Annotated in this window: 108 protein-coding genes, 2 tRNA genes and 1 other RNA gene (1 of these 111 only partly in view); 39 read left to right on the top strand and 72 right to left on the bottom strand. The window is 58.6% G+C overall.

Annotated features, from left to right (window positions below):
* The 24 genes from cysE to fabD all read right to left on the bottom strand — a co-directional run.
* On the bottom strand, positions 1–363 hold the 5' end (the start) of the coding sequence (gene cysE / locus AN476_RS10930; RefSeq protein ID WP_054461609.1) for a serine O-acetyltransferase. 462 nt of this gene lie to the left of the window's left edge; 363 of the gene's 825 nt are visible here — the first part of the coding sequence; the start codon lies at positions 361–363; its stop codon lies off the left edge, out of view.
* A gap of 525 nt (positions 364–888) precedes the next feature.
* On the bottom strand, positions 889–4851 hold the full coding sequence (locus AN476_RS10925) for a glycoside hydrolase TIM-barrel-like domain-containing protein (protein ID WP_054461608.1): 3963 nt from the start codon (positions 4849–4851) through the stop codon (positions 889–891).
* Positions 4851–5342, bottom strand: a complete 492-nt coding sequence (locus AN476_RS10920; RefSeq protein ID WP_253279884.1) for a peptidase — start codon at positions 5340–5342, stop codon at positions 4851–4853. Before AN476_RS10920 ends, AN476_RS10925 begins: the two co-directional genes overlap by 1 nt.
* Positions 5339–6229 carry a DUF2163 domain-containing protein gene (locus tag AN476_RS10915; RefSeq protein WP_054461607.1) on the bottom strand — a complete coding sequence of 297 codons (891 nt, stop codon included), beginning with the start codon at positions 6227–6229 and terminating at the stop codon, positions 5339–5341. The genes AN476_RS10920 and AN476_RS10915 overlap by 4 nt, the downstream gene beginning before the upstream one ends.
* Positions 6229–6861, bottom strand: coding sequence for a DUF2460 domain-containing protein (locus AN476_RS10910; protein ID WP_054461606.1), 633 nt, complete (start codon positions 6859–6861; stop codon positions 6229–6231). The genes AN476_RS10915 and AN476_RS10910 overlap by 1 nt, the downstream gene beginning before the upstream one ends.
* 12 nt (positions 6862–6873) lie before the next feature.
* On the bottom strand, positions 6874–7533 hold the full coding sequence (locus tag AN476_RS10905; RefSeq protein ID WP_054461605.1) for a phage tail tape measure protein: 660 nt from the start codon (positions 7531–7533) through the stop codon (positions 6874–6876).
* Between the two features lie 75 nt (positions 7534–7608).
* Positions 7609–7845 (bottom strand): rcc01693 family protein, encoded by a 237-nt coding sequence (locus AN476_RS10900; RefSeq protein WP_054461604.1) that lies wholly within the window; start codon positions 7843–7845, stop codon positions 7609–7611.
* Positions 7842–8201, bottom strand: a complete 360-nt coding sequence (locus AN476_RS10895) for a gene transfer agent family protein (protein WP_054461603.1) — start codon at positions 8199–8201, stop codon at positions 7842–7844. The genes AN476_RS10900 and AN476_RS10895 overlap by 4 nt, the downstream gene beginning before the upstream one ends.
* A gap of 3 nt (positions 8202–8204) precedes the next feature.
* The gene (locus tag AN476_RS10890; RefSeq protein ID WP_054461602.1) at positions 8205–8618 is read right to left on the bottom strand and encodes a phage major tail protein, TP901-1 family; all 414 of its coding nucleotides are present in this window, start codon (positions 8616–8618) and stop codon (positions 8205–8207) included.
* Between the two features lie 68 nt (positions 8619–8686).
* Positions 8687–9094, bottom strand: coding sequence for a DUF3168 domain-containing protein (locus tag AN476_RS10885; protein ID WP_054461601.1), 408 nt, complete (start codon positions 9092–9094; stop codon positions 8687–8689).
* Positions 9091–9438 (bottom strand): head-tail adaptor protein, encoded by a 348-nt coding sequence (locus tag AN476_RS10880; protein ID WP_054461600.1) that lies wholly within the window; start codon positions 9436–9438, stop codon positions 9091–9093. Before AN476_RS10880 ends, AN476_RS10885 begins: the two co-directional genes overlap by 4 nt.
* Complete coding sequence (locus AN476_RS10875; RefSeq protein WP_054461599.1) at positions 9435–10034, bottom strand: head-tail connector protein; 600 nt, start codon at positions 10032–10034, stop codon at positions 9435–9437. Before AN476_RS10875 ends, AN476_RS10880 begins: the two co-directional genes overlap by 4 nt.
* A gap of 164 nt (positions 10035–10198) precedes the next feature.
* Positions 10199–11380, bottom strand: a complete 1182-nt coding sequence (locus AN476_RS10870) for a phage major capsid protein (protein ID WP_054461598.1) — start codon at positions 11378–11380, stop codon at positions 10199–10201.
* Positions 11377–11967 carry an HK97 family phage prohead protease gene (locus AN476_RS10865; RefSeq protein WP_054461597.1) on the bottom strand — a complete coding sequence of 197 codons (591 nt, stop codon included), beginning with the start codon at positions 11965–11967 and terminating at the stop codon, positions 11377–11379. The genes AN476_RS10870 and AN476_RS10865 overlap by 4 nt, the downstream gene beginning before the upstream one ends.
* A gap of 33 nt (positions 11968–12000) precedes the next feature.
* Positions 12001–12219 carry a hypothetical protein gene (locus tag AN476_RS10860; protein WP_054461596.1) on the bottom strand — a complete coding sequence of 73 codons (219 nt, stop codon included), beginning with the start codon at positions 12217–12219 and terminating at the stop codon, positions 12001–12003.
* Positions 12212–13423: a phage portal protein gene (locus AN476_RS10855; protein ID WP_054461595.1), complete on the bottom strand. Its 1212-nt coding sequence runs from the start codon at positions 13421–13423 to the stop codon at positions 12212–12214. The genes AN476_RS10860 and AN476_RS10855 overlap by 8 nt, the downstream gene beginning before the upstream one ends.
* A gap of 172 nt (positions 13424–13595) precedes the next feature.
* Entirely contained in the window at positions 13596–14873 is a 1278-nt protein-coding gene (locus tag AN476_RS10850; protein ID WP_157063739.1) for a DNA-packaging protein, read from the bottom strand.
* Positions 14866–15210, bottom strand: a complete 345-nt coding sequence (locus AN476_RS10845; RefSeq protein WP_054461594.1) for a hypothetical protein — start codon at positions 15208–15210, stop codon at positions 14866–14868. The genes AN476_RS10850 and AN476_RS10845 overlap by 8 nt, the downstream gene beginning before the upstream one ends.
* A gap of 314 nt (positions 15211–15524) precedes the next feature.
* On the bottom strand, positions 15525–16679 hold the full coding sequence (gene mltG / locus AN476_RS10840; RefSeq protein ID WP_054461593.1) for an endolytic transglycosylase MltG: 1155 nt from the start codon (positions 16677–16679) through the stop codon (positions 15525–15527).
* Positions 16680–17945, bottom strand: a complete 1266-nt coding sequence (gene fabF, locus AN476_RS10835) for a beta-ketoacyl-ACP synthase II (protein ID WP_054461592.1) — start codon at positions 17943–17945, stop codon at positions 16680–16682. It lies immediately after the preceding gene.
* A gap of 268 nt (positions 17946–18213) precedes the next feature.
* Positions 18214–18957, bottom strand: a complete 744-nt coding sequence (locus tag AN476_RS10830; RefSeq protein WP_054461591.1) for a HisA/HisF-related TIM barrel protein — start codon at positions 18955–18957, stop codon at positions 18214–18216.
* Positions 18958–19115: 158 nt separating this feature from the next.
* Positions 19116–19349: an acyl carrier protein gene (locus AN476_RS10825; protein ID WP_009808171.1), complete on the bottom strand. Its 234-nt coding sequence runs from the start codon at positions 19347–19349 to the stop codon at positions 19116–19118.
* A 410-nt stretch (positions 19350–19759) separates the two neighbouring features.
* Positions 19760–20497, bottom strand: a complete 738-nt coding sequence (fabG, locus tag AN476_RS10820) for a 3-oxoacyl-[acyl-carrier-protein] reductase (RefSeq protein WP_054461590.1) — start codon at positions 20495–20497, stop codon at positions 19760–19762.
* Between the two features lie 78 nt (positions 20498–20575).
* Positions 20576–21511, bottom strand: a complete 936-nt coding sequence (fabD, locus tag AN476_RS10815; RefSeq protein WP_054461589.1) for an ACP S-malonyltransferase — start codon at positions 21509–21511, stop codon at positions 20576–20578.
* 255 nt (positions 21512–21766) lie between these two features.
* Here fabD and AN476_RS10810 point away from each other — a divergent pair, with 255 nt between their 5' ends.
* Positions 21767–23044: a cytochrome b/b6 domain-containing protein gene (locus AN476_RS10810; protein WP_054461588.1), complete on the top strand. Its 1278-nt coding sequence runs from the start codon at positions 21767–21769 to the stop codon at positions 23042–23044.
* A gap of 101 nt (positions 23045–23145) precedes the next feature.
* Here the strand turns inward: AN476_RS10810 and AN476_RS10805 are convergent, their stop codons facing one another.
* The 3 genes from AN476_RS10805 to AN476_RS10795 all read right to left on the bottom strand — a co-directional run bounded on the left by AN476_RS10805 (position 23146) and on the right by AN476_RS10795 (position 25304).
* Positions 23146–23769, bottom strand: coding sequence for a LysE family translocator (locus tag AN476_RS10805; protein WP_054461587.1), 624 nt, complete (start codon positions 23767–23769; stop codon positions 23146–23148).
* Positions 23770–23960: 191 nt separating this feature from the next.
* Complete coding sequence (locus AN476_RS10800) at positions 23961–24536, bottom strand: YceI family protein (RefSeq protein ID WP_054461586.1); 576 nt, start codon at positions 24534–24536, stop codon at positions 23961–23963.
* A gap of 216 nt (positions 24537–24752) precedes the next feature.
* On the bottom strand, positions 24753–25304 hold the full coding sequence (locus AN476_RS10795) for a hypothetical protein (protein WP_253279883.1): 552 nt from the start codon (positions 25302–25304) through the stop codon (positions 24753–24755).
* 362 nt (positions 25305–25666) lie between these two features.
* On the opposite strand from AN476_RS10795, the gene rpsF reads away from it, so the two are divergent.
* The 4 genes from rpsF (at position 25667) to AN476_RS10775 (ending at position 27409) form a co-directional block, all read left to right on the top strand.
* The gene (gene rpsF, locus AN476_RS10790) at positions 25667–26020 is read left to right on the top strand and encodes a 30S ribosomal protein S6 (protein WP_054461585.1); all 354 of its coding nucleotides are present in this window, start codon (positions 25667–25669) and stop codon (positions 26018–26020) included.
* Between the two features lie 27 nt (positions 26021–26047).
* Positions 26048–26275 (top strand): 30S ribosomal protein S18, encoded by a 228-nt coding sequence (gene rpsR, locus AN476_RS10785; RefSeq protein ID WP_005982441.1) that lies wholly within the window; start codon positions 26048–26050, stop codon positions 26273–26275.
* 11 nt (positions 26276–26286) lie between these two features.
* Positions 26287–26904 (top strand): 50S ribosomal protein L9, encoded by a 618-nt coding sequence (gene rplI, locus AN476_RS10780; protein ID WP_054461584.1) that lies wholly within the window; start codon positions 26287–26289, stop codon positions 26902–26904.
* 136 nt (positions 26905–27040) lie between these two features.
* Positions 27041–27409, top strand: coding sequence for a hypothetical protein (locus AN476_RS10775; protein WP_054461583.1), 369 nt, complete (start codon positions 27041–27043; stop codon positions 27407–27409).
* Between the two features lie 81 nt (positions 27410–27490).
* Here the strand turns inward: AN476_RS10775 and AN476_RS10770 are convergent, their stop codons facing one another.
* A complete protein-coding gene (locus AN476_RS10770; RefSeq protein WP_054461582.1) occupies positions 27491–27706 on the bottom strand; it encodes a helix-turn-helix transcriptional regulator in 216 nt (71 codons plus the stop codon).
* Between the two features lie 10 nt (positions 27707–27716).
* Entirely contained in the window at positions 27717–28226 is a 510-nt protein-coding gene (locus AN476_RS10765) for a hypothetical protein (RefSeq protein WP_157063738.1), read from the bottom strand.
* 188 nt (positions 28227–28414) lie between these two features.
* On the opposite strand from AN476_RS10765, the gene AN476_RS10760 reads away from it, so the two are divergent.
* From AN476_RS10760 to AN476_RS10750, 3 genes are all read left to right on the top strand, one after another.
* Positions 28415–28798, top strand: coding sequence for a glycine zipper domain-containing protein (locus tag AN476_RS10760; RefSeq protein ID WP_172684820.1), 384 nt, complete (start codon positions 28415–28417; stop codon positions 28796–28798).
* Positions 28799–28994: 196 nt separating this feature from the next.
* Complete coding sequence (locus AN476_RS10755) at positions 28995–29483, top strand: lytic transglycosylase domain-containing protein (RefSeq protein ID WP_054461579.1); 489 nt, start codon at positions 28995–28997, stop codon at positions 29481–29483.
* A 99-nt stretch (positions 29484–29582) separates the two neighbouring features.
* Positions 29583–31541: a bifunctional 2',3'-cyclic-nucleotide 2'-phosphodiesterase/3'-nucleotidase gene (locus tag AN476_RS10750; RefSeq protein ID WP_054461578.1), complete on the top strand. Its 1959-nt coding sequence runs from the start codon at positions 29583–29585 to the stop codon at positions 31539–31541.
* An 84-nt stretch (positions 31542–31625) separates the two neighbouring features.
* Here AN476_RS10750 and AN476_RS10745 read toward each other — a convergent pair whose 3' ends face one another.
* From AN476_RS10745 to AN476_RS10715, 8 genes are all read right to left on the bottom strand, one after another.
* Entirely contained in the window at positions 31626–33971 is a 2346-nt protein-coding gene (locus AN476_RS10745; protein ID WP_157063737.1) for a CHASE3 domain-containing protein, read from the bottom strand.
* Between the two features lie 268 nt (positions 33972–34239).
* Entirely contained in the window at positions 34240–35571 is a 1332-nt protein-coding gene (tig, locus tag AN476_RS10740) for a trigger factor (protein ID WP_054461576.1), read from the bottom strand.
* Between the two features lie 215 nt (positions 35572–35786).
* Positions 35787–36905, bottom strand: coding sequence for a hypothetical protein (locus AN476_RS10735; protein ID WP_054461575.1), 1119 nt, complete (start codon positions 36903–36905; stop codon positions 35787–35789).
* Between the two features lie 381 nt (positions 36906–37286).
* Positions 37287–37412, bottom strand: a complete 126-nt coding sequence (locus tag AN476_RS23480; RefSeq protein ID WP_256363945.1) for a hypothetical protein — start codon at positions 37410–37412, stop codon at positions 37287–37289.
* A 34-nt stretch (positions 37413–37446) separates the two neighbouring features.
* Positions 37447–37815: a hypothetical protein gene (locus tag AN476_RS10730; RefSeq protein ID WP_054461574.1), complete on the bottom strand. Its 369-nt coding sequence runs from the start codon at positions 37813–37815 to the stop codon at positions 37447–37449.
* Positions 37812–38537 carry a lysozyme gene (locus tag AN476_RS10725; protein WP_054461573.1) on the bottom strand — a complete coding sequence of 242 codons (726 nt, stop codon included), beginning with the start codon at positions 38535–38537 and terminating at the stop codon, positions 37812–37814. Before AN476_RS10725 ends, AN476_RS10730 begins: the two co-directional genes overlap by 4 nt.
* Positions 38538–38764: 227 nt before the next feature.
* Positions 38765–39886, bottom strand: a complete 1122-nt coding sequence (gene aroB / locus AN476_RS10720) for a 3-dehydroquinate synthase (protein WP_054461572.1) — start codon at positions 39884–39886, stop codon at positions 38765–38767.
* Between the two features lies 1 nt (position 39887).
* Entirely contained in the window at positions 39888–40475 is a 588-nt protein-coding gene (locus AN476_RS10715; protein ID WP_054461571.1) for a shikimate kinase, read from the bottom strand.
* An 81-nt stretch (positions 40476–40556) separates the two neighbouring features.
* On the opposite strand from AN476_RS10715, the gene AN476_RS23075 reads away from it, so the two are divergent.
* From AN476_RS23075 to AN476_RS10685, 7 genes are all read left to right on the top strand, one after another.
* Positions 40557–40706 (top strand): hypothetical protein, encoded by a 150-nt coding sequence (locus AN476_RS23075; protein WP_172684819.1) that lies wholly within the window; start codon positions 40557–40559, stop codon positions 40704–40706.
* Positions 40696–42366, top strand: coding sequence for a hypothetical protein (locus tag AN476_RS10710; protein WP_253279882.1), 1671 nt, complete (start codon positions 40696–40698; stop codon positions 42364–42366). Before AN476_RS23075 ends, AN476_RS10710 begins: the two co-directional genes overlap by 11 nt.
* Positions 42367–43353, top strand: a complete 987-nt coding sequence (locus AN476_RS10705) for a tyrosine recombinase (RefSeq protein WP_054461570.1) — start codon at positions 42367–42369, stop codon at positions 43351–43353.
* A gap of 105 nt (positions 43354–43458) precedes the next feature.
* Complete coding sequence (locus AN476_RS10700; RefSeq protein WP_054461569.1) at positions 43459–44769, top strand: HlyC/CorC family transporter; 1311 nt, start codon at positions 43459–43461, stop codon at positions 44767–44769.
* Positions 44766–46388, top strand: a complete 1623-nt coding sequence (locus tag AN476_RS10695; protein ID WP_054461568.1) for a hypothetical protein — start codon at positions 44766–44768, stop codon at positions 46386–46388. Before AN476_RS10700 ends, AN476_RS10695 begins: the two co-directional genes overlap by 4 nt.
* A 141-nt stretch (positions 46389–46529) precedes the next feature.
* Entirely contained in the window at positions 46530–48947 is a 2418-nt protein-coding gene (locus AN476_RS10690) for an FAD-dependent oxidoreductase (protein WP_054461567.1), read from the top strand.
* 171 nt (positions 48948–49118) lie between these two features.
* Complete coding sequence (locus AN476_RS10685; RefSeq protein WP_054461566.1) at positions 49119–49700, top strand: NTP transferase domain-containing protein; 582 nt, start codon at positions 49119–49121, stop codon at positions 49698–49700.
* A gap of 157 nt (positions 49701–49857) precedes the next feature.
* On the opposite strand, the gene AN476_RS10680 is transcribed toward AN476_RS10685, so the two are convergent.
* The 10 genes from AN476_RS10680 to AN476_RS10635 all read right to left on the bottom strand — a co-directional run bounded on the left by AN476_RS10680 (position 49858) and on the right by AN476_RS10635 (position 65066).
* Complete coding sequence (locus AN476_RS10680) at positions 49858–53091, bottom strand: Hint domain-containing protein (protein WP_054461565.1); 3234 nt, start codon at positions 53089–53091, stop codon at positions 49858–49860.
* Positions 53092–54029: 938 nt separating this feature from the next.
* A tRNA-Ser gene (locus AN476_RS10675) sits at positions 54030–54119 on the bottom strand.
* A 214-nt stretch (positions 54120–54333) separates the two neighbouring features.
* Complete coding sequence (locus tag AN476_RS10670) at positions 54334–56892, bottom strand: DUF3772 domain-containing protein (protein WP_157063736.1); 2559 nt, start codon at positions 56890–56892, stop codon at positions 54334–54336.
* Positions 56889–57923, bottom strand: coding sequence for a cysteine synthase A (locus tag AN476_RS10665; RefSeq protein WP_054461641.1), 1035 nt, complete (start codon positions 57921–57923; stop codon positions 56889–56891). The genes AN476_RS10670 and AN476_RS10665 overlap by 4 nt, the downstream gene beginning before the upstream one ends.
* 70 nt (positions 57924–57993) lie before the next feature.
* A complete protein-coding gene (locus AN476_RS10660; RefSeq protein WP_054461564.1) occupies positions 57994–59118 on the bottom strand; it encodes an NUDIX domain-containing protein in 1125 nt (374 codons plus the stop codon).
* Positions 59119–59146: 28 nt separating this feature from the next.
* On the bottom strand, positions 59147–59587 hold the full coding sequence (locus AN476_RS10655; protein ID WP_054461563.1) for a TrgA family protein: 441 nt from the start codon (positions 59585–59587) through the stop codon (positions 59147–59149).
* A 77-nt stretch (positions 59588–59664) separates the two neighbouring features.
* Complete coding sequence (locus AN476_RS10650; protein ID WP_054461562.1) at positions 59665–60888, bottom strand: aminotransferase class V-fold PLP-dependent enzyme; 1224 nt, start codon at positions 60886–60888, stop codon at positions 59665–59667.
* A gap of 143 nt (positions 60889–61031) precedes the next feature.
* Complete coding sequence (locus tag AN476_RS10645; protein WP_054461561.1) at positions 61032–62639, bottom strand: BCCT family transporter; 1608 nt, start codon at positions 62637–62639, stop codon at positions 61032–61034.
* Positions 62640–62954: 315 nt separating this feature from the next.
* Positions 62955–63950 carry an acryloyl-CoA reductase gene (gene acuI / locus AN476_RS10640; RefSeq protein WP_054461560.1) on the bottom strand — a complete coding sequence of 332 codons (996 nt, stop codon included), beginning with the start codon at positions 63948–63950 and terminating at the stop codon, positions 62955–62957.
* A gap of 12 nt (positions 63951–63962) precedes the next feature.
* Positions 63963–65066: a dimethylsulfoniopropionate demethylase gene (locus AN476_RS10635; protein ID WP_054461559.1), complete on the bottom strand. Its 1104-nt coding sequence runs from the start codon at positions 65064–65066 to the stop codon at positions 63963–63965.
* Between the two features lie 277 nt (positions 65067–65343).
* On the opposite strand from AN476_RS10635, the gene AN476_RS10630 reads away from it, so the two are divergent.
* The 5 genes from AN476_RS10630 to AN476_RS10615 all read left to right on the top strand — a co-directional run bounded on the left by AN476_RS10630 (position 65344) and on the right by AN476_RS10615 (position 69547).
* On the top strand, positions 65344–66093 hold the full coding sequence (locus AN476_RS10630) for a FadR/GntR family transcriptional regulator (RefSeq protein WP_054461558.1): 750 nt from the start codon (positions 65344–65346) through the stop codon (positions 66091–66093).
* A gap of 146 nt (positions 66094–66239) precedes the next feature.
* Positions 66240–66590: a transfer-messenger RNA gene (gene ssrA / locus AN476_RS22425) on the top strand.
* Between the two features lie 240 nt (positions 66591–66830).
* Positions 66831–67646, top strand: a complete 816-nt coding sequence (locus AN476_RS10625; protein ID WP_054461557.1) for a sulfurtransferase/chromate resistance protein — start codon at positions 66831–66833, stop codon at positions 67644–67646.
* Positions 67643–68935, top strand: a complete 1293-nt coding sequence (gene chrA, locus AN476_RS10620) for a chromate efflux transporter (RefSeq protein ID WP_054461556.1) — start codon at positions 67643–67645, stop codon at positions 68933–68935. The genes AN476_RS10625 and chrA overlap by 4 nt, the downstream gene beginning before the upstream one ends.
* A 138-nt stretch (positions 68936–69073) precedes the next feature.
* Positions 69074–69547, top strand: a complete 474-nt coding sequence (locus AN476_RS10615) for an SspB family protein (RefSeq protein WP_054461555.1) — start codon at positions 69074–69076, stop codon at positions 69545–69547.
* 131 nt (positions 69548–69678) lie between these two features.
* Here AN476_RS10615 and AN476_RS10610 read toward each other — a convergent pair whose 3' ends face one another.
* Positions 69679–70341 carry a hypothetical protein gene (locus AN476_RS10610; RefSeq protein WP_253279881.1) on the bottom strand — a complete coding sequence of 221 codons (663 nt, stop codon included), beginning with the start codon at positions 70339–70341 and terminating at the stop codon, positions 69679–69681.
* Positions 70342–70509: 168 nt separating this feature from the next.
* On the opposite strand from AN476_RS10610, the gene fumC reads away from it, so the two are divergent.
* The 3 genes from fumC to AN476_RS10595 are packed head-to-tail and all read left to right on the top strand — an operon-like array spanning position 70510 to position 72310.
* Positions 70510–71904, top strand: coding sequence for a class II fumarate hydratase (gene fumC, locus AN476_RS10605; RefSeq protein WP_054461639.1), 1395 nt, complete (start codon positions 70510–70512; stop codon positions 71902–71904).
* A complete protein-coding gene (locus tag AN476_RS10600; RefSeq protein WP_054461554.1) occupies positions 71904–72080 on the top strand; it encodes a DUF4169 family protein in 177 nt (58 codons plus the stop codon). Before fumC ends, AN476_RS10600 begins: the two co-directional genes overlap by 1 nt.
* The gene (locus AN476_RS10595) at positions 72077–72310 is read left to right on the top strand and encodes a ribbon-helix-helix domain-containing protein (RefSeq protein ID WP_054461553.1); all 234 of its coding nucleotides are present in this window, start codon (positions 72077–72079) and stop codon (positions 72308–72310) included. Before AN476_RS10600 ends, AN476_RS10595 begins: the two co-directional genes overlap by 4 nt.
* Before the next feature lie 8 nt (positions 72311–72318).
* Here AN476_RS10595 and AN476_RS10590 read toward each other — a convergent pair whose 3' ends face one another.
* The 3 genes from AN476_RS10590 to AN476_RS10580 form a co-directional block, all read right to left on the bottom strand.
* Positions 72319–73722 carry a cytochrome P450 gene (locus AN476_RS10590; protein ID WP_054461552.1) on the bottom strand — a complete coding sequence of 468 codons (1404 nt, stop codon included), beginning with the start codon at positions 73720–73722 and terminating at the stop codon, positions 72319–72321.
* Positions 73719–75038: an alpha/beta hydrolase gene (locus AN476_RS10585; protein ID WP_083464316.1), complete on the bottom strand. Its 1320-nt coding sequence runs from the start codon at positions 75036–75038 to the stop codon at positions 73719–73721. The genes AN476_RS10590 and AN476_RS10585 overlap by 4 nt, the downstream gene beginning before the upstream one ends.
* Before the next feature lie 163 nt (positions 75039–75201).
* Positions 75202–75954, bottom strand: coding sequence for a cytochrome c biogenesis CcdA family protein (locus tag AN476_RS10580; protein ID WP_054461551.1), 753 nt, complete (start codon positions 75952–75954; stop codon positions 75202–75204).
* A gap of 115 nt (positions 75955–76069) precedes the next feature.
* Between AN476_RS10580 and AN476_RS10575 the strand changes: the two genes are divergently transcribed.
* Positions 76070–76315, top strand: a complete 246-nt coding sequence (locus AN476_RS10575) for a sulfurtransferase TusA family protein (RefSeq protein ID WP_054461550.1) — start codon at positions 76070–76072, stop codon at positions 76313–76315.
* A 46-nt stretch (positions 76316–76361) separates the two neighbouring features.
* Here the strand turns inward: AN476_RS10575 and AN476_RS10570 are convergent, their stop codons facing one another.
* The 7 genes from AN476_RS10570 to purC all read right to left on the bottom strand — a co-directional run bounded on the left by AN476_RS10570 (position 76362) and on the right by purC (position 85614).
* Positions 76362–76760 carry a nuclear transport factor 2 family protein gene (locus AN476_RS10570; protein ID WP_054461549.1) on the bottom strand — a complete coding sequence of 133 codons (399 nt, stop codon included), beginning with the start codon at positions 76758–76760 and terminating at the stop codon, positions 76362–76364.
* 93 nt (positions 76761–76853) lie between these two features.
* On the bottom strand, positions 76854–80036 hold the full coding sequence (locus AN476_RS10565) for a ribonuclease E/G (protein WP_054461548.1): 3183 nt from the start codon (positions 80034–80036) through the stop codon (positions 76854–76856).
* A 627-nt stretch (positions 80037–80663) separates the two neighbouring features.
* Positions 80664–82001, bottom strand: coding sequence for a sigma-54 dependent transcriptional regulator (locus AN476_RS10560; protein ID WP_054461547.1), 1338 nt, complete (start codon positions 81999–82001; stop codon positions 80664–80666).
* A gap of 33 nt (positions 82002–82034) precedes the next feature.
* The gene (locus tag AN476_RS10555) at positions 82035–83714 is read right to left on the bottom strand and encodes an ATP-binding protein (RefSeq protein ID WP_253279885.1); all 1680 of its coding nucleotides are present in this window, start codon (positions 83712–83714) and stop codon (positions 82035–82037) included.
* 129 nt (positions 83715–83843) lie between these two features.
* Positions 83844–84512 (bottom strand): phosphoribosylformylglycinamidine synthase subunit PurQ, encoded by a 669-nt coding sequence (gene purQ / locus AN476_RS10550; protein WP_054461545.1) that lies wholly within the window; start codon positions 84510–84512, stop codon positions 83844–83846.
* The gene (gene purS / locus AN476_RS10545) at positions 84512–84742 is read right to left on the bottom strand and encodes a phosphoribosylformylglycinamidine synthase subunit PurS (RefSeq protein WP_054461544.1); all 231 of its coding nucleotides are present in this window, start codon (positions 84740–84742) and stop codon (positions 84512–84514) included. Before purS ends, purQ begins: the two co-directional genes overlap by 1 nt.
* Before the next feature lie 110 nt (positions 84743–84852).
* Entirely contained in the window at positions 84853–85614 is a 762-nt protein-coding gene (purC, locus tag AN476_RS10540; protein ID WP_054461543.1) for a phosphoribosylaminoimidazolesuccinocarboxamide synthase, read from the bottom strand.
* Positions 85615–85995: 381 nt separating this feature from the next.
* Here purC and AN476_RS10530 point away from each other — a divergent pair, with 381 nt between their 5' ends.
* From AN476_RS10530 to bmt, 3 genes are all read left to right on the top strand, one after another.
* Positions 85996–86322 (top strand): DUF1476 domain-containing protein, encoded by a 327-nt coding sequence (locus AN476_RS10530; protein ID WP_054461538.1) that lies wholly within the window; start codon positions 85996–85998, stop codon positions 86320–86322.
* A gap of 109 nt (positions 86323–86431) precedes the next feature.
* Positions 86432–88414 (top strand): phosphatidylglycerol lysyltransferase domain-containing protein, encoded by a 1983-nt coding sequence (locus AN476_RS10525; RefSeq protein ID WP_054461536.1) that lies wholly within the window; start codon positions 86432–86434, stop codon positions 88412–88414.
* 143 nt (positions 88415–88557) lie between these two features.
* Complete coding sequence (bmt, locus tag AN476_RS10520) at positions 88558–89583, top strand: betaine--homocysteine S-methyltransferase (RefSeq protein WP_054461534.1); 1026 nt, start codon at positions 88558–88560, stop codon at positions 89581–89583.
* Between the two features lie 106 nt (positions 89584–89689).
* Here the strand turns inward: bmt and AN476_RS10515 are convergent, their stop codons facing one another.
* Positions 89690–90769, bottom strand: a complete 1080-nt coding sequence (locus AN476_RS10515) for a PA0069 family radical SAM protein (RefSeq protein WP_054461531.1) — start codon at positions 90767–90769, stop codon at positions 89690–89692.
* A gap of 223 nt (positions 90770–90992) precedes the next feature.
* Between AN476_RS10515 and AN476_RS10510 the strand changes: the two genes are divergently transcribed.
* Together AN476_RS10510 and AN476_RS10505 are read left to right on the top strand one after the other, a co-directional pair.
* Positions 90993–91691 (top strand): B12-binding domain-containing protein, encoded by a 699-nt coding sequence (locus tag AN476_RS10510; RefSeq protein WP_054461529.1) that lies wholly within the window; start codon positions 90993–90995, stop codon positions 91689–91691.
* Position 91692: 1 nt separating this feature from the next.
* On the top strand, positions 91693–92412 hold the full coding sequence (locus AN476_RS10505) for a DUF1638 domain-containing protein (RefSeq protein ID WP_054461526.1): 720 nt from the start codon (positions 91693–91695) through the stop codon (positions 92410–92412).
* Positions 92413–92437: 25 nt separating this feature from the next.
* On the opposite strand, the gene AN476_RS10500 is transcribed toward AN476_RS10505, so the two are convergent.
* Entirely contained in the window at positions 92438–93067 is a 630-nt protein-coding gene (locus AN476_RS10500) for a glutathione S-transferase family protein (protein WP_054461524.1), read from the bottom strand.
* A 96-nt stretch (positions 93068–93163) separates the two neighbouring features.
* On the opposite strand from AN476_RS10500, the gene AN476_RS10495 reads away from it, so the two are divergent.
* On the top strand, positions 93164–93889 hold the full coding sequence (locus AN476_RS10495; RefSeq protein ID WP_054461521.1) for a YafY family protein: 726 nt from the start codon (positions 93164–93166) through the stop codon (positions 93887–93889).
* A 5-nt stretch (positions 93890–93894) separates the two neighbouring features.
* On the opposite strand, the gene AN476_RS10490 is transcribed toward AN476_RS10495, so the two are convergent.
* Positions 93895–94305, bottom strand: coding sequence for a SufE family protein (locus AN476_RS10490; RefSeq protein WP_054461519.1), 411 nt, complete (start codon positions 94303–94305; stop codon positions 93895–93897).
* A 139-nt stretch (positions 94306–94444) separates the two neighbouring features.
* On the opposite strand from AN476_RS10490, the gene AN476_RS10485 reads away from it, so the two are divergent.
* The gene (locus AN476_RS10485; protein WP_054461637.1) at positions 94445–94963 is read left to right on the top strand and encodes a hypothetical protein; all 519 of its coding nucleotides are present in this window, start codon (positions 94445–94447) and stop codon (positions 94961–94963) included.
* A 283-nt stretch (positions 94964–95246) separates the two neighbouring features.
* Here AN476_RS10485 and rnd read toward each other — a convergent pair whose 3' ends face one another.
* From rnd to AN476_RS10465, 4 genes are all read right to left on the bottom strand, one after another.
* Positions 95247–96404 carry a ribonuclease D gene (gene rnd / locus AN476_RS10480; protein WP_054461516.1) on the bottom strand — a complete coding sequence of 386 codons (1158 nt, stop codon included), beginning with the start codon at positions 96402–96404 and terminating at the stop codon, positions 95247–95249.
* Between the two features lie 82 nt (positions 96405–96486).
* Complete coding sequence (purN, locus tag AN476_RS10475; protein ID WP_083464315.1) at positions 96487–97089, bottom strand: phosphoribosylglycinamide formyltransferase; 603 nt, start codon at positions 97087–97089, stop codon at positions 96487–96489.
* Complete coding sequence (purM, locus tag AN476_RS10470) at positions 97086–98132, bottom strand: phosphoribosylformylglycinamidine cyclo-ligase (protein ID WP_054461514.1); 1047 nt, start codon at positions 98130–98132, stop codon at positions 97086–97088. Before purM ends, purN begins: the two co-directional genes overlap by 4 nt.
* Before the next feature lie 150 nt (positions 98133–98282).
* Positions 98283–99254, bottom strand: a complete 972-nt coding sequence (locus AN476_RS10465; protein WP_054461512.1) for an MBL fold metallo-hydrolase — start codon at positions 99252–99254, stop codon at positions 98283–98285.
* A gap of 118 nt (positions 99255–99372) precedes the next feature.
* Between AN476_RS10465 and AN476_RS10460 the strand changes: the two genes are divergently transcribed.
* The gene (locus AN476_RS10460) at positions 99373–100308 is read left to right on the top strand and encodes a LysR family transcriptional regulator (protein WP_054461510.1); all 936 of its coding nucleotides are present in this window, start codon (positions 99373–99375) and stop codon (positions 100306–100308) included.
* A gap of 35 nt (positions 100309–100343) precedes the next feature.
* A tRNA-Ile gene (locus tag AN476_RS10455) sits at positions 100344–100419 on the top strand.
* 614 nt (positions 100420–101033) lie between these two features.
* Here the strand turns inward: AN476_RS10455 and AN476_RS10445 are convergent.
* A complete protein-coding gene (locus AN476_RS10445; protein WP_054461504.1) occupies positions 101034–101225 on the bottom strand; it encodes a hypothetical protein in 192 nt (63 codons plus the stop codon).
* Between the two features lie 447 nt (positions 101226–101672).
* On the opposite strand from AN476_RS10445, the gene AN476_RS10440 reads away from it, so the two are divergent.
* Positions 101673–102212, top strand: a complete 540-nt coding sequence (locus AN476_RS10440) for a Crp/Fnr family transcriptional regulator (RefSeq protein ID WP_172684818.1) — start codon at positions 101673–101675, stop codon at positions 102210–102212.
* Positions 102213–102324: 112 nt separating this feature from the next.
* Positions 102325–102768, top strand: a complete 444-nt coding sequence (locus AN476_RS10435; protein ID WP_054461500.1) for a hypothetical protein — start codon at positions 102325–102327, stop codon at positions 102766–102768.
* A gap of 153 nt (positions 102769–102921) precedes the next feature.
* On the opposite strand, the gene AN476_RS10430 is transcribed toward AN476_RS10435, so the two are convergent.
* A complete protein-coding gene (locus tag AN476_RS10430; protein ID WP_253279880.1) occupies positions 102922–103893 on the bottom strand; it encodes a TauD/TfdA family dioxygenase in 972 nt (323 codons plus the stop codon).
* An 11-nt stretch (positions 103894–103904) separates the two neighbouring features.
* Here AN476_RS10430 and AN476_RS22420 point away from each other — a divergent pair, with 11 nt between their 5' ends.
* The 3 genes from AN476_RS22420 to AN476_RS10410 all read left to right on the top strand — a co-directional run bounded on the left by AN476_RS22420 (position 103905) and on the right by AN476_RS10410 (position 105817).
* Positions 103905–104825, top strand: coding sequence for a LysR substrate-binding domain-containing protein (locus AN476_RS22420; RefSeq protein WP_083464313.1), 921 nt, complete (start codon positions 103905–103907; stop codon positions 104823–104825).
* A gap of 396 nt (positions 104826–105221) precedes the next feature.
* Positions 105222–105416: a hypothetical protein gene (locus AN476_RS10415; protein ID WP_054461490.1), complete on the top strand. Its 195-nt coding sequence runs from the start codon at positions 105222–105224 to the stop codon at positions 105414–105416.
* A 71-nt stretch (positions 105417–105487) separates the two neighbouring features.
* A complete protein-coding gene (locus AN476_RS10410) occupies positions 105488–105817 on the top strand; it encodes a hypothetical protein (RefSeq protein WP_054461488.1) in 330 nt (109 codons plus the stop codon).
* Between the two features lie 188 nt (positions 105818–106005).
* Here the strand turns inward: AN476_RS10410 and AN476_RS10405 are convergent, their stop codons facing one another.
* The 5 genes from AN476_RS10405 to AN476_RS10385 form a co-directional block, all read right to left on the bottom strand.
* A complete protein-coding gene (locus AN476_RS10405; protein ID WP_054461486.1) occupies positions 106006–107058 on the bottom strand; it encodes a leucine-rich repeat domain-containing protein in 1053 nt (350 codons plus the stop codon).
* 260 nt (positions 107059–107318) lie between these two features.
* Positions 107319–108497, bottom strand: coding sequence for a hypothetical protein (locus AN476_RS10400; protein ID WP_054461485.1), 1179 nt, complete (start codon positions 108495–108497; stop codon positions 107319–107321).
* 573 nt (positions 108498–109070) lie between these two features.
* On the bottom strand, positions 109071–111248 hold the full coding sequence (locus AN476_RS10395; protein ID WP_054461483.1) for a molybdopterin cofactor-binding domain-containing protein: 2178 nt from the start codon (positions 111246–111248) through the stop codon (positions 109071–109073).
* Positions 111249–111253: 5 nt separating this feature from the next.
* Positions 111254–111718, bottom strand: a complete 465-nt coding sequence (locus AN476_RS10390; RefSeq protein ID WP_054461481.1) for a (2Fe-2S)-binding protein — start codon at positions 111716–111718, stop codon at positions 111254–111256.
* A gap of 161 nt (positions 111719–111879) precedes the next feature.
* On the bottom strand, positions 111880–112701 hold the full coding sequence (locus tag AN476_RS10385) for an SDR family oxidoreductase (RefSeq protein WP_054461479.1): 822 nt from the start codon (positions 112699–112701) through the stop codon (positions 111880–111882).
* 162 nt (positions 112702–112863) lie between these two features.
* On the opposite strand from AN476_RS10385, the gene AN476_RS10380 reads away from it, so the two are divergent.
* Positions 112864–113760 carry an AraC family transcriptional regulator gene (locus tag AN476_RS10380; protein WP_054461477.1) on the top strand — a complete coding sequence of 299 codons (897 nt, stop codon included), beginning with the start codon at positions 112864–112866 and terminating at the stop codon, positions 113758–113760.
* Positions 113761–113862 lie beyond the last annotated feature (102 nt).

Below are 113862 nucleotides of genomic sequence, written 5' to 3'. Positions count from 1 at the left end.
AATACGATAGGCCTGCACGGCCTGATAGCCCTTGAAGTAGAGGATGGGCTGCAACAGACGGTGGCAGGCCGGGTCACGATCATAGACCGCCATCAAATCGGCACGGGCGGCAGCAATCAGATCGGGATCCGCGGCAAAGGCGGTGTCAACGATCTCCCGCAGAATCACCATCGACATCTCATTGGAGCAGAGCTTGGCGGCGATCCGGTAAGACAGCGCCTTTTCCAGGGTCGGGTGATGCAGAATGCAGGCATGGATCAGCCCGCCCATCAGAGGCTGTTTTGCAACGGCGTCCTGAGCCTCGGTCGAGATTTGTTCCCAGACCGGGTCCAGGGGCGAAACGGCTGTGCGCGTCTTGATCATGGCTTGGCGTCCTCTTCTTGCCCTTAGATTTGCATTTAGGCGAGAAAAACCCAAGCGCAAACCTGTGATGGGAAAGATTTCAGAAATGAATGCTTTGAACCTGTAAATTTCTGGATCATTTACCCAAGCATTCTACCAAACCTCAGGAACTCAGTCTGCCCTTGGGACACATAGATAGGGAGTGCCTAGCGGCTGAGACGGCTTTGCAACTGCGCCAAAGCTAGCTGCAAGCATTTGATATAATCAGGATTATCCCAAAAGGGCTCAGCGCAAAGCGGACCGCAACACTGGCGGGCAACCGCATCCAAAGAACCATCTCCCCACTGTCGGTGCAGGCGTCCCGTTCGCGCAACATGCGCAGATGCCTTTTCTGCTCGGGCCAACAATTGCTGACACAAAATTGATCTCTGTGACGCAGAGGTCATAAATAGGGCGCGCGCCAGGCTGCTCAGATCCTGTGGAAGAATCCGCATGCCCCAGGGCGCGTTTTGGCCCCTTGGCCCGCTCACTCCGCCGCCTTGCCCCCTAGGAAAGGACCCTGAACCTGGCAAACCCTGCCCCGTACCGATCTGAAACCTGGGCTATTTCGACACGATCGCCCGGCTGACATCCATCCGCGCTTTGTGCGCTCGCCGTGTAGATCCAAGCCGCAGTGGCCACCTCCGCTTCGCGCAGCACAGTCACGCCGCGCAGGATACGGATGCGGTAAGCCTCACGCGCTTCCCCCAGCGGAATTTCTGCCAGATCCCAGCTGTCTCCCTCGATGCGGCTGCGCCTGATCCAAGATATATGTATATCGCTGCCCAGCGCGCCGTTTAAGCGCAGATGGACCGGCGCATAGGGGCGCAGCCCGTTGCCATCAAAGGATTCAACCCGGTGCAAATAGCTCGGGTCCTCGTAGCCGCGCCGGGCCGGGCCAATGCGGTAGTGCCGTGCCATACGGCGTTGGTCCAAGGAAAGCTCGAGCTGCGGAAAACTGCCATCCAGAAGCACCACATAGGAGCCCTCGGGCCAAAACATTGGCATCAGACTATCGGTGCCCAGCTGCCCACGCAGCCGATCCCGCAGCATATAGGTGTTCTCTGCAACAAGGTCCGCCTCGCAAAACTGCAGGATCTCCCAATTGCCGGCAGTGCCGTCTCCGATGGCAAGCGCATTGGCGCCATTCAGAACCGCCTGGCGGTCTTGGCTTTGAAAACTGCCCGAGATCAGTTTCACCTGCAGATCACCGCCGAGATCCCAGCGCCCAGCAGGCCCGGTGGCCAAGGCAGTTTGCGTCAGGCCAATGGTGCTGCGCGCCGCAATGATCTGTTGCAGGCTGTAGTCGGAATCCCGTCCCGAAGCATAGAGCGCCACCGTGCCTGGCCAGGGCGATCCAGTGACGGCCAGATGGGGGGCATGGGGCACTTCTTCGCCGGTCAGCAACGGCAGATCCATAAACAGGGGCAAGACAGGCAACGGAGGCTCGAAGGCCTGCGCCGAAGGCAGGCTCTCCGGGACCTCGGCGGGCAGATAGACCTCTGGTTCAATGCGCACGGCCTCTACGCTCTGGGCCGCCCCCAGCTCCATTCGATCCAGGCGATAGCGCTGTTCTGGCTGGGCAATGCCCTGCCCCTCGTCTGCGGCGACGGCTCCTGAGGCCGTCCCGGGCGGCAGTGAGACGACATCCCCCACCCCGAGATGCAGCAATGAGGGGGGCAGCACAAAGCGGGCCGTATCGCGCGAGACGCGGGCCTCGGCCAACCATCGTTCCACCACCTGGCGCGCTTCGCTATGGGTCAACACCAGGGCCAGCTCGCTGGTATTCACGGCATGGGTCTCCTCATCCGGGAGGATCGCTTCAACGGCGCTGACATCATAGGCCCCCCCCCAGTCGATAAATCGCAGCCGCACCCGGCCCGCCAATTCGGCCTCTGCCTCGCGCGTCAGCTCAAGACTGCCTTCCAGCGCTTCATCCTCAACCAGGGTCGGGGCTGCCAGGGTGAAATTGCTCTCACCTTGGCGAAGACGGAACTCAAGAACCCCGTTGCGTTCGATGCTATCAAACCCGTATCGCAACCCTAAAGGCTGCAGCGCCGCCCGTGCGGGCGCGACCTCATTGACTGCATAGCCATGCACGATGCCATGGAGCGCGCCAACATCGATACGGGTTTGCCCGGCTCGGGTGCAGATTTCCCGCACCACAGAGGCCAGACTGCGCTGCCCAGCGCGCCCGTTCAGCCAATGCCCACGCAGATAGTTTTCCCCATCGCTCCAGACAGAGACAAGATTTGGAAAGGCGGGAAAGGGCCTGGCATCCCAAGCCCAGACATAGGCGTTGCTCAAATCCAGCATCCGCCCGTCATACGCGTTCGACATCGGGTTATTGGCCTCTTGCTGCCAATAGCCCAGCATCGCGCGCAGATATTGCATCTGCATCAGATCATCGCGCTGCCCGTTCGAATACCTCGGCAGTTTGGATTCCGAGCTTTTGGGATCGAGAAACTTGTTGGGCTGGTTGGTCCCCTTATCAATTGCGGCACAGCCCAATTCGGTAAACCAGATCGGTTTCTTCTGCGGTTGCCAGGCCGTGGGGCTTTCTTGTCTGACCCCATCAATGCGCTCGTGATGCGGGTGGCGCCACCAATTGTACAAATCCTTGTACCGCCAGACCCAGGCCTCATCATGAGCCCCATCGGTGATTGGGGTCCGGATCTGCGCCGCTGCGGCCTCCTCTGAGTGGTAGTACCAGTCATAGCCCTCGCCGCCTTCGATATTGGCGCGCAGGTAGTCCAGGTCATAGATGCTGGGCGCACCATTGATGCGATCCAGATGATCCACCCCATCGCGCCAATCAGACAGCGGCATGTAGTTGTCGATACCGATGAAGTCGATATTGTTGTCGGCCCAAAGCGGATCGAGGTGGAAATAGCGATTGCCCTCGGGGCTTTGGTAGCCCCAGTATTCAGACCAGTCCGCCGCATAGCTGATCTTGGCCTCTGGCAGCAACAGACGCACCTCTGCGGCCAGGTCACGCAGGGCTGCAACCGCAGGAAAGCCAGCCGCGCTGCGGATCTGCGTCAGCCCGCGCATCTCAGAGCCGATGCAAAAGGCCTCCACCCCACCTGCCGCCGCACAGAGCGCGGCATTGTGCAGGATAAAGCGCCGCAGCCCCCAGTCTTGCGCAGCGCCACTATAGCTGACCTGTCCGGCTGATACGGTGAAATCCGCCGCCATGGCGCCCCCCATAAAGGCGGCGACCTCGGCCTCTGCTGTCGCAGTCTGGTCTGGAGACCCCGGCCGCCCTGGCGCCTGTGACAGGGTTATACGCCCCCGCCACGGCAATGCTGGCTGGCTTTCGGCCCCAGTCCAAGGATCGGCACGCATGTTCCCTGCGACCTGATCCATCAGAATAAAGGGGTAGAACATCACCCGCTTGCCCTCGGCCTGCAAAGCCTGGATCGCTTCAATGACAGAGGCATCCGCCGGGGTGCCGCCATAGAGCCCCCGTCCTTCGCTGTCCTGGGGCACCAGATCAGCACTGGCACGTGTCTCGCCCGAGACCCGCCAGGCCATGGGAATACCCTCCGCCTGTTTTTGCTCCACTTTGGGTTTGATCTGACACTGGCCGCAGCGCAGATCATTGCCGAACCAGGACACAATGAGCGAGGCCGCGCCGCAGCTTGGCAGTTCCTCGGACAGGGCGACCAGCGAGGTCGCTAGATCGCTTTGCCCCGAGGCGGTATGGCTATTGGCCCCTGTCGCCTGGCCGGGCCCCAGACCATAGTGCACCGCAGTGGTGGCCAGCGCATATTCCCCAGTGCCCGGCATCAGGGCCACGCCCTGTACCAATTGGCCTAGATCCAGGGCAAAATCGGAGCTCTCCGGTTGCTCCGGGCGCACCACTTCAAAGGAAAACTGCGGCACCCTGTTGCCAAAAGGCTCAAGCGCCAAATCCTCAAACACCACATAGGCCGTGCCGCGATAGGCAGGCACCTCACTCGTGCCCTCGATGGCCTCCATCAGGGGGTCGGGCATTTGATCCCGGGTCCCTCGATAGAGCGTCATGTTCAGATCCCGGGCCGAGACCTCTTCGCCATCTGCCCAGATCCGGGGCACTGCCGCAATCTCGCCCTGACACAGGGCAATCGCCAACGAGACAGAATAGCTGTAGCTGGTGGTCTGGGGCTGGCGCGGAGCGCCCTTACCACCCCCTGTCACGGTTGCTGTCTCGGCAAAGCCGCTGGCCCAGATCACCTGTCCGCCGATACGGGTCCGGCCATAGATCTGCGCAATTGGCGCACCCTGCCCTGCCTCTGTCAGGCGGAAACGGTCCACCTTCCCTGTCTCGATCGCATCAGATCCCGTGCCCAACAACCTGTCATCAATGACACGCCCCAGGGTCGCCCCCACCGCCCGGCCAATGGCAACGCTGGACAGCCCCGCAACGGTGCCGCCAATCGAGCCGCCAATTGCGGCGCCTGCCGCAGATAACACAATGGTTGCCATCAGTTCTGCTCCTCAGGAAAGGAAAACCGCGCCACGATGCGACGGCGCCAGGGCGGGGTCAGGGCGCTTTCCACGACGCCATGGCCGCGATAGGCATGAATGAACCGGGCTCCGGGCTCAGCTCCACAGCGCTCCCCGCCGCCAAGCCGTGATTGTAGCCCAAGGTGCTTGGCCACCGCCCCGTCCCGCATCCGAAACAACAAGACATCTCCCAGAGCCGCCGCCTCCAGGGGTTTGGGCCTCAGATGGCTCTGCGCCGCGTGCCAAAGCCGCTCCTCTCCCTGTGGTTCGGACCAATCCATCGAATAGGCAGGCGGGGCCTCAGGCTCAGAGCCAAACAGGTCCCGCCAGATGCCCCGGATCAAACCCAGGCAATCACATCCGGCACCTCGGCAGCTCGCCTGGTGCTGATAGGGCGTGCCGATCCAATGCCGCGCCATTGCAACCACACGCCGAGGTGACATCGCGTCCAAGCTTTGGTGTTGGCTCATCTGCGGCTGCCCCCTGTTGTATTGCCAGAGGACTTTGGCACCGCCATTACCCAGTCTTCACCGGGGATATCGGGAAAGCCCTGAAAGTTTCCCAGGTTGTTGAACTTCAACCGGCAACTCTGCATGGATTTGTCGCACCCCGGGTCCAGCCGCAGCTGATCCCCGACAGCGATCCCGGCGCGCAGTGGCTCCCACAGGGTCAGGGTGCGGGCAGCGCCCTGCTGTTGATCCCGTTTGATACTGCCCCATAGCCCCGCAGCCTCACCGCTCAGCACCGTCAGACGGCCGCCGACAAACCAACCCTGCTCAAATCCCTCCAGGCTGCGCCACTGAAAAGCACCCGCCTCTGTTACTGTCTCGATCGGACCTTCAAAGGCATATCCGGGGGTGGAAAGGTCAAAACGGCAGTCCCCATCCCCCAGCACCGCGGTACAGGTCTTCTGATAGATCCGCCCGAGCGGCTGGTTCAGCGCCTCGGTCAAGCCCCGCAATTCCGCCTCAAAGGCGCCGCCCGCGCGGTGCAACTCACCGATACTGCCGCCAAACTGCAACCAGCGTTCTTGGGTGTTTTGCCAATTTACCAGCCAACAGTTCAGGTCAGCCCCATCAAAACGACCCGACAATATATCCGCCTCGCGCAGAGCGGTATCACTCAGTGCCCCCAAAGCAGAGGAGTTATCAACCGACAGGCCTGTGCTCTGCACCACTGCGCGGGCACTGAGCCCCGTTCCGGCGCTAAAGGTCCAGCCGTCAAAGGACAGATCCCGATCGTGATCGGTAAAGCCAAAGCGGGTTCCGTCACGACGGGTCAGCCCCCAGCAGCGCGCCAGAGTGGTTACGCCTGTCTGCAGATGTGCCCGCAGTGCCTCGGTTGCGATTTCAGCCATCAGACACGCACCTCCACCACCGGAACATTGGGCACTTCCCCCGCCTGAAACGAGGCCACACTGGTAAGGATCTTATCGGTGTCAAACCGCACAGGGACATCAAACTCAAACCCGGCAACCACCTCAATCCCCTGTTCGGGGGGATGGCTCAGCGTGACCTGCCCAGTTGCTGTATCCAGATCAAAATCTATCCCCTCCTGCAGTTCTTCCTGCCCCAGACCCAGACGGGCGGTGCCGCTGACTGGTTTGGTGATGGGCCGTTGATAGATCGCCTCGCCAGAACGGTAGGTCTTGAGCAGTTGAAACACCGTCTGAGCCCCATCCCCCTGCGCGATGAGCTGATCGCGAAAATCCACCTCGGCGGTTGGGCGCGCCGATTTGAAATCGGACCAGTCCTTCCAGCGGAAGCCGTATATCTGCCCCTGACGGGCCTCAAAAAAGGCAATCAAGGTTTCGATGTCATCCAAAGACCGCAGCCCAACCCCCGCATCATAGCGCCGCCGCGCATGGGCCCAGGGAGTGTTGCGCTCTTCAAACCCATTGGCCAGGGTCACCACATCGGTGCGCCGTTCCGGCCCGCCAACTGAACCAAAGCTCAAGGAAGCGGGAAATCTGATTTCATGAAAACTCATCCGGGTGCCCTCTTATCTGTTGCGGTTGCCACGGCTCAGGGCGCGCGACAGCTGGGCCGCGATCTGGCCACTGCTGCGTTTAAAACCCTGAACATCCGGCGTACTGACATTCATCACCACAGTGGTGCCGGATCCGGCCTGCGCCCGCACGCCGAGGCTGCCATCCGCGCTGCGACTTAGCGGCAGGATGGCTTCGGGGCCGGCTTCTCCCATCAACCCGCTGGCGCCCCGCATTGGAAAAACATGGGGCCCACTGACCACCCCGCCACGGGCAAAGGGCACCACCCGCCCCTGCGAAAAAGCAGCCCCATCGGCAAAGGGCAGGATCCCGCTGATCAGATCTCCAACCCCTGTGGAGATGAGACCGCCCACATGGTCGGTAATGGGGCGAATGGCAGCGTTATAGGTGGTTTTGACCAGCGAGCGTGCCAGCCCATCCAGAGCCACGGACAGGCTGTCGCCATCAAAGACCACCTGTTCAAAGGACCGTCGCAAGCCACGTGAAAGGCCCCGCTCCAGCGTTTCGACATCCTTCCCCGTGGCTGCAAACGCCTCGCGCACTCGGCGCAGTTCGCTTTCAAAGCTGGCGGCCATCCCCGCCGCATCGCCAAGCGTGTCCCCAAGCGCCTCGCTGTGCAGCTCCAAAGCCGCGATGTCTCGACTATCCGCCATTCTAGGTTCCTTTTTGCAATGCGCCCGCCGCCCAAAGGGGCGCAAGACTGCAAGTTTGAAGGTTGAAAAGCCGCCCTATGCGGCAGGCGCAGACCCGCTGCTTTGGTCAGGGTAGCGCCGCATCAGTGTTTCGAGCCCAATGCGGCTCAGGCTCGGGCCCTGATGGGCTGGCCCTAAAAGCAGCTGCAGCTCTGCTGGGGTGAGATTCCAAAAGGCTACCGGGGACAGGCGCAACCCGACAATGCCCGCCCGCATCAGCCCGGGCCAATCCAATCCGGGACACTCCTGCTGCCTTTGGGTCTGCTGGGTCATGGGGAGCCACTCCCCTCCGATACTTCCGGCCCTTTGGGCAAAGAAAAGCTGCGGGCCAAAAGCAGCGCCGCAACCCGTGCCGCCTCTACGGCGCCACCGTTGATTTCGGCCTGGGCCAGGTCCAATGAGTCCAGATCATGCCCGCCGCCCTCCAGGCCGGCGGTCAGCAAGGCCAGGATATCCGCCGCAGAAAAACGCCCTGTTTCAAATCGCTGCACCAGATCCAGCAGAGAGGTTTCCTGCAACTGGTTTTCCAGGCGCGCCAGCGCGCCCAGAGGCAGCCGCAGCACCCTGGGGCTGCCATTGATGGTCAGGGTGACCTCGCCGCGCCAGGGGTTTTCCGACAGGCTCTGCATGGATTATACCGCCGTAAAGCTGAGCGCACCGGCGCTAGCCAGGGTCAGCTCATAGGTTGCTTCGCCATTGTGGCTGCCTGCATAGTCCAGAGCGGTCACCTGAAACGGCCCTTCAATGATGCCAAAATCCGGCACCACCACCTGACAGTCAGGTGTCACCCCGTCAAAAAACAGCTGCCGCGCCCGTTCATCGGTGGTTTCATCGCGAAACACACCAGAGCCTGAAATGGAGGCAGACCGAACACCCGCCCCCGACAGCAGCTCTCGCCAGCCTCCCTGGCTTTCGAGACTGGTGACATCAACGCTTTCGGCGTTGAAGCTGATCCGCGTAGCGCGCAGCCCCGCCAGGGTTTCGAACTGACCGTCGCCGGTCATATCGACCTTGATCAATAGATCTTTGCCATTCTGGGTCGCCATGACAGCCCCCCTTTCCTATAGAGTGGTGGTTTCTGTTCGTCTTGCTATGTGAAGCCCGCGCGGAGCCTTCAACTGTCTTCCAGCCGGGCGGCAAACAGCAGGGAGATGCTACGTCCGCCATCGTCCAGTCGCTGGGCGCTGGCACGTTCGAACCAAAGCCCCACAAGCCGTCCGCGGCTCAACGAAAGCGGCGCATCAATTAGCGCATCGCAAATTGATGCTGCGGCCTCCTTGGCGGCCACAAAGCCGGCGGCGCTGGTAAAGACGCTGACCGTAAACCGGTGGCGCGCGCCCGGACCGCTTGCATCCGATCGGTCCAGAGCTTCCTCTGCGCCCAGGACGGCATAGATTTGCGGCAGGCTGCCCGTCGGCAGGGCGTCAAACAGATCGCTGCCCAGGGCCGAAATCACCGCCGGATCTGCGCTCAGATGGTTAAAGACAGATTGCTGCAGGGCAGCGGCAAGCGCATAGGTCATGGGGCCAGCTCCTCGATACATTGGCAGATCAGATAGCGCGCCTCCGGATCCGCCTCGCTAACGGCATCAATGCGAAACAACCGCTGCCCCATGCGCAGGCGTTGCCCCGGGCGGGGGCGCGACTGGCGGCCCATAGGCCGGGCCCGCAGGGTGACCCTGTAGCGCTGCAGGGACAGGCTTGCGCCCTCTTGACCTGAGGTGCGGCCCGACTGCGCCTGAAGCGCTGCCCAGACCACCCCCAGGGGCGCCCAGCTTTCGCTATACCCGCCCGCCCCATCGCTAAGACGCTGTGGATCTTCCAGCAGCATCCGCCGGGTGGTCTGTGGTATCCTGCGCTTGCTCATGACGGCCTCCGGGAAGAGAGCCGCAACAGTCGGTAGCGTTCAATCAGAGAGACAACACCAAAAGGCATGCACCCTCCGTGCAGAGCGGTGTCGTCGCGGTATTCATAGTAATGCGCCGCCAGCATCAGCACCGCCTGCGCCAGATCACGGGGCAGATCCTGCCAGCTCTCCGCAAAGCCAGCGGTCAGGGTGAGCTCCAGCTGGTCGCCGCCATCCAGGCGCGGCAGGCTGCCCGCACGCGGATACAGGCGGGGCTGCAAGCTGTCTGAAACCAGGCGAAGCGTACCGGTTGCAAGAACCATTGCGGCCCCCGCGACATCCAGCTGACGGAGCGCGACAAGATTGGTCACCGGAGCAATTGGCAGATCCGCGCGATCCGGGTGCCTCCAGGCCGACACCAACCAGGTGAAGTCTCGCTGCAATAGCGCCTTACCCGTACGGTTTTCGATCGCCGCCAGCGCGGCCCGCAAAAAGCCGGTCAGAACACTGTCTTGCAAATCCTCTTCGCCAAAGCCCGTGCCTAGCCGCAGATGCGCCTTGAAGGCCTCCAGCGGCAGGGCCGCATCCGGGACAGGTGTCACTTCGCTCAACATCATACTCAACTCCGCGGGCTCTGGTCCCCAAGACGTCCCATTCTGGTTCAGCGGGCACGCAAGGCTCTCTGCCGCTCGGACGGAGGGGGAGCAGCTAGACGGCAAAGACCCATGACATGCGTGCCCGCCGAGGAACCGGGCTGCCGGTTCCTCATTCAGCCAGAGCCTCAGCTCAGGCCAAATTTCAGCAATTTGATGGCGGCAAAATCGCTTACATCTCCGCCGACCCGCTTAGTGGCGTAAAACAGCACATGGGGTTTGGCGCTAAAGGGGTCACGCAGAACCCGCAGATCCGGGCGTTCCGCAATGGTGTAGCCCGCAGCAAAATCACCAAAGGCCAGCGACAGCGCATCTGTTGCCGCATCGGGCATGTCTTCGGCAATCAGCACCGGGTAGCCCAGCAGGCGCGCAGGCTCGCCCGCCGCCAGTCCATCCGACCACAGGAAGCGTCCATCCGCATCCTTCAGCTTGCGCAGAAAGCCGGCGGTTTTGGAGTTCATCACAAAGCTGGCATTGGCGCGATACTGCGCCCCAAGCGCATAGACCAGGTCAATGATGGCATCCCCGTCGCCAATGCCGCCATCCTCGCCGGTGGCCACATAGCCGATGGAGCCCCAGCTCCAGCTCTCATTGTCCACCGTTGGGTGCGTCAGAATGCCAGTGGGTTTGTCGATGCCATTCCCGGTCAAAAAGGCCGAGGCCTCGGCGCGGGTGAATTTATCGGCGATCCGCCCCGCCAGCCAGCCTTCGATGTCAAAGGCGCTGTCATCCAACAGGCGCTGAGACGCCTTTGGCAGCGCGCTCAGCTCGTGCAGGGGAATGGTGATCCGGTCAATGACTGGCGTGCCGCTTTCCACGGCCGGATCTGTTTCGGTCGCCCAGCCAGCCCCGGTATCGCTGTGATCAATCAACACATCAAAAGAGGTCGCCTCCACGCTGACCACCGTGGCAACAGCACGGATCGATGCGGTGGATTGCAAGACTGATTTCACCGTCTCCGAGGTCTGCGGGTCAACCAGATAGCCACCATCACTATTGACGGCTGTTGACAGGGCCTTGGTTTCGGGCAGCAGGCTGCGCAGAGCGGTGTCGTCACCGGTACGGATATAGCCGACAAAGGCTTTTTGATGCGGGGCCTGCCCAGCCACAGCACCTGACAGCTGCGGGCGCGGCACTCGGTTTGTCTTTCGATCCAGCATGGTCATTCGCTCTTCCGTCTGTTTGATTTTGACTTTCACACCGTCCTGAAAGCTTCTGAATTCGCTCAGGAAACCTGACATTGCCTGGGTTACTTCCTGCGTCAAACAAGCTGCCTGCTCGGCTGTGTTCGGGGGGGCTTTCCTGGTCATGGTTTTGTCCGGTCCTTTGCACTGATAGGGGAAAAACTGCTGCGGCTGAGCGCCCGGCTTGCCCGCCGCAAATCCGCAACCAACCGCCGCAGGTTCTGGGTTTCGGCATCGGCTTTTTGTCCCATCACCCGGGCGCTGGGCAGCATTGGAAAGGTCACAAGAGACACCTCCCACAGCTCCACCTCGGTCAGGATACGCCCGCCACCCTCGGCCCTGCGGGCGCGTTTGGTGCGATAGCCAATCGACAGACCTTCGATGGCGCCGGCTGCAATCAGCGTTGCAGCTTCGGCACCGCGCGGAATTTCTGTCAGCAGGCGCCCTTTGACCCAAAGCCCGCGACTGTCTTCGCGGATTTCTTCCCAGACTCCGATGGGCTGGGCCGGATCGTGCTGCCAGAGCATCTTGACCCGGCAACCCGCAGCAGAGAGCTGTGCCAGCGACGCGGTGTAGGCCCCAGGGGCAACACTATCGCCCCCCTGATCGGCGGCACCAAAGAGGCTGGCGTAGCCCTGGATGACGCTGTCATCCTCGACTGTCAGCATCTCGCCAAACCGAGAGAACTTATGTTCCATGCCTGTTTCAATCATAGCGAAGATCCCACATAACCATCTGAAAACAAGTCAATTCACCGCAAGGAAAGACTGAAAGACCCGGGTAAGGATCACGGCTGCCACACCGTAGAGCGTGAACCAGAGGCGCCGCTCCAAGCGCTCCAACATCTGCTCCAGCTGCTGCTGTCGCCGCTCCAGGCTCTGCAATTGGATCTGGCTGACCTTTTCATGGGTCGACAGCCGCAGCCCTGGCGCACAGTCAAAGGGGGGCATTGGAAACTCAGCCATCCGTTTCTCCCTCCGGCAGGGGCGGCAGGCCCAGGAGCCTGCGCTTTTCTGGCTGGCTAAGGAAATCCGCCGAGGCGATCCGCCGCCATTGACGCTCACGTTCCTCGGAAAGGGCCGAAACCTGATCGAGATCAGGCTTCAATTCGATAATCTCATCCGCATAGGCGGAGAGCCAATCGGACAAGCCAGCTGCAATCCGGCTCACCAGAGGCACAACGGTCAGCCGGTAAAAGGCCCGGTTTGCCTCTTGATAGTTGGAATAGGCCGTATCACCGGGCAGCCCCAAGAGCATCGGCGGCACCCCAAGGGCAAGCGCGATTTCCCGCGCAGCGGCCTCTTTGGTTTTCTGGAATTCCATATCCGAGGGCGAAAACCCCATCGGCTTCCAGTCCAGCCCGCCCTCCAGAACCATGGGACGCCCGGCATTTCGCGCACCTTGGAAGTTTGCTTCGACCTCGTCGCTCAAGCGGCGAAACTGATCGTCTGACAGGCTGCTCTGACCATCACTGCCGGCCCAGACCAGCGCGCCTGAGGGGCGGGCAGCATTGTCCAACAACCCCTTAGACCACTGCGAAGCGGCCGAATGAACATCCAAGGACTGGGCCGCCGCTTGTAGCGGAGCGAGCCCGTAGTGATCATCCTGAGGATGAAAGTTTTTCAAATGCAGCACCGGGCTGCGCAGATTGCTACAGGCAAAGCGATGCCTGCTGCCCCCCACTGTATAGTCATAGGCCAATGGCCAGCCATCCGCACCGGGCACAACAGAAATGCGATCCGGGCGCAGCAGGTGCAGTTCCGATGGCCAGTCCTCGTCTTCGCTCACCGCCTCGACGTAGGCGTTTCCAGACAGCATCAGATGGCCAAACAGGCTCTCAAAGAAATCCTGCCGCGTCTGCGCTGCATTCGGCCGGGTGATAAGCGACAGCAAGGGATGAACCTCATATCGCTGCGCAGAATCCTGAACCACCAGCGGCAGGGATGCGGCCGCCTCGATCACCATGCGCACGGCCCGAAACCCAATTGGATTGTTCTGAAAGCCAAGACGCGTCAAAGAGCCCGCGTCCCGCGCATTCACCAAACCTGCTCCGCCGCTCTGCCAAGCCGTGCCACGGGCCGCAGCGCTGGCCTTGGTCTGGTGCGCCGAGGCCGGTGCAGCCTGGGGCACGCTAGACTGTTTCTTGCGCCAGGGTAGGTCAAACCTCATGGGCGGCTCCTTTGATCCATCATCCGGGCAATGCGCCCTTTGCTGGAGAAAAGGTATGAGGTGCGGGCCTGAAGATCCCCCAAGCATGGCGCCCGACCTCAGGGAAACGCAGGCGATAACGCATTCATCCCCATCAGAAAAACCGCCTCACCTGCTGTTGCATCAGCGGAATTCAGACCATTCTGGCGCGCGGAAGATTGCCGCGACTCGCCGGATCCAGAACCAGCTGATGAAGGGCCCAGACCAGCGCATCGACCCTGTCTGGCGAGCCCTGGCCCTGAAAGCCCTGCGGGGCCATCTGGCGCATCTGCTCTTCCAGTTCTGCCAGGCCCGGCAGATGGTGTACCCTGCCCTGCTCATACAGGGCAGCAACGGGTTCAGCCCGCACCACTTTGCCCCGGCTTGCATGCACCGCCTGAAAGCCCACCAGAGGGTCAACCTGCCGCAAAAGGCTTTCGACCAGAGCGCCGCCTTGGTTGACCTCAGCCACCACCCTGTCGGCGGAAAAGGCGTGGTAGGTGTCAATCACCTGTCGCGCCCAGGCCAGCGGCCCAAGCCCCTGTACAGTCCGGTCCGCCAGAACATAGGCCCGCCAGTCCTGCACAGGCCCCTGAAGACAGGCCCCGGCGACGATGATTCCGCAGGCATCCGAATCTTTGCCCGCGCTCACCGCCGGATCAACCGCCACCACAATGCGATCCAGCTCTGGTGCGGCGGTCACCTGCAGCTTTTCCAGCTGCGCCGCCCGCCAGATCGCCCCCTCGACATCGCTCAGCAGCACACCATCCAATTCTTGTCGCCCCAGACGCGATCCACCGTAGCGGGCCCGTATTTCCGTCAGGAACGAGGCTGCAAGATTGGCCCGGTTGGTTTCTGTTGCCGCGTGGCTTTGCACCGTCGAGGGGTTTTGCAATAGCTGGCGCAAGAGGGAGACATTGCGCGGTGTGGTTGTCACACAGAGCCGCGGGTCCTCCCCCAAACGCAGGGAAAACTGCAACATGTCCCAAGCTTCACGCGCGCGGCGCCATTTGGCCAGCTCATCCGCCCAGGCGGTATCAAACTGAGGTCCCCGCAGTGCCTCGGGGTCATGGGCGGAAAAGGCCTGCGCCATAGCGCCATTGGCCCAGATCAGCTTGCGTTCGCCCGATTTCCACTGGGGCCTCCTGTCCGGGGGCGAACAGGCCAGAAGGCCGCTGTCGCCCTGGATCATCACATCGCGGACCTGATCATAGGTCTCACCGATCAGAGCCAACCGCCGCGCGCGCCCTGAGGCCAGTGGGCTGGCGCCTTCGACCTGTCGGCGGATCCACTCCGCCCCCGCACGGGTCTTGCCGGCCCCCCGCCCCCCGAGGATCACCCAGCAGCGCCACAGCCCCTCAGGCGGCAGTTGATGCGCATGGGCCCAGACCTCGAACAAATAGGGCAGAGAGAGGGTTGCATTGTCACTCATCTCCTCGATCAAGGTGCTCTGCACCTTGGGAGCTGCGGAGGCGATCCAGGCGGCGGCTGATTTCAGCCCGGGCCTCGGCAAGATCAAGCCCGAGTTGGTCTGTGGCACCTTGGGTGTTTTGCTCGGCAAGGGTCTTCTCCACTTTCTGGCAGTCTCTGATAAGCCCCTCGAGTTTTGCGATCCGGGGAAGCGCACTGTTCAGGGCTTTCGCACCGTCATCAGCCAGGCGCAGCTGCAGCTCTTCGGCTTCCTGACGCAGGCGCTGGATAGAGCGCTGAAGCGATTGGAACAGATCCTGGGTGGTTTGAGATTTGGAGTGTGGCTCTGTCTGGGACATCTGAGCATGGGCCTTTCAATCAAAGGACCCCCGGCATGCCAAAAGACAAGTCGATCAAAACCTGGCACAGAACCTCGGTTCAGCAGGCCAATAATTGGATGCCAGTCTTTTCCAGCTGCGCAGTAAACTAGGCCAGGACACAGCGAAAAGTCAAATGAGGCGAGGTTGCCAAGCGGTCTAGAACAAAAGGAAATCTTAACGATTGCGGACCATCAGATGAACCGCTCTCCCCATGGGAGCAACGAAAACCCGCCACCGTCAGGAGACGGAAGCGGGTCGAAATTTTGGGCAACGAGCCGATCAAGGCAGCGTGATCAGTTGTTGTTGCGTTCTGCCTCAATCTGGCGCCATTTGGCGACATTGCGATTGTGTTCTTGCAGCGTTTCGGCAAAAGCGTGGCCCCCGGTGCCATCTGCAACAAAGAACAGATAGTCTGTCTCATCCGGGTTTACCGCCGCCAAAAGGCTCGCCTGACCGGGGTTGGCAATTGGCGTGGGGGGCAGGCCTTCGATCACATAGGTGTTCCAAGGCGTGACCTTACGCAGCTCGCTTTGACGCAGCCCCCGACCCAAAACGCCCTCACCTTTGGTGACGCCATAGATCACGGTCGGGTCCGTTTGCAGACGCATCCCCCGGTTCAAACGGTTGGTAAACACACTGGCCACCTGACCGCGTTCGCGCGCAACAGCTGTTTCCTTCTCGATGATCGAGGCCAGGATCAGCATTTCCTCGGGCGTTTGTACTGCTGCATCCGCGCTGCGGTTTTCCCAGGCTGCGCCAATCAGCAATTCCTGCCGGTCCTGCATCTGCGCCAGGACATCAGCGCGGGGCTGACCCGAGATGATTTCATAGCTGTCAGGTGCCAACATGCCCTCTGCCGGACGCTCTCCGGGGTCGCCGGACAGGACATCAATATTCTGCAAGGCATTTACCACCTGCCAGCTGGTCACGCCCTCAGCAAGCGCCACTCGAAAGCGGGTATCGGCTGCAACTTTCAGCTCGGTAAAGATCGCCGGAGCCTCATCAACGCCGAGTTCAAACTCGGCCCGCTCGACAAATTTTCCAGAGGCCGGATCCAGCTCGCGCACTTCGGCGCGCACGCGGGTGACGCCCACGCGGTAGACGACCTCGGTGCCGCAGGTGCTGGCGCCACCTTGGGTGATCTGCTCAAGGATCCCCTCCATCGAGGATCCAGGCCGCACCAGAAAACTCCCGGCCTTCAGCTGGTTCGATTTCTCGGCATATTTGGCACTGAGCCGGAACATCATCCCAGAGGTGACCGCCCCCTGGCCCTCCAGATCGGCGCTCACCCGGGTCATGTTTGACCCCGGGCGCACCTGCAGACAGATCGCCGTTTCCAGCGGCCCTTCGGCAGTATATTTCGACTTACCCCATAGGATGACGCCGCCCAAAAGGAACAGCACCACCACCAGGACAGTCATCATATTTGAAGCCAGGCTACGCCACATTTATTTGGGCTTCCCAAAGACCACGGAGGCATTGGTGCCGCCAAAGCCAAAGGAGTTGGACAAGGCCACCTCGATTTTGCGCTCGCGCTTGGCATTGGGCGCCAGATCGATCGGGGTCTCTACCGCCTGATTGTCGAGGTTGATGGTGGGCGGCGCCACCTGATCCCGGATCGCCAGAATCGAGAAGATCGCTTCAATCGCGCCGGCAGCCCCCAGGAGGTGCCCAGTGGCCGATTTTGTCGAGGACATTGTCACCCCCTCGGCGTGTTCGCCCATCATGCGCTCCACTGCACCCAGCTCAATTGTATCCGCCATGGTCGAGGTGCCATGGGCGTTGATATAGTCGATATCCTTGGGCTCAAGACCTGCGTTTTTCAGCGCCGCACGCATCGAGCGTTCGCCCCCCTCACCGGTCTCGGAAGGGGCCGTGATGTGATAGGCATCGCCCGACAGGCCATAGCCGAGAACTTCGGCGTAGATCTTGGCACCCCGGGCCTTGGCGTGTTCGTAGTCTTCCAGAACCACCACACCGGCGCCCTCGCCCATAACAAAACCATCGCGGTCGGCATCATAGGGGCGCGAGGCCGATTTGGGATCGTCGGCGCGTTTGGTCGACAGCGCTTTGCAGGCATTAAAGCCGGCAATACCGATCTCGCAAATGGCCGCTTCGGCTCCGCCTGCAATCATCACATCTGCGTCGCCGGATTTGATCAGCCGCGCCGCATCACCAATGGCATGGGCTCCGGTCGAACAGGCGGTCACCACCGAATGGTTGGGGCCTTTGAAACCAAACCGAATGGAAACCTGACCTGAAATCAGGTTGATCAGCGCTCCGGGAATGAAGAAGGGAGAGACCCGGCGCGGGCCCTTTTCCTTGATCATCACGGCTGTATCTGCGATCGAGCTCAGCCCGCCGATACCTGAGCCAATCATCACGCCGGTGCGTTCCAGGCTTTCAGTATCTTCCGGTGCCCAATCAGCATCGCGCACGGCCATTTCGGCGGCAGCAATACCGTAGAGGATAAAGTCATCAATCTTTTTCTGGTCTTTCTTCACCACCCAGTCATCTGGGTTGAAAGTCCCTTCGCTGCCGTCGCCACGGGTGACTTCGCAGGCATAGGTGGTTGCAACACCGCTGGCCTCAGCGTCAAACAGCGTAATTGGCCCGGCGCCAGACTGACCGTCCAACAGGCTCGACCAAGTCTCTTCGACTCCGGTCGCCAATGGTGTGACCAATCCCAATCCGGTTACAACGACTCGACGCATTCCTTGCTCTCCTCTGCCTCGGCAATTCGCTCACCCAAATAGCTTGTAATGCCCAAGGGGTGCAAGTGCACCAATCGACCGCCCAAGCGGCAGACCCAAAAAACAGGAGAAAGACCGCCGCCCGTGTCAAAGAAAGCGCGGTTTTTGTCAGCACTCCCCCATCCGAACCGGGGGAGCACCTCGCCCAAAGGGGATTTCCCCCCGATCGGGCAATCCCCTGTGCAGGCCGAGCATTGCATCGGCCAGCACAGGGGAGGCAGAGGTTTGGTTAAAGGAATTCAGCCACTTGTTCTGGCAGCGGTTGCGCCACTTCCAGGGCCTCTTCCAGAGACAGGGTCTTGCGGAACAAGGCGCGTCCAACCAGGGCCCCCGCGATATTGTTGATGTATTTCAGCCGCGACAGGTCATCGGCATTGCGCACCACACCGCTGGCAATCACCGGAGAATGCGCCGCCGCTGCCAGTCCGGAAATCAACCCCAGCTGAGCCTCAACATCCGCCATGTCGCTGTCGATATCGGTGACGATGATTCCTGCAAATGGCGCATTGCCAAAGGCGGTGATATAGGTTTCCGGCTCAAAAGCCCCGGCTTTCAGCCAGCCTTCGGTCATCACCTGCCCCTGCCAGACATCCACCGCCAGGACAATTTGATCGGGGTGTTGCTTGGCCAACTCGCTTACCAGTGACGGATCCAGCGCCGCCAAGGTGCCCACCACAACCCGTCCGGCCCCCTGGTCAATCCAGGATTCAACACTGTCGCGGCTGCGCATACCGCCGCCCAATTGTACCGGAATGCCTGCGGTGCGGATGATCTCTTTGACCAGATCAGAGTTGCTGTCATCGCCCTGGACTGCGTTGAAATCGGTCAGATGCATCCATTCGGCGCCAGCCGCTGCAAACTCTCTGGCTTTCTCGATTGGGTCCACATGCCAAACAAGCGGCTCGTCCAGACGTCCCTTTTCCAGGGTCACACAGTGACCGTCCAGCAGTTCCATTGTTGGATAAATCTGCATCTCGAAGTTCCTCCTGTTTGCTCAACCCCTGCAGGATAGCACATACCATCGCAGGATGAGTCCAGCCTTCTCCAGAACACACAAGAGGGGGAGACGCAAAACGGCGCTTCCCTGGTGGAAAGCGCCGTTTCGACAATCACATTGCTGTGAAGGGGACTTTAGGAAGCTTCGGTGATGAACTTCACTGCGTCGCCAAATGTCTGGATGGTTTCGGCCGCATCATCGGGGATTTCGATGCCGAACTCTTCTTCAAATGCCATGACCAGCTCAACGGTGTCGAGGCTGTCTGCACCCAAATCGTCGATGAAGGACGCGTTTTCGGTCACTTTTTCTTCTTCAACACCCAGGTGCTCTACAACGATCTTTTTTACGCGGTCTGCGACGTCGCTCATGTCATTTCCTCGTTCTTCAGGGCAGCTTGCCCGGTTTTGCCCGTTCCCCTGAGGGTGGCATTGTTTTGCCCGATGCGGGCGGTTCTGCTTCCGATACCGGAAGCTACCCAATCGCTGCCCCCAGAAAGAGAGAAACGTCAGGACGAATATGGGCCGCCTATAGCACAGACCAGCTCAGAGGCAAATGGTTTCGCACCATCAACTGCCTCCGACGATGCTCTGCCTCAACTGGCCCTGTCGAGCAGATGGCACTGCCCCGTGTCAGGGACAAGGGGTGGCGCCAAGTTATTCTGGGACCCTGTTGATATCAGTGCGATATTCCAGGTGACCCGGGGGCTTTTTGTGCTCTGAAATAGGCGATTCTGCAACGTTTTTGCGTAGGATTACCGCCCTCTCAAAGCGCAAAAACCTTAGAACATCGCCATGCCGCCGTTCACATGCAGGGTGGTTCCGGTGACATAAGACGCCTCGGGGCTGGCCAGATAGAGCACCGCAGCAGCGATTTCTTTCGAATCCCCCATACGCCCGGCTGGGATCTGCGTCAGGATCGCATCTTTCTGGCCATCATTCAGCTTGTCCGTCATCGCCGTGGCAATAAATCCAGGCGCAACTGCATTCACCGTGATGCCACGATTGGCGACTTCATAGGCGATGGATTTTGACATGCCGATCATCCCGGCCTTGGAGGCGGCATAGTTGCCCTGACCGGGGTTGCCGGTGGCGCCCACAATGGAAGAGATATTGATGATCCGGCCCCAGCGGGCCTTCATCATCCCGCGCATCACGCCGCGGCACAGGCGCATGGTCGAGGTGAGGTTCACCTCCAGCACGCTCTGCCATTCGTCATCCTTCATCCGCATGAACAGATTGTCCTTGGTGATGCCGGCATTGTTGACCAGGATATCCACGCTGCCCATGGCCTCAGCGGCCTGTTTCGGCAGGGCCTCAACGGCCTCGGCATCGCTCAGGTTGCAGGTCAGCACATGGGCCCGCTCGCCAAGCTCAGCTGCCAGTTCCTGCAGCGGGGCTTCGCGGGTGCCAGAAAGCGCAACGGTTGCCCCCGCTGCGTGTAGCGCACGGGCGATATCGCCGCCGATGCCGCCCGAAGCACCGGTTACCAGGGCATTTTTTCCAGTCAAATCAAACATGTCATTTCCTCTGTTTTCAGGTGCTTGGCCTATGCTATTCCTGCCACATCGGGCCACACCGATCTAATCTACGCGGGGTCAGGCGTCCTTGACGGCAGCAACCGCTTCGGGGGTGCCAAACTGGCGGCTGGCCAGGCTGCGGTCGATCTTACGGATCATCCCCGACAGGGCCTTGCCAGAGCCAATTTCCCAAAACTCTGTCACGCCCTTGGCGGCCATGGCCTGGACGCTCTCACGCCAGCGTACTGAACCGGTCACCTGTTCCACCAGAAGCTGACGGATCTCGCTTGGGTCGCTCACCACATCGGCGCGCACATTGGCAATCAGCGGCACCGCAGGTGCCTTGACCTCCACCGCGGCCAGGGCCTCGGCCATGACATCTGCAGCAGGTTGCATCAGGGCACAGTGGAATGGTGCCGAGACCGGCAGCATCACCGCGCGTTTGGCGCCCCGCCCCTTGGCGATTTCTGCGGCGCGTTCAACGGCGGCCTTATGGCCTGACACAACCACCTGGGTTGGGTCATTGTCATTGGCGGCCTGCACCACCTCACCTTCGGCAGCGGCCTCGGCTGCCACTTCCTTGACGGTGGCAAAATCCAGCCCCAGCAGGGCTGCCATAGCGCCGACGCCCACTGGCACTGCGCTCTGCATGGCTTCGCCACGGGTGCGCAGCAGGCGCGCGGTATCCGCAACCGAGATCGCCCCAGCAGCGGCCAGCGCCGAATACTCGCCGAGCGAGTGGCCTGCAACAAATGCGGCCTGATCAATGGCAACACCTTCGGCCTCCAACGCCCGCATCGCGGCCAGCGAGGTCGCCATCAGGGCAGGCTGCGCATTCTGGGTCAGGGTCAGGGTTTCGATATCCCCCTCCCAGATCAGTTTGCTGAGATCCTCGCCCAGGGCCGCATCCACCTCGTCAAAGACAGCCTTTGCGGCCGGATAAGTCTCTGCCAATGCCTGGCCCATACCGATGGCTTGGGCGCCCTGGCCGGGAAATACAAATGCGATCGTCATTAAGGTCACTTCCTTCACTGTCGTTTTCATCGGTTTAGCCGCAGCTGACCCAACGTACAAGAGAACTGACCCGAGTTCGCCTGCCTCCGCAGTCGATGGTGACGACAGCTGTCTCCGCGCCCTTGCGTATTGCGCACAAGTCCTGTTCGCAGGTGGACATTGCCTGCCATTGCATGACCCGACTGCCTGGCTAAATTAAGTCTTATCATACCTGCAGGTCACCCCTGCTTTGGATCAGCAAAAGGAACAGCCCCCGTGTCCGCCCAAAACACCCCCTCCAGCTATGGCAGCATCAGCAAGAGCTTTCACTGGCTCACCGCGCTTTTGCTGATCTCCGCCTTTGTGCTGGGCCTGAATGCCAGCGACCTCGCTCATGAGATCCAGAGCCCCGGTTTTGATGGTTCCGCCGAGACCCTGTCGCGCGCCATGTTGTTGTTCTCGATTCACAAAACCATCGGCGTTGCCGCCTTCTTTACCGCTTTGGCCCGCATTCTCTGGGCCCTCAACCAACCCAAGCCTGGCCTATTGCACCCCGAAAACAAGCCCGAAGCCCTGGCGGCAGAGGTGGTACACTGGGTGTTATATGGCGCCATGGTTGCCACCCCTTTGACCGGCTGGATCCACCATGCTGCCAGCACCGGCTTTGCCCCCATCTGGTGGCCCTTTGGCCAAGAGCTTCCCTTTGTGCCAAAATCCGACAATATCGCCGCGCTGTTTGGCGCCCTGCACTGGGTGGCGACCAAGGCTTTGTTGATCACCGTTGGACTGCATGTGGCGGGGGCTCTAAAACATGTCGTCATCGACCGCGACGCCACACTGCGCCGCATGTTGCCAAAATCCGGCGACCTGCCGGTGCCACCGGCACAAAAGCATAGCCCCGTTCCAGCTCTTGCTGCCCTAGTGATTTGGGCGGCGGTGCTGACGGGCGGAGCCATGCTGGCGCAAGAGCCCCATGACCATAGCGCGCCGAATGTGGCCGACAGCCGCGCTGACTCGGCGGATGCCAGCGCGGCCTCCACAGCGAACCAGGACAGCGCAGATGCAGCTAGGGGCAATTGGATCGTAGAAGACGGAAGCCTGGGCCTGACCATCCAACAGATGGGCAGCGGTGTCAGCGGCACCTTTGGCAGCTGGCAGGCGGAGATCCGTTTTGACAACCCGTCAGCCCCCGGTCCCGCGGGTCAAGTGAAGGTCGAAATCGACATCGCCTCGCTGAGCCTCGGCACGGTGACCGATCAGGCCATGGGGGCGGACTATTTTGATGTCGCCTCCTACCCAAAGGCGCGCTTTGAGGCTGCGTTGGAACGGCTGGAGACGGGTTATCAGGCGGTTGGAACCCTCAGCATTCGCGACAAGAGCCTGCCGCTCACCCTGCCCTTTGACCTTCGCTTTGACGGGGATCGCGCTGTGATGAGCAGCCAGACCAGCGTCAACCGGCTCGATTTTGAGATTGGCAAGGGAACCCAAGACGAAGGCACATTGGGCTTTAATGTTGTGCTTGCAATTGCCCTGACCGCGCAGAAATCACGCTGAACGCCCTGGGGCCGCGCCATCAGGTCCACATGTCATGGCTTTCCCAGAACCTCTGGGGAAGCCATATCTGCTTTTTCCGTATTCCAAAGAGCAAAAGGCTGTCAGCCCTGGTCAAGCCCAGGGCGTTTGGTCAACAGCAGCAGCACGCCAAACAGGATCATCCCGGCGCCAGAACCGCGCTGAAACCAATGCAGCTTGGACGCGGCCGTCCGGGCCGCAAAAGCCCCAACCAAAGCATAGATCAGGATCGCCAGGGCCTCCAGCAGCAGGAAAATTCCGCCCAGCGTCAGGTAACTCAGCACATAGGCATCCGTATCAACAAACTGGAGAAAGAAGGCCGCAAAGATCAGGATGGCCTTGGGATTGCCCAGGGCGACCAAAGCCTCACGCCGGAAGCAATCATCCAGGCGCAGGGGAGCACCCGCCCCCACTGACCCGCCACTGGCGCCTGTGCTGATCAATAGTTTGATCCCCAGCCAGATCAGATAGCCCGCACCAAGGATTTTTACGATCGTAAAGACCAGAGCCGAGGTCGACAGCACCAGGCCCAGCCCCAAGGCGCTCAGCCCAATCATGGGCACAAAGACCAGCAAACGGGCCAGCCCAGCCAGCAGCGCAAACAAAGCGCCGCGATGGGCTCCATTGGTCAGCGCCATGAGGTTATTTGGGCCAAAGGCCAGGTTCAAGGCAAAACAGGCCGGAATAAAAAGCAATAGATCAGCCATAAAGCACTCCCAGATCAAAACCCCCGCACAAATCTCGGGCAGCTTCCTCCTCCTACACTGGTGGCTTCCAGCTGGCGAGAGGGCTGTGACGGCAGCGCCTAGCAAAAAAATGCCGCCCCCCCTTTGGGAGGCGGCATTCTGTTAAGACAGACCCCTTGTCCGGGTCAGATCCTAAAGAACTGTCTCGGCTCTTAATCGGCCTTCATCGCCTCAACAGAGATCTGCAGCGGCACATCATCGCTGACAAATGGGGCAAATTTGCCCAGACCAAAATCCGAGCGCACCAGGGTGGTGGTGGCGTCAAAACCAGCCCAGGGCTTGCCCGCCATTGGGTGATCACCTGCCTGGTTCAGTTTGGCATCCAGCACGATGGCTTTGGTAACACCATTCAGGGTCAAATCACCGGTGATCTTGGCGGTGTTGTCGCCGGTCACATCGATCTTGGTGGAGGTAAAGGTGACTTGCTCGTCGCCATTGGCGGCAAAGAAATCTTTGGACATGAAGTGATCAAAACGCGCCTGCCACCCGGTCAGCATCGAGCTGAGCGGCATCGAGACCGAAACGCTGGAGTTTGCAGGGGCTTCCTGATCAAACATGATCTCGCCTTCAAAGCCCGAGAACATGCCCCAGGTGGTGGAGAACCCAAGGTGGTTGTAGTTGAACACAACCTGGCTGTGGCTGGAGTCCAGCACGTATTTCTCGGGGGCCGCCAGGGCTGCGGTGGTGCTCAGGCCGACAAGTGCTACAGCTGCTAGGATCTTTTTCATTTGTGTTTGCTCCGTTGGAGTAGAGTGGTGATGCAAGGTGTCTAGATTTTGATCTCGTAGGCTAAACCTGTGGTCTGGGACACGGAAATGAAACCGGCATTTTCCAACATAACCTGTTGAGAAAAGAACAGAGGCCCTGCGCGATGACGCAGAGCCCTTAATTTATTCTAGATCCCGGTGTCTCGGGTCAATTGCACTCACGCGGACGTGATTGGATCAGCTGTACAATTGAACAGCACCGCTCAGCTGATCGCGCAATTGGCTGCGGGCCGCCGTGCTGCCAAGCGGCACCTCGATCAGCAAGCTGCCATCATTTTCGAACAGCTGCACCGCTCCATCGCTGAGCCGGGCGCCGCCAATGGTATCGTAGCTGCGGCGGAGTACGGTTTTGGGATGCCCATGGGCATCGCGGCGCAGCACGCGCAGCTCACGGCGCACCGGATCAAAACAGGCCTCAGGCTGATTGCGCAGATCCCGCAGGGTCGTCAGCACGAAACCCAACACAAAGAACAGCACCGAAACCCCAACCTTCATCAGATTTAGCTCAGGATCAGCGGAACTGCTGGGAAACAACCAAAGACCGCTGGCACTGACCATCATGGCCAGTCCCAACCCGCGCAGAACGACTGTACGCAACCGCCAGTTTGCCTCAAAGCTCAGCACTAAAGGCATGGCCGTAGCAAGGCTGCCCTTGGCCAGAGAATTGTTCATCAACCGGCTGCGGTGCTGGTGTCCATAGGGATGGGGGGCCTCGCTGGTGATCGTCATTTTCTGCCTCAATCTGCCTAATCGTCACCAATCCGGTGCGAATTAACTTTTTGTTAACCAAGTTTGACTGCAAGAATGAGGCGACAATGGGGCACCTTGGCGGGAAAGCTTGATTTTTCTGTCCTTTTCTCCAAATTCAGGAGCCGGATCAGTGGTCATTTGACCCTGGACTTGTTTATTCCGCACCCCTCACCCGCCCTGGCAGAGTGGCGCGTTGGATTTGCCTTGCTCTTTGCGCCAAAGCCGCTATATGAGGCCATCCTTCCGCGACACATTCGATCCGCGCAGACTCTCGTGACAGGGCAGCGGAAGGTTCAACCGCCCGGTCTATGAAATGCGCCTTGAAACAAACTGGAGTTCGCATGCCCCTCTATGAGCATGTTATGATTGCGCGTCAGGACCTGTCCAACTCGCAAGCTGAAGGTCTCATCGAACATTTTGGTGCCGTATTGGCTGACAACGAAGGTAAGCTCGCTGACAGTGAATATTGGGGCGTCAAAACGATGGCCTATAAGATCAACAAAAACCGCAAAGGCCACTATGCCTTCCTGCGCACCGATGCCCCTGCACCGGCGATTCAGGAAATGGAGCGCCTGATGCGTCTGCACGACGACGTGATGCGCGTTCTGACCATCAAGGTCGACGAGCACGCCGAGGGCCCTTCGGTCCAGATGCAGAAACGTGACGAACGCGACACCCGTCGCGAGCGCCGCTGATCTAGCTTGAGAAAAGGACGCTAAACCATGGCAGCCAAACCATTTTTCCGCCGTCGTAAAGTCTGCCCCTTCTCGGGCGACAACGCGCCAAAGATCGATTACAAAGACACCCGTCTTCTGCAGCGCTACATCTCTGAGCGTGGCAAGATCGTTCCTTCGCGCATCACCGCCGTTTCGGCAAAGAAGCAGCGTGAGCTGGCCCGTGCGATCAAGCGCGCCCGCTTCCTCGCCCTGCTGCCCTATGCTGTTAAGTAAGGAGACCTGACATGCAAGTTATCCTTCTTGAACGTGTGGCCAAGCTGGGCCAGATGGGCGACGTTGTAGACGTTAAGCCCGGTTTTGCCCGCAACTTCCTGCTGCCCCAGGCGAAAGCCAAGGTTGCATCGGAGGCCAACCTGGCCGCCTTTGAAGCCCAGAAAGCACAGCTGGAAGCGCGCAACCTGGAAACCAAAGCAGAAGCTGAAGCCCTGGCTGAAAAGCTGGACGGTCAGCAGTTCATCGTGATTCGCTCTGCATCCGATGCTGGTTCGCTCTACGGTTCCGTCACCCCCCGTGACGCAGCTGAAGCCGCAACCGAAGCTGGTTTCTCGGTCGACAAAAAGCAGGTTGCTCTGATCGACCCGATCAAAGACCTCGGCCTGCACACTGTTGTTGTCAAACTGCACCCAGAAGTCGAAGCTCAGATCAAGATGAACGTAGCCCGTTCTGAAGAAGAAGCTGAGCTGCAGGCCTCCGGAAAATCGATCCAGGAGCTCGCTGCCGAAGAGGAAGCCGCTGCTGAATTCGAAATCTCCGAGCTGTTTGACGATATCGGCGCAGCCGCATCTGACGATGACGAGGGCGATGCCCCTGCGGCCTCTTCTGACGAAGAGCCTGCAGCCTGATCACTCCGATCAGATCCAAAATGATACAAAAGGCCACGCCATAGAGGTGTGGCCTTTTCGTTTTCTGCACTGGCTCAAGACGTGCATCCCCCCTACTCTGGGGCTGTGTTACCTTTGGATTTAAGGAGTACAGCATATGACGAACCGAATTTTCACAGCGCTTTCTGGCGGTATTCTTCTGCTCGCAGTCACGGCCTGCAACACCACCCCGGTAGAGGCTCCCCTGCAGGTCAGCGGCACCCCCTCATCACGTTTTGGCGCCGATGAAGCCCAGTGCCGCGCAGAAGCCCGGCGCATCGGGCAACGCCATATCGCCCAGACCGCAGCCATCGTCGGTGCCGGCGGCGCCCTTGGTGGCGCAATCGAAAACCGCGACAAGGCCTTGGCCGGTGCAGTCCTAGGCGCGGCCGTGGGCGCGGCAATTGGCGATGCCGAAGTCAATGAAGCACAGCGCAATTACCTGGTGCGCTGCATGCAGCAGCGCGGCCATGCGGTAACGGGTTGAGCAAAGCCGATTGAAACCTACCGCAACTGGGCCCGCCAATCTGCCGGGCCCAGCCCTGAGAAGTCGGCCGGATCAACTCTGTCAGCTATCGTCCTCTGGCAGATATTCCAGAATATCGCCGGGCTGGCACTCCAGAAATCGGCAGATCGCCTCTAGGGTGGCAAAACGCACGCCCTTGACCTTGCCGGATTTCAGCAGCGACAGATTGGCCTCTGTAATGCCTACAGCCGCCGCCAGCTCCCGCGATTTAACTTTGCGGCGTACCAGCATCATATCAAGGTTCACACGGATCGGCATGCCTATCCCCTTATAGAAACTGGTTGTTTTCGTCTTCGATCTCAGCCGCCCGTGTCAGTGTTTCCGACAGGGCGACCATGACCACTGCCAAAACCAGAAAAACCGTGTCGATTTCGAATGGGGCCCATTGTGTCTCCATGTGTTCAGGGGCCACCCGCCCCATCGACATGGCCAAAGGCACCACATTCATAAAGGCATACAGCCCCACCCACATCATCGCCAGCCCACCACCGCAAAGGCGGAGCCGACGTGCGAGCGCGCGAAACAGATGCTCGCGCCCCAGTTTCAGCAAAAGATGTGACTGCCAAAAGGTCGTCAGAATGCCCGCGAGAAAAACGCCGGCAAAAAACAGCCCCAGCGCAATCCCCAGAGAGGAGGGCGGGAAATCCTGCGGTGGAAAATCCGCCAGGTCCCAGACCTCCGCATATTCGCCAATTATCACCAGACTACAGATCATCACCATATAGGCCAGCATCAGCGCACCGGTCACCGCCATCAGAATTCTTGCAACCAAAGCCATGACATATCCTTTTGCTTCTTCCCGGTCATCGCAGCCCCAAAGGGTGAAGGCAAGTATTTTTCGTTTGGTTGGCATTTTTTATCGTTTTACAGAAATTTATTGTTGCAGATCGAAATTTCCTGCCTATGTTCCTGGCCAATCACAGCAACAGGCCTACAGCCTTTGAGTTTTTAACAAGGATCTTCTCAATGACCCAAAATCTGATTTCCCCCAAACTAACCCTGACGGCCTCTGTAACCGCGCTTGGCCTGCTGGTCAGCGCCTGCGGGCTCTCACCAGCCGCGGAACCTTTGCGCACCAGTGGTCCAGTTTCAGTCAGCTATAACAATGACTTGGTAGAATGTCGCCAAATCGCCGCACAATATGACACCGAAATGACCTCTGAAGGGGCCATTGCTGGCGCTTTGCTTGGGGCCGCAGTTGGGGCCACCGAATCTCATGAGGACGCGATTGCCGGCGCCGCTGTCGGCGGCTTGCTTGGCGCCGCAGAGGGCAAAATCGAGCAGGAAGAAAAACAGCGAGAGATGATCATTCGGTGCATGCAAAACCGAGATCACCCTGTCATCGGCTAAGCAAAGGGGGGCACAGCCCGATTGTAAACCGGGTGCCCCCTGCATCTCAGAGCCCCGACACAGGATGAGAGAGTTCCCGCCGACCCTGGCGGGGCTTTCTTTTCTTTCCCCTCAGACGCTCTAGGATCTGGATCTATCAACAAGACCTCCCTCACCGCCCCCCCACGCGAGATCGGCCACAAGGATGCCCTGCACCATGACCTTGAAAACCTGCAGCAAAGCCTTGGCTCTAGTGCTCTCCCTCGCCGTTCCGTTGGGGGTCACGGCCTGTAGTGAGGCCAAAGAGACGACTCAAAGAGCGCAGATCGCTCCGCCGCTTTACCCCAATGAGACCCCGGAGCTGCGCCAAAGCATCAATTACTGGGCCGACTATTACGAGGTGCCCCGCCCCCTGGTGCACCGGCTGGCGATCAGAGAAAGCACCCACCGCCCCTGGGCCGTCAACCGGCCCTATTATGGCCTGCTGCAAATCCTGCCCGCCACTGCGCGCTCTATGGGGTTTTCCGGCAAGCCACAGGATCTGCTGGACGCCGACACCAATCTTGAGTTTTCAGTGAAATACCTACGCGGTGCCTGGCTCTTGTCAGATGGCGACTATGATACCGCCGTCAAACATTATTCCCGTGGCTACTATTACGAGGCCAAGCGGCGCGGCCTGCTGAAAGAGACTGGCTTGGCCAACTAGCCTCCACAACCCTGTGGTGCATAAATCACCAGCACTCCTGTCATTTTGCTGTTATCGTTACTCGATATCCACGCAGCAAATGACACTGGGAGTTTCACTATGCCGATCTCACTTGACCGCAGATCCTTTCTCGCTGGCAGCGCCGGCCTCATCGCGCTGCATCCTTTTTCGCTTCAGGCGTCCTCCAACCAGGTGCATCTGCGCTTGATGGAAACCACAGACCTGCATGTGCATGTCTTTCCCTATGACTACTATGCCGACAAAGCCCGCGACACGGTTGGCCTGGCCCGCACGGCCTCGATCGTCAATGACATCCGGGCCGAGGCCACCAATGCGCTGCTGCTGGACAATGGCGACTTTTTGCAGGGCAACCCGATGGGGGACTATATCGCCTATGAGCGCGGCATGCGCGAAGGCGATCTGCATCCTGTCATTGATGCCATGAATACAGTCGGTTTTGACGCCTCGACCCTGGGCAACCACGAATTCAATTATGGCCTCGATTTCCTGATGAAATCCCTCACAGGGGCGCAGTTCCCAGTGGTCTGTGCCAATATCGCCAAGGAGATAGGTGCTGGCCCGCGCGACGACACCACCCTGCTGCCGCCCTATGTATTGATGGACCGCGAGCTGACCGATGGCGCCGGACAAAAACATGCCATCAAAATTGGTCTCATCGGTTTTGTACCACCGCAGGTGATGAACTGGGACCGCCGCCATCTGGAAGGCAATGTGCAGGCCCGCGACATCCTGCAGACCGCCCGCGCCTATGTGCCGGAAATGAAAGAAAAAGGCGCTGATATCATTATCGCCCTGTCGCATTCTGGTATTGGTGAGGCACAGGAGCGCGAGGGCATGGAGAACGCCTCGCTCGTACTGGCTGGGGTTGAGGGCATTGACGCCATCATGACAGGCCACAGCCACCTGGTGTTCCCGTCCTCAAAATACGACGGGCTGGATGGCATCGACGTGGCCAAAGGCACCCTGCAGGGCAAACCTGCCACCATGGGCGGCTATTGGGGCAGCCACCTGGGTCTGATTGATCTGATGTTGGAACGCGACGCCGGCGGCTGGCGGGTTGTGGGCCATGCCTCGGAGGCACGACCGATTTCCAAACGCAATGAGGATCGCTCAATCACCGCTCTGGTGGAAAGTGACCCCAAGGTTCTGGCCTCGGTCCAACAGGAGCATGACGAAACCCTGGTCTATGTGCGCCGCGCGGTGGGCAAAACAGACGCCCCCTTGCACAGCTACTTTGCCCTGGTTGCGGATGATCCCTCGGTACAGATCGTCTCCATCGCCCAGAGCTGGTACATCGCCCAGATGCTCAAGGGCACCGAATACGAAGGCCTGCCAATCCTCTCTGCCGCAGCTCCGTTCAAGGCCGGTGGCCGTGGTGGACCGGAGTATTTCACCGATGTGCCAAAGGGCGATGTGGCAATCAAGAATGTCTCGGATCTGTACCTCTACCCCAATACCGCGCGGGCTGTTCTCGTCAGTGGCGCGCAGGTCAAGGACTGGCTGGAGCGTTCGGCAGGGATGTTCAACCAAGTGGAACCCGGCAAGGCAGATCAACTGCTGCTCAATCCTGAATTCCCCAGCTACAACTTTGATGTGATGGACGGGGTAAGCTATCAGATCGACCTGAGCCAGCCCTCCAAATACAGCTCCAAGGGAGCGCTGGAGAACCCAAATGCCAGCCGCATCGTCAACCTGGCTTTCAATGGCGCGCCCATTGATCCAGAGGCACAATTCATCATTGCCACCAACAACTACCGCGCCTCTGGCGGCGGTGATTTCCCCGGTGCCAAGGGCGATACAATCGTCTTTGAAGGGCCGGACACCAACCGCGATGTCATCGTGCGCTATATTGTCGAGAAGGGCACCATCAGCCCGCGTGCGGATGCAAACTGGAGCTTTGCGCCCCTGCCTGGCACCAGCGTCCTATTTGACACCGGCCCCAAGGCAAACAGCTATGCCGAGGATGTCGAAGGTGTCAGCATCACCGCTGCAGGGGATGGCCCCGATGGCTTTGCCCGCTTCCGCATCGATCTTTGATCTCACGGCTCCATTTTAGAGGCTCAAAGAAAAAGAGGCCCGCTGACATGGCGGGCCCCGTTTTACACTATGCAGATCCTGGTATCAGAAATCATCCCAACGGACCTGATCATCCGTGCCGGTTGCAGCCATCACCGCGTCAGCCTTTAGAGGCGCGTCCCAGCTCTCGCCCTCACCACCTGGATGGGCCTCAAAAGCAGCCTGCGGGGCGGAAGTATTGGGCAGGGAGGTAACAGTCGCAGCACCGTCTATCTCGAAGTTCCCCATCAGCTCCACCAGCTTTGCCGAATCTGTCTTCAACAACATGCTGGCTGCGGTGGCCTGTTCCACCATGGCAGCATTTTGCTGGGTCACCTGATCCAACTGCATCATGCCCGAGTTGATCTCGTTGAGCCCGGTAGACTGCTCAACTGCACCCTCGGCAATGCCCGAGACCTGCTTGGAGATCCGGCTGACCTGCGCCACAATGTTTTGCAGCGCAGTCCCTGCACGGCCAACCAGGTCAACGCCACGGCCCACCTGCTTGCCACTGTCTTCGATCAGCGTCTTGATCTCCATCGCCGCATCAGAGGACCGCTGGGCCAGGGCACGCACCTCGCTTGCAACCACTGCAAAGCCGCGGCCAGCCTCTCCGGCACGGGCGGCTTCAACCCCGGCATTCAGCGCCAACAGGTTGGTCTGGAAGGCGATATCATCAATCACCGAGATGATCTGCGAAATACTATCGGAAGAGTTTTCGATCTCGGTCATCGCCGCCACGGCCTTTTGCACCACCACATCGCTGTTCTCGGCCTCGATACGGGCCTCTTCCATTGTCATTTCAACAGCCTTGGCCCCTTCGGCAGCGGATTTGACTGAGGCCGTCAGCTCGTCCAGTGCGGCCGCAGTTTCTTCCAGGGTTGCCGCCTGACTTTCTGTCCGAGTTGACAGATCCTGCGAGGCCTGGCTGATTTCGACAGCCCCATTGCCGATACTGCTGGAGGTATCCACGACATTGCCAACGATCCCTTTCAGGTTCTTGACGGTATTGTTGAAATCGCTGCGCAGCTTCTCGTAATCCTCAGGAAACGCCTCTTCGATGCCGGCTTGCAGATTGCCCTCAGAAAGCTGCGACAGCTCTCTGCTCAGCTCTTCGACAACGCGGTTCAGCTCGGCGTCACGGCCTTCGGCCTTTTTCTGTTCCAACGCCTGCATCTCAACCAGGGCTTCACGGAACACATCCAACGCACGGGCCATTTGCCCGACCTCATCACCACGCTCCTGCCCGTGGATTTCGACGGTGTTGTCACCATCCGCCAGGCCCTTCATCGACACGGTGATCCGGTTGACAGCGCGCGCCAGGCCCGAGCCAACGACCAAGGCAAAGGTACCGCCCAACAGAATGGCAAGCAGAATGGCGGCAGGGATCATGGTTTGGGTCTGAGCCGAGATCTCGGCATTCTCTGCCCGGCGGGTCTGCATCAGAGCCAACTCTTCAGCTTCAAAAGAGGACAGGATCTCGGAGAATTCATGGAAATAGGCCGCACCACGACCTTCGCGCACAAAATCAGCCATGTCGTCCATGGTTTTGGCATCGCCTATTTCACGGCGCAGTTTCAGCAAGGGCTCAACGGCCTGCTCCCGCCATTCAGCTATGATTTTTGCCATCTTTTGAACCCGCATTTCCTGCGAGAGACTTTCGATGGACTGTTCTTCCAGGCTGGCCGCCAAGCGATCGAATTCAGCAATCCCTTGATTGTAGGGTTCCAGAAAGGCTTCGTCCCCGGCCAAAAGGAAACCGCGCATACCAGTTTCCATATTGATGGCGATTGCTTGCAGATCCTTGGCTTCACTGATGATCGAATGGGCCCGCTCCACCGCTTCCAAGGAGCTGTTCATGTATTCGGGGCTGGCAATTCCGGTTTTCACCAAAGTGACAAAGACCTGGCGACGATCAGCCAGGCGAACCTCTTCATCTTCGATGAATTGTTTAATCTCTGATCGGAAGGAATCAAAAAAGACCCTGCCCTTGGCCATTTTCACCGCAGCGGCCATGTCATTCATGGTCATGGAGTCGCCAATGTCGCGGCGCAAGGCGATGGCCTGCTCTGCGACTTCGGTCTGCCATGCGCGTAGCGTGTTTTCCGCCTGCGTCAGACGTTCGACCATCAAGGGTTCGTCACTGACGATCTCAAACAGTTCAGAAAAAGCTGAAAAAGTCTCAGTCGCGCCGTGTTCATAAGGTTCTAGATACTGTTCCTGCCCCGCCAGAAGATAGCCCCGCAGGCCTGCTTCCATTTCAAACGCCGCAGTGTTGAGATGGGCAACTTCGTCCAGAATATGCTGGGTATGGTCTACCTTATGAGCGGTGTCTTCCATCCGCTTGAGATCGTAGACCGCCAAGCCCCCGACGCCGGCAATGAGAACCAGCGGAAACAATGCAGCAGACATGACCTTGGTCTTTGTCTTTACATTGGAAAGTGAAAGTCCCCGTACCTTTTTTGTAGAAACACCGGCCATCGTTTCATCCTATGAGAATCCATTATCAATCTCAGAATGAAACATAATTCTTACGATACTCTTAGTTGTGCCCAGAGTTATAAGTTTTCCAACTTTCGCCCTAGCGTCAAACGCCCGTAAATTCGCAAAACCAAAATGTAGCACCAAAACAAAAGGGCCGCCTCGAGAGGCGACCCTTAAACAATTCCTGAGCGGTTGTTTACTCTTCTTCCAGAGCCTCAACAGCCTTTTGCAGATCTTCTTTGGAAACTTCTTTCTCTTCGACAGTTGCCGATTCAAACAGGTGATCGATCACTTTGTCTTCGAACAAAGGCGCCCGCAGTTGCTGCTGCATCTGGGCGTTTTGCTGGATGAATTCAAAGAACTGGCGCTCTTGACCTGGGTACTGACGGGCCTGTGCCATGATGGCCTGGGTCATTTCAGCGTCGGTCACTTCAACTTCGGCTTTCTGACCGAGCTCTGCCAACAGCAGGCCTAGACGTACGCGACGCTCAGCCAGTTTGGTGTGCTCTTCGGTGGTTTCGATGTCACCGTGATCGTGACCTTCAACCTCTGGGTGATCTTCGTGCCACAGCTGATGCGCGATTTGCTTTGCTTCAGCTTCGACCAGCGATGGGGGCAGATCAAAGGAAACCAGCTCGTCCAGCTTGTCCAAGGTGGCGCGCTTCATCACGGCGCGGGCGGCACCTGCGTATTCGGATTCCAGACGCTCACGAATCTGGCCTTTCAGACCATCCAGGTCTTCGGCGCCAAATTTGGTAGCCATCTCATCGTTGATCTCAGCAGCCTTGGGCGCTTTGACTTCTTTGATGGTGCAGGAGAATACCGCTTCTTTGCCAGCCAGGTGCTCGGCCTGATACTCTTCGGGGAAGGTCACGGAAACGTCTTTTTCGTCGCCAGCCTTCACGCCAACCAGCTGCTCTTCGAAGCCGGGGATGAAAGAGTTGGAGCCCAGAACCAGTGGGTAGTCGTCAGCCGCGCCGCCTTCAAAGGCTTCGCCGTCGACTTTGCCCAGGAAGTCGATGACAACCTGATCGCCATCCTCAGAAGCCGCGGCTTCGTCGCGGGCTTCGAATTCCTGGGCGTTCTGGGCCAGGTTTTCCAGCGCTTCGGTGACGGCTTCGTCTTCGGCCTTCACAACCAGCTTTTCAAGGGTAACACCGGACAGGTCGACTTCTGGGATCTCTGGCAGTGCTTCATAAGACATGTCGACATTGACGTCGTCGCCTTCGGTCCAGTCTTCATTGGTCATTTTGACGTCGGGCTGCATCGCAGGACGATCGCCGGACTTTTCAAAGTGCTCGTTCATGGCGCCATCGATGGCTTCCTGCATCGCTTCGCCAATCATGCGCTGGCCGAACTGCTTTTTCAGCAGAGCCATTGGCACTTTACCCTTACGGAAACCTTTCATTTCGATTTCCGGCTGGGCTTCTGTCAGCTTTTCATTGACCTTGGCGTCCAGTTCGGCCGCCGTGACCGTGATGGCGTAGCCGCGTTTCAGACCTTCGTTCAGCGTCTCGGTGACCTGCATGTTGTACCCCATAGAGATTCGGGGCGCGCGCGCAGGCACCGCCCCCAGACAATTTGAGGCCTTCTATTGTTACTGGCGACGCGGTGCAAGAGCCATTGCCTCTTTCCCCCTCTCAAAGCTGCAATTCCGTGGCATTTTTTGGATCAATCGCAAAAAAGCACGCCCCCAAACAGGGGACGTGCTTCTTGTTTTGAAAACCGAGGGGAAATCTGTCTTCAGAACTTCCAGCGGGCACCAGCCAGGATTACGTTTGCATCCTGATAGGTGGTCGCCGATGTGTCAGAGTAGGAGTAGTCACGGTAGGCCAGATAGGTTTCGAGATTGAAGCGATCAATCTTCTGGACCGCACCAATACCCCAGCTTTCCGAAGAATCGCCAGCGGAAACCAGGTCGGAGCCATCGTAGTAATCAACCGAGAAGGAAGTCTTGCCTGCTGCGATCAGGTTCGCCGAATAGCCCAGCTTTGCATAGGCATAGTTGCCAGAGATATCCCGGTCACCGCCCGCAATCGCCAGCGAAATGCCGGTGTCTTTGTGCAGCAGCGCAATCGAACCGGAAACGTCGCGACGGTCCTGTGTGCCGGTCTGTTCGGTCCAGGCTGCGCCCAGACCCGCATCCAGAGCAAAGGCGCCCAGATCGTCGTTGCTGAAACGCACGGCAACGTCATAGGTTTCGCGGTCGTTATTGGTGGCCAGAATATCGGTCCCGAAAGACGCCGAGAAGGTGAAGCCGGCGTAGTTTTTGCTGTCGTAGCGAACACGACCCAGGCGGCTGCCGTCGATATCGGTGAAGGCGTCGCCCACGGTCACACCGCTCAGCGCGCCAGTGCCATCACGGAAGAAGAAGCCGCCGCCGATGTCTGGAACCGAGTTGCTGGCTGCCAGGCCAGTGCCGGAGAAGTCGGCGCCGGTGATGCCGTCGGTTGCCATCGAACCCTGACCAGCCGAGAAGGTGCCATAGTTGGCCGTTTCAAACTGCAGGTCGATATGGCGCAGGTTGGTCCGGCTCCAGCTGGTTACATCCCCCTTACTGTTCTGGTTGGTGCCATCGGAGGAGCGAAAGCTGAAGGCGGTTTCAAAGTTGAACCGCAGGGTGTTCTGACCAAAGGCCTGCTCAACCCAGAAACCGATCCGGGAGTTCGACGAGGAGTTGTCGACCAGGCGGTTGTAGTCATCGACGCCATCGTCGAAGGACTGGAAGGATGGGTTAAACTGACCATACCAACGGAAGCTGCCGCCGTTGTCATTGGTGTAGGTGGGGCCCGCAAGTGCCGGGGCTGCCAGCAAAGCGACGGCAACCGCCGCGCTGCTGCGCAATACAAGTATGGTGCTCATGGATCTGAGTCTCCTGATTGAACTTTGGTGGCCCGTATTCCCCCCATCCCAGGGATCCGTTCCGCGCTTGTCTTATAACAATCAGATTTTTTGGCGCGCAGTCTTGAAAACCGAGCCGCGTCTCCATTGCGGAAATATCGGCAAAAACGTGCTCTGTTTTCAACATCATCAGCAAAATTTAGTAACGGTGACTAATACTTAAGTGAAGTAGATCACGTAACGCCTGCACTCAGATCAAAGCAGCTTTGCGCTCAGCGAAACTCACTAGAGAGTGAACAATTTTTTGCCGATTGTGGATTCGCTTTTTCCGGGGGGAATGCCAAGAATGCGGCTCTTTCACATGCGACCCAGCTTAACTTTGGCAGGTCCGTTGCAAATGTTTCAGCTGCCCTCCAGCACCGGCTGATCCAGAATCGAGGCCACCGTCGCTAGCCTGGCATTGGCACAGGAACGCCCCTGCACCTCTGCGAGAATAGCCTTGGCCAAGGCCCCCTCGGTGCGTGGCAACGGCCCCTGATAGCCGACGCAAGGCCGCAACAGGTCAGCAGGCAGGCTCACAGGGGGTTGAAGGGCGCTCGGGTGGGATTGGGTACAGGCGCTCAGCAGTATGGCCAAGCAGAGGTGACAAAGGCGCATTCTGGCCCTCCATCTGTTGCAGTTCATTTTGAACTTCGGCCCAGCGCCGCGCCTCCCGTTCAATCCGGGCCAAATGCGCACGATGAAGGCGCGCGGCCTCTTCAACCTGCTCCAAGGCGATCTGCACCCCAGCCAGTTGTTCCTGGGCCTGTTTCAGTTCGACGCCCAATCGCGCCCGATCCTCTACAAGCCGCATCCCCCAATAGACAACAACGGTCAGCCCGAGTCCGGCCATCAGAAGCGGCGAATGGCGCAACAGCCGCAGCACAATCATCTGCTGTCCCGCAAAGCTTGTTGGCACATCTCCATCTCAGAGATTCGGCGCCGGGTCAGGCCGTGCCAAACACGCCCGCCTGCCCTGTTCCAGCGTTTCAGCTCTGTGCAGGCTCCGGCCAGATCTCCGGCATTGGCACGGCGCACCAAGGTCGACTGGCAGGCAGCCGAGGCCCCGACGTTATAGGTCCAGGATACAAGGGCAATTTTCATCCCCAAAGGAACGGAAACCGCCAAGCACTGATCAAGCGCAGCCTCATAGACCAAGATCTCGGCTGCCAGCATCTCGTCGCATTCGGCCTTGCTGTATTGATCCCCAGGGGAAACCTGTTTGGTCTGCCCATAGCAGACGGTCCAGACCCCAATCACATCGCGATAAGCCTCCTGCCGCAACCCTTCCCAGCCACCGATAAAGGCCAGCGCGGTCGAAAGCGCAATGCCACTTCCAGCGATCAGCCCCAGACTGCGGTTCCTCAGGGCCCCCTCCTCGTCGCGGCGAAATGGACCGGGCGGCCTCAGCCCCAACTGCATGATCACCCGGGCCGGAATGGCCAGCGTTTGAAACAGGGCCGAGGCAGCGGCAAAAGCAACCGGAGACCAGCCAAGGCTGTGCGGATTAAAAGTGGCGAAGAAAAAACCAAGCAACGCCAGAAGGCTGGCAAAAAGAAACCACAGGCTGACAGCCCGGGTGAGCACTGTTTTCCAGTTTGGGATCAGCCTCATCTTTGGTCTCCACAAATCGCCAGGGGTCTGAGGTCTGGCAATCTATGCGGTGGCGTTTGAGAAGTCGTAGGCCCTGCGCACGCTGGTGCAACGCACCCGCTTCTAGACACAGGAGAGGCGGGGTCGCAGCTTGCTCTTGGGGTGGGAGGCTAAGAGGTTGCCCCCGAAGAAATGGGATGGCCGAGGCAATAGGTGAAACCCGCCCCAGCCGCTTTTCGAAGAATATGCTAGGCTTTGGTGCAGTCTGCCAAAGCCTCCTGCAAAACAGACAGAACTGCGGTTTCGGGCACATCTGCGGTCACAAAGGCCTCGCCAAGACTACGGGCCAGAATAAAGCGCAACTGCCCATCCACCACCTTTTTGTCCTGTCCCATCAGCGCCAGCAAGGCTTCGGCATCAGGCAGCGCGCCGGGGATATCCGACAGATCCGTTTTCATACCCATGTCTTTTAAATGTGCACGCACCCGGCTAGGATCTTCCTGACTACACAGCCCTAGACGGGCCGACAGTTCAAAGGCCAGCGCGCAGCCAATGGCAACGCCCTCCCCATGCAGCAGCCGGTCGGAATACCCGGTCGCGGCCTCCAGCGCATGACCAAAGGTATGGCCAAGGTTCAGCAGGGCCCGGTCGCCCTGCTCGGTCTCGTCGCGCACCACGATATCGGCCTTCATCTGCACCGATCGCGTCACCGCCTCGACGCGGGCCTCCATGTCGCCAGAGGCAAGCTTGGGTCCCATCTTTTCCAGCCAGGCAAAGAAATCAGCGTCGCCCAGCATTCCGTATTTCACCACTTCGCCGTAGCCCGCTAGGAAATCCCGCGCCGTCAGCGTGCCTAGGACTTCGGTATCTGCCAGCACCAATGTCGGCTGATGAAAGGCGCCAATCAGGTTTTTGCCCTGGGGCGCATTGATGCCGGTCTTTCCCCCAACCGAACTGTCCACCTGGGCCAACAGCGAGGTGGGGATTTGCACAAAGCGGACACCACGACGCAGGACCGAGGCAGCAAAACCAACCAGATCGCCAATCACGCCACCACCAAAGGCCACCACCACGTCATTGCGTTCGACCTTCTGCTCCAGCAGCCATTCGACGGTGCGGGTGAACTGTGGCCAACCCTTGGTGCTTTCACCAGCTGGCAGGGCCAGCGAGACCATATCGATCCCTTCCGCCTCCAGCCCCTGGCGCAGGGTCTCCAGATGCAGCTGCGCAACGGTTTCATCTGTCACCACCGCCAGACGTGGGCGTTTCAGGAAGGGCGCAATCCGGGCCCCTGCGCTTTGCAACAGCCCAGGCCCGATCACCACATCATAGGCCCGCCCCTCAAGCGGAACATGTACGATACGTTCCATTTCAGCTCTCCAATACATCAGGGCGAGACCGCAAGGCCTCCAGCACCCGGTCTACCATTTGTTCGATTGTCGCCTGGCCATCAGACGCCACGGTCAGATCCGCCTTGGCATAGAGCGGCACCCGGGCGGCATAGAGCTCTGCCAGAGTGGCCCGGGGGTCGGGAGTTCTCAGCAGAGGGCGGGTATCGCGGTGGCGCACCCGGTTCCACAGCACCTCAAGATCGGCCTGCAGCCAGATTGACGCGCCATTGCGCGTGATGGTCTCCCGGTTTTCCGCGGCCAGAAAGGCGCCGCCACCGGTGGAGAGAACGCCACATTCCTCGGTCAACAAGCGTGAGATCACCTGACGCTCCTTCAGCCGAAAGAAATCCTCGCCATCGCGGGCAAAGATCTCAGGGATCGACATATTGGCCGCCGCTTCGATCTCGTGGTCGCTGTCCAGAAAGGGCACCTGCAGCCGGGCCGCAAGCGCACGTCCCACGGCGGTCTTTCCCGCGCCCATCATCCCCACCATCACAATGGTCTTTTTCAGCAGCCCAGGCCTCGGAAGTGAGGTGTCAACCTCGGTTATTTGCTCTTTTTCGCTCATTCTTCAGTGAATGACGTGATATTGCAAAAAAGGCCATATATAACTTGAGCAAAATACAAAGAAGCAGGCAGCGGGTGCGCAATGGTGCGATTGATCAAATATCTACTTATCTTTGGAGTTCTGGCAGTGCTGGCGCTGGTGGCCTATGCCTATATCGGTCCCTGGTTCGGCGCCGATTTCAGCATGCCCCTGCAGGAAATTCGAAAACCGGTTGTGCTAGATGCAAATTAGACGCGGCCAAAGGACCAGCCTGCGGGCGGGCATTTCCGCCCTTCTTTTCAGCGCTCTATGCGCCAGTCCTGGCCTGGCGCAGGCCCCTTTGACGGTCATTGACTGGCTTGGTCAACCCGACAGCGCGCCAGCTCTGCCCAGCACCGTTTTGCTGGAACCGCCCGTCACCGGCAGTGCGGCTCACCCTCAGATCACGGTGACGCCACTGCAGGCCCTGTTGCCCCCCATTGGTCTGGTTGCCCCCGCGGTGACCGGTCTGCCGGTAGATCTGTGGCGCGGCAGCGACCCGGCAGATATTGCCGAACTCATCCGCTCTGTCTCGGTTCAGGGCAATCCGGCAATGCAATCGCTGCTCTTTACGCTGCTCATGTCTGAAAGCCGACCGCTGAAAGCCAAGGGAGATGTCATTCTACTGGCCCGCCTGGACCGGCTGATCACGCTCGGGGCCTCGGATCCGGCCCAGGCTCTGATCGAACAGGCCGGCCCCTCTATGACCCCTGCCCGGTTTGGCCGTTGGTTCTACACCACGTTGCTCAGCGGTGACGAAGACCGTGCCTGTGCGGCCCTGATTGCGGCCCCCTATCTTGCGCCCGATTATCGCGCCCGTATCTTTTGTAACGCCCGCCGAGGCGATTGGCCGACCGCCGCTCTGATGCTCGAATCAGCCCATGCGCTCGAACTGCTGCCAAAGGCGCAGCTTGATCTGCTCGACCGGTTCCTGAACCCGGACATTTTTGAACTGGCGCCGCCGCTTCCCCTGCCCATCAAACCCGATGCTTTGACCTTCCGCCTGTATGAAGCCATTGGTGAGCGCCTGCCCACCGCGCCGCTGCCCCGCGCCTTTGCCGCCGCCGACCTGCGTGACGTGGCAGGCTGGAAGGCCCAGTTGGAAGCAGCCGAACGCCTGACCCGCGCCGGAGCCTTGAATCCCAACCAACTCCTGGGGCTCTATACCGATCGCAGCCCAGCCGCCTCGGGCGGAATCTGGGACCGCGTCGCGGCCCTGCAACACTTTGAGGCGGCTCTAAAAAGCGCCAATAGCGCAGAGGTGGCCAGTGCCTTGCCTGCGGTCTGGATGGCGATGCAGCAGGCGGGGCTTGAAATTGGATTTTCCGATCTGTTTTCGGCCCAATTGGCCCGCTTTAACCTGTCCGGTGCGGCAGCTGAGCTGTCTTGGCGCATTCGGCTCTTGGCGCCCAGCTATGAGATTGCCTCCTATAACCCTCCCAGCGACAGCCTGGAAAACGGTTTTCTTGCCGCCCTGGCTCAGGGCACACCGGGCGCGCCTGGCAGCAATACAAAGGAAGGGCACCAAAGCGAGGCAACCTCTGACGCCGAGCCCCAGGCCGAGAGTGGAGCTGAGACCGCCGACGTCGGTGCTCTGGCCGCAGTCTCTGTACAGCTCCAGGGCTACACGCCGTTGATGAAGTCCATCGTTCAGGGCTTTGAAGATGGCGCAGAAGTGCCTGAAAAAATTCGCAGGCTGCTGGACAACGGTCAGCTGGGGGAAGCCATATTGCGCACTATGGAACTGTTTGCCCGGGGCGCGCAGGGCAATCTTGGCGATCTCAGCAAATCCCTGGCCGCCTTGCGCGCTGTGGGTCTGGAAGACACCGCCAGACGGGCCACCCTGCAATTGATGTTGCTGGAGCGTGGCTGAATGACCGGCCCCCGCGATGATCTGCAATGGATCTCTACCTTTCTGGAGGCGCAGGCTGCCGAAGCCGGGGCGGCGCGCAATACCCTGTTGGCCTATGGGCGGGATCTAAAAGATGTTGCGGGTTGGCTGGCCTATCGCAACACGGGCTTTGAGGCAGCGACGCGGGCCGATATCGAGGCCTATCTCATCAGCTGTGACGCCGAGGGCCTGTCCCGTGCCACCCGCGCCCGTCGCCTATCAGCCATTCGTCAGCTCTATCAATTTGCTTTTGAAGAAGGGTGGCGGGCAGAGAACCCCGCCATCCAGATCAAGGGACCAGGCCGGGCCAAGACCCTGCCAAAAACCCTGGAGGTGATCGAGGTTGACCGTCTGCTTGAGGCAGCCCGCCAAACCGGGCGCACTCAGGCAGATCGGCTACGCAACACCTGCCTGATGGAGCTGCTCTATGCCACTGGCATGCGGGTGAGCGAGCTGATGTCGCTGCCGGTTGGGTCTGCGCGGGGTGATCCCAATATGCTGCTGGTTCTGGGCAAGGGCGGTAAGGAACGCATGGTTCCACTGTCTCCGCCCGCCCGCGAAGCGCTGCGGGTCTGGTTGCAGATCCGTGATGAAGTCCAAGAGACACAGCAGGCCAAAGGCCAAACGGGGTCCAAATTCCTGTTCCCTTCCCGTGGCAAGGACGGCCATCTAACCCGTCATTGGTTCTATCTGCTGATCAAGGATCTGGCCGCAAAGGCAGGCGTGGATCCCAGCAAGGTGACACCGCATACCCTACGCCATGCCTTTGCTACCCATTTGCTGGCCAATGGGGCCGATCTGCGCGCCATTCAGGCGCTGCTGGGGCATGCCGATATTGCCACAACAGAGATCTACACCCATGTGCTGGATGCCCGCCTCAGCGAACTGGTGCTCGAGCACCACCCGTTGTCCCGCCCCGGAGAGGCCCGCCAGAGCCTGAAAAAGGACGACCCAGGCAAAGCCGACTAGAGCCCCGTCGCCCCCCCTATCGCGGATCCTGCGCGCAACCACTCTTGTCTGGCGGCACCTCGCAGCCCATAACCTATAACAACACAAACTGAACTTGGACCTAGCATGGATACCGCTCAAACCATTATGGACAGCGCCTTCTGGATTTCGGCAGGGGCAATTTTGCTGCTCCTGGTCCTTTCTGCCTTTTTCTCCGGCTCCGAAACGGCGCTGACGGCGGCCTCGCGCGGCAAGCTGCGCACCCAGGCCGACAAAGGATCGCGCGGCGCGCAGCGTGCGCTGGATGTGACCGAAGACAGCGAGCGGCTGATCGGCTCGGTCCTGCTGGGCAACAACCTGGTGAATATTCTCGCCACCTCGCTGGCCACCGCGCTGTTGACCCGCACCTTTGGCGAGGGCGGTGTCGCATTTGCCACTCTGGTCATGACCCTGCTGGTGCTGATCTTTGCTGAAGTTCTGCCAAAGACCTATGCCATTTCCAATGCCGAGAAAGCCGCCTCGGCGGTGGCCCCGATTATTGGCGTTCTGGTGACCATTCTGGCCCCGATCGTGGCTGCTGTGCGCTTTCTGGTGCGCGGCATCCTGCGTCTCTTTGGGGTCAAGATCGACCCCGACAGCCACATCATGGCGATGCGCGAAGAGATCGCTGGTGCGCTCCATCTGGGTCACTCCGAAGGCGTGGTGGAAAAAGAAGACCGCGACCGTATTCTCGGCGCGCTGGACCTGTCGGATCGTTTTGTCGAAGAGATCATGTTGCACCGCTCTCATATCCAGATGATCGACGCCGATGCCGCGCCTGCGGATATTCTAGAGCAATGCCTGACCTCGCCCCATACCCGCCTGCCGGTCTTCAAGGATGAGCCCGAAAACATCATCGGCATTGTCCATGCCAAGGATCTGCTGCGCGAAATGTATGCGCAGATCGGCGGTCCCGAAGGCGATGCCAGCGCCCTGGCCAAGTTTGAGATCACCACGGTGGCCAAGCCGCCCTACTTTGTACCGGAAACCACCACGCTGGATGACCAGATGCGCCAGTTCCTACGGATGCGCAGCCATTTTGCTCTGGTGGTGGATGAATACGGAGCGCTGCAGGGGCTGATCACGCTGGAAGACATCCTGGAGGAAATTGTTGGTGAAATCACCGATGAGTTTGACCCCGCCGAACAATCCCTGGTCAAAAAGGATTCGGACGGAAACTATGCCGTTGAAGGCGCCACCACCATTCGGGATCTGAATCGCGCCACCGACTGGAACCTCCCCGATGAAGAGGCCAATACCATTGCCGGGCTGGTCATCCATGAGGCCCAGATGATCCCAACCACGGGTCAGGTTTTCTCTTTCCATGGGTTCCGCTTTGAGGTGACTGCCCGTGAAGGCAACCGCATCACCTCTTTCAAAATCCGCCCCCTGACATGAGCCGTGCCTATGCATGGTTCGACCAGATCGTTCTGGACCTGTTGCGGCAGCTGCGCTGGAGCTTCCTGCCGCCGCTTCTAATCTATTTTGCCTACGGGGTTCAGGGCATTACCTCGGTAGTGGGCACCTTCTTTGTGAAGGAATACCTGGATCTTGAGGCCGCCTTTCTCGCCGGGCTTGCCTTTTGGGTCGGCCTTCCCTGGGCGCTGAAAATGCCTCTGGGACATCTGGTCGATCTGATCTGGCGGTGGAAGTATCTGCTGATCCTATTGGGGGCCGCGCTGATGGCCGCAAGCTATGGGATCGTGGCTGGCCTGTTGATCCAGCCTGATATGATGGTGCAGATCATGCCAGCCAACAGCTGGTATGTGACCGCCGCACTGCTGGCCCCCTGCGGGTTTGTGCTGCAGGATGTGGTGGCGGATGCCATGTCGGTCGAGGCCATTCCGCACGTCAAGCCAGATGGCAGTGCCCATAGCGACGCTGAAAACCGCACCATGCACACCACCATGCAGACACTGGGGCGGATCACTCTGATTGGCGGCTTCAGCACCGCAGCTGCGCTGAATGTCTGGTTGTTTGAGGGGGCCGAGGCCCTGGCCCAGCCGGAGAAAGGCGCGCTTTATGCCTATGTCTACCTGTTGGCCTTGATGGTGCCCCTACTTTCGCTCACCGGGATTGCCGTAGCTCTGCTGCAACGCCTGCAGATGGGCAACAGCCTGCGCCGGAGGGGGCTCAGCCCTGTCGAGATTCAACAGCGCCTGACCCCTCCCCGGGATCCGGTGAGGGTGAACTGGTGGTATTTCATCGGCGGCGGTGCTTTTGTGGCGCTCTCACTCAGCGTCGGGCTCAGCGATATGGCCCAGGCGCAAGAGCTTGTCTTTGGCGGCTCCATGCTCATCGTGGTGATGCTGATGCGGCAGCTGATCAAATCCCTGACCAAAGAGCAGGCCCGTGCGCTGATCGGCACCGCCATCATCATCTTTACCTATCGCGCAACCCCATTGAATGGCGCTGCTGCCACCTGGTTTGAAATCGACGCGCTAGGGTTTGATCAGCAGTTCCTGTCGGTGCTGTCGCTAATTTCCTCTCTGCTCACGCTGTTGGGCATGGTCGTGCTGCGCCCGCTGATAGCCAATAACACCATCGCTTGGATCATCACCTTCTTGGCCCTGACCGAAGCCCTGCTCAGCCTGCCCAACATCGGACTTTACTACGGTTTGCACAACTGGACAGCGCCGCTGACAGGGGGGCTGGTGGATGCACGCTTTATTGCCCTGGTGGATACGGCAGTGGAATCCCCCCTTGGCCAGGTCGCGATGATCCCCATGCTGGCCTGGATCGCTCGCAATGCGCCCAACAACCTCAAAGCCACTTTCTTTGCGGTCATGGCCTCCTTTACCAATCTGGCGCTTTCCGCCTCCAGCCTGGGAACAAAATACCTCAACCAGGTCTTTGTCGTCACCCGCGAAGTCACGGATGCCAGTGGCCAAGTCACCACCCCTGCCGACTACAGCTCCCTTGGGGCTCTATTGATCACTGTCGCCGTGCTGAAACTGGCCCTGCCACTTGTAACGATCCTCCTGGTCCAGATCAGCCCGTTGCGCAGCGCCGACTAGCCAGCTTTCGGGCAAAAACCGCCCGACAATCCGCAGATTGCAGCCGTCAAATGCCAGAAGGCGACGGCCAATGTCGCTTTTTCACTGGACTACTGTTCACTTCTGTCCAGAATAAAGAAAACGCATTCAGGGAGAAGCCTCATGAAGACCACAACCCGTGTGGCCGTGATCGGCGGCGGTGTCGTCGGCTGTTCGGTCCTTTACCACCTGACCAAGCTCGGCTGGTCTGATGTGATGTTGTTGGAGCGCTCCGAGCTCACTTCCGGCTCCACCTGGCACGCAGCCGGCGGGTTCCATACCCTCAACGGCGACACCAATATGGCGGCGCTGCAGGGCTATACCATCAAGCTCTACCGCGAGCTGGAAGAGATCACCGGCATGTCCTGCGGGCTGCACCATGTCGGTGGCGTCACTCTGGCCGACAACAAGGAACGCTTTGACATGCTCAAGGCGGAGCGCGCCAAGCACCGTTTCATGGGGCTGGAGACCGAAATCGTCTCCCCCGAAGAGATCAAGAAGATCGCGCCAGTGACCAATATCGACGGCATTGTCGGCGGGCTATACGATCCGCTGGATGGTCATCTGGACCCCTCCGGCACCACCCACGCCTATGCAAAGGCGGCCCGCTTGGGGGGCGCCACGATTGAGACCCACACCAAGGTGCTTGAGACCAACCAGCGCCCCGATGGCAGTTGGGATGTTGTGACAAATAAGGGCACTATCCACGCTGAACATATCGTCAATGCCGGCGGGCTCTGGGCGCGCGAAGTTGGTGCGATGGCCGGGATCTATTTCCCTCTGCATCCGATGGAGCACCAGTACATCGTCACCGATGAGGTGCCGATGATTGCCGAAATCATCGACGCAGGCGGCGAGCATCCGCATGTGATGGATCCGGCGGGCGAAAGCTACCTGCGCCAAGAGGGACGTGGGCTCTGCATCGGCTTTTATGAGCAGCCCTGCAAACCCTGGGCGGTCAAAGGCACGCCCTGGGATTTTGGCCATGAGCTTCTGGGCGACGACTTTGACAAGATCGAAGACTCCATTGATTTTGCTTACAAACGCTTCCCCGCCCTGGAGGCCGCAGGGGTGAAATCGGTGATCCATGGTCCCTTCACCTTTGCCCCCGATGGCAACCCGCTGGTAGGGCCCGTTCCGGGGATGCGCAACTATTGGTCCGCCTGCGGCGTTATGGCGGGCTTCAGCCAGGGCGGCGGCGTGGGCCTGATGCTGGCGCAATGGATGATTGAGGGCGAGCCTGAGCGCGACACCATGGCGCTGGACTGCGCCCGCTACGGCGATTGGATCACCCCCGGCTATACCCTGCCCAAGGTCATCGAAAACTACCAGACGCGCTTCTCGGTCTCCTACCCCAACGAAGAACTCCCCGCCGCGCGCCCCTTCCGCACCACACCGATGTATGATGTTTTTGACAAAATGGGCGCTGTTTGGGGCCAACAATATGGGCTGGAGGTGCCAAACTATTTTGCCAAAGGAGATGAGCCGCGCTACGAGACCCCCTCCTTCCGCCGCTCCAACGCCTTTGAAGCCACCGCCCGCGAAGTCCAAGCGGTCCGCAACGGGGTTGGTATCAACGAGGTGCATAATTTTGGCAAATACCGGATCACAGGCGCAGGGGCGCGCGCCTGGCTGGACCGTATCATGGCAGGTCGGATCCCTCAGCCAGGACGGATCAGCCTCACACCGATGCTCTCGCCCAAAGGCCGCCTGATTGGCGACTTCACCGTCTCCTGCCTCAGCGAGGAAGAGTTTCAGCTCACCGCCTCTTACGGAGCTCAGGCCTACCATATGCGCTGGTTCCTTCAGCACCAGAACCCCGGGGTGGGGATCGAGAATATCTCCGACAGGCTGAATGGCTTCCAGATTGCCGGCCCCAGGGCCGCAGAGGTCTTGCAGGCCTGCACCCTCCAAGATGTCTCTCAGATGCGGTTTATGGATGTGCGACGCATGACCGTGGGCATGGTCGATTGCCTGGTACAACGGGTGAGCTACACTGGAGATCTTGGTTATGAGATCTACTGCGACCTGCCCAGCCAGCGCGCGCTGTGGGATACTTTGTGGCAGGCGGGCCAGCCCCATGGCATGATGCCCTTTGGCATGCGGGCGATGATGTCGCTGCGACTGGATAAGTTCTTTGGCTCCTGGATGAACGAGTTCTCGCCAGATTACACCGCGGCAGAAACCGGCCTGGACCGATTTATCTCCTTCAAGAAAAACACCAATTTCATTGGTCGATCCGCTGCAGAGGCTGAGCGCGCACAGGGCACAGCCCGTAAACTCTGCGCCTTTGAAGTCGCGGCAACAGATGCCGATGTGGTCGCCTATGAGCCCATTTCGATCAACGGAGAGGTCGTCGGCTTCTGCACCTCAGGCGGCTACTCCCACCATGCGCAGAAATCCATCGCCCTTGGCTTTGTTCCCACTCAGAAGGCCCAGCCAGGGTTGGAGGTCGAGATCGAGATCCTCGGTGAGATGCATAAGGCGCGACTGATCACAGAGCCCCTGTTTGACGCCGAGGGCACCCGCATGCGCGGCTAACCCCTCCCGGTATTTTCAACGCCCCACTCCTGTTTGGGGCGTTGCCCTTTCTTAAACAAGTCAGCCTTTTGCTATCGCCGCCGTTTTTCACTGGCCTTCCCCTATCATCTTTCCCAAAATATTCCCGCCGGAGGCATCTACCTTCTCCAATTCTCGACGCGGGAGCCTTTCATGAGCAACATGGCAATACTTCTCCTCGCGGCCGGCGCGTCTTCGCGCATGAAAGGACGTGATAAGCTGATGGAACCGGTCCAGGGAATGCCCCTGCTAAATCTGATCTGCCGCCGTGCTTCGCAGACAGGGTTGCCCTGCTATGTAACAGTTCCCACACTCGACCACCCAAGAGTTTCTGCCACGGGCACCGCCCGGGTGGTCGCAGTACCAGATGCCTCCGAAGGCATGTCGGCTTCAATCCGGGCCGGGGTTCGCGCCCTTGAAGAGAACATAGAAGCTGTGATGATCCTGCCCTGTGACATGCCAGAGCTGCAGACAGAAGATTTTTCAACCCTGGCAAACCGTTTTCGCGGGGCTGCCAGCCCGGTTCTGCGCGCCACCTCCAGCGACGGCACCCCAGGGCATCCCGTCCTTTTCCCCCGACGCTGTTTCGCGGAACTCAGCCAGATCACCGGCGATCAGGGCGCCCGCATCCTGCTGCGGGATCAGGAGGTAGAGCTGATTGCCCTGCCCGGCCAAAGAGCTCTGACAGACCTGGACACCCCTGAGGCCTGGGCGCGTTGGCGCGCAAACCAGTAACTCCTGCCTGACGTCTAAATCCTGCCTGACGTCACAGTCAAAAAAGCGCCTATGGAATCAAAAACCGGGCGGAGCCGCTAGGGATCCGCCCGGTTGTTATTCATTCTATCGCCGCCCTTAATGACAAATGACAACGGCCATTCACCCGGTCTCGGGATCAATGCACCAGCAGGCGCGCCTCATGACGTTTCAGCGACCGGCGGGCAGAGCTATAGGCTTCGCGGCCTTGCTCATTCTTCAGCTCAGGGAAGATCTCATAGACCTCGTTGCGCTGTGCATTGTCCAGGCCACGCAGGGACTGATCGCCGGGCTGAAAGCTTTCCGTCCAGGCCCCATCCGACAGCACGACCTCGTGTTGGTCGAACATAAAGTGAATATAGGTGACCGAGCTGGTCTCCACAGCATCCACTCCGGCCAGACCAGTCAGATGTTTGGCGGCAACCAGGACTTCGCGATCTTCAAAATAGAGCGCGGTCTTGTCATTGGCCACCAGCACCCGGTGATTGGGGCTGACCATCATGTCACGTTCGGGCAGACCATTGCCCAGGGCGCCTTCGCGGATCAGGATCGGCTGCAGGTGTTCTGCGGCCTTCAGATCTGCCGTGGCCAGGCTGCGTTTGCCCAACCAGCGGATCGACTGGATACCATTGTCACGGGTGATGATCCGATCGCCAACAGCCAGATCTTCGACGCGGCGCTCCCCCTCGGGTGTGGCAATCAGCGTCCCAGGCGTAAAGCAGGGCACGATGACGTTTTCGATTTCGAAGAAATCAGCCGTGCCAGTGACCGCCCCAGTGGAGTCCAGGAAGGTAACAGTCCCGTTCTCCGGATTGGTGCTGTCATATTCGACTTCAAGGGTCCCGCCAGGGTTCTGTTCCTCAGCAACGCCGCGCAGATCCAGCACGTCAATATCGCTGTCGTCGTCATCTTCGCCGCCATAGACGGTATCATTCTGGCTGATCCCGGTGATGGTGTCGGACCCCGTTCCGCCCAGAGCAAAATCGGTGCCATCGCCTGCGCCCAGGTCGATCTCATCCAGGCCTGCGCCGCCGTCGAGCTCATCATCGCCTTGGCCACCCAGAAGCGTGTCGTCGCCCTCGCCGCCCGTTACGGTATCGTCATCGATGCCCGCATCGATCATGTCATTGCCACTGCCACCCGACAGCAGATCGTCGTCATCCTGACCATAGATCACATCGTCGCCGGCGCCGCCGTCGATGGTGTCCATACCATTGGTTGGATCTGGATCCACCGGGCGACCGTCCGAACCATCGTCGGTGATGTTGAGCCCATCCGGGAAGATTGGATCCAGACCGCCATAGATGGTATCGGCACCTTCGCCGCCCATCAGGCTGTCAGAGCCCTCACCCCCAGTGATCACATCGTCCTCAGTACCGCCGTCGATGGTATCGTCATCGATGCCGCCATCGATGGTATCCGACCCGGCACCACCAGTGATCAGATCGTTGTCGTCGCCGGTGAGAATGACATCATTGCCCGCCCCGCCATCCACGGTGTCCCGGTCATCCAACGGATCTGCATCTGCAGGCACCGCTGGAATGGAGGGTGTGGTTCCATCATATCCGGGGAAGCCGCGATCGGGCAGCGGCACCGCAGCATCCGAGGAGGTATCGATGACATCATCACCCTCGCCGCCTTCGACACTGTCAGAGCCATCACCACCGTCAATAGTATCGTCTCCGTCCCCGCCTTCGATGGTGTCATCACCTCCGCCACCGATCAGCGAGTCCTCGCCATCGCCACCATCAATGATGTCGTCCCCTTCGCCACCATCAATGGTGTCGTCCCCAGGGATGCTGGTTACCGGAGTGCCCAATGCGTCAAAGAAAACATCGCTGACAATGACGCTGCTGTTAATTGCGCCATCCTGCGTATGGGTAATCACAATCGACGACACCGGGCCGGGAATTGTCACCAACATCGAGGTGTCAGGATTGTCATCGCTGGTAAAGATGTCGTCTTCCCGCGCCGAGGCCGTATCATAGCCCGACACCGCATCGGTGTCTTCCATGGTCAGGCCTGGGCCACCAGCCAGGTTCACCACAACCGGATTTCCGGCCGCGTCAAAGGCGGTGATGGTCACCGCGCTGTCGGCGTCAATGTCGCTCACTCGGAAAGAGACATCGCCAACCGGGTCCGAAAAATCTAACTGGTAATCGGCAGAGCTGCCATCAGAGCTGACATCGGCATTCAACCCGCTTGTCGGATCCGCCGCGATGCCACCGGTGTTGATATTGCCAACAAACTGGGGCACGTCGGAGAATTCAGTGGCCGTATCGCCCGAGCTGCTGGAAACCGAAAAATCAACGGTAACAGAGCCGGTGTCCTGCGAGAATCCACCGCTCAGATCGTCGCCTGCATCTACAGGATCGCCACCATCGGGATCGGGTGCGACGTCCCATTGGAACACCTCACGGGTACCACCACCGCCAACGCCGGGCACATCCGTGTCACCGGAGAGCACATCATCGCCAATGCCACCTGCCAGGCTGTCAGCACCGCCGCCGCCATGTACGGTATCGTCGCCTTCACCGGCGAGCACTGTATCATCGCCCGTGCCGGCGTTGACCAGGTCATCATCTTCGCCATCTGCCGGGTTGATTGCATCATCATTGTCGATGCGGTCACCTTCTGGATCGCCCAGATAAGAGGTGTCGATCAGATCATCTCCAGCCGTGCCTTCGACGATCCCGTCCAGACCACCACCATTCACTTCGACAACATTGGCGTCCAGCACGGCAACATAGTCGATGCCGCCATCAAAGGCGTTGCCTCCATCGCCATCAGCACCAATGACAAAGCTGTCTTCGCCATCAGCCGCCACATCCATGGTCATGCCAACAACATCGTCGCCAGTGGTGTAAGAGGTGCCCTGAGTTGTGTTCTCAACCACAAGCGTGACACCGCCCGGGCTCCAGCCGTAGGAGACGGTGACCACATCACCGGCGCTGAAGAACCCAGTACCGGTCTCAAAGGCCACTTCATTGCCGCCATCGGCATGGGTCAGCTGCACCACCCCATCTTCGGTGACGCGGACCACAAAATTCTCGCCATCTGAATCATCTTCCGCCTCCAGACCACGGCTGACAACGGTCTGATCGCCGACCCCCGGATATGAGTTGGCCTTGAAAGAGGTAATGAGCGTGCCAGTGGCGAGATCAAAGGGATCATCATTGTCGCCTGCCACGGTGAACTGGCTGCCGTCACCATTGCCCAGCATCCAACCGCCAGCATAAGAGGCGCCGCCGGATCCAACACCATCCTGAGCAATACCATCGCCAAGTCCGCTGTCATCTTGGGTATACCCATCGCGGAAATCCCAAAGACCAATCAGGTTGGCCGAATACGGGTTGTCAAAATTGTCAGCCATTTCGTTCTCCTCATCGGCCTAGGGCCGTTCAATCCGCCCCATAGAAAGAAGCGCCCAAAACCGAATTGTCAGATCTCTGCAAATGCCTCAGCGCAAAAGCAAAACCAAATCTCAATCGCCAAAGGAGGAAAAACACTGTCCCGCAGGTCGCACGTCTTGCATCAGCAACGGCACATCTGCACACGTTACGACAAAAGTCGGACAGGTCGGATCAAACAGAGACGCGGATGAAACGTAAGAGCAGCTCACGTTGCGCAGATATCAGGCAGCTGCGCCAAACCGTCTCCAGACAGACCAGAGAATGTGTTACCCCCCAAGGGCAAGTTAACGAATACCTGATGCAGATAGCTCAACAAAGCGAAAAAACTAATTGAAAGTTTAAGGAAACCGGATCAAAGCCCTGCTGCCCCGCGGTCTTTCCCCCTTTAAAGACAGGCATTTTTCGCTGATTGTTCACAATATGAACGCAATTTTTCCAGTGCCAAAGGATAGCCCGCAAACTTGGAAACAATATTGACCCCCTGCTGGTTTCCTTGTTTCCAAAGTGGCAACAGCCAGAGCGCCTGCAGCCCAGGAAAGCTCTGCTAGATCCGCACAGGTTTAGGCTGAAACCTCCAAAGGCAGCGGGATCAATATGGCGAAATGCGCCGGATTGTTTCTACTGGCACAACATGGCCCAAGAGAATCGCCCCAACCACGCTAAAGCTTTGGCGCGGCATTCCTTAACCAAGAAAGGTAGAACAACCAGGAAATGCGCCGGTCGCCACACTGGAGACAGCAGCAGATGGGCAAGTCAGGAAAAGAAATGTAATCTGCAAAAACCCGGTCGCTCTGGGCCCCTATTGCAGGCCCCCCGCCGTAGCAAAGGGCCGTCAACTACAACTGGACATCACACATACAATCGCTGCGCTATCCGAAAGTTCTTTTCTAAGGGTATATGGCGGAGAGACAGGGATTCGAACCCTGGAGACGGTCTCCCGCCTACACACTTTCCAGGCGTGCGCCTTCGACCACTCGGCCACCTCTCCGTTGGGCGGACTTTTGACCGATCAGAAAGGGAATTGCAAGGCCCGTTCTGACAAAAATCTCACCTTTTTCAAAACCTTTTTCAATCAATCAGATGCGAAGCATTTTTCGCCCTTGCCGCAGCTGTTTGTGACGCCTTAGCTTGGGGGGATCCGCAGCCTAGAAAACAAATCTCCAACCACGGATGTCCTGCTGACAGCTGCTGCCAATGCGCCCTCAGCGGTCCGCGTCAGCCTCGCCTTCCGGGTCATCACTTTGCAGATCATTTAGATCCGGGCGGATGCTTTCCGCCGCCGCCGGTTTTGCCCCGGCCTGAGCATCTACTGCCCCCTTTTGTCTTCCAGCCGCCAGAGCTTCGGGATTGCGGATCCAGAGATCCCGCTGAGCAAAGGGAATTTCGATCTCTTCGGCGGCAAAGCGCGCTGCGATCTCATAATTCAGATCGGATTTCACCGACAAAACCCAATTCACATCGCGCAGGATCGCGCGGATTTCAAAGTCGAGACTGTCAGCGCCAAAGCCCTGAAAGATCACGCTGGGCGCAGGTTTCAGCAGCACCATAGGATGGGATTGAGCGATCTCATGCAGGATCGCCTCCACCCGACGCGGATCAGTGCCATAGGCCACGCCGACGGGCACAATGACACGTCCAACCGTATTGCCGCGGGTATAGTTGGTGACCGTGCCGGTGATCAGATCCGAATTGGGCACGATGACATCACTGCGGTCGAATGTCTCGATCCGGGTGGAGCGCACCGAGATATCGCGGACATAGCCCATCAGCCCGCCCACTTCGATCCAGTCGCCTTTGGAAATCGGCCGCTCGACCAGCAGGATAATCCCGGAAACAAAGTTCGACACGATCGTTTGCAAGCCAAAACCAATCCCAACCGACAGCGCCCCCGCGACAATCGCCAGGGAGGACAGATCAAGACCCGCCATAGAGATGGCCACCAGCGCCGCCAGAAACACGCCGACATAGCCCAGACCCGATACGATGGCATTCTGCCCACCAGGGTCAATCTTGGTCTTTGGCAGGAAAGAGGTGCGGAGGGTGCTCTGCACAACCCGGGTCAAGCCATAGCCAATGGCAAAGATCACCACAAAACTGAGGAAAGCAACCGGCGAGATCTGAGTCTCGCCAATCTGAAAGCCCGCCAGAAATTTTGACCATAGCTCGGTCAGATCCGCCACGCGTGCACCCCAGATCAGCGCCAGAAGCGGCAGCGCAAGCAGGGACAGCAGGAAGCCAACCCCCACCAGCACCAGGGACTCCCGCGCCGCCTCTCCGCGCCCGGTCACAAATCCGAAGAGATCACCGGCGAAGCGCTGCACGACAAAAAGCGCCGCCAGCAGCAGCAATGTCATGACAGCGGGGTAAATCAGTGCTTCGGCTGCGTTGATGTATCCAACCGCCGCAAGAAGTGGCGCCACGTAGCCTAGGAAAAAGGCACCGCGCCGCACCACTTCAAACAACCGGTTGGCGCCGATCGCAATGCGCCTCTCCTGCTCGGGCTCCTGGTCCTCAGCCTCTGCAGCACTCTTTGTCAGCCCCACCTGCGCTAAACCGCCCCGCGCCACGCCAAGCCGGTTCAACCGATACAGAACCAGAGCCGCCGCAAGGATCAGTGGAAAGCTCAGCACCGCCTGGGTCTCCAGCGCGGTATCTTCCAGTTGGTAGAGCTGGCTCAAAATATCCTGGCACACCAGAATGACCGCCCAAAGGTCAATCATCAGACGGGCTTCGCCGCGACGCTGCACCATCACGGGCATCAGGCTGACTTCTCGGTTGGTTTTAAACAGCTGTTCCCCAAGCCAGTGAAAGGAGAACAAAATGAACGTCCAGGTCGGCAAATGGTCCAGCATTAGGGTGCCGCGCACCCCCAGAATCCCGGCAACATCCAAGGCGGTGGTCAGCAACAGGATACCAAGCAGCGGCAGAGCAACCTGCAACAAAGAGACAATAAAGGCCCAGACGCCAGTGCCCCGCGCCCCAAGCCCCCGCAGGTGGTCCCCCAGCCTTCGCGCCAGAGGGCGGCCACGTAGCAGCAAAAAACTGCCCAGAACAACCAGGACCAAGATCTCGGGAAGGCTGCCCCAGATTCTTTCGACCGTGGTATCGCTGGCGATCTTCGTTTTGGTTTCCAACCAAACAGTTCGCCCGGCCCAGGATAGGGCAGCAAAGGCATCCGGCCAGAGAGCCGGGTTCAACGGAGAGGGCGCGCGTTGCAACAGGTATTTTGTGCGCCGTTCGCGAATGATGCTATCGACTTCGCCAATCAGACCATTGGCCCTGCTAAAGGCCTCTTCCGCGATGATACGCGGCACTTTCAACTGGTTGAGCTGTAGGGTCAGGTGATTGCGCAGCTGGGCAATGTCAGCCGGCTCTGTCGCCCCATCTACAGGGGCCGCACCAAGAGCCGAAATCTGCCCCTGTAGGGTATTGATCCGCTGCTGGTTCTTGCTTTTTTCGGCCTGAAACTCCTGGCGGAACTCCGTCAGGTCCTGGCGCAGCTGCTCAAAGGCCGCGCTGGAGGCACGATTGCTGTCGATGGCCTGCTCGGCCCGCAGCGCCGTGCTGTGCCAATCGTCCAGATAGCTTTGCTGAACAGTGGCCTCCTGCGCCCTGATCTTGGTCGGCAACGCCAGCCCTGCCAGCGCAGCCAGGAGCCCCCATAGAGACAGGGCCGCGATCAGGCGAATACGAGCCGCCCGAGGCCACAGCGCTGCGGCCTCGGGTCGAAAACTGGCATCCTGCCTGAACGCGGAGGTCATACGTCCTCAAAAACGCCCGGAATGGAAGCGGGCGTATGGGTCATCCAGTCAGGCACCGGCAGGTCTTTTTCCCGCAGGAAATCAGGATTAAACAGTTTCGACTGATAGCGCGTGCCATAGTCACACAGGACTGTCACGATGGTATTGCCTGATCCCATCTCCTTGGCCATGCGCACGGCCCCTGCGATATTGATCGCCGAAGAACCGCCCAGCACCAGGCCTTCGTCATGCAGAAGATCAAAGACATAGGGCAGCGCCTCGCCATCCGAAATCTGGTAGTTAAAGTCAGGCTTGAGCCCTTCCAGGTTCTTGGTGATACGCACCTGGCCGATGCCTTCGGCAATGGAAGAGCCCTCCATGGCGATTTCGCCAGTGGTGTAATAGGAAAAGAGCCCTGCCCCCATCGGATCGGCCAAAGCAATCTTGACGCCCTTTGGTTGCAAAGCTTCGGCCACCCCCGCCAGAGTACCACCGGACCCAACCGCGCAGGTAAAGCCATCGACCTTGCCACCGGTCTGTTCCCAGATCTCCGGGCCGGTGGTTTCCACATGGGCCTGGCGGTTTGCGATATTGTCGAACTGATTGGCCCAAATTGCGCCATTTGGTTCGGTTTTGGCAAGTTCATTCGCAAGACGCTCGGAATAGCGTACAAAATTGTTCGGATTTCGATAGGGAGCTGCAGGAACCTGGACCAATTGAGCCCCGGCCAAACGCAGCATATCCTTCTTTTCTTCCGATTGGGTTTCCGGAATCACGATAACGGTTTTGAACCCCATCGACGCCCCCACCAGGGCGAGACCAATCCCGGTATTTCCGGCAGTGCCTTCGACGATTGTGCCGCCGGGCTTCAGATCTCCCCGCGCAATCGCATCCTTGATGATATAGAGCGCTGCACGGTCCTTGACCGATTGACCGGGGTTCATGAACTCGGCCTTGCCCAGAATTTCACATCCGGTCTCATCGCTGACGCGGTTCAGACGGATCAGAGGAGTGTGGCCAATGGCGTCGGCCAGATCGCGTGCAATGCGCATGGTATCCCTTTCGATCATTCCCCCAAGATGTAACCAAGGGGAGAGACCTCTACAAGGTGGGAAGCTGCGGTTAGCGCAGCTGTGAGCGCAGACGTTCCCGATGCCGGGCCAGCCAAAGCGCTGCAGTGATCAGCGGCATGTCCTGATAGCGATGTTCGTCAATCCCCTGCATCAGGGCATCAAAGCTCAGAATTTCGCTACGCAGATCCTCGTTCTCGCCCGCGACACCACCGCCGCCACGAATATCACCTAGGTCCGCAACCCCTACAAAAATATAAATAAATTCACCGGATGATCCACTATAAGGATAGCCCTGACTGACCTCTTCCAACCTGGAAATCGTCACCCCGGCCTCCTCCATCGCTTCGCGACGCGCCGCTTGTTCAGGGCTCTCACCCGGATCAATCAATCCGGCCACGGGCTCCCACATCCAAGGGCGTTTTTCACCAGCAATAAAGGTCGCCGCCCGGAATTGTTCCACCAAGAGCACCTCGTCTCGCTGCGGATCATAGGGCAGAACCACAGAAGCCCGCCCCACGAGCGCCACACCGCGATTGACCACCGGGCTCATGCTGCCGTCATAGCGACGGAAGCTTAGATCCATCTCCTCCATGGCAAAGAAGTTCACATAGGCCCGCTTGTGCGCCTTGATCGCGACATCACGTGCTAGATCATGCGCGGGGTCCTCGGATCGGGACTGCGCAGTCAGCCAGGCCGCAGCGCGACGACGGATCGAAGGGAACGACTTGCGCATATCTTCGGCAGAGACACGCCCCTGATAGGACATGACTTCCTCCGCAGCCCGCAGCGTCAAGGCCCCGGCTGCGGCGATCCAGGCCTCCAGATCCCACAGACCCCCTGCCTGCCATTGCCCTGGCGCCGGGAAATAGACCTGGGCCGCTGCGCTTTCTCCCTCGCTGAGCCTGACGGTTATCGGCTCCAATGCGTAGTCAAAGCCGCCTTCATAATAGTCCAGGGCTGCCAGATCCGCTTTGCTTAGGCCGCGCACCAAAAGTCCGGTGGCCGTCTCGCCCTCGGCCTGGGCGATCATCGGGAAAATCTGATCCTGAACCCCATAGATGGCATGGTCCGCCAGGGTGGCAATCGCGCAATCCAGCCCAGCGCCGCTGCGCCCCAGCACAAGTTCCAGCAGGGGCACATAGCGAAGTGTGCCGTAAAAAAACAGATCAACCACGTTTCTTAACCTATTGTTAGTATTGAATTCAGGACCAGCGCTTATGCGCGCCCTCGGCGATAAGTCCAGCCAGACATCCCCCCAGCACCAGTGGCAAAAGAACCGCCGGCACCGAAATCACAAAAAAGAATTCGATAGAGAGTGTCAGGATCTCCAACAGGGCCTCAAAGGGACCGCCGTAGCGGTTGCGCATGGCACGGTCGAACATCTCCCAGATGCCCTGCACAAACAAAGCCCAGAGCACCATGACAGCGGCCCCGGTCAGCCCGTTATTGATCGCCGGCACCAGACCATAGCCGACCCGTCGCCCCATATAGATCCAGCCGGTCAACAGACCCAAGATCACATTCACATGGAAGAAATAGCCAAAGTCGGTTCCTTCGGGCATCAGCGGCACCACCTGCGTAGAGGCAACAAAGGCAAGCAGAGCTAGACAAAGAGCGGCAATCAGGCGGGCGGCGGTGGGCATGGCTAGGACTATCCTTCTGAAAGTTCTGAACGCAGGGGGCAACCGCCCCCCGCAGGCATTCGGTCAACCTGCTAAGCTTACAGCACCTGATCCAATGCCATGATCAGTTTTTCCACCTCTTCCCGGCTGGTGTAATGGGTGAAGCTCAGCCGCAGCACACCTTCGTTGGGGTTAACCCCCATGGCTTCAAGCGCGCGCAGGGCATAGAAATCGCCACCGCCCGCCATAATGCCCAGCTCGGCCAGTTGTTTGGCCACTGGCTCGGCTGGACGGTTCAGGGCCAAAGCAACCGTTGGCGCGCGCAGTTCGGCCGCGCTGGGGCCAATCAGGCGCAGATCATTGCGATCCTTCACTGCGTCCAACAGGGGCTGCAGCAGCGCCACCTCATGCGCACGCATCAGATCATGCACAAAAGCGCCGCGCGCTGTCGCACCCTCAGTCGGGCCATGGTGGTGATCACACAGCGTCTCGATATAGTCCGCCATCCCGGCGCTGGCGGCGACCTGCGCATGGTCCGGCCCTGCCGGGGTAAACCGTTTGTACAGGCAGTCGGCATTGAAGTAATGCGCCTGGTTGGGCAACAAAGCGCCAAGCTCGCGCCGCATCACCATCACGCCCTGATGGGGTCCATAGGTCTTATAGGCGGAAAAAAGATAAATATCGGGGCCCAAATCTCCCACATTGGGCAGACCATGCGGCGCATAGGACACCCCGTCCACACAGACAAAAGCCCCCGCCGCATGCGACAGCGCGGTGATTTCGGTCACCGGGTTGATCTCTCCCACCACGTTGGAGCAATGGGGGAAACAGACCAGACGGACCTTTTCATCCAGCAGTTCCTCCAGTTTTGACGGATCCAGATGCCCTGTCTGCGGGTCGATCTTCCATTCGCGCACCTCGATGCCTTCCTCCGCCAAACGACGCCAGGGTCCAGTATTGGCCTCGTGATCCTGATTGGTCACAATGATGGCCTCACCGGGGTTCAGGAACTGACGAAAAGCCTGCGCCAGAACATAGGTGTTTTGCGTGGTTGAGGGGCCAAAGCTCAGCTCATCAGTGTCCACCCCCATCAAGGCAGCCAGTCGGCGGCGGGCCTCGTCCATTTCCTCCCCGGCCAGGCGCGAGGCCGCATAGGGGGCATAGGGCTGTACTTTGCGTTGGGTGTAATAGCGGGTCAGCCGATCGATCACCTGGGCACAGGTATATGATCCCCCAGCGTTTTCAAAAAAGGCCTGGTCCTGCAAGCTTGCTTCCTGAAAGGCAGGAAACTGCCCACGTACAAAATCAATATCCAGTGCCATGTTCGCTCCCTCACCATCTGTTATGGAATGGATGCCGATCCTATGAGGGCAGGTCAAGCGAAGGAGGTCAAAAAAGAAGAGGGAGCCCCGAACAACAGGTTCGAAGCTCCCGGTTTCATGCCGATCCGAGCCTTGCGGATCGGTTATTTGCGGCGTTCGCGTCGCAGCCCGATAAAGATCGACAGGCACATCAGCACCAGCACGATGGCAAAGGGGAAGCCCGTTGCGATTGCAGCCGCCTGCAGCGCGCCCAGACCACCGCCCAGAAGCAGCACAATGGCAATGGCCCCTTCAAGGATGCACCAGAACACACGCTGTGCGGTCGGAGAATTGGTCTTGCCGCCGGCGGTGATAGTATCAATCACCAGCGAACCGGAGTCCGAGGAGGTGACAAAGAAAACCACCACCAGGATGATACCGATGAAAGAGAGAATTCCGGTCATTGGGAAATTCTCGAACATCTTGAACATCTTTAGTTCAAGCGCCGCATCTTTCAGCGCCTGACCCTGCTCACCCATCACCATATCCAGCGCCGCGCCGCCAAACACGGTCATCCACAACGCGCCAACCACAGTTGGGATCAGCAACACGCAGATCACAAACTCGCGGATGGTGCGGCCACGGGAAATACGGGCGATGAACATGCCGACAAATGGCGACCAGGAGATCCACCAGGCCCAGTAGAAGGTGGTCCAGCCCTGCATGAAGTTGGTGTCTTCGCGACCAACCCAATTGCTGAGTTCAGGCAGATAGACCACATAGTCCACTAGGTTGGTGAAAAACCCACTGATGATTGCCATTGTCGGCCCAACCACGATCACCAGAACCAGCAGCGCTGCCGCCAGGATCATATTGGCCTCGGAGAGCCGTTTCACGCCTTTGTCCAGACCTGCCACAACTGAAATCAGCGCTAAGCCGGTTATGACGATGATCAGCAGAACCTTCATCCCATCGCTGACAGGCACATCAAACAGATAGTTCAGACCAGCCAGCGCCTGGGTGGCGCCCAGTCCCAAAGAGGTCGCCAGACCAAAGATGGTGGCAAAAACGGCCAGAACATCAATAATATGCCCCAGCGGGCCCCAGGTTGCCTTGCCAAAGATCGGATAGAACACCGAACGCATTGTCAGGGGCAGACCCTTATTGAAGCTAAAGAAGGCCAGGGCCAGGGCCACAACCGCATAGATCGCCCAGGGGTGCAGACCCCAATGGAAAATGGTCGCCGCCATGGCCATTTCCCGCGCGCCTTCAGCATTTCCAGCAGCCGCGCCCAGTGGCGCCCAGTCACTGCGCAGACCGTCTTCGCCCAGAGCGGTTCCGCCAAGCGAAGCCCCGTAATGGGAGATCGGTTCTGCCACGCCCCAGAACACCAGCCCAATGCCCATGCCCGCAGCAAAGAGCATCGAGAACCAGCCAGCATAGCTGTAGTCCGGCTTGGCATCATCCCCCCCAAGGCGGATCTTGCCATAGGGCGAAACCACCAGGAATAGTGAGAACAGCACAAAGATGTTGCAGGCGATCATGAAGACCCAGTCAAACTGACTGGTCAAAGCAGGCCGCAGCCAGCCAAAAAAGGCACTCGCCTGATCCTGAAAGACCAGCGAGAAAAACACAAAGGCAATGATGGTCAGGGCCGAAATGGCAAAGACCGGGTTATGGATATCCAAGCCGAGGATCTGGACATTGTCTTGTCCCGGCTCATATTCCGTTTCCGTACCGGGTTCATTCCCGGTTGATGAACTCTCCGTCATCTTTCCTCTCCTCTTGTCATGTAAGCAAAGCTGATGAGGGAGGCGACGGAGGTCAGACATGACAAAACGGACCAGATTTGCGTCAAAATCGGCATCAAAAACGCACGGAATTGACAGCTTGTCGCATGTCTCAAGCCTTCCGTCGCAAAGTGAACAGGTTAAAACGGACTCACCAAAACACTGAAATCAAAGCCAATTATCGTACAGGCATTTCATTTCCTGAACAGAAAAACAACTTTACTGACAGGCACAAAAAATGGCCGCCCAAAGGACGGCCATCTCGGCGCTACGCTGTCGGCAATAATGCCGGGCGTCTCAGGCGTTGACGTCCACGACAATCCGCCCCTGAACCTGACCCTTCAGGATATCAGCGCCCAGCTGCGGCAGATCCGACAGGGCCGCCGGTTTAACCATGGCCTCCAGCTTCTCCATCGGCAGATCGGTCGCCAGACGCTGCCAGGCCCGCACGCGGTTTTCATAGGGCTGCATCACGGAATCGATACCCAACAGGTTCACCCCCCGCAGCAGGAAGGGAATAACCGTGGCCGGAAGTCCGGCCCCACCCGCCAGGCCAACAGCCGCTACCGAAGCCCCATATTTCATTTGCCCCAGCACACGTGCCAGCATGTCGCCACCAACCGCATCAACGCAGCCGGCCCAGGTTTCAGCCTCCAAGGGGCGCTTGACGGTCTCGTTCAGATCCTCACGCGGCACGATCTGCGTCGCGCCCAAACCGCGCAGGTAATCTGCGGTTTCCGGCCGCCCGGTGACACCGGCCACCTCATAGCCCAGATTGGCCAGGATCGCTGTTGCCACAGACCCGACGCCGCCGGCAGCGCCAGTCACCAGCACCGGCCCGTGCCCTGGTTTCAGCCCATGATCCTCCAGCGCCATCACTGACAACATCGCCGTGAGCCCGGCGGTGCCCACTGCCATGGCCTGGCGGCTGTCCAGACCTGCAGGCAGCGGCACCAGCCAGTCGGCCTTGACCCGCGCCTTTTGCGCATAGCCCCCCCAATGGGTTTCCCCGACGCGCCAGCCAGTCAGAACCACCTTGTCGCCCGGTTTATAGCGATCATCCGCACTGGCCTCCACGGTGCCGGCAAAGTCGATCCCAGGCACATGCGGATAGCTGCGCACCAAGCCGCCCCCTTTCGGGCTGAGACACAGGCCATCCTTGTAATTCACTGTGGAATAGTCGACGGCAACGGTGACATTGCCCTCTGGCAGTTGATCCAGGCCGATCTGTTCCACCGCGGCTGCGGCCAGGCCCGTTTCTTCATCCTTGTTCACAACCATTGCATTGAACATATCGTCTCTCCTTCAAATCCAAAACTTGTCACGCACGGTGGCCGTACGCATCCCATCCGGGGTTTCGACCTCCAGCTTGGCGCCCGCATCCCAGTGGGTCATGCGCACCATGCCGATGGCTACATTTGTGCGAAAATCCGGAGACCAGGCCGCAGATGACACCCGCCCCACCCGTTTTCCTCCGGCATAGAGCGGCCAAAATTCTGTGCAGGCCGGCACGGGCTCTCCGGCAATCGAAATCGCTCTGATCTGTTGAACCGGGCCTTCCTTAGCCACCCGCAGCAGGGCGTCCCGCCCGATACAGCCAATTGCAGTATGGGTATCACAGAACCGACCAAGCCCGCATTCATGAGGGGTATTGTCATCGGTCATATCATTGCCGTAGCTCAGCAAACCGCCCTCGATCCGTTCAATCAGGTTGGGGCAGCCCGCGCGCACCTGCAGATCTTGGCCCGCCTCAAAAAGCTTGTTCCACAAAGGCATACCGATCTCACCGTCTTCGACATAGATCTCAAACCCGCCCTGTTTGGAATATCCTGAGCGCGCAATCACAAGATCCCGCCCCTGAAACTGAAAGGTACCAAACCGGAAGAAGCGGATAGATCGAATACTCTCGCCAAATACCCGCTCCATCAGCGCTTCGGCTTTTGGCCCCTGGATCGCCAGCGGCGAAACATCTGGCTCATCCACCAGAACATCCAAGCGCCAACCATTGGCAATGCCCTTGACCCAGTAGAGAAGATCACTGTCTGCGATTGAAATCCACCAGCGGTCTTCCGCCAACTTTACGGCAACCGGATCGTTCAGCATGCCGCCGGTTTCATCAACGATGGGGACGTAGTAGCACTGCCCCGGCAACATCCCCCGCAGGTCGCGCGGCGTCAGCATCTGCATCAGGCGCCCGGCATCCGGCCCCCGCAGTTCCACCTGACGCTCACAAGAAACATCCCAGACCTGAACATGTTTTTTCAGATGATGGTAATCTGCCTCAGGGCTCTCGAACACGGTCGGCAGCAGCATATGATTGTAAACGGTATAGGCCTTAACATCGGCAGCCTCGACCCCTTCTGAAAAAGGGGTTCTACGCAACCGTCGCGACGGTGAAATCAATGGCATAGCTCATCCTCCTAGCTACTGTTAACGCTCTCAGGTCAGGTCCTTCAGCCTGGATCTCTCTTTTTGGCACAGGCGATCCTCACCTTTCCAAACTGCAGACCAAAAGTGCTGACGCCTCCTGCGCGCCCCCCCTTCATCGGCTCAGATTGCCTCTGCCCAGTGGCATTCATGACGGCCTCCAAGTAGAACTAGACCCGACTCACCCTTGCGTAATTAAATGTCAGACTTTTAAATGTCAGACAAATAAAAACATCAGCCCAAAGCAAATGGACGTGAAATGAAGATTGACCCCAAAAGTTCCGCCGATCTCTCGGCGCAGATTTCACAGTCCATCAAATCTGCCATCATCAACGGCGATCTGATTGTAGATCAGCGCCTTCCGTCAGAATCCGAACTGGCCGATCATTTTGAGGTGTCACGCCCCACGGTGCGCGAAGCGTTAAAACGTCTGGCGGCCCAATCTCTGATCCGCACCCAGCGCGGCGCAACAGGCGGCGCCTTTGTCAACCGGCTCAGCTTTGAAGACGCCTATGCCCAGCAGGTAACGACCTCCACCCTGTTGCTGAGCATGAATGAGGTCAGCTTCCAAACCGCCTGCGAGGCCCGCTACGCGCTGGAACGCGCCTGCGCGCCGCTCTCGGCCCAGAGACGAAATGCGGACCAATTGGCGACAATGCGGGCGGAGATCTTCCGCCAGGGCCAGCCAGAGCTCTCGGACGAGGCTTTTTGCGCTTCCGACGTCGCCTTTCACCGGGCCCTGGTCGACGGCGCGGCCAATCCGGTGCTGTCGTACCAATTGGCCGGCGCGGTAGAGGCCATGCAGCCCTTGATGAATATGATCACCTTTTCCGCGCGCGACCGCGCCCGGATCGTAGCCCTGCACTGCCAGATTGCCGATGCAATTGACCTAGGCGACGGCGCCGCCGCCTCCGACGGCCTGCAGGCGCTAGAAAAGGAAACGCTCAGCCTCGCCCAAAAGGTCTTTGAAACACGGTCCACAAAGTCCCCTCCCCCACAGGCCGGCTGACTAGGGACTTTTCTCCTTTCATTTGGCCCAAAAAATCCCGGGGGAGCTGGTGCAACGCACCGGCTGGGGGCCGGCCCCCAAAGCCCCAGCCCGGTCCCAATGGAAGTCGAAGAAAATCAAATTCCGCCGCGAAAAAGGCCGTTTGGCCACTTCAAATCCCCGCCGCAATCCCCTATATTCAAATTGTTCCTTCGGGGACTATGGACATAAATGCGCTCGTAATAAACGGATCGGACCCGGGGGCGGTACCCGGCGACTCCACCAAACATGCTTCATTTGGGCATCATGGGGTCGAAACAGGATCGACGGACGTCTAAAGGGGTTAGCTTTGTCTCGGCTGTCTGCCACCGTTATCGGCGAAAACTGTACAATTGCAAATGACAATCGTGCTCCGGTAGCCCTGGCTGCGTAAGCAGTTCGGAAAACCGAAACTTAAGTCCTTTCGCCTAGCAGCGACTGGCGGGGTTCGCAGGTACCTGGCAACAGAAACCTGCACTTTCTCTCCCCCGACCTCCCGGCGCAGGCCTCCCCACTCAAGTCTGTCTGCCGCCTTTTGTTCAGCGCGCGGCGCAAAGCCTAGAACATGGCGCAGTCGCAGATCCTTCACATCCTGCCCCCATCGCTTGACAAATCCCCGCCCTGATCGCATCACTGCGCTATGGGGAACGTCGCGAACGCCCCGTGAGGCGCCAAGCCAGAGGTTCGCAAGTTACCCTTGCTTGCGAGGAGACCTCCCCTTGGCCGCCCCAAATGAAATCACCCCATCTCAACTGCTGCGCTTGATCGGCACCCCGACCGCACCACATATCGTTGACATCTGCACCGATGAAGACTTCAACGCGGACCCCTATCTCATCCCCGGCGCCTTTCGCCACCCGCATACAGATATCCACGGGCTGAAAGCCCGTGTTGGAAAGGACGCCTGCGTGATCGTATGCCAGCGCGGCCTCAAACTGTCGCAGGGGTTGACCTCTTGGCTGCGCAGCGAAGCTATCCCCGCCGAATACCTCAAGGGCGGCATGCAGGCTTGGCGCACCCTGCGCGATGCGCCAAGCTTCCCTGTTGCAGCCCTGCCAGGTCAGACAGCGGGCAACAGCCTGTGGGTCACCCGACACCGCCCCAAGATTGACCGCATAGCCTGCCCCTGGCTTATCCGCCGCTTTGTGGATCCTACGGCCCGGTTTCTGTTTGTCGCCCCGTCAGAAGTTGCAGCGGTTGCCGACCGATACAGCGCAACCGCCTTTGACATAGAAGGGGGCGACTGGTCCCATCAGGGAGAACTCTGCAGTTTTGACACCATGCTGGACAGGTTCTCCCTGCGCACTGCGGCGCTTGACCGGATTTCGACCGTGGTGCGGGCCGCGGACACCAATCGCCATGAGCTTGCCCCAGAAGCCGCTGGCCTGCTTGCGCTCTCAGTGGGGCTGTCGCGGCAGTTTCGCGATGACCACCAGCAACTGGAGGCAGGATTTGCTCTCTATGATGCCCTGTATCGCTGGGCCAGAGATGGTCAGGGCGAGACCCACGATTGGCCAACGGACAAAAAAGCATGAAAACAGTTTCCTGGGGTGACATGTGGCGGGTCTTTGGCAAGATCGGCCTGATGAGTTTTGGAGGTCCGGCGGCGCAGATTGCGGTGATGCACCGAGAGCTGGTGGAAGAGCGCCCCTGGGTGGACGAAGACAGTTTTCTGCGCGGCCTGTCCTTTTGCATGCTGCTGCCCGGCCCCGAGGCCATGCAACTGTGCACCTATACCGGCTGGCGACTGCGGGGATTTCCTGGCGGGCTTCTGGCCGGTCTGCTTTTTGTGCTGCCAGGCGCCCTGGTAATTGCAGCACTGGTCTGGCTCTACACCATATTTGGCAACCTCCCCCTGGTGCAGTCCGCCTTTCTGGGGGTCAAAGCCGCCGTGGTGGTGATCGTGGTGCAGGCGCTATGGAAGCTCAGCAACAAGGCGCTTAGGCACCCTCAGGATTGGGCGCTGGCAGGCTTTGGTTTTGCGGCGCTCTTTGTCTTTGGCCTGCCCTTTCCTCTGGTGATCCTGGCAGCGGGCCTGTTTGGCGGGCTCCGACTGCGCAACGAATCGCCGGATCGCGCCCCGGATCAGGCCATAGTCTCGGCGAGATCGCCTGACCTCAAAGCCCATCACACTCTGCGCACCATTCTGATCTGGGGCGGATTATGGCTGTTGCCGCTGCTGGGACTTAGCCTCATCGGGGCGGAATTTTTAGCCAGTATAGGGTGGTTTTTTGCCAAATTGGCGGTGGTGACCTTTGGCGGTGCCTATGCGGTGCTGGCCTATATGAGTCAGGCCGTAGTGCAACACCACCAATGGATCAGCGCCGGCGAGATGATTGACGCTCTGGGTCTTGCCGAGACCACCCCCGGCCCGCTCATTCTAGTAACCCAGTTTGTGGCCATGCTCGCCGGGCTGAAACAGGGGGGACTTGCGCTCTACCTGGCGGCCGGGGCAACCGCGCTTTGGGCCACCTTTATGCCCTGCTTTTTGTGGATCTTTGCCGCCGCCCCCTATGTCGAACGCCTGGCCGCCCTGCCGCGACTGTCCGCGGCGCTCAAGGCGATTACTGCCGCCGTGACAGGCGTGATCTTGAACCTAATGGTTTGGTTCGCCCTGCATGTTTTGTTCCAAGAGGTCGCCCATCTGCAGACCTCAGTGCTGGCCCTGCCCTGGCCTAATCTACACAGCCTGGATAGGGCCGCCCTTGTGCTGACCCTGCTGGCGCCCTTGGTGGCCTATGGGCTGCGCGGACGCCTGTTTTGGCTGCTGGCCATCATGGCCCTCGCCGGGCTAGCAACGCAACTTTTCCCGGCACTTTCCTGATCAATACTCGCTTTGCCCCCGCCCCCACCAGCTGCACCGGCTAGGGCCCCAAAATAATGACAAAAACCCAGTCGGCTCCCCTTTAGTTTCTGACAGAATCCCCTATGCTGGTGCAGCAATTTAACAGGGGTCTCTACTATGTCCCGCGAGATCGACTACGGCAATCTGATGCACTCCGCCATGCGTGGCCTCATTCGCACCGTCCTGCAGGATGTGGCGGATAAAGGCCTGCCGGGAAACCATCACTTCTTTATCACCTTCGATACCAACCATCCGGACGCTCAGCTGGCGGATTGGCTGCGCGAACGCTATCCCGGTGCCATGACCGTGGTGATGCAACACTGGTATGACAACCTGGATGTCGGGGAGAATGGGTTTGGCATAACCCTGAATTTTGGCGATGCGCCAGAAACGCTATACATCCCCTATGACTCGATTGAGACCTTCGTGGATCCATCGGTTGAATTCGGCCTGCGCTTTGAAGCCGCCGATGAGGATAGCGAAGATGGGTTTGACGAAGACGATCTACAAGAGGATGACGAAGACGGCGACGAACCACCCCGCCCCACAGATGGCGATGTGGTCTCGCTTGATAGCTTCCGCAAACCCTGATTTGCTCTTGGCCCGCTAAATGCGGGCCTTTTGCTACTATAGCCCTTTGCGACCACTGCTAGGGCTCTCGCGCGGCTGATAGCTGTGCTCCGGCGTTCATCCGCCTGGAAAGCAAGAACCGCATGGGCCCCTCACTGGCGGATGAGGTCCGCCGCCATCTGGCGCACAGGTCTGCCATTGCGATGTGAGCTGAAAACCAGGCTCAATCCTGTGTCCGTCAACCTGCGATCATATTGCTGCATCTCGTAGTCGCCGTTTTGATGGATAAACATCGAAAACACCGTCAACGTATCCCCGGTGAGCCGCGCCCAGACATAGGGTTCGCCTTTCATGGGATCTTGCTGCACCTCGTGACCAAAGACATTTCGGTGCATGGCCGCTGAAAAAATTCCACTCCTGTCGCTGGTGATGAATTCAACCGTGTAGGACTTTTCCTTGCGGCGCCCGTCTTCCTTTTCAGTCACCGTACTCCACTGCACAGTAAACCCCTTTGAGGTCTCATCAATCACAACGCTTAGATCCCGCAAGTCATTTGCGCCATCGCCGTCTTCCACTTTGGCCGAGCCAGTATAAAACCCAGCAAAATCAGCAATCTCATGGGCAGAAACCCTGGTGACCTGCCCAAAGAGTAAAGCAAGGCTCAGAACCACCAATGCCAAAAACGCTGGCACCGCCCCCCATCCAAGCGGAATGCCCCCTATGGCCGAGGCTGCGGGTCGCGGGCGGCGCGTATGGAGCGATTGGTTCACAGTGATCTCCAATTTGGTCACAACAATGGATACGTTGTGTCCCACTCTAGAGATCCTGACCGGGCTGACAATGACATGGAGCAAGCTCAATTTGGCGAATTCTCCCTATACCCCGGCTGGTGATAGGCTATGCTGCGCGCAACTGGCCAATTGCGTCGCGAGGGCGCAGAGGATAAACGGCATGCAACGGCATACCAGACGGAGATAGACAAGATGTCCGATACCCGCACCGAGACCGACAGCTTTGGTCCACTTGAGGTTCCTACAGACAAATATTGGGGCGCGCAGACACAGCGCTCGATCATGAATTTTCCCATTGGTTGGGAAAAACAGCCCGTCGCCATCGTGCGCGCGCTTGGCGTTATCAAACAGGCCTGCGCCATGGCCAATAAGGGTTCTGGCAAGATGGATGCCAGAATTGGCGATGCCGTGATTCAGGCGGCCAGCGAAGTGGTTGCAGGCAAGTTCGACGACAACTTCCCCCTCGTGGTCTGGCAGACCGGCTCTGGCACCCAGTCGAACATGAACTCCAACGAGGTGATCGCCAACCGCGCAATCGAGATCCTAGGCGGCGTCATCGGATCCAAGGATCCGGTCCACCCCAATGATCATTGCAACATGGGCCAGTCCTCCAACGACACCTTCCCAACCGCGATGCATATCGCCGCCGCCATGACTGTGCGCGACGTGCTGATGCCCGGACTCACCAAACTGGCCGAGGGGCTGGAAGCAAAATCGGAAGAGTTCAAAGACATCATCAAAATCGGCCGCACCCATACCCAGGATGCGACACCGCTGACCTTGGGGCAGGAATTTGGCGGCTATGCTCATCAGATCCGCCAGGGCATTGCCCGCGTTGAAGCCGCCCTGCCCGGCATCTATGAGCTGGCCCAGGGCGGCACTGCTGTTGGCACCGGTCTCAACACCCAGAAAGGCTGGGGCGAAGAGGTCGCGGCCAATATGGCTGAAATCACTGGCCTGCCCTTTGTCACCGCCCCCAACAAATTCGAAGCCCTGGCGGCACATGACGCAATGGTCTTTATGTCGGGCGCTTTGGCGACTGTGGCGGGTTCGATGTACAAGATCGCCAATGACATCCGCTTCCTCGGCTCCGGCCCCCGCTCTGGTCTGGGTGAGCTGATCCTGCCTGAGAACGAGCCTGGCTCTTCGATCATGCCCGGCAAGGTCAACCCGACCCAGGCCGAAGCCATGACTCAGGTTGCGGCCCATGTGATGGGCAACAATGCCGCCATGACCTTTGCCGGCAGTCAGGGCCATTTCGAGCTCAACGTTTACAACCCGATGATGTCTTACAACCTGCTGCAATCCATGCAGCTGCTGGGAGATGTAGCCGACAGCTTTACTGAACGAATGCTGAACGGCATTCAGGCCAATGAGCCACGCATCGACAAGCTGATGAAAGAATCGCTGATGCTGGTCACCGCTCTGGCCCCGACCATAGGCTATGACAACGCGACCAAGGTCGCCAAGACCGCCCATAAAAATGGCACCACGCTCAAAGAAGAAGCCATCGCGCTTGGCTTTGTGGATGAAGCCACTTTTGACGCGGTTGTCCGCCCCGAGCAGATGATCGGCCCCAAAGACTAATGGGCAAACCGGTCAATCTGAACCGGTTTCGCAAGAATAAGGCGCGGGCCGAACAAAAGGCCCGCGCCGACCAGAACGCTGTGAAGTTTGGCCGCAGCAAGCTGGAGAAATCGTTGGAAGAGGCCCGCGCAACCCAGGAAAAGCGCCTGCTGGATGGCCACAAGAGCGACGAATGACCAAACGACCACGCAAACATTCTCTGACTCTCCGGGGGCACCGCACCTCGGTCTCTTTGGAGGAGCCTTTTTGGCTGGCCTTCAAACGGATTGCCGCCAGAAAAGATCGCCCAATCAATGAATTGGCCGCCGAAATTGATGAGACACGTGGCGCGGATTGCGGCCTGGCCTCTGCCATTCGGCTGTTTGTGTTGAACGATCTGCAACAACAGCTCTCCGCCACAGAGTGACGCGCAGCCTAGCCTTGATCCCTAGGTTCTGACGCAGAGGGTTGGCGCGGCTCAAACTGGAGCCAAATCCCGTTTTTTGATCGCACCGTCAGATGCGCCACCGGCACTGGATCGGCCCCCGGCAGGCAGGCGATCTTAAAATGGCGCAGGATCATCGACAGGATCAAAGCACCTTCCACCATGGCAAACCCGGCGCCGGGACAGACCCGCGGCCCGGCGGAAAAGGGAATATAGGCCTCGCGCTGGCACTGCTTTCCATTCTCGGTCTGCCAACGGGTAGGATTAAAGCCGTCAGGGTTGTCCCAAAGCCGCTCGTGCCGATGCAAGTGCCAGGGGCTGAGTACGATCTGCGCCCCCTTTGGCACCTTGCGGTCTCGGAACGTCACCGGACAGCTTGCCTCTCGTACCATCATCGGCACGGGCGGATAGAGTCGCAGCGCTTCACGAAACACATCGCGCGACAGGCGCAGTTTAGAAATCGCCGCAAACCCCTCCGCCTCCAGTGCCCCGGCTTCCTGTTGCAGTTGCTCCTGCCACTCGGGGTAAAGCGCCATCAGATAGAGCGTCCACGCCAGGGCCGAAGCACTGGTTTCATGTCCGGCAAGAAAGAAGATCGCCACCTGATCCACCATCTCCTGCGCGTCAAACCGCTCCCCGGTTTTTGGATCCGTCGTGGTCATGATCTTGGTCGCCAGGTCCTCCGGTGCGTCTCCTGCCTGAAGGGCTGCCATGCGGCTCTCTGTCAGGTCGGTGATCAGCGCCCGGATCTTTTTGGCATTTGGCCGCGTACCACGCCGGAAGAACCGCGGCATCCACTTTGGCAATGGCACAAAGGCCGCAAGGTTCAGCAACGGTTGACTGCGCTGATAGTCACGAAACCGGGTAAAAACCTCCCCAGCCACTTCGTTTTCAATTGGAATCGAGAACAGTGTGCGAAAAATCACATCTGCGGCCACGTGGCTGGTCACCTCTTCGACCTCCACCACGGCACCCGTCCCGACACGGGTCCGCAGCCGCTCTATTGCTGCCTCAGCAGCGGCGCGCATCGCAGGATAGGTCTCCTTTAACCGGCCGCCCTCAAAGGCGGGATCAATGATGCGGCGCTGGCGCTTCCAGGTGTCACCATTGGTCAAAAACACCGAGTCCCCCAACAAGGGTTTCAGCCCCTCGGCAATGCGGTCGGATTTGGGAAAAACATCAGGCTCTTCCTTAAGCACCCTCTTTATCAGTTCCGGTTGGTTGATCAGAAATGAGCGAAAACTGGGCGCGCGGAATTCAGCCATCCAGGCGCGGTAAAGCTTGGCCGGTTGCGCTGACAGGATATCTGCGCGGAACAGCTTCACATAGCGCCACAAGGAGACCCGCACAGGCCGGGCAGCGGGTTTGGGGGGCTGTCTGTCAGAACCGCTCATTCAGGTCTCACCGAAGTATATTTGGACACCGCCACATCAATCCGGCTGTTCGAAGCCTTGCGGTTTTTGTAGCGCCTGCGCAGCGTCTCAGCTCCGGCCGTAATACGGAAATAGTCATAGTCCCCAGGCCGGTCAAAGGCGCAGAGATATTGAAAATGCAGCCGGAAAAACCGCCAGCGCAGCTCGGCCCATCGGGCGGGGCTCAGCGTTTGGGTAAAGGCTGCGGAAAACACCAGCGGCCAGCGCTTGTCAGCAGGCGCAACGCCACTGACCGAAACCGGATCACAAAGCGCAAAGGCACAGCCATCACCCGGCGCCGAGACATCAACCCAGGCCAGTTCATCGCGCTGCGACAGATATTGCAGGTCGCCGCGCAGCCGGTCGGCACGCGGCAAAAAGGACACCATTGGCACCACCTGACCCAGAGTCAAAAAGCCAATCTCAGGGCGTTCCATTGGCAGGCCCTCGCGGATCAGATCTGCTAGGACCGAAACGCCAACATGCGCCCCGGAGGAATGCCCAACCACCAGCACCTCGTCACAGGCCCCTGCGGTCAGGGCCGCGCGGAGCTCCGCTTTAAAATCAGCGATCCGCTCCTCCAGTTCGGGCGGATTTGCCCCGTGCGAGGCTGCGGAATAGGCATAGTCATGCATCAGGTAATAAGCAAAGATCTTGCCATCCTGTTTTTTGAACCAGCGCATCAGCCCGCTAAAACCCATTAGGCCAATGCCCCAGCCGGGCAGCTGCGCAAACCAGGGCTGCGGCCCGGCCAAAAAGAGGGAGATGGCCTGCGACCAAACCGCGACACAGCCCCAAAGCAGCAGGAACGCCAATAGGGCCTGAATCAAGAGCATGCCAACCGGATAGAGCGCCGCAATCACCGGCCCCTTGCGCAGGCGCATTAGCCGCCACAGGGTGCCCGAGGCAATATAGATCCAGGCAGTGCGGATCAGTTGCAGATAGGTTCCCGCAATCGAGGCCTCCATACTGTCGCGCACGATATCGGACCAGACCAAGACACTGAACTCTGTTTGCACCTGGCAGCCGTCAAGTTCAGCGTGCACCTGCCAACCATAGGGGCGCCGGATCTTGCACGTCTTGTTTTCGGCGGGGCTTTGCGGCTTTAGCGAGATCTCATACCCGCTGATCTCTGCCTGCATCGCCGCTTCCTTGCGATAAAGCTCGCGGTAGCGACGGGGGTGAATGGGGTCATAGCCGGGAATGTAAAACACCCGCCGCATCCGCACTTCTGCGGCGGCACCATTTTGCGTGATCTCTGGCTCCTGCCCACCCGAGCCCGGCACTGCGCTGTCCATTCCCTGGCCTCATCTCTTGTGCCATTAGAATAGACTGGTTTTTCGACCAGAGTAAGGCCGCGCCTAGGCCATGGTTGGGCTGTTTCAGCCATCCGACAAAAATCCTCCCCGCCGGGATCTTCCGGAAGGGAGGTTGAAACACGGATAGCAAGCGAGGGCAGCCCTAGCCCAAGGTTGCCAGGAAGGGGAAGGCTTCGAGCAGCCAGAAGGAGAACTCTGAAAACAACCCGGTGACAAGCATGAAGCCAACAAGCAGCAGCAAGGCCCCCATGAACTTCTCGATCAGCCCCATATGACGCTTCATCTTGTTCATCACCACCATCGAGCGGTTGAGGAACATCGCCGCCAGCAAGAAAGGAACTCCAAGACCCAGGGCATAGATCCCCAGCAACAGGGTGCCGCGGCTCACTGAGGCCTCAGAGGCGGCCAGCGACAGGATCGCTCCCAGTTGCGGCCCGATGCAGGGCGTCCAGCCAAAGGCAAAGGCAAGCCCCAGCACATAGGCCCCGAGCACGGAACCTCCCGCCTGACCGGTATCAACACGCGCCTCGCGGTCCAGGATCGGAATGCGGAATACGGATAGGAAGTGCAGGCCAAAGATGATCACCACAACCCCGGAAGCCTGGGCGAAAAGCTCCTGATTTTGCAGTACAAACGCTCCAAAAAAGGAGGCTGTGAAACCCAGCAGCAAAAACACTGTCGACAGCCCGAGCACAAAGAACAGCGCTGACAGGATCACCTTTTGCCGGGCCGCAGCGGTGCCCTGCATGTCGCCGATCGACACGCCGCTCATATAGGCGAGATAGGGCGGCACAATCGGCAACACGCAGGGCGACAGAAAGCTAACCAGCCCAGCGATGAGCGCCACAAACATTGCAGGCAAAAGCCCTGCATCTATGATCTCAATTCCAAACATCTCGTTCCCCTAAGACAGGCTTAGACGACCCATAGACCAGCAAAGGCGAAAGGTCACGAGGCGCATTGGTCACATCCTTGTGGACAGGGCGTGAGCGGCGGATTATCTGAAAGTCATGACAGAAGTTACTCCCCACAGTGAAGCCACCCTGGATGCAATCGGGCTGCTCTGCCCCCTACCGGTGCTCAAAGCGCGCAAGCGTCTGAAAGCCATGGCACCAGGAGCTGTGCTGCAGATCCTGGCGGATGATCCCGCGGCCATCATCGACATTCCGCATTTCTGCGCCGAGGCAGGACATGAATTTCTAGGCCAAAGCACCGGCGAGGATCACCAGATCTATCAGATTCGCAAAGGCAGCTGAGGCCCCACCGGGCGCCAGGTCTTTGCCCGGCGGTGCGGTCGGGTGCTCAAACAGCGGTGGACCCTTCTGTCGGGGTGTCCTGGCTAAAGATGTTCACCCAGCCCTGCCCTGTGGGGTGGCGCTGCCAAATGGAAGACACATACATCCTGTCCTGGCCCTTCCCCCCGGGGCGTTGGTAATGCGCCAGATAGGAGAGGCAGACATGCTCTGCCCCAAGCTGCAAGATACGGGCTTCTCTGAGCGTAAAAGACACCACCGTCGCGCCGCTCTGCAATTGATCGCAATGCTCTGCACGAGTGGCAAAACCGCTGGGATAGACGCCCAGAAAATCCACATGCAGGGCGGCTTTGTCAGCCTCCGGATCCCCGTCGACAAGAGCCTGCCAGACCCGCGTTTCCTGTTCCAGAATTTCAGCCAATAGCGCGGGCTGATCTGTAGTTTGCATCAGTCTGTCTCCTGCCTCTGGCCGCAACAGTCCGCCCCGCCACCCAAAACGCGCCGGCAAAGAAAAAGGCGACCCCAGGGGCCGCCTTGTCTCTTATCCAATGGACCACCACCCGCGCCGCTTGGGCTTAGGAGGGGCTGCCGGTTCCGGCTCCGCTGCTGCGGCGACCTCCGGCTCTACACTCTCAGCAGCTGCGGGCTCGGCTTCGGCAACTGCGGGCTCCGGCTCGGGAACCACCTCTGCTTCTGGCACGGCTGTGACCACGGGGGCTGGTTCAGCAATCGCCTCTTCGACAACAGGCTCGACAGCCTGTTCCTGTTCGACAGGCTCGCCAACCGAGCCTTCCTCTGCAGGCGCCTCGGTGACAGCTGCCTCTTCTGGGGCTGAGACCGTATCCGGTGTGCTTTCTTCAACCAGAGCCTCGGTCGCCGCATCCTGGTCAACAGCTCCGGCGTTTTCCGCAACAGTCGTCTCTTCAGCTGGGCTTGCCACCTCTGCCGTCGCAGACACCGCAGCCTCTTCGGCTTCGCGAGCAGGTTTGGTCTCTACCTCGCCAGGCTGCGCTTCGTCGGCCTCTGCGGCAGGCGCCTCGTTCGCTTCAACTGTCTCAGCAGCAGCGCCCTCAACAGCCGGGGTCTCATCGCTCTTCTTGTTGCGCGCGCGGCCGCCACGGGTGCGGGTGCGGGTGCGTTTGGGCTTCTTCTCTTCTGTTCCAGCCTCACCAGCGTCTTGAGGCTCGTCCTTGGCCTCTACCTCCGAGGCTGCGTCAGAGGCGTCGCCCTGTTCGCCCGCCTCGTTTGAACCAGAATCGGCCTCAGCGTTTTCTCCGCCATTGCCCGACTTGCGACGACGACGACGGCGGCGTTTGCGCTTGGGCTTATCTTCGCCATTGGCGTCTGCATCCGGAGTTTCACTGACGCTGTCCTGCGGTAGGTCCTCCCCGTCCGCCTCGGCCTCTTCCGCATCGACCTGCGCCATCAACGAGGTATCTACAGAGACGACAGGCGCTGCAGCCACAGAGACCACACGGGTTGCGGTCTTGAACTTTTCAAGCGTGAAATCAGGGCTGACCAGATGCGGGTCACCTTCGACGCGCACCGACAGACCATAACGGGATTCGATTTGAGCGATATGTTCGCGCTTCTGGTTCATCAGATAGTTGGCGATGTCGATCGGGCAACGTACCAGAACCTCGCGCGAGCGACGGCGGGTGCCTTCTTCTTCGATCTGACGCAGGATCGACAGGGCCATGGAATCATCCGAGCGGATCAGACCCGTGCCGTGGCAATGCGGACAGGGCTGTGTCGTCGCCTCGATCATACCGGGACGCAGACGCTGGCGCGACATTTCCATCAAGCCAAAGCCCGAGATCCGGCCCACCTGAATGCGGGCGCGATCGGTCTTGAGCTTATCCTTCATGCGGTTTTCAACAGCGGCGTTGTTCTTACGCTCATCCATGTCGATGAAGTCGATGACGATCAGACCCGCCAGATCACGCAGACGCAGCTGGCGTGCCACCTCTTCGGCGGCCTCCAGGTTGGTATTCAGCGCGGTTTCCTCGATCGAGGACTGTTTTGTCGCCCGGCCAGAGTTAACGTCAACCGCCACCAGGGCCTCGGTGGTATCGATCACGATATAGCCACCGGATTTCAGCTGCACGGTCGGGTTGAACATCCCGCCAAGGTAGCTTTCAACCTGGAAACGGGCAAAGAGCGGCAGGGTTTCCTGATAGTTCTTCACGTTCTTGGCGTGGGACGGCATGATCATCTTCATGAAGTCCTTGGCGATGCGATATCCGCGCTCACCTTCGACCAAAACCTCGTCGATTTCGCGGTTATAGAGATCGCGGATCGAGCGTTTGATCAGATCGCCTTCTTCGTAGATCTTGGCGGGCGCGATGCTTTTCAGCGTCAGCTCGCGGATCTGTTCCCAAAGCCGCTGTAGATATTCATAGTCCCGCTTGATCTCGGCCTTGGTGCGTTTGGCACCCGCGGTGCGCACGATGAGGCCAGCGCCAGATGGCACGTCGATTTCGGTGGCGATGTCTTTCAGTTTTTTACGGTCCACGGCATTGGTGATCTTGCGGCTGATACCACCACCGCGCGCGGTATTTGGCATCAGGACACAGTAGCGGCCTGCCAGCGACAGATAGGTGGTCAGAGCGGCGCCCTTGTTGCCGCGCTCTTCCTTGACGACCTGGACCAGCAGAACCTGGCGAACCTTGATGACTTCTTGGATCTTGTAGCGACGTGGACGAGGTTTACGCGCCGGGCGAATGTCTTCGCTATCGTCTTCGTCGGCAACCGATTCAATGCTTTCGTCCTTTGAGCTGGCATCGGCACGGGCCGCCCCCTGTTCGTCGTCTTCACCATTTTCCTCGGCTGCGTCATTCGCAACATCACCAGCCGGTGTCTCGCTGTCGGTCGCTTGAACAACCGCATCCGCAGAAGCGGCCTCGGCAGCAACAGGCGCTTCCGCAATAGCCTGTTCAGGGGCCGCCTGGTCAGAGACGTCCTGATCTACTGCCTCGTCAGAAGGTGCCACAACAGGCGCGTTTTCGGCATTCCCACTGGTTTCGGCCGCAGCCTCACCCTCTGCAACGGTTGCCGCCGCATCAGCGTCTTGTGCCTCACCTACAGCCGTGTCAGCGGCCTCGGCACTGACGGGCTCCTCCACGGGCGTATCCGCGACCAGCTCCATCGGCGAAGACCCTTCGGGAACTTCAGCCAGCTTGGCTGCGTCGGCTTCAACCTCATCCACAAGATCGATGGTTTCCATGCCCGCGATTTCTGTCACCGCAGGGGTGTCAGATGCCGCAGCCTCAGGCGCCGTCGGTGCCTCGGCCTGCGCCGGAGCAACCTCTTTGGTCTCGACCGCATCTCCGGACGTGACCTTTGCCGCCTTGGAACGCCCCCCTTTCCGTCCGCGCGAGCGGGAACGGGAGGGTTTGGACTCTTCGTCCTCATCCCGGGCGCGCTGAGCCTCGGCATAGGCGCGCTCTTCTTCCATCAGGGCTTCGCGGTCGGCTACCGGGATTTGATAATAATCCGGGTGGATTTCCGAAAAGGCCAGAAACCCGTGGCGGTTGCCGCCATATTCAACAAAGGCCGCCTGCAACGAAGGCTCGACCCGTGTGACTTTTGCCAGATAAATATTGCCAGCTAGCTGGCGTTTGTTCTCGGATTCAAAGTCGAACTCCTCAACCTTGTTTCCGTCGACCACCACGACGCGGGTTTCTTCCGCGTGGGTGGCATCGATAAGCATCTTCTTTGCCATGTTTCCTTAGTGCACCTACCCTGCGCAGACGCAAGCCTTCCCTTGTCAGGGGGCCGCGCATGTATTGGGGGGTGTCTTGTCAGGGCGATCTGGGACGGCGCACTACAGGAGATGGCCCTGGAACAAACGTCCGGTCCTCGTGCCTGTATGCTCTTCGCTCGCGCGCGCGTCATCGCGTTTCTTCTCCGACAGGTCGGGAGGGCCCGTTGCCTGCCTTGTTATCCCTCTCTGATTGATCAAAGAGGCGCTTAGCTGCTCCGTATGGTTTCGGAGCCAATCGGTCTGTCTTGTCTTTTCGGCTCAGTCCGATGTCGGGTCGTTCCGATCACGGGTCATGCCAGTCAAAAGTGCGAGACAGCGAATCTCAAAAAATGGGGGGCCAATCGTCAGACCTCAATCCATAGCCTCACCATAAGACCAGGCTTGTGGAAATGACAATGGACATTCGTCATTGCAGGCCTGTGGAGAGGGCAACAAAGCGGATAAAAGCCAAAATGATGAAGGTATGATGAACGAATCCAAAAAATGGCGCCGTCCTTTCACCTCATCCCCAGGCCAAATCACTGAGGCGACACCAAAAAGCCTTTTTACCCACAGGACAGATTTGTCCCGCGGGCAAACGGGGCGTTATCCCAGATAGTCAGACCGCTGCAACGCGTATTTTGCCATCTTTTCATTCAGGGTTCGGCGCGGCAGACAGAGCTCTTCCATGACGCTTGCAATCGAGCCCTTGTGGCGACGCATGGTGTTATCAATCAACATGCGTTCAAAAGCTTCGACATATTCTTTCAAAGGCTTGCCCTCGGTGGTCATCACCGGCTGCATCTCTTCGTGGTCCGACATCAAAAGCGAAGCAATGGTGCCGGATCCACGCCGCGCCTGCAGCACCGCACGTTCAGCCACATTGATCAGCTGGCGCACATTGCCCGGCCAGGGGGCCTGCAGCAACTGGGCCGCTTCCTGCGCCGAAACCTGTGGCGCATCACAGCCGTATTCCTCGGCAAACTGTTCACAGAGCCGCGTAAAGAGCGTCAGGATATCTTCGCCACGCTGGCGCAGCGGCGGCACCATAATGCGCAGCGCTGCCAGACGATAAAACAGATCCGAACGCAGAGTATCTTCGCAGGTCTTGCCGGCCTCTTGTAGGTTAGAGATTGCAATGATCCGCGTCTCACCCGGCGTCCCCTGCTCGTTGATCGCGCTCAGCAGTTTGGCCTGCAGAGTTTCGCTCAGGGCCTCAATGCCCTCCAGAACCAAAGTGCCACCACGCGCCTCTTCCATGGCTGGCAGCAGGCTATCTTCGGGCTGCATCGGGCCAAACAGGCGTTTGGACAGGGCATCCTCTTCCAGGGCAGAGCAGGAGATCAGCACAAATTTCTTGCCCGCGCGGCTGCCAACAGCGTGCAGCGCATGGGCCACCAGCGTTTTGCCGGTGCCGGTTTCACCGTCGATCAGCACATGGCCATCGGCCTGACCCAGATCCAGAATATCCTCGCGCAGGCGTTCCATCACCGGGCTCATGCCGATGAGCTTTTTCATGATCTGGCTGCCATCCGACAATTCCCGCCGCAGCGCCCGGTTGTCCAGCGTCAGCCGGCGCGCGCCGGTAGCCCGCTTTGCCAGCTCAGACATGCGGTCGGGGTTGAAAGGTTTCTCCAGGAAATCAAAAGCCCCGACCCGCATCGCTTCGACCGCCATGGGCACATCGCCATGGCCGGTGATCATGATCACTGGCAGGCCACTATCGCTGCCCATCAGCTTTTTCAGGAACTGCATGCCATCCATGCCTGGCATCTTGATGTCGGAAATGACAATGCCGGGGTAGTCAGCCCCCAGCACCTTGAGCGCCTCTTCGGCACTGGCAAAGGTTTCAGTGTCATAGCCCGACAATGCCAGCCATTGGCTGATCGACTGGCGCATATCCTGCTCATCATCCACGATCGCGATTTTCATGGCCTGTGCCATAGGACACCCCTTCTCTTCCAATTCCTTGGGCCGTTACTCAGCGGCCTCGATGCCATCCACAAGGATCGGCAATTGCATCTCAAATACGGCGCCGCTCTTTTGTCCGTTGCGCGCCGCCAACCGTCCCCCTAGGTCGTTCACGATCCCAGAGGAGATAGCAAGTCCGAGCCCGACACCGTCACCCGCCTGTTTGGTGGTGTAGAACGGGTCAAACAGGCTGCCAAAATCCTCAATCCCAATCCCGTTGTCGCGCACCGTCAAGGTCGCGGTCTCACCGGCAGCAAGCAGGATCTCCACCTCAGGCTCTTCCACTGATTTGGTAGCATCCAACGCATTGCGCAAGAGGTTGACCATGACCTGCTCCAACCGCATCCGGTCAGCCATGACAAAGACCGGGTCATCGGGCAGGATGCGGGTGATCTTGACATGGCGCTGGCGCAGCTGCGGCTCCATCATCGACAGGCTCGAGGCCAACGCATCGCCCAAGTTTACAGGGCTAAAGGCATCGCCCCCCTTGCGCGCGTAAGACTTAAGCTGACGGGTAATGGCGCCCATGCGTTCGATCAAATCATCAATCCGCCCAAAGGAAGCCAACGCCTCTTCGGGCCGGTTGCGATTGAGCAAGAGCCGCGCGCCCGCCAGATAGGTTTTCATCGCCGCTAAGGGCTGGTTCAACTCGTGACTGACGGCAGCGGACATCTCGCCCAAAGCGGCCAGCTTCGAGCTCTGCGCCAGGCTTTGCTCGGCCACAGCGAGGGTCTTTTGCATGCGCTCGCGCTCGGCAATTTCCCGCTGGAGCCGGGCATTCAATACGCGAAGCTCCGCCGACTCGCGCTGAAACAGGGCCATCCGCAGCGCCGTCTTACGGCTGAGCGCGTAAAAGGCCAGCGCCAGCAGGATAGCGAATCCCATGATTTCCAGCGCCAGAACCGCATTTACCCGCTCGCGGATCGAGGCAAAGGTGGTGAACGAGGTCATCCGCCACCCCTGAAACGGCACCCGGTTTTCCAGGCGCATCACCGCCTCTCCCTGCAGATAGGCGTCGGGTGGAAGGGTGCTCCAGTCGGCGGTTGCCCGGATGGCGCGCTGAATGGCGCTTTCGGGCGTCTGCAGCACCAGGGCCTCGGCCTCCTGCAGGCCCCGCCAACGGGCCTCGGTGGCCAGCACAATATTGCCCTTGCTGTCTGTGACCATCACCGCATCCGAAACCCCGGCCCAGGCGCGTTCGAACTTGCGCAGATCCACCTCGATAACGATGACACCCAGCAGACCAGAGGTATCAACCACGCGGCGGGAATAGGTAAAGCGATAGCCGCCGACCTCGCGCTTGATCACCGAAAACACTGTGGATCTGGCGCGCGCCGCATCGACAAAATAGGCCTCGTTGCGGTGATTTTCCCCCAGCCGGTTGCGATTGGTCGCAGCAACCGTGCGCCCATCACTAGCCATGAGCATGATCGAATCTGCGCCGATCTCTTCGATAAAGGACAACAGCCGCTGAGTTGACAGGGAAAAGTCCTGGCTTTGCAGCGCGGCAATCAGGGTTTGGTCACGCGCCAAAAGCTGCGGCACAATCGCATGGCGGCGCAACTCACTGACGAGGTTACCAGAATACAGGGCCAAGCGCAGCTCACCGCGGTTGCGGGTGCTGTCAGTGAAGCGATGGGTCAATTGCTGGTTGGTCACCCAGACAGTGACAGCCGCGACACCCATGAACAGCAATAACGCCAACCGCGCGCCCCAGGGAATGGTACGCGAGCCGGAATCATGTGCGGGAAGTGGTTTGGAGGTCTGCGGCGCATTCATAGGTCAACCCTATTCCTGACGCCGCAGGAGCTCAAGTCACGCTGCGGCGACGATACCAGCCAATGCGCGAAAGACTGCCGTTCCATCGGTGCCGCCATGGCCCTCGTCGGCGGCCCGTTCGGGGTGGGGCATCATGCCCAGAACCCGGCGGTTTTCCGACAGGATACCGGCGATATCATCAACCGAACCATTGGGGTTATCCGCATAGGTAAAGGCAATGCGGTCCTGATCCTTGAGGGCCGCGATGGTATCGGCATCGGCGAAATAGTTACCATCGTGATGCGCGATCGGAATGCCAATCACGTCGCCCTTGGCATAGCCATTGGTAAAGACACTGTCTTCGGTGGCGACCTGCAGATCCACGGTACGGCAGATGTATTTCAGCCCGGCATTGCGCAGCAGCGCGCCTGGCAGAACACCGGTTTCTGTAAGGATCTGGAAGCCATTGCAGACGCCCATGGCATAGCCACCACGATTGGCATGTTCAACCACCGCCTGACAGATCGGCGATTGGGCCGCGATGGCGCCACAGCGCAGGTAGTCCCCATAGGAAAATCCACCGGGAACGCCGACGATATCAACGCCTTCGGGCAGCACGCTGTCCTTGTGCCAGACCATCGAGACATCAAAACCGGCCTGCTCAAAGGCAACCGCTAGATCGCGGTCACAGTTGGATCCGGGAAATACGACGACGGCTGCTTTCATCACTTCATCTCGATGCTGTAGGATTCGATCACAGTATTGGCGAGCAGCTTTTCGCACATCTCGGTCACATCGGCCTCGGTGGCACCGGAAGCCAGTTCAAGATCAATCACCTTGCCCTGCCGTACGCCTTCGACCTTGTCAAATCCCAGAGCCCCAAGCGCGTGGCGCACGGCCTCACCCTGTGGATCCAGAACTCCGTTCTTCAGCATTACATGCACCCGTGCCTTCATCGTGTCGTTCCTCAGCTTCGATGGGAGCCGACCCCTGGTCGCGCCCTTTGCAGAAAAATAGTGCCACCCCCGTTTGCAAATGCCGGGGGTGGGAGGTTTGCCTTCGCAGATCAGTTCACCAGCGTTGGTTTACTGGGTGTCGGCGGCGTATTTGGCATCACACCGAGACGGCGCGCCACTTCGCTATAGGCATCCGTCAGGCTGCCCAGATCGCGGCGGAACACATCCTTGTCGAGCTTCTGACCGCTTTCGATGTCCCACAGACGGCAGCTGTCGGGGCTGATCTCATCGGCGACCACAAGACGCTGAAAATCACCGTCATAGACGCGGCCGATTTCGATCTTGAAATCCACCAGACGGATACCAACACCAAACATCACACCGGACATAAAATCATTCACCCGCAGCGCCAGGCTGAGGATATCATCCATATCCTGCTGGCTGGCCCAACCAAAGGCGGCGATGTGCTCTTCCGAGACCAGCGGGTCGCCCAGGCTGTCGTCTTTGTAGCAATATTCGACGATGGGGCGCGGCAGCTGCGTGCCCTCATCAATGCCAAGCCGTTTGGACATGGAACCCGCAGCATAGTTGCGCACGATCACTTCCAAAGGAATGATCTCGCAGGAACGTACCAACTGCTCGCGCATGTTCAGACGCTTCAGGAAATGCGTTGGCACGCCGATCTGGCCCAGGCCCTGCATGAAATATTCGCTCAGCAGGTTGTTCAGCACGCCCTTGCCTTCGATCACGTCTTTCTTTTCGGCGTTGAACGCAGTGGCGTCATCCTTGAAATACTGCACGATGGTGCCCGGTTCCGGACCTTCATACAGCGTTTTGGCTTTGCCTTCGTAGATCTTCTTGCGACGTGCCATGAGGAGCCTTTCAGAGTCAAAGGCCAGGAATCCCGGCCCGGTTTCTTGCCGCTCTCATAGGGCAAGGGGTGAAATGCTGCAAGTATACTGGCGCGCTGCAGACAAATAGAGGTGGTTTTGGATAGATTGTCGCAGTGAAATCGACCCCAAAGGCGGGACACGGCCTCTATTCGCCAGGCCTGATTGCCCCCGCCGCCAGCGCAAAGGCCGCCAGCTATGTGGCCTGGCAAGTGCGCTCACAGACCTTACCGGCAAGGATCACAGCCGATGCCACAGCCTTGCAAGCGCGCCAGGACGGCTTGGCAAATTGTCGCAAGCTCTGTTCCGGGCAGCAAGTTGCCCCATATTGATACTGTGACATTGCATTATGGAGGACATGAGATGACGACATTTGATGACCGCGTGCAGGCCTTTGAGGCAAAATTTGCGCATGACCTTGATCTTCGGTTTCAAGCGCGGGCCCGCTGCAACAAACTCCTGGGTCTGTGGGCCGCAAATATATTGAACCTGAGCGGTGCGGCGGCAGAAGGCTACGCGGCTGAGGTCGTCACCGCCGACCTGCAGCATCCCGGCCATGATGACGTGCTGAATAAGATTTCCACGGATTTAGTCGCCCAACAACAGAGTGAGGTCACGCGTGAGGACATCAAGGCAAAGATGGCCGAGTTCCTGACCCAGGCGACCGCAGAAATGCTGGAGGCCACCTAGCCAAGTTTGGCAGAGAGATCGCCCTTTGACATGGGGAATTAACGTCACAAAAACCTGCGCTTGCTAGATTGATATTTCTGCCCCTTCCGGGCCCCGCAGAAAGATCGCTATGCAGAGCCTCAAACGCCCATTGCTGGGACATCCGTTTAACCTCCTGCGCCTGACCGCGCCCTTTGCCATGGCCGCGCTCTGCCTCTGGGCCCTCTCGGCACGCATAGAGCTGCCCTCGCTGGTGGCGATCAGCGAATTTCTGGGCGCGTTGCACCTGTGGCAATGGCTGGCGGCCCTGGGGGCCACCCTGATCAGCTTTTGGGCGCTGGGGCGCTATGACGCCGTGGCGCACCGGCATTTGCAAACAGGATTGGATGGTGCCCAGGCTCGCCGCGCCGGGATGGCAGCGATCGCCTTTTCGCAATTGGTGGGATTTGGCCTGTTTACCGGTGCCTATGCACGCTGGCGGCTGGTGCCCGGACTGACAGTCCTGCAAGCCGCGCAGCTGACGGGGCTGGTGGGGCTGACGTTTATGGCCGCCCTGGCAATGATATGCGGCTTGGCGATGGCCCTGTTTCCCGTCTTTACCTGGTTTAGACCCGTCGGAGCGCTGCTCGTCCTCACCGTTGTGGCTGCCAGCCTGCTCAGTTTTGTCGCCCCCCGACTGACCATCGGGCCAATATCGCTGCGCTGGCCTTCGCTCGCTGCCATGGCAGCACTCTCGGTCTGGGCGCTGGTGGATGTGATGGCGGCAGGCACCGCGCTTTGGATTTTGCTTCCCGAAACAGTGCATATCCCCTGGACCACCCTTTTGGTGGTCTATGCCATCGCTCTGGGTGCAGCGATCCTCTCTTCGGCCCCCGGCGGCACCGGCCCGCTCGAACTGATGGTCTTTACCTTACTTCCCAGCCACGACAGCACTGGCCTGCTCGCCGCCTTGCTGGCCTTTCGGCTGGTCTACTATGCCCTTCCCGCCGCCATTTCCTGTGTGATGATGATCCTGCCGGATCGGCTAAAGCCCATGCGCGCGCCGTCAGCTGATCCCGATCTTCTGGGCGCACAGAGCCGTCCCGCAGAGACCCTGCCCCATGACAGACTGCGCGCTGAAAGCGCCGTGATCCGGCAAAACGGCGGCCATGTTCAGGCCTTTGGTTTCAACGAATTGGCCCTGCTGAACACGCCGCAGATTTCGGTCGCGCTGTTTGATCCGATGACAGGACACTGCAAAGAGACATTTGCGCCCCTGCGCCGCTTCGCCCGTGCGCGAAATGCCTCAGCCTGTCTTTACAAATGTTCCGCTCGCAGCGCTCTCGAGGCGCGCCAGGCCGGATGGGTCGTTCTGCGCATTGCCGCCGAAGCCGTGGTCTCCCCGATGCGTTTTAGCGAGGCGGGATCCAGCCACCGCCAGCTGCGTCGCAAACTCCGCCATGCCGAAAAGGCTGGGATAAGCGTGCTCCCTGCCCCGCCAACTCTGCCCCTGACCCAGATGGAGGCCCTGGATCAGGCCTGGCAAAGACGTCACGGCGGTGCGCGGGGCACCACCATGGGCCGGTTCGAAGGCAACTACCTTGCGACACAACGTGTCTTCCTGGCCTGGCAAGAGGACCGCATCATTGGGTTTGTCAGCCTGCATACTGCCGCCAGCGAGTGGTGTCTTGACCTCATCCGCATCTGCCCGGATGCGCCAGATGGCACCGGCCACATCCTGCTGCGCGCAGCCATCGCCGCCGCCAAAGACGAAGAGATCCCACGCTTGTCGCTGGCCGCCGTGCCCGATCATCGCTATGCCGCGCGCATGGATCAGGGGCTGCGCCGTTTCAAAGCCTGCTTTGCCCCAGACTGGCACCCCCGCTATATCGCCTGCCCGACCTGGAGCGATATGCTGATCTCCGGCCTCGAACTGTACCGCCTTATCCATCGCCCCGGCCCTGTCCAGTCGGCCCTCCCGGCCCAGCGTGAGGAAGGCCAGGTTGACCAGACCAACGGGTTCGACAACCGGACCACCAGTGCTGACACGGAGGACGCCGACTGGGACAAACGGGTACAGGAAAATAAGCAGGCCAATGCACGAGACATAGATCCTGCTGCACGCGCCTCATAATCAAGTTGAGGATTATGCAGTTGCCCTCTCTATGCGCCCATGACACAGCAGGCGTAACCTGCCGACGCCTGTGCTGCTCCCACACAAAGCCCGCACCGTCACAAATCTGACCAAACTTGCCTCTCCTTTGACAGGACATACCGATGACCAATTTCTTTGCCCAGTTCCTCGCTGAAAAAGACGTGCTTCTGGCCGATGGGGCCACTGGCACCAACCTCTTTAACATGGGGCTGCAGTCTGGCGATGCGCCCGAGCTGTGGAACACAGATGAGCCCAAGAAAATCATCGCGCTCTATCAGGGGTCGGTTGATGCGGGCAGCGATTTGTTCCTGACCAACAGCTTTGGCGGTACGGCTGCACGCCTGAAACTGCACGAGGCACAGGGCCGCGTCCGTGAGCTGAACCGCGCTGCCGCCGAACTCGGGCGCGAAGTGGCTGACAAGGCAAACCGCAAGATCGCCGTGGCGGGCTCCGTTGGACCAACCGGAGAAATTATGCAGCCGGTCGGTGAGATGAGCCACTCCCTGGCGGTTGAAATGTTCCACGAACAGGCAGAGGCCCTGAAAGAAGGCGGCGTTGATGTGCTCTGGGTTGAGACCATTTCGGCCCCCGAAGAATTCCGCGCCGCCGCCGAAGCCTTTGCCCTGGCGGATATGCCCTGGTGCGGCACCATGAGCTTTGACACGGCGGGCCGTACCATGATGGGGGTCACCTCGGCCGATCTGGCGCAACTGGTTGAAGAGTTTTCCAATGCTCCGCTGGCCTTTGGCGCCAACTGCGGCACCGGCTCCTCGGATATTCTGCGCACCGTGCTGGGCTTTGCCGCCCAGGGCACAGAGCGTCCGATCATCTCCAAAGGAAATGCGGGCATTCCCAAATATGTCGATGGCCACATTCACTATGACGGCACCCCGGAATTGATGGGGGAATATGCGGTCATGGCACGGGATTCCGGCGCCAAGATCATCGGCGGTTGCTGTGGTACCATGCCCGACCACCTACGGGCCATGCGCGAAGCCCTGGACACCCGCCCCCGTGGCGAACGTCCCAGCCTGGAACGCATCGTCGAAGTCCTGGGCCCCTTCACCTCGGCCAGCGATGGCACCAGCGCAGAAGATCAGGCTGCCACTGAGCGCCGCTCCCGCCGTGGGGGGCGCCGCCGCGGCTAAAGGACTGACGGTACGAAAAAAGGAACAAGGGGGCAGTGCGCAGGCATTGCCCCCTTGTCCTTGGCGCGCACCTCATGGCGGGTCAGCGCGCGCCGAGCTGCAAAACTCAGAAAAGAGCCATCTGATCGCCGGGCTGCGCCGGGCGTTGGAACAGATCACAGCGCAGTGGCGCGGCGCTGCTGAGCAGCCCCAGGCGCTTACAGGCCATCTGAAACCGCCGCCCAATCATCTCGGCATATTCCCCCTCGCCGCGCATGCGCTGGCCCCAACGCGGATCATAATCGCGCCCCCCATGCATCTCGCGCAGCCGCGCCATCACCTTGGCCGCGCGTCCCGGTTCATGCTCGGCCAGCCAATCCTGCCACAGCTGTGACACCTCGCGCGGCAAGCGCAGCATAATCCAGCTGGCCGCATCTGCCCCTGCAGAAGCCCCGGCAGCCAGAAGCGCCTCCAGCTCGTGGTCGGTCAGCCCAGGCACCACTGGTGAGGCCATCAGCCGCACTGGTACACCCGCGTCCGAGAGCCGTTTGATCACTGCCAGCCGACGGGCTGGCGCGGGGGCACGGGGCTCCATCCGCCGAGAGAGATCCCGGTCCAACGTGGTGACAGAAATGCCAACCCGCACCAGGCCCTTGCTGGCCATTTCGGACAGGATATCCAGATCACGTTCGATCAGGCTGCCCTTGGTCACAATGGCAACAGGGTGATTAAAATCCCGCAGCACCTCCAGGCAGGCGCGTGCCAGCCCCTGGTCGCGCTCGCAGGGCTGATAGGGGTCGGTATTGGTCCCCATCGCCAGGGTCGCCACCTTGTAACGCGGCTTGGACAGCTCCTGACACAGCACCTTTGCGATATTGGGGCGGGCTATCAGCCGGGTTTCAAAATCCAGACCCGGAGACAGGCCAAGATAAGCGTGGCTGGGACGCGCAAAGCAATAGATACAGCCGTGTTCACAGCCCCGGTAAGGATTGACCGAGCGGTCAAAAGGCAGGTCGGGCGAGCGGTTATAAGAAAGGGCGCTGCGGACCTGCTCAAGCCGAATCTCAGTTGGAATCACCTCGGGCTGCGGCTCTTGCTCCCAGCCATCATCCAGGGATTCCCGCTGCAAATCAAACCGACTTGGCGCATTGCTTAGGCTGGCGCGGGCTTTGCGACGCACGGCCGGAGAGTGAATCATCTGTTCCATTTGGCTATTGTGACAGTGATTTTAGAACAAATGAAGAACAAACCCGCGAAATCGAAGATTTCCTTGCGAATTCTTCATTATCAATCTGCCATTTTTGGCCCTATAGGTCGGTTCGGACAAAGGCAATGTCGCAAATAATGCAGTCTTGAAGCGACAAAATGGCCCAATAGTCGGCACAACGATGCCACGCCGGGGACTCCCCGCCCACTCAAGGAATAGGCGCATGTCAGAAGAAGAAGATATCATCCTGGCGGAACTGGACGATGAAGAACTTGTCCAACAGATGTTTGACGACCTCTATGATGGTCTCAAGGAAGAAATCGAAGAAGGCGTGAACATCCTTCTGTCGCGAGACTGGGAACCCTACAAGGTCCTGACCGAAGCGCTGGTGGGTGGCATGACCATCGTTGGCGCCGACTTCCGTGATGGCATCCTGTTTGTCCCTGAAGTGCTGTTGGCCGCAAACGCCATGAAAGGCGGCATGGCCATCCTGAAGCCCCTGCTGGCCGCCACAGGCGCGCCGCGTATGGGCTCCATGGTGATCGGCACTGTTAAAGGCGACATCCATGACATCGGCAAAAACCTGGTGTCCATGATGATGGAAGGCGCCGGTTTCGAGGTTGTCGATCTGGGTATCAACAACCCGGTTGAAAACTACCTGGAAGCGCTCGACGAGCACAAGCCAGACATCCTGGGCATGTCTGCCCTGCTGACAACCACCATGCCCTATATGAAAGTGGTCATCGACACGATGGTCGAACAGGGCAAGCGCGAAGATTACGTTGTGCTGGTTGGTGGCGCGCCGCTGAACGAAGAGTTTGGCAAGGCGATTGGTGCCGACGGCTATTGCCGCGATGCTGCCGTGGCTGTGGAAATGGCCAAGGACTTTGTTGCGCGCAAGCACAACCAGATGAGCGCCTAAATTGGCACGCAAAGGACGTGCAGCCCGTTTGACCGAACGGGCTGCATTTCGCCCCCCCACGGGGCGTTCGCTTGTGGAAAGCTCCCTCACCGAACAGGGCCTGGCCGCCCCTGAAAAGAAACATGGCCGTATCCTCCTGATTGCCTGTGGCGCCCTGGCGCGCGAGATCCTTGCCATCAAAGAAATCAACGGGCTGGATCACATCGACCTCACCTGCCTGCCTGCCAAGCTGCATCTCTACCCCGATCAGATCACGATCGCAGTTGAAGGCGCCGTGCTGAAGCACCGCAACACCTATGATCAGATCTGCGTGGTCTATGCCGATTGCGGCACCGGCGGTGAACTGGAACAGAAATGCGCAGAACTGGGGGTTGAGATGGTCCCCGGCCCCCATTGCTATTCCTTCTTTGAGGGCAATGAGGCTTTTGCGGAACATGCTGAAGCAGGTGAAATCACCGCCTTCTACCTCACCGATTTTCTGGTCAAACAATTCGATGCCTTCATCTGGAAACCCATGGGGCTCGACAAAGCACCTGAACTGCGCGAGATGATTTTTGGCAATTACACCAAGATGGTCTATCAATCGCAACTCTCCGACCCGGCCCTGATCGAAAAGGCCCGCGATTGCGCGCGCCGTATGGGGCTAGAGTTTGAACACCGTCACACAGGCTATGGTGAGCTGCAGGATGCGCTGCTAAAATGGGGAAAGTCCGAAGCCTGAGCCCACCGGCTCCGGACACAATGGATCAGGCGGATTCGCGCACCTTCAAGCGTTGCAGAGCCTGGGCCTCAAAATCCTCCAGAGACTTCATATCCAGCGCGGCAGACACCCTGGCAACCCACTCCTGAACCGCGGCAATCTCGGGCATGAGATGTGGGGCCCAGTGGAAAGGCGAGGCCATGATGAGATCCGCCACAGTGAGTTTGTCCCCCAGCAAAAACGCGTTCTGGGCCAAGGCTGTTTCCAGCTCCGCATAGACCTCCTCCATGGAGCGGAACGTACTGACAAGGGCCGGATGGTCGAGGTTGGAGAACTTCGCCACCAGGGCGGGCTCCAGCACACCGCCATAGTAATACATCCAAGACAGGTAGCTGCCGCGCCCTTCGGAGCCGGGCTTGGGGCCCAGGGGATGACCAAACAGTTCATCCAGATACATCATGATGGCGCCGCTCTCGCGGATGGTTTCGCCCGCATCGGTGATCAGATAGGGCACCTTGCCTTCGGGATGGGCATTTTTTGGATCCTTGCGGCCGCTGCCGTCGCCTTTGATGATATCAACGCAGATCACCTCGACCGCGTCGAGCTTCCCCATCAGCATAAGCTGGGAGACGACACGGGAAGAGCGGCTGTGGGGGGAGTGGTAGAGCTTGGGCATTGATTTGAAACCTTTCGGGTTTATGGTTGTCGATGCCCGCTATATGTCGCTACCCTCCTGCCAAATTATGTCAGTAGGTATTGCCTAGGGTGTTTTATGGCCAAATCAGATCGTCTCTTCCGTCTGCTGCATCTCATCCGGGGTTTGACACCGCCGGTGACCGCAGCACGGCTCTCTGCTGCGATGGAAGTGTCAGAGCGCACCATCTACCGCGATATCGACAGTCTGCGTGTGGCCGGTGCCCGCATCGAAGGAGAGGCAGGCCTGGGCTATACCATGGTCGAAGACCCGGCCCTGCCGCCGCAGACCTTTACCCAGCTGGAAATCGAAGCCCTGACACTGGGCCTGGCCGATGTTGGCCAACGTGGTGACAGGGACCTTGCGCAGGCGGCCAATGATGCTCTTGTGAAGATCCTGGCCACCCTGCCCGAACGTCAGCAACGCCAGGCCGCCCATGCCGTGAATCTGGTCAACCGCCTGACCCTCCCCCAAACCACAACCATCGACATGACATTGCTACGCGAGGCAATGTGGGCCGAGGAAGCATTGGAAATCCACTATATCGACCTTCGGGAGAACCAGACCCGCAGACGTTTATATCCGCTGGCTCTTTCCTATCACGAACGCGCCGTCATGCTGCTGGCCTGGTGTTGCAAACGCGAGGATTTTCGCATGTTCCATGTCACCCGAATCCAGGCCTATGAAAAAACCGGCGAGAGCTTTCGCCCCCGCCGTGTGCCCCTGCTGCGGGACTATGTGGCCTATCTGAGAGATCCAGAGAGGATCAAGCAGCATCAATCAGGTGACGCCTGCAGCAGCTAGGTTGTTCAAATCTGCGCTGCGGCTGTCTCGCGGATACGTTCGATCATCGAGCGCACTCCGTTGGAGCGCTGTGCCGACAGATGCTCATTCAAGCCCAAGCGGCCCAATTCTGCATGAGCATCCACTGCCAGCACCTCGGCCAGGGTAAGCCCATTGTAAAGGCTGCGCAGGACCGAAATCAAACCGCGCACGATCAACGCATCGCTTTCGCCATCAAAGTGAAAGCAGCCCTCTTCTACTGTGGGGTGTAGCCAGACCTGGCTGGCACAACCATCGACCTTGGTCGCAGGCACCTTGAGGGACTCGTCCAACGGATCCATCGCCTTGCCCTGCTCGATCACATGGCGATACCGATCCTCCCAGTCTTCCAGGAATTCAAAATCCTCAACGATCTCTTCAAATGCGGCGCTGGCCATGGTGGGGCATCCCCTCGTTTGTGACGGAAATCGGCACAGCAGCACCTATGCCGCCTGCCTAGGTTTTTCAACAGCTTTTCAAGCGCCGCGCAATCGGGTAACCACAATCAACCAGACTTTAAATGACGGGCGGGACGACATGCGCAAATCCTTGGCACTCCTTTTGACGGGCACGCTAGTACTTGCAGGCTGTGGCGGTTGGAGTGAGTCACGTATCAACCCAGGCAACTGGTTCGGCAAATCCAGATCCACCCCGGTGGCCGCAGCAAGTGAGGCCGAAACCGTCAACCCTCTCCTGCCTGACAAGGGACGCAAAAGCATCTTTGCCCGCGCAGAAAAGGAAGACCTGGCCGTACCAGTTTCAACGATCAGCGAGCTGCGCGTTGAGCCCACCCCCAATGGTGCCATCATCTATGCCAGTGGCATCGCCTCACGCCAGGGCGCGCATGAGTTGGAACTGCGCCGCCTCCCTGATACGGCCGAGGACACGCTGGAATACACCTTCCATGTGCTCTACCCGGTGGGCCCAACCCCCGCAGGCAGTGAACACAGCCGCACCGTGCGCGCAGCCGTGAGTGTTACAGAGCAAAGCCTGCGCGGCATTCGCACCATCCGCGTCAGTGGCGCCGAAAATGCCCGCGAAACCCGCCGCCGCTAACCCGGTCCCTGACTGTATGCTAGTCCACCTGATGGTTTGCCCGGCCAGGCCTGCTCTGCGGGCGCTGGTAGCAACGCCATGATCAGTCTCAGTGCGGGAATTCATTGCCCTCAGAGCCGCCGACAAAATCAATAGGGGACAAAGCATTAAGACTTTCCCTTGGGGAAAGCCCTCTGGTTTAACCCCTTCATCTCTCGCGCAAACCTTCATCTGCAACCAAAGCGCGGATCATGCAGGCCTGATTCCAAAAATCTGCGTAACCGGAGCCAATCAGCGAACTGCTTCAGAGCGCGACCACCTTGACCGATTGGCCCTTGGCAGCCAATGCAATTTCGCCATTGCACAGACGCAGCGCATCCTCGCCAAAGACCTCATGGCGCCACCCGGTCAGCGCAGCGACATCCCGTTCACCAGCCGCAATGGCGTCCAGATCGGCGCTAGGGGCGATGAGCTTGGCGGCAACGCCGGCAGATTCGGTCTTGGCCTTTAGCAGCACCCGCAAAAGATCGGCCAGCGCCGGGTTCACCTGCAGTTTTTCCCGGCTGCGATCCATCTTGGGATGGTTGTCCGCCGGACAGCTGATGCCCTTGGCCACGGCCTGCAAAATACCTTCGGAAATGGCACCTTTGCGGGCCTCACGCAGCAACAGGCGGGAGCCCCCAAGATCCGCACCAGTGCGCGGTTTAGTCGAGGCCAGCTCGACCAGAGCGTCATCCTTGAACACCCGGTTGCGCGGCACATTGTTGGTCTGGGCGTAGTCCTCGCGGAAAGCCGCCAGCTCACGGACCACGGCCAGGAATTTCCCTGAGGTCGTGCGGGTCTTGACCCGACGCCAGGCCTCTTGCGGCTGAATGATATAGGTCGCCGGATCGGTCAGAACCTGCAATTCTTCGGAGACCCAGTGCGAGCGCCCGCTGCGCTGCAGATCTGCCGCCAGATATTCGTAGATCCGACGCAGATGCGTGACATCTGCCAGGGCGTAGTTTTTCTGCGCATCACTCAAGGGACGGCGGGACCAATCGGTAAAGCGCGAGCTTTTGTCGATGCCCTCTTTGACGATTTTTCGCACCAGGGTTTCATATCCCACCTGATCACCAAAGCCGCAAACCATGGCCGCCACCTGAGTGTCAAACAGCGGTTTTGGGAATACGCCCGCATCCACCCAAAAGATCTCGAGATCTTGACGCGCGGCATGGAACACTTTGACCACTGCCTCATTGCGAAACAGCTCATACAGGGGCTCCAGCGACAGGCCCTGGGCCAGAGGATCCACCAGAACTGCATCGTTCTCACCATCGCCAGAAAAAGCGATCTGGATCAAACAGAGCTTTGAATAATAGGTGCGCTCGCGCAGAAACTCGGTATCGACCGTCACGTAGGGGTGGTTTGCGGCCTCTTCACAAAAGGCCTGCAGCTCGTCGGTGGTGGTCAGAGTTTTCATAAATCACGACTTTTCTGGTGTTCTGGTCTACTGGGCTGGACATGGTGATACGCTGTTGACGCCTGCAATGCAAACCGCCAGATCACCCCTCTAGCAGCACCGGACTGCGATCCCCTGCAGCAAAGCGGCGCAGCACCGCTGGATAGAGCCGATGCTCCTGCACCAGCACGCGTGCCGCCAGATCTTCGGCGCTGTCACTCGGCAAAACAGGCACCCGCGCCTGTCCCAGAATTGGACCATCGTCCAGCGCAGGTGTCACCTCGTGAACCGTGCAGCCATGCTCCGCATCCCCCGCTTCCAACGCCCGCGCATGGGTGTGCAGGCCTTTGTATTTTGGCAGCAAAGAGGGGTGGATATTCAGCATCCGCCCCTGAAAAGGCGCAACAAAACCTTCAGTCAGAACCCGCATGAACCCAGCCAAGCAAACGATATCGGCGCCAGAGGCCAGAATGGGCTTGATCAGTTCCGCTTCAAACGCCGCGCGATCGCCCTTGAACGGGCGATGATCTACTGCCGCCGTGGAGATGCCTGCGGCGGCGGCCTTTTTCAGACCGCCCGCTTCGGCGTCGTTGGACAGGACCAAACAGGGGCGTGCCGGGTGGTCGCCCTGCATGCTATCGATCAGCGCCACCATATTGGAGCCGCCGCCCGAGACCAGAATGGCGACCTTCTTCTTGTCGGTCACAGCAGGTTGCCCGAATAACGCATGCCCTCTCCTGCGGTGACGGTGCCCAGACGGCTGACGGTTTCGCCCTCGTCTTGCAGGATCGTCATCAGCTCATCGGCACGATCTGCGGAAACCGACAGGATCATGCCAATGCCGCAGTTGAAGGTCTTGAGCATCTCAGCTTCGGCAATGCCGCCGACTTCGGCCATCCATTTGAACACGCCAGGCAGTTCCCAGGCGTTGAGGTCGATGTCAGCCCCCAGGTCCGCAGGCAGCACCCGTGGCAGGTTTTCTGTCAAACCACCGCCGGTGATATGGGCCAGCGCATGCACGCCCCCTGCCCGCACGGCTGCGAGGCTTTGTTTTACATACAGACGCGTTGGCGTCAGCAGCGCTTCGCCCAGAGTGCCGTCGCTGAAGGGTGAGTCTGCATCCCAACCAAGACCGGAGAGCTCAACAATTTTGCGGACCAGCGAATAGCCGTTCGAGTGCACCCCGTCCGAGGCCAGCCCCAATAGCACGTCTCCTTCGACCACCCCTGCAGGCAGGGCGGTTCCACGCTCCATGGCGCCAACCGAAAATCCTGCAAGGTCAAAATCGCCCTCAGGGTACATGCCTGGCATCTCGGCGGTTTCGCCGCCAATCAGGGCGCAGCCAGAGCGCACGCAGCCCTCGGCGATGCCTTCAATGATGCGCGCGGCGGTCTCGGTCTCGAGCTTACCGGTGGCAAAATAGTCGAGAAAGAACAAAGGTTCAGCACCTTGGCAAACCAGATCATTCACGCACATGGCGACCAGATCGATGCCAACACCATCGACGACACCAGTGTCGATGGCGATGCGCAGCTTGGTGCCAACACCATCCGTGGCGCCCACAAGGATGGGATCGCGATAGCCTGCGTCTTTGAGATCAAACAGCGCGCCAAAGCCGCCCAGCCCACTCATCACGCCGGAGCGATTGGTGCGCTTAGCCGCGGGCTTGATACGATCCACCAGGGCATTGCCCGCGTCAATATCCACACCTGCATCCGCATAGGTCAAACCGTTCTTGCCGCTGGTCATCTCTTGGCTCCTTAAAACTGGTTGCGCAGCCTTTAGCGCAAGGCTCACCAGAAAGAAACAAGGGAATCCACCGCGCGCAACCTGTCGCACGGTGGAGAGATCTGCTCAGCAGTGTTTCGGCCCCCTGATCACTGGCCGATCACAGGCCAATCACAGGCCAAATTGCCAGGGTGCGGGCTGATAGGCATAGCCCTCTTTCTGGCGCAGCACCCGACCAAGGCCGGGAAAGTCAATATGGCTCCCCGTCAACAGAAGATCATCCGACACCGCCCGATCCAGCATCTTGTGGCGGGTCGCGGCGGTCACTGCGGGATCCGTATCAAAGGCAATGGTCCAATCTGGATAGGCAAATTGCAGCGCCGTGCTGTGAATGATGTCCCCCCAGAACAACAGCTGCTGATCGCCGCTGTCCAGCATATAGCCCGTATGGCCCGGCGTGTGGCCCGGCAAGGGCAAGGAAGTGACCCCCGCGACAACTGCGGTCTCGCCTGAAATGAGCCGCAGCCGGTTCTGATAGGGCGCCACTGTAGTGCGCGCCATCTGGAAAAACCCGCGACTGTTTTCGGGAACCGAAGCCATGATGGCATCATCATGCCAAAAATCCCATTCCACCTGTGACACGACAAGCTCTGCATTGGGGAAGACCGCAGTGCCATCCGCAGATACCAGCCCCCCCGAGTGATCCGGGTGCATGTGAGTCAGCAGAATGGTTGAAATTTCAGCAGGGCTTACCCCCATCGCCGCCAATCCAGACCGCATGGCGCCGAGATTTGGCCCCATCAGATCGGCAGTCCCCGCATCGATGAGGATTTTTTCACCTCCCCGCTCAACCAGATAGCCATTCACAGGAATGTTCAGCCCCTCGGGGGTCATTCGGTGCAAGCCGCTCTCCAGCACCGCATTTGCCTTTTCTGCATCATAGTTGGCAAAGAGTTGTGTCCCCAGCGGCAGATGCCCATCCAACAGCACCGTCACTCGCGCATTGCCTAGGGAAAACTGATGCAAAACAGGGGGCAAACCCCGGGTTGGGGCGGCGGTTTCAGCCAGAACTGGGTCCAAAATGAGTGTGGCAGCAGGCGCCGCCACAAAGGCGCCGAGAAGGGTTCTACGATTGATCGTCATAAAGATCTCCAATAAGCATGGGACCAGCAATTGGTCACAACCCTGATCTAATTTACCCAAACCCGCCTCTGTAGGCGGGAAACGCCTATCACCGATATAAGCAGGAGATATACCATTCATGGATCGACTGGGATTGTTGGAAAGCTTTGTCATTGCCTTGGATGAAGGCAGCCTCAATCGCGCCGCTCAGCGCCGTGGTATCAGTCAGCCTGCAATGAGCCTGCAGATCAAGCAGCTCGAAGGATTGTTGGGGCAAGAACTGCTGCACCGCTCCTCCACCGGGGTCAAGCCAACCCGTCCGGGCCAAATGGTCTATGCCCAGGCTCAGGGCCTGCTGTCTGGCTATGACAGGATGTGCGCCGAACTGAGCGCGCTGGAAGACAACATCTCAGGCACCTTCCGGATCAGCACCAGCACATTCTTTGGCCGCATCATCCTGGGTCCGGTGCTGCTAGAGGTCAATCAGGCCTATCCCGATCTGGATATTGTCATGAAGTTGGAAGATCGACTGATCGACGTCGTCCGCGAAAATATAGATCTGGCGATCCGTTCGGGCACACTTGGCGACGGCGACGGGGCCGCGCGCAAGATTGCACAGATGGAAACTGTTTTGTTTGCCACCCCGACCTATTTGGACCAAACTGGCCGCCCTCAGACGCCGGATGACTTAAAGCGGCTCAAGTTCATACAACACCACGAAGATCAGACCGGCGGGTTTTTCCCCCTGACCCTGGATGGTGTGGAGCATCAAGCCCCTGTGCATGTGGGGTTTACGGCGGATGATCCGGATTTGATCATTCGCGCTGTCTCAAACCACACCGGCTATGCCCGCGCGCCGCGTCTCTTCCTGGATGAGGCACTCTTGGATGGTCGGTTTGAAGAGGTCCTGCCCGCCTATACCCCCCAGCCCAAAGACATCTACGCAGTCTACCCCTCACGCCACAGCTATGACAAACGCCACGAGGTGGTTGTCTCGGCGCTGCTTGACCGGATGGAAGCCCTGCGCGTGGCGTCAATAGCCCGGAGCCACCCTCCGGCTTCAATCATGGCTTGACCTTACCGCAGGCATTTTCTAACCACGTGTTCAGTGGGCCTGTAGCTCAACGGTTAGAGCAGAGCGCTCATAACGCTTTGGTTGCGGGTTCAAATCCTGCCGGGCCTACCACCACCACTAAAAAAAGCAATGTTTTCAAGGTTTAAGGTGTACCGCACCACTCAAAACCCGCCCTATATGTTTCAATGGGTTACGAGCAAGGTGTCCCGCAGTTTGCAGCCTGAAATGCCCTTTCTGCCTAACTCCTAGCGATCCGCATACAGAACTTTGGCCCGCTTTGGTGTAAACAACACGCCCCTAACTCAAGCTATTGATTTCAGGACTAAGGAGCGCTTTTTATTCCACCTTTTTTCCGCCACCTACGCAAGCTAAGCCGGTTCAATCCAGTTCACAGAATCTATGAACACTTCGTTATCCCAACGAAGTGTTCCCACCCTTTCGGCTGGGGCTGACCACATACCGAGAAATGGCTTGGCCGCTTCTGGGCGTTACTCATGGACCAGCCGAGAAGGTGATCCGGTATTCCCTGACATTCTTTGCACGACAGCGGGAACAACGCATTTTGCTGATAGCAAAGCCAACCGTACCCTGATCACCAAGAGCCTGAATGAGATCCAGGACCGCCACAGAATCCGCGTGACCGCAGTTGCACATCACATAGAGCTTGTGCCGACTGATCACTGACAGTTTTGTTTCACCACCTGTGCCCAATTGCTTTACTCTCTCTAGGCAGGCAATGCGCGCAGCGCTTCGGCCATGGCGCGGTAGCCGGGATATCCATACTCAGCAAACATGGCATCATACCACTGCGCCCAAGGCTCGCGCCGCCCCTCGGGGAAAACGTCTTGCCAAGTCCCTTTTCGCAGCATTACCTGCCCATCATTAAGTCGGGTAACTTCAATCGAATGCGCGCTCACGAGGGCCTCCCTTGCTGTTGCCGAGGGATAGGCTAAGGCGCAGCAAGAGTGCACCCCCTCTAGCTCGGCCAGTCGGCTAGCCTAAAGCAGACGTAGAAAGGGGTTGCGAGGTTGAAGCCGATCCGTCCACGTTGCGGATGACTGCTGTCAGCCCAATGCGGTCATTGACATTGAGTGCCGTGCCATCGATGCCGCGGTAGCGAGAACAGGGGGGCAATTTCCCGAATGCAGTCATTGAGCGTCGTGGTGTTAGACCGCCAATGTTAACACGCTGAATAGGAGGCTGGCTGCCGCCAAGATCACCAGCTTTCATGTTCGTCTTAGTGTTTTGCCAACGAAGAAGACCACCTCCATGGATAGTACATCGTCACCTTGCCTGAAGTGGGCGGCTCTTCGTAAGATGCTTTCAAGCCCTTTTGCGCAATGAAAAGTATGGAGAGTGAACTCGTGAAGGTTTCGCAGGAACTGCAAGGGCTGTTTTTACAGCTCGGCGTACCCAGATCATTTCCCAAACGCCATACTCTTCTGCACGCAGGGGATGTTAGCCAACACGCCTATTTCGTCGAAACAGGTTGTATTCGGCTTTGGCATAACCACGGCGGGACAGATGTTTCTGTCAAATTCTTCCTGCCCGGTGAACTTTGCGCGTCGTTGCAAAGCATGCACAACGAGGAACCCAGCAAATACGAACTTGAAACCATCACGCCCTGCGTCGTGCGCATATTGAAAAGATCCGAACTTGAGAGGGAAGCTGAAGCTTCGCCAGGGCTTCGGGCGTACTTTGCGTCTATCATGGTGCACTGCCTGGTAGACTATCAGGACCTTTTCGTAGACCGAATAGCGAAAACGCCGGAAGATCGGTATCGAGCGCTGATCGAGGAAGACCCTGCCGTGCTCGATATGGTGCCTCTTCATTTCATTGCGTCATACCTAGGCGTCACGCCGGTCTCGCTCAGCCGAATTCGCAGGAAAACGCACCTTTCTTAACAAACGATAAGGCGGGGGGCTGCGTCCCATTGTAGGGCTCACAGAGCGAGGTTCTGCGCCGTCTGAGTTCACGCGCGATATACGCGACGTGACCGCACGAGCCAGCACTGGAATGACACTGCGGTTGTTTGCCGCCACAAGGAATTTCGAGATGAACTCAAGAATCGTAGTTGGCCGGCTGCTTATCCTGCTCGGCCTTTTTGGAGGCTTTGTCAGCGTTTGGTACACGCTCAACTTCACCTGGAACCCACAGTTTCAATCTGTCAATTTGCCGGATGCGCCAACGCATTCGAACTATCACGCGTTTCGAGGCGCCATGCTGGCGCTCGCTGCGAACCTTTTGCTGTTTTGGGCTGCTTTCAAAGCCAGAGCTCTCTCCCCTGAGGTCTGGAGTGTCGTGACCTTTGTAGCTGTGTTTTACTATCTTGGCTGGTGGGCGGCCTGGCCGATCTGGGGGCTCCATGCTCCAAGTTTTGTCGCTGAAATGAATCACGTGATTGGCACAGTTGGCGGATTGGGTGGCCTGCTCTTCCTCCAGCCACGCAAAACGGTTTGAGATAGACAGCTAAGGGTGCTCAATCGGACGAAGAGAAACTTTAGCGTAATCTATCGTCGGCATGAAAGCTTGGTCAAAGAGAAGGGGAAAGGACAATCCGGCCGCTCACCACATACGAGAGCGGCCGGAATCGTCCCGCTGGTTTCATCTTATCTAACCAACCAGCTTGCGCGCAGCATCCAGGCCGTCGGCGCCAGTCATCGAACAGCAAACGCTGGCAAGGGTTCGGGGTTGTTCATAAGGCCACGGCATACCGCGATGCAGTGTCGCCCTCTGATCCCACATGAGAACATCACCAACCTGCCACTGGTGTGAGTACACGAACTGCGGCCGGGTGCAGTATGCGATCAGCTCATCCACCAGCGCATCACCTTCCGCCGGGCTAAGTCCTTCCACCTCAAACACATGCGATGCGATAAACAGAGCCTCCTGCCCGTTGACGGGATTGGCCCAGACCGCAGGCCACCGTTGCGCTGGCCATTTATTGAACATGGGAAAATTGGCCAGTTCCATCGAAATCCGCTCCCGCGAACGACGGTAGTTGTGTCCTAAGATCCGCCCTTTGATCCTTTGCCTCAGATCCTCCGGCATGGCAGCCCAGGCCGCGCGCGTGGAAGCTAGCTCTGTCTGGCCGCCCTCTGTTGTCACAACTTTAGCCGCCAGAATGTTGCACAGCGAAGGAAACGGCATGAAGGTGGAATCAATATGCCATTGCTGGTTTGCTTTCAGATGCAGCGTATGCAGATCCATTTCCCCTGTGACGCCCGCGTCCGTTTCATTGGATACAAATGAAACCTCGGGAACGTCTCCGGGTTGGCGCTCATCCTTTTTTCGGTCCTCAATGGGGCCGAACATCTGCGCCAGGCGCAGGTGATTTTCTGGCTCTAGGGACTGGTTGTGGAACAGCAGTGCAGAGTGATTTTCGAAAAGCTTGCGCAGTTCCGGGTAATCTCTCTCCATTGAGATCTTCGAAAGGTCAAAGTTATGAACGGTGACGCCAAAACTGTCCGTCAAGGGGCTGGTTTCGAAATGGGCTGACATTGAATTCTCCCGTGTGTCATTTCCTGACTGCATCCTACGAAGGAGGAAGATCAAATAAACTTGCCAAATTTGCATGCCGATCATAGCTTTTCATTATGCAAGGCCGTTTTCGACGTACACAGCATCTGCTCAACGCGCTTCCTATTCTGGAGGCATCCGTGCGGCTTGGCAGCTTCACGAAGGCCGGCGAGCACCTAGCCCTTAGCCAACCAGCGGTCAGTCGCCATATCGCCAATCTTGAAGATCAGCTTGGCGTGCAGCTCTTTACCCGAACGCATAACAAGCTGACGGTGACCAGACAGGGGCGGGATCTGGCGAATGCAGTGAACCTGGGTCTGTCGCATATCGATACAGCTATCCGCAGAATATCCGGAACCGCCGGTGCTGGCGGCCTGCGCCTTGCCTGCACGCAAAGCTTTGCCAACTGCTGGTTGCTGCCGCGATTTTCCGGTCTGAGGCAAGCGATGGGGGATGTGCAGGTGCATCTCGCGGTGTCTCATTGGCTGGATGACATCGACCCTGATAGTGTCGATATGATCGCCCACTGGCGGCCGCAGGGCTGGGCTGGTTGGCCGCGGAAGCGGCTGTTCCAAGAGGTGACCTTTCCAGTATGTTCCCGGGAATATCTGGATCGCAATCCTGCACTCCGGTTATCCTCGGAAGATCCATCGGTTTTGAGCCGACATAATCTTTTGCACTATGAAGAACGGGCAATGGAGTTCGCGGGATGGCCCGAATGGTTCGCTGCCTCTGGCATTGACTATTCCGTACCGGATCAGGTCTTCCGATACCCCAGTTACCAATTCATGCTGCAGGCTGCGGCTGACGGCGAAGGGGTGGCTCTCGCTTGGCGACACCTGGCGGCGGACAAGATCTCTTCCGGCGAACTGGTGCAAATCGGGCGGGACCTTCACCGAAACGAGGCTGGCTATTTTCTGGAATACCGGGACACAGGACACATGTCCCGTCATCAGGAAAGGCTACTAGACTGGTTCGTCATTGAGGCTGACAAGTAGCAAGTTTTGCCGTTTCCTTAGCGAAAATAATCCCCTTAAGGCGCAGTACGAAGGCTTGAATTGGGGTCTCCAATCATGTCTGTTCAGTAGCGAAGGCTCATTTCATTTGCTGAGTTGACCTTTTCCCTTTGAAGTTTGCTGAATGCCTCACCAATGACCGGCTTTCACGCGGCAGTGCGGCGCGTTCAGGCGGTGTTGCAGGATAGACTGTTGGACTTTGCAAATGTCGCTATCTGCGCATAGCCGACGTAGCAGGGAGCTACGAGGCTGGCGCCAATCCGACCAGGTTGCGGACGACTGCTGTCAGCCCAATGCAGACATCCGAGCCGGACGCAGCATTCACGATACAGAATCTGCGCATGGCAGAGACATTTTCCCAAAAGCAGCCTTTCAATCATGAGCAATGTAGTCAACGCCAAAGGTAGCGACGTGCGGGTAGCGATATTGGCAAAGTTTGGCGGTCACCCCGAAGCCGACATTCAGCCAGGAAGCGAAGCTGATCGCTTTGCGTCCATACTCGCAAGAGGTTTGATTGTTGCTCAACCGAACGCCGTATTGACAGACGTGGCGTTCCACATGAGGAAGGACTGATACTATTATGTAATTATCGGCAGGCCGGACATGCCTCCGGTTGGCAAACGCCCTAACACTATGGAGCTGCAATGCGCAATGATCTGGCCACCTTCTTTCTGTTTGCACCTTTGGCCCTGACCGCCGGTCACCTTAAGGCAGCGGACCTCGAGTTGAATGTCTTAAACGCTACGACTGAGAGACTGATGTTTCTAAACATTGTCCCCGCCAGTTCCAAATCCTGGGGACAGGATCTCCTGCCGGAACCCATCGACGCTTTCCAATACACTGATATCAATCTGACTGATGGCAAAAGCATCTGCACCTACCATTTGCGCGCCGAATTTTCGGATTGGGAAGTCATTGAAGACTACAATGTCAATCTCTGTCATGACCACCACTATACCTTCGAGGACTATTAATCCCGACGCCTAAGCGGCGCAGAACGGTCACCGTCAGTGTGACAGGTTCCATCTCTTGATCATTCTGCCAGAAGGTAAGCAACGAATGGTCGGCTTCCGCAGCAACTGCCCGTTTTGGAAAACCAACATCATTGATTTGGGCAGTAGTCCCCAATGCGCGTTCCGGCCAATTCTAACATTTCCATCAGTCAGAAATTTTGGTCGTCCTCGTCTGCGGACATTTTGGCTCCGTGCTTCAGCAGAAGCTCTACGATTTCGGAGTGCTGATGATTTATTGCTAGCGAAAGCGGGGTTTCAGCCTCGTAAACCCCATCATAACAGGCAGGATCGTTTACGATGGAGGGCTCCAAAGCAACTAAAAAGCGACACACCTCTTCCCTTCCGTTGCGAATGGCCCAGTGGATCGGGCCGTCCCACTGATCCTCCATGATCATGGCCCCACGGGCAACGCGGGCCTTGACAGCCTCCAAATCTCCATCCGCTGCATCGCTAAGAAGTCCACTGTCGTACCAACGACCCTGATATTGTCCAGTTGCAATCCCCTCTTCCTGAAATGGTGTATTCCAAAGGGCGAGTTGTTCTAGATTTGGCAGATCTCTGATTGGGGAAAGATCTGCGATTTTTGTGTGGCTCAGGTCGAGGTAAGTGAGGTTAGTCAACCTGGCCAGGGAGCTCAAATCTGAGATCTGCGTATTCCACAGATCAAGTCCTTCCAGTCCGATCAGAGTGGCAATCGGAGTGAAATCAAGAATATGCGTGTTCCACAGATTCAGGGTTTTGAGGCTGGCATGCCCTCTTAGTACAGACAGGTCAGTGACCTGGGAATTTGCGAGATCCAGATGCTCTAGCTCAGTCAGTTCAGTCAGGGGAGACAGGTCGGATATCTTGCACCCTTGCAGAAAAAGCGACCGCAATCCCTTCAGCGACCTCAAGACCTCTATATTCGTGACCTGGCTTTTGGAAAGGTCCAGTTCGCTCAACTCTGCCATTTCGGAGATGGGCGAAATGGCAGATAGATTCCGGCAGTAGCTGAGATCCAATGTCTTAAGCTGAGTTAGTCCAGATAGTTGCGCAATAGAACGTATGCCGGCTCCGCTCAAATTCAGCGTCGATATCCGCTCCAACGCGCCGATCTCAGAGGGGAGTTGCGTTAGGTCATAGACGTTGACCTTGGAAAGGTCGAGTTCAGCAGCACCTGAAAGCGATGCCTCGTGCACAATGCCTTTTACGGTATGGAGCATGACATCTCCAGCGGTGTCTGTTGGCGCCTTTGGCCTCCAGCGGAATATGTTGAGCATCTTGTTTAACCTCTCACCACCATTATCACTTCCGGAGACTACACATATTTTAAAGCGGTCAGTGTCGGCCTATCCGCTGGCTTCAGAGAGGGTTCTAGAAACCCATTCCAAAGTTAAACGATTCCGACCTTCCCCCCTCCTGCTCCGGTAGAAACACTTGAACAACCTATAGGCTAGCGTATTGATACCAAGGGAAAGTTTTTTCATTGGCAGGACACGGCTCCTGCGCCCGGGCGGCACTGGGGGTTTTTGGCCAGCCAGGCTTCGCGCAATGCCTTGCGGCGTGCAGCTCCGGCAGCTGCGGCGGCCTCGTTGTGCCGTACAACGCGTTCTGTTGCCGCTTGCTGATCTGCATAATAGGCATTCAATTTCTGCCGCTCCGCCTCGTTGCGGTCCCGGGCAGCGATTGCCTGCTCATCCCGTGCGCAGGTATTACCCTTGGGCTTGGTGTAGGGCGGGCATCTGTGCAGTACCAAATTGGCCCCACTGGATGCGCCGCCGAGTGAGATGCCCTGAGCCCTGCGAGCCGCGCCCGCCGCATCAGCCCGGCGGTCGAGTTCGCGGTAATAGGCATCCTGGCCGAACATGGTGCGGTCAAGATTCGCAAGGGCAAACGCGACATCAGGGGAGGCGTTCGTAACCAGATCCGTCGTTAACGTTAGGCTCGAATCTCCGGGCCCGGACTTGTTAAGCGGGTTGTCCCGGGCGAAGTCCTGAAGGGCGGAACTTAAGGCGTTGGACCAGCTTCTTTGATTGTCGCGTACGAAGCCGCCGTAGACTATGATCCTCTTGTTGAGCCGGTCCGCGTACTCGGGCAGCTTGTTCACAGTTTTTTCAAAGTCGCGCAGCTCACGGTCGATGGTCAGTTTCCGTTCTACCGATTGCTTTTCGGAATCGTGGAAATGCGGATTTACAGCCCATTCCGGAAATGGCCGATCTTTGACACCGTCGAAGAGTTCGTTCAGATATGCCAGCTCAGCCATTCTGCGCTCTGCCAGCGCCGGGCCGGTTTTTATGTAGCAGTCAGTGTACCGCGGAAAATCAGCCAGGGCGGCTCGGTAATATTTCTCCAGAGCGCGTGACGAAGCCCCGATACCAGGATCGCCTTTCAGCTTACAGGCAGCTCTTGTACGAGCCGCAATAGTTTGATCCCACGGGCCCGGGTAGCCTTTTGCCCGGTACCTTTCCTTATGGCTGGCTGGAACGTTTGACGGAAAGAAGTAGGCCCATACAGCGTCTTCGCCCCATTTCTGCGGGTCAGGAAGATCGCCGATATCGAATCCGGATGACACGTTGCGGCTCACAGTTGGTTGGCTTGTGGTCATAGAAATACAAGCCGAGAGACCCAGAAATACGCAAGCACCCAAGATAAAACTCTTCATTGAAATATCTGTCCGTTCAGCTTGTCAATTTTGAAAACGTAGCAGCGGAGCACAATTTTGTATAGCCGCGAGGCAGATAGGTCCCTTACTGCTACCCTCCAACTCGAGCGTTTCGCTGCAACATTCATCAATGACCGGTTCTCATGCGGCAGCGCAGCGTTTTCAGACTGTGTTTCTAGGTAGATTGCCTGACTTTGCAAAGGTCGCTTTCTGCGCATAGCCGACCTAGCAGGGGGCTGCGAAGCTGGCGCCCATCCTCTCAGGTTTCAGAAGGCTGCTGTCAGCCCGAAGCGGACACCAACATGAAATCTCCGCGATATCAGTTCCGCAGTTTCTAATCTTGAGGGTCGGCTTCCCGAAAGCGGTCATTCAATTGGTCTAGACTGCTACCTATTTCGCTGCGTTTTCCAAATCGGTGCAAATAACCGATCCTTTTTTGAGGATGAATGTAGCAGGAGGCAACTCCAGTGACTTTGTCACAAACGGTTTTCGACGCTTGTCCAGAGACGGGAAAAAGTGAGGTAAACACTTAGAGTAGGTCGCAGCACAGTTGGTTGCTGTGCTGCGAAAATACTATGCGAATGAAACCCCATTTGCGCTCATCGGCAGTTCCGCAACAAGCAGATCAAGCTGCGCGATTGCGTTGGCCAAGGCGGGAGCTGAAGGCGGGGTGCCAGGCTCTCCGATACCACTTGGTGCTTCGGCAGAGGCCACAATATGCGTTTCGATTACCTTGATGTCAGAGATCCTGAGCGGTTCATAGTCTGGAAAGTTGGACTGTTCCACCGCTCCGCCATCTAGGGTGATTTGGTCGCGCATGGCGTGCCCAATGCCGTAGCCTATGGCGCCTTCGATTTGAGCTTTGACCACATCGGGGTTTACTGCGATCCCACAATCAACGGCGGCAGTCACTTTTTCGATCTGGATACCATCCGCCAGGTTTCCGGAAATCTCCACCACTTCCGCGACATACGACCCAAAGGATTTGTGGACGGCAATGCCCTGCACATTTCCTTCGGCTGGTGTGCCCCAGTTTCCCTTTTCCGCTGCCAGTTTCAAAACAGCAGCTTTGCGAGCTTGGTCAGCCCCACCGGCAAGATACTTCAGTCTGAACGCAACGGGGTCTTGCCCAACTGCCCTAGCGGCCAAATCCATCATGACTTCCATCACATAGGCTGTATGGGTGTGGCCGACCGAACGCCACCACAGCACCGACGTCGCTTTTTCTGCGTCCGTCAGGCCAAGCGCCATGCCTGGGATAGCATAGGGACTGTCAGCGATGCCTTCGACCGAGGAGTGGTCAACACCGTCATGCACAGCAAAAGCCTCAAAGGCGGTGCCCTTCATGATCGACTGCCCAGCCACTTGATGCTCCCAACCAATGATATTACCTGCGCCATCCAATCCCACGCGGACCTTGTGACCCGCGGCTGGTCGGTAATAACCACCACGGATGTCATCCTCGCGATCCCAGACCAATTTCACAGGGCGGGACCGGTCCGTCAGCACGAAAGCCAACGCAGCTTCAACCTGGTAGTCCGCATCCGGCGTTGCGCGGCGACCAAAGGACCCACCAGCCAACATGGTTTTGATGTGAATCTTTTCGGCCGGAAGGCCAAAGATCTGTTGATAGGCCATATGCGGTCCCGTCGGCATCTGTGCGCCGTCATGCAGCACGATGTCACCTTCTGCGGTCTGCTCAATTGTGCAATTCAGCGGCTCCATCGGGGCATGGGCCAGAAGCGGGAAGTAGAACGCCTTTTCAATCGTCGTGACCGCACCATCGATCATGGATTTCACGGCTGCTGGATCTGCCTTATTGACGTTATACGTCGGTGCTGCGTCCAGGGCTGCCAGAATCTCGGCCTTGATCTCCTGCGAAGAGCGCGTTTCTGCGGCGGCGAGATCCCAATCGACCTCCAGGGCTTCACGCGCCTGCATTGCCGCCCAGGTGTTCTCGGCATAGACCGCAACGCCGTGTTTCGTGGGCAGTGTCTGTGCCATGATGAAGCCTTTGACGTCCTTTGCTGCGCTGTCGTCAAAGCCTGCCACGAGACCACCACGTTGCGGTGTACGTTTGATCATCACAACCATCTGGTTGTCCAAATGCACATCCATGGCAAATTTGGCTGTGCCATTTACCTTGATGGGGCTGTCTTTGCGCCTGGTGGTCGGGTTGCCGATGATCTTCCACTCTGAAGGCGCGCGCAGTCGCGGGTTTTCGGTGGGAGCAATACCTGCGGCAGCGGCAACAAAAGCCCCCAGAGGTTCAGAATGACCGGCACCAGAGATCACCCCGGCCTGAATATCCAGGGCCGCAGCATCCACGCCCCATTCCTTTGCCGCGGCTTTGATCAGCATTTCACGGGCATTGGCACCAGCTGTGCGATACTGCATCCAGGAGTTCGCCATGGCGGTTGAACCACCCGTGCCTTGGAACGGGCCAAACAGCGTATTATTGTAAACCTCCGGGTTGGAGGGGGCGAATTCATAGCCAATTTGGTCCATCGTCACACCGAGCTCTTCGGCGATGAGAGAGGTCAGACCAGTGGCCGGGCCTTGCCCTTTCTCAAAATGCTTAACAATAGCAATGACCGATCCATCGCTGTCGATTTTGACAAAGGGATTCAGCATGGCATCTGCTGAACTGGATGCCGCGCTGACCCCCTTTGAGGTTGCTCCAACGTAGAGTACGGCGGAGGCCGCAGCTGCGGTTTTTAAAAAATTGCGGCGGGAAGTATTGATTGTCATCTGTTTCAAGCCTCCAGAATTTCAGCAGCATGCAGGACCCCGGCGCGAATGCGCTGGTAGGTGGCACAGCGGCAGGCATTGCCATGCATGTAGTCGTCGACCTCTTGCGCCGTGGGCGACGCATTTTCACGCAGCAGCCCCACAGCATTCATGATCTGGCCAGACTGACAGTAGCCGCATTGAACCACATCCAATTCCAACCAAGCCTTTTGGACAGCCGCACCGATCTTGTCCTCTTCTATCTTTTCAATGGTGGTGACTTCTGCATCTTCAACGTCTTCAATTAAGGTCTGGCAAGAGCGGACAGGCGCGCCATCCAAATGCACCGTGCAGGCCCCGCATGAGGCCACACCACATCCGAATTTGGTTCCGGTCAGTTTCAGTTCATCCCGGATAACCCACAAAAGTGGGGTTCCTGGTTCGGCGTCAACGGTATGTGTCTCACCGTTTAGTTTGAGTGATATTGCCATGGCTTATAGGTCTCCCTGTTGGCTATTTTTTCGAGGCTGTATTTATATTCGCATTTGGATCTTTCAGCGCTTGTTGGGCAGGCGCCCTGACCAGGTCAGTTGCTAGAGCTGACCGAGCCAATGCAGCTACCTCATCACACCAGCCCGTTTTCCGGGCTCGGCTACAGACCAAGCTGTGTCTTCAGGCCGCCGATGAATGTCGCGTCATCCAAGGCTTTGCGGTTATCGAGCAGTTCAACCGCGTCTGCACCGGCGCGGTAACGCAGTGTGGCAGTCCCATCAGTAACTGCCTGATAGATAATTTCGGCAACCACGAGTGGCTGTGACGCGCGGGCTGCCATTTCTTTGCTGCCCCATGCTCCGAACAGGGCCTGAACAACGGGTTGGTACTCTGTCATTGCTTCATCATTGACAAAATCAAACGAACGCCCACCAAAGTCGGTTGCAATCATGCCTGGTTCTACAATTTTGACTTTGATGCCCGCGGCTTCCAGTTCAAAGTGGAGTGCCTCTGAAATACCTTCGACCGCAAACTTTGTTCCATGGTAGAGCGCCCCCAAGGGAAAGGTCATCTGGCCGCCAATCGAAGAGATATTGACGATTGTGCCTGAACCCTGGCTCCGCATGTGCGGCAATACTGCCTTAGTGGTTTCCAGTAGGCCAATCACGTTTGTGTCGAACTGGCGGCGGATCCGATCCATTGGAAAGGCTTCCAAGGGGCCATAAGCCCCGTAGCCCGCATTATTTAGCAAAACGTCGACCTTGCCAAACTTTGCAATGCCAGCGGACAGAGCTGCGTCAATCGTCTCAGGATCGGTCACATCAAGGCGGGTGACCAGTGTGTTCTCGTTTCCTACGAGTTCTCCTTCTTTTTCCGGAGCTCGCATCGTGGCAACTACATTCCACCCGCGCGAGGCAAAAAGCTTGGCGGTTTCTTTGCCAATGCCGGAAGATGCGCCTGTGATCAGAATGGTCTGGGACATTTAGACAACTCCTGTTTTGTGTGATCTCAATTTAGCATTGCCCGGCCCGGTACCGTTGCCTGATCCTCCAAATGGTCTGCCTAATTCTCCAGAACTCAGGGCTTTGTCGTTCACCGCATAGCGATCATGGCCTATGATTTTCAGGAATAAGGAGGCGCTCACATGGTACTCGACAATCTGGCGCGGGATGTTTTTCAGCATGTGGTGTCCCAAGACGCCCTGGGAACGGGCTGCGAAACCAATATCCAAGGGCTCTATGCAATCGGCAATCTTGAGAAAACAGATTGTGCGGCAGCCTTTTATGAACCGATCATGTGCCTAGTGTTGCAGGGGGCAAAAGAGGCCTATGCCCGTGGACGAGTGATCCGGTATGCTGCCGGGGATGCCTTGATCGTGAGCCACGCAGTCCCGGTTGAAGCTGCGGTCATTCAGGCCAGCCCTCAGGCACCCTACACAGCTCTGGCCTTGCGGCTAGACTTGGACTTGCTCCGCAGCATGTCTGCCGAATTTCAGGGGCTTGAGGACGTTGAGACTGGCAATATGCATTCGCTAAACGCCGCAGCCTCTGATGCGGCACTCATTGATGCCGTGGGCAGGTTGTTTCGCCTGTCCTTTGATCCGGTTGAGACTGATGCACTGGCACCGCTGGTTCTAAAGGAAATCCACTTCCGACTTCTGCAGGCAAGTCATGGTACAATGCTGCGTCAATTGCTCAAACAAGACAGCCCGGCAAGCCGCATTTCCAAAACCATCACCACTCTGCGCAAAAACTACAAAAGCAATATCATGGTTGCCGACCTTGCGGCTGCATCTGGTATGAGCCTGTCGGCCTTTCATCAGCATTTCAAATCGGTCACGTCTACCACGCCTCTACAGTATCAAAAGGATTTGCGACTGCTGGAAGCACGGCAACTTCTCTTATCTGGAACCAAGTCTGTGGCTGCAACGGCGTACCAAGTGGGCTATGAAAGCCCGACACAGTTTAGCCGTGAGTACTCTCGAAAATTTGGAATGTCCCCAAGTGATCAAAAGTCAGAAAATTCTGATCTTTCTAGATAATTGCAAAGACTAATTTGGTTTCTGACCGAAAACTCCCAACTAGGACTAGATGCTCTGCGTGAGTACAACAAACGCCCGTTTGTCTGTTGACCTGCCCCCCGA

Source organism: Phaeobacter sp. 11ANDIMAR09, assembly GCF_001294455.1.
Taxonomy (GTDB): Bacteria; Pseudomonadota; Alphaproteobacteria; order Rhodobacterales; family Rhodobacteraceae; genus Pseudophaeobacter.
The sequence above is the reverse complement of the archived record's forward strand: the minus strand, read 5'-3'. Positions and strand labels throughout refer to the sequence as shown.

What these genes read in the sequence shown, in the direction of transcription:
- AN476_RS10865 (WP_054461597.1), bottom strand. Translation starts at nt 11,967, where the DNA reads ATGATTGAAACAGGCATGGAACATAAGTTCTCTCGGTTTGGCGAGATG.
- AN476_RS10745 (WP_157063737.1), bottom strand. Translation starts at nt 33,971, where the DNA reads ATGTCTGCTGCATTGTTTCCGCTGGTTCTCATTGCCGGCGTCGGGGGC.
- AN476_RS10705 (WP_054461570.1), top strand. Translation starts at nt 42,367, where the DNA reads ATGACCGGCCCCCGCGATGATCTGCAATGGATCTCTACCTTTCTGGAG.
- AN476_RS10710 (WP_253279882.1), top strand. Translation starts at nt 40,696, where the DNA reads ATGCAAATTAGACGCGGCCAAAGGACCAGCCTGCGGGCGGGCATTTCC.
- AN476_RS10805 (WP_054461587.1), bottom strand. Translation starts at nt 23,769, where the DNA reads ATGGCTGATCTATTGCTTTTTATTCCGGCCTGTTTTGCCTTGAACCTG.
- AN476_RS10575 (WP_054461550.1), top strand. Translation starts at nt 76,070, where the DNA reads ATGACAGAAGTTACTCCCCACAGTGAAGCCACCCTGGATGCAATCGGG.
- AN476_RS10750 (WP_054461578.1), top strand. Translation starts at nt 29,583, where the DNA reads ATGCCGATCTCACTTGACCGCAGATCCTTTCTCGCTGGCAGCGCCGGC.
- AN476_RS10395 (WP_054461483.1), bottom strand. Translation starts at nt 111,248, where the DNA reads ATGACAATCAATACTTCCCGCCGCAATTTTTTAAAAACCGCAGCTGCG.
- rpsF (WP_054461585.1), top strand. Translation starts at nt 25,667, where the DNA reads ATGCCCCTCTATGAGCATGTTATGATTGCGCGTCAGGACCTGTCCAAC.
- AN476_RS10880 (WP_054461600.1), bottom strand. Translation starts at nt 9,438, where the DNA reads ATGAGCAAGCGCAGGATACCACAGACCACCCGGCGGATGCTGCTGGAA.
- acuI (WP_054461560.1), bottom strand. Translation starts at nt 63,950, where the DNA reads ATGTTCAATGCAATGGTTGTGAACAAGGATGAAGAAACGGGCCTGGCC.
- fabD (WP_054461589.1), bottom strand. Translation starts at nt 21,511, where the DNA reads ATGACGATCGCATTTGTATTTCCCGGCCAGGGCGCCCAAGCCATCGGT.
- AN476_RS10560 (WP_054461547.1), bottom strand. Translation starts at nt 82,001, where the DNA reads ATGGCACAGGCCATGAAAATCGCGATCGTGGATGATGAGCAGGATATG.
- AN476_RS10845 (WP_054461594.1), bottom strand. Translation starts at nt 15,210, where the DNA reads ATGTCCCAGACAGAGCCACACTCCAAATCTCAAACCACCCAGGATCTG.
- AN476_RS10595 (WP_054461553.1), top strand. Translation starts at nt 72,077, where the DNA reads ATGACCAAACGACCACGCAAACATTCTCTGACTCTCCGGGGGCACCGC.
- AN476_RS10555 (WP_253279885.1), bottom strand. Translation starts at nt 83,714, where the DNA reads ATGGGTGTCGCGGCTGTCACTGTCTGGGTGACCAACCAGCAATTGACC.
- AN476_RS10390 (WP_054461481.1), bottom strand. Translation starts at nt 111,718, where the DNA reads ATGGCAATATCACTCAAACTAAACGGTGAGACACATACCGTTGACGCC.
- purS (WP_054461544.1), bottom strand. Translation starts at nt 84,742, where the DNA reads ATGAAGGCACGGGTGCATGTAATGCTGAAGAACGGAGTTCTGGATCCA.
- AN476_RS10900 (WP_054461604.1), bottom strand. Translation starts at nt 7,845, where the DNA reads ATGACCCAGCAGACCCAAAGGCAGCAGGAGTGTCCCGGATTGGATTGG.
- AN476_RS10715 (WP_054461571.1), bottom strand. Translation starts at nt 40,475, where the DNA reads ATGAGCGAAAAAGAGCAAATAACCGAGGTTGACACCTCACTTCCGAGG.
- fabF (WP_054461592.1), bottom strand. Translation starts at nt 17,945, where the DNA reads ATGCGTCGAGTCGTTGTAACCGGATTGGGATTGGTCACACCATTGGCG.
- AN476_RS10770 (WP_054461582.1), bottom strand. Translation starts at nt 27,706, where the DNA reads ATGCCGATCCGTGTGAACCTTGATATGATGCTGGTACGCCGCAAAGTT.
- AN476_RS10755 (WP_054461579.1), top strand. Translation starts at nt 28,995, where the DNA reads ATGACCTTGAAAACCTGCAGCAAAGCCTTGGCTCTAGTGCTCTCCCTC.
- AN476_RS10760 (WP_172684820.1), top strand. Translation starts at nt 28,415, where the DNA reads ATGACCCAAAATCTGATTTCCCCCAAACTAACCCTGACGGCCTCTGTA.
- AN476_RS10905 (WP_054461605.1), bottom strand. Translation starts at nt 7,533, where the DNA reads ATGGCGGATAGTCGAGACATCGCGGCTTTGGAGCTGCACAGCGAGGCG.
- chrA (WP_054461556.1), top strand. Translation starts at nt 67,643, where the DNA reads ATGAAAACAGTTTCCTGGGGTGACATGTGGCGGGTCTTTGGCAAGATC.
- AN476_RS10665 (WP_054461641.1), bottom strand. Translation starts at nt 57,923, where the DNA reads ATGCGCATTGCACGCGATCTGGCCGACGCCATTGGCCACACTCCTCTG.
- AN476_RS10630 (WP_054461558.1), top strand. Translation starts at nt 65,344, where the DNA reads ATGAAGATTGACCCCAAAAGTTCCGCCGATCTCTCGGCGCAGATTTCA.
- AN476_RS10530 (WP_054461538.1), top strand. Translation starts at nt 85,996, where the DNA reads ATGACGACATTTGATGACCGCGTGCAGGCCTTTGAGGCAAAATTTGCG.
- AN476_RS10690 (WP_054461567.1), top strand. Translation starts at nt 46,530, where the DNA reads ATGAAGACCACAACCCGTGTGGCCGTGATCGGCGGCGGTGTCGTCGGC.
- AN476_RS10830 (WP_054461591.1), bottom strand. Translation starts at nt 18,957, where the DNA reads ATGCAGATTTATCCAACAATGGAACTGCTGGACGGTCACTGTGTGACC.
- AN476_RS10730 (WP_054461574.1), bottom strand. Translation starts at nt 37,815, where the DNA reads ATGATTGTGCTGCGGCTGTTGCGCCATTCGCCGCTTCTGATGGCCGGA.
- AN476_RS10735 (WP_054461575.1), bottom strand. Translation starts at nt 36,905, where the DNA reads ATGAGCACCATACTTGTATTGCGCAGCAGCGCGGCGGTTGCCGTCGCT.
- AN476_RS10380 (WP_054461477.1), top strand. Translation starts at nt 112,864, where the DNA reads ATGGTACTCGACAATCTGGCGCGGGATGTTTTTCAGCATGTGGTGTCC.
- purQ (WP_054461545.1), bottom strand. Translation starts at nt 84,512, where the DNA reads ATGAAAGCAGCCGTCGTCGTATTTCCCGGATCCAACTGTGACCGCGAT.
- AN476_RS10800 (WP_054461586.1), bottom strand. Translation starts at nt 24,536, where the DNA reads ATGAAAAAGATCCTAGCAGCTGTAGCACTTGTCGGCCTGAGCACCACC.
- AN476_RS10590 (WP_054461552.1), bottom strand. Translation starts at nt 73,722, where the DNA reads ATGAGCGGTTCTGACAGACAGCCCCCCAAACCCGCTGCCCGGCCTGTG.
- AN476_RS10860 (WP_054461596.1), bottom strand. Translation starts at nt 12,219, where the DNA reads ATGGCTGAGTTTCCAATGCCCCCCTTTGACTGTGCGCCAGGGCTGCGG.
- AN476_RS10580 (WP_054461551.1), bottom strand. Translation starts at nt 75,954, where the DNA reads ATGTTTGGAATTGAGATCATAGATGCAGGGCTTTTGCCTGCAATGTTT.
- rpsR (WP_005982441.1), top strand. Translation starts at nt 26,048, where the DNA reads ATGGCAGCCAAACCATTTTTCCGCCGTCGTAAAGTCTGCCCCTTCTCG.
- AN476_RS10565 (WP_054461548.1), bottom strand. Translation starts at nt 80,036, where the DNA reads ATGGCAAAGAAGATGCTTATCGATGCCACCCACGCGGAAGAAACCCGC.
- AN476_RS10915 (WP_054461607.1), bottom strand. Translation starts at nt 6,229, where the DNA reads ATGGCTGAAATCGCAACCGAGGCACTGCGGGCACATCTGCAGACAGGC.
- AN476_RS10385 (WP_054461479.1), bottom strand. Translation starts at nt 112,701, where the DNA reads ATGTCCCAGACCATTCTGATCACAGGCGCATCTTCCGGCATTGGCAAA.
- AN476_RS10585 (WP_083464316.1), bottom strand. Translation starts at nt 75,038, where the DNA reads ATGGACAGCGCAGTGCCGGGCTCGGGTGGGCAGGAGCCAGAGATCACG.
- AN476_RS10410 (WP_054461488.1), top strand. Translation starts at nt 105,488, where the DNA reads ATGCGCAATGATCTGGCCACCTTCTTTCTGTTTGCACCTTTGGCCCTG.
- AN476_RS10495 (WP_054461521.1), top strand. Translation starts at nt 93,164, where the DNA reads ATGGCCAAATCAGATCGTCTCTTCCGTCTGCTGCATCTCATCCGGGGT.
- aroB (WP_054461572.1), bottom strand. Translation starts at nt 39,886, where the DNA reads ATGGAACGTATCGTACATGTTCCGCTTGAGGGGCGGGCCTATGATGTG.
- AN476_RS10405 (WP_054461486.1), bottom strand. Translation starts at nt 107,058, where the DNA reads ATGCTCCATACCGTAAAAGGCATTGTGCACGAGGCATCGCTTTCAGGT.
- AN476_RS23075 (WP_172684819.1), top strand. Translation starts at nt 40,557, where the DNA reads ATGGTGCGATTGATCAAATATCTACTTATCTTTGGAGTTCTGGCAGTG.
- AN476_RS10700 (WP_054461569.1), top strand. Translation starts at nt 43,459, where the DNA reads ATGGATACCGCTCAAACCATTATGGACAGCGCCTTCTGGATTTCGGCA.
- AN476_RS10435 (WP_054461500.1), top strand. Translation starts at nt 102,325, where the DNA reads ATGACACTGCGGTTGTTTGCCGCCACAAGGAATTTCGAGATGAACTCA.
- AN476_RS10670 (WP_157063736.1), bottom strand. Translation starts at nt 56,892, where the DNA reads ATGACCTCCGCGTTCAGGCAGGATGCCAGTTTTCGACCCGAGGCCGCA.
- AN476_RS10510 (WP_054461529.1), top strand. Translation starts at nt 90,993, where the DNA reads ATGTCAGAAGAAGAAGATATCATCCTGGCGGAACTGGACGATGAAGAA.
- rplI (WP_054461584.1), top strand. Translation starts at nt 26,287, where the DNA reads ATGCAAGTTATCCTTCTTGAACGTGTGGCCAAGCTGGGCCAGATGGGC.
- AN476_RS10680 (WP_054461565.1), bottom strand. Translation starts at nt 53,091, where the DNA reads ATGGCTGACAATTTTGACAACCCGTATTCGGCCAACCTGATTGGTCTT.
- AN476_RS10925 (WP_054461608.1), bottom strand. Translation starts at nt 4,851, where the DNA reads ATGGCAACCATTGTGTTATCTGCGGCAGGCGCCGCAATTGGCGGCTCG.
- AN476_RS10570 (WP_054461549.1), bottom strand. Translation starts at nt 76,760, where the DNA reads ATGCAAACTACAGATCAGCCCGCGCTATTGGCTGAAATTCTGGAACAG.
- AN476_RS10525 (WP_054461536.1), top strand. Translation starts at nt 86,432, where the DNA reads ATGCAGAGCCTCAAACGCCCATTGCTGGGACATCCGTTTAACCTCCTG.
- AN476_RS10430 (WP_253279880.1), bottom strand. Translation starts at nt 103,893, where the DNA reads ATGATCGGCATGCAAATTTGGCAAGTTTATTTGATCTTCCTCCTTCGT.
- bmt (WP_054461534.1), top strand. Translation starts at nt 88,558, where the DNA reads ATGACCAATTTCTTTGCCCAGTTCCTCGCTGAAAAAGACGTGCTTCTG.
- AN476_RS10615 (WP_054461555.1), top strand. Translation starts at nt 69,074, where the DNA reads ATGTCCCGCGAGATCGACTACGGCAATCTGATGCACTCCGCCATGCGT.
- fumC (WP_054461639.1), top strand. Translation starts at nt 70,510, where the DNA reads ATGTCCGATACCCGCACCGAGACCGACAGCTTTGGTCCACTTGAGGTT.
- AN476_RS10825 (WP_009808171.1), bottom strand. Translation starts at nt 19,349, where the DNA reads ATGAGCGACGTCGCAGACCGCGTAAAAAAGATCGTTGTAGAGCACCTG.
- AN476_RS10400 (WP_054461485.1), bottom strand. Translation starts at nt 108,497, where the DNA reads ATGAAGAGTTTTATCTTGGGTGCTTGCGTATTTCTGGGTCTCTCGGCT.
- purC (WP_054461543.1), bottom strand. Translation starts at nt 85,614, where the DNA reads ATGGCACGTCGCAAGAAGATCTACGAAGGCAAAGCCAAAACGCTGTAT.
- purM (WP_054461514.1), bottom strand. Translation starts at nt 98,132, where the DNA reads ATGACCAGCGGCAAGAACGGTTTGACCTATGCGGATGCAGGTGTGGAT.
- rnd (WP_054461516.1), bottom strand. Translation starts at nt 96,404, where the DNA reads ATGAAAACTCTGACCACCACCGACGAGCTGCAGGCCTTTTGTGAAGAG.
- AN476_RS10635 (WP_054461559.1), bottom strand. Translation starts at nt 65,066, where the DNA reads ATGCCATTGATTTCACCGTCGCGACGGTTGCGTAGAACCCCTTTTTCA.
- AN476_RS10725 (WP_054461573.1), bottom strand. Translation starts at nt 38,537, where the DNA reads ATGAGGCTGATCCCAAACTGGAAAACAGTGCTCACCCGGGCTGTCAGC.
- mltG (WP_054461593.1), bottom strand. Translation starts at nt 16,679, where the DNA reads ATGTGGCGTAGCCTGGCTTCAAATATGATGACTGTCCTGGTGGTGGTG.
- fabG (WP_054461590.1), bottom strand. Translation starts at nt 20,497, where the DNA reads ATGTTTGATTTGACTGGAAAAAATGCCCTGGTAACCGGTGCTTCGGGC.
- AN476_RS10500 (WP_054461524.1), bottom strand. Translation starts at nt 93,067, where the DNA reads ATGCCCAAGCTCTACCACTCCCCCCACAGCCGCTCTTCCCGTGTCGTC.
- AN476_RS10765 (WP_157063738.1), bottom strand. Translation starts at nt 28,226, where the DNA reads ATGGCTTTGGTTGCAAGAATTCTGATGGCGGTGACCGGTGCGCTGATG.
- AN476_RS10875 (WP_054461599.1), bottom strand. Translation starts at nt 10,034, where the DNA reads ATGATGTTGAGCGAAGTGACACCTGTCCCGGATGCGGCCCTGCCGCTG.
- AN476_RS10850 (WP_157063739.1), bottom strand. Translation starts at nt 14,873, where the DNA reads ATGAGTGACAATGCAACCCTCTCTCTGCCCTATTTGTTCGAGGTCTGG.
- AN476_RS10645 (WP_054461561.1), bottom strand. Translation starts at nt 62,639, where the DNA reads ATGACGGAGAGTTCATCAACCGGGAATGAACCCGGTACGGAAACGGAA.
- AN476_RS10515 (WP_054461531.1), bottom strand. Translation starts at nt 90,769, where the DNA reads ATGGAACAGATGATTCACTCTCCGGCCGTGCGTCGCAAAGCCCGCGCC.
- tig (WP_054461576.1), bottom strand. Translation starts at nt 35,571, where the DNA reads ATGCAGGTCACCGAGACGCTGAACGAAGGTCTGAAACGCGGCTACGCC.
- AN476_RS10600 (WP_054461554.1), top strand. Translation starts at nt 71,904, where the DNA reads ATGGGCAAACCGGTCAATCTGAACCGGTTTCGCAAGAATAAGGCGCGG.
- AN476_RS10920 (WP_253279884.1), bottom strand. Translation starts at nt 5,342, where the DNA reads ATGAGCCAACACCAAAGCTTGGACGCGATGTCACCTCGGCGTGTGGTT.
- AN476_RS10460 (WP_054461510.1), top strand. Translation starts at nt 99,373, where the DNA reads ATGGATCGACTGGGATTGTTGGAAAGCTTTGTCATTGCCTTGGATGAA.
- AN476_RS10890 (WP_054461602.1), bottom strand. Translation starts at nt 8,618, where the DNA reads ATGGCGACCCAGAATGGCAAAGATCTATTGATCAAGGTCGATATGACC.
- AN476_RS10910 (WP_054461606.1), bottom strand. Translation starts at nt 6,861, where the DNA reads ATGAGTTTTCATGAAATCAGATTTCCCGCTTCCTTGAGCTTTGGTTCA.
- AN476_RS22420 (WP_083464313.1), top strand. Translation starts at nt 103,905, where the DNA reads ATGCAAGGCCGTTTTCGACGTACACAGCATCTGCTCAACGCGCTTCCT.
- AN476_RS10485 (WP_054461637.1), top strand. Translation starts at nt 94,445, where the DNA reads ATGCGCAAATCCTTGGCACTCCTTTTGACGGGCACGCTAGTACTTGCA.
- AN476_RS10655 (WP_054461563.1), bottom strand. Translation starts at nt 59,587, where the DNA reads ATGCCCACCGCCGCCCGCCTGATTGCCGCTCTTTGTCTAGCTCTGCTT.
- AN476_RS10415 (WP_054461490.1), top strand. Translation starts at nt 105,222, where the DNA reads ATGAGCAATGTAGTCAACGCCAAAGGTAGCGACGTGCGGGTAGCGATA.
- AN476_RS10885 (WP_054461601.1), bottom strand. Translation starts at nt 9,094, where the DNA reads ATGACCTATGCGCTTGCCGCTGCCCTGCAGCAATCTGTCTTTAACCAT.
- AN476_RS10490 (WP_054461519.1), bottom strand. Translation starts at nt 94,305, where the DNA reads ATGGCCAGCGCCGCATTTGAAGAGATCGTTGAGGATTTTGAATTCCTG.
- AN476_RS10795 (WP_253279883.1), bottom strand. Translation starts at nt 25,304, where the DNA reads ATGACGATCACCAGCGAGGCCCCCCATCCCTATGGACACCAGCACCGC.
- AN476_RS10465 (WP_054461512.1), bottom strand. Translation starts at nt 99,254, where the DNA reads ATGACGATCAATCGTAGAACCCTTCTCGGCGCCTTTGTGGCGGCGCCT.
- AN476_RS10650 (WP_054461562.1), bottom strand. Translation starts at nt 60,888, where the DNA reads ATGGCACTGGATATTGATTTTGTACGTGGGCAGTTTCCTGCCTTTCAG.
- AN476_RS10685 (WP_054461566.1), top strand. Translation starts at nt 49,119, where the DNA reads ATGAGCAACATGGCAATACTTCTCCTCGCGGCCGGCGCGTCTTCGCGC.
- AN476_RS10895 (WP_054461603.1), bottom strand. Translation starts at nt 8,201, where the DNA reads ATGCAGAGCCTGTCGGAAAACCCCTGGCGCGGCGAGGTCACCCTGACC.
- AN476_RS10695 (WP_054461568.1), top strand. Translation starts at nt 44,766, where the DNA reads ATGAGCCGTGCCTATGCATGGTTCGACCAGATCGTTCTGGACCTGTTG.
- AN476_RS10870 (WP_054461598.1), bottom strand. Translation starts at nt 11,380, where the DNA reads ATGACCAGGAAAGCCCCCCCGAACACAGCCGAGCAGGCAGCTTGTTTG.
- AN476_RS10775 (WP_054461583.1), top strand. Translation starts at nt 27,041, where the DNA reads ATGACGAACCGAATTTTCACAGCGCTTTCTGGCGGTATTCTTCTGCTC.
- AN476_RS10855 (WP_054461595.1), bottom strand. Translation starts at nt 13,423, where the DNA reads ATGAGGTTTGACCTACCCTGGCGCAAGAAACAGTCTAGCGTGCCCCAG.